The organism is Mesorhizobium sp. 131-3-5 (genome assembly GCF_016756575.1).
Classification (GTDB): domain Bacteria; phylum Pseudomonadota; class Alphaproteobacteria; order Rhizobiales; family Rhizobiaceae; genus Mesorhizobium; species Mesorhizobium jarvisii.
Map to the genome: position 1 here is coordinate 6,164,839 of NZ_AP023254.1, position 115,343 is coordinate 6,280,181.

Annotated in this window: 97 protein-coding genes, 1 tRNA gene and 1 pseudogene (2 of these 99 only partly in view); 46 read left to right on the forward strand and 53 right to left on the reverse strand. The window is 62.8% G+C overall.

Annotated elements, in window-relative coordinates:
- The 4 genes in view from JG747_RS30055 to JG747_RS30070 are tightly spaced (at most 47 nt apart) and all read right to left on the reverse strand, a layout consistent with a single transcriptional unit that may run on beyond the window.
- Positions 1-511 carry the 5' portion of an SDR family NAD(P)-dependent oxidoreductase gene (locus JG747_RS30055; protein ID WP_120145541.1) on the reverse strand. The gene continues 236 nt to the left of window position 1, outside the view, so only the first 511 of its 747 coding nucleotides appear in the window; its start codon is at positions 509-511; the stop codon falls past the left edge of the window.
- Complete coding sequence (locus JG747_RS30060) at positions 508-1,353, reverse strand: ABC transporter permease (protein WP_019860226.1); 846 nt, start codon at positions 1,351-1,353, stop codon at positions 508-510. The genes JG747_RS30055 and JG747_RS30060 overlap by 4 nt, the downstream gene beginning before the upstream one ends.
- Before the next feature lie 2 nt (positions 1,354-1,355).
- On the reverse strand, positions 1,356-2,255 hold the full coding sequence (locus JG747_RS30065; RefSeq protein WP_019860227.1) for an ABC transporter permease: 900 nt from the start codon (positions 2,253-2,255) through the stop codon (positions 1,356-1,358).
- 47 nt (positions 2,256-2,302) lie between these two features.
- A complete protein-coding gene (locus JG747_RS30070; RefSeq protein ID WP_027047215.1) occupies positions 2,303-3,379 on the reverse strand; it encodes an ABC transporter ATP-binding protein in 1,077 nt (358 codons plus the stop codon).
- Positions 3,380-4,010: 631 nt separating this feature from the next.
- Here JG747_RS30070 and JG747_RS37690 point away from each other — a divergent pair.
- Positions 4,011-5,018, forward strand: coding sequence for a GntR family transcriptional regulator (locus tag JG747_RS37690; protein WP_019860229.1), 1,008 nt, complete (start codon positions 4,011-4,013; stop codon positions 5,016-5,018).
- Between the two features lie 115 nt (positions 5,019-5,133).
- Here the strand turns inward: JG747_RS37690 and JG747_RS30080 are convergent, their stop codons facing one another.
- The 10 genes from JG747_RS30080 to JG747_RS30125 all read right to left on the reverse strand — a co-directional run bounded on the left by JG747_RS30080 (position 5,134) and on the right by JG747_RS30125 (position 13,767).
- Positions 5,134-6,006, reverse strand: coding sequence for a 3-keto-5-aminohexanoate cleavage protein (locus tag JG747_RS30080; RefSeq protein WP_236952381.1), 873 nt, complete (start codon positions 6,004-6,006; stop codon positions 5,134-5,136).
- 104 nt (positions 6,007-6,110) lie between these two features.
- Entirely contained in the window at positions 6,111-7,124 is a 1,014-nt protein-coding gene (locus JG747_RS30085; RefSeq protein WP_019860232.1) for a branched-chain amino acid ABC transporter permease, read from the reverse strand.
- Positions 7,124-7,987 carry a branched-chain amino acid ABC transporter permease gene (locus tag JG747_RS30090; RefSeq protein WP_019860233.1) on the reverse strand — a complete coding sequence of 288 codons (864 nt, stop codon included), beginning with the start codon at positions 7,985-7,987 and terminating at the stop codon, positions 7,124-7,126. The genes JG747_RS30085 and JG747_RS30090 overlap by 1 nt, the downstream gene beginning before the upstream one ends.
- Positions 7,987-8,697, reverse strand: coding sequence for an ABC transporter ATP-binding protein (locus JG747_RS30095; RefSeq protein WP_202360615.1), 711 nt, complete (start codon positions 8,695-8,697; stop codon positions 7,987-7,989). The genes JG747_RS30090 and JG747_RS30095 overlap by 1 nt, the downstream gene beginning before the upstream one ends.
- The gene (locus JG747_RS30100) at positions 8,690-9,424 is read right to left on the reverse strand and encodes an ABC transporter ATP-binding protein (protein ID WP_202360616.1); all 735 of its coding nucleotides are present in this window, start codon (positions 9,422-9,424) and stop codon (positions 8,690-8,692) included. Before JG747_RS30100 ends, JG747_RS30095 begins: the two co-directional genes overlap by 8 nt.
- Positions 9,425-9,486: 62 nt before the next feature.
- A complete protein-coding gene (locus JG747_RS30105; RefSeq protein WP_202360617.1) occupies positions 9,487-10,785 on the reverse strand; it encodes an ABC transporter substrate-binding protein in 1,299 nt (432 codons plus the stop codon).
- Entirely contained in the window at positions 10,748-11,713 is a 966-nt protein-coding gene (locus tag JG747_RS30110) for a 3-hydroxyacyl-CoA dehydrogenase family protein (RefSeq protein WP_202360618.1), read from the reverse strand. The genes JG747_RS30105 and JG747_RS30110 overlap by 38 nt, the downstream gene beginning before the upstream one ends.
- A gap of 3 nt (positions 11,714-11,716) precedes the next feature.
- Positions 11,717-12,517, reverse strand: a complete 801-nt coding sequence (locus JG747_RS30115; protein ID WP_019860239.1) for an SDR family NAD(P)-dependent oxidoreductase — start codon at positions 12,515-12,517, stop codon at positions 11,717-11,719.
- A 60-nt stretch (positions 12,518-12,577) separates the two neighbouring features.
- Complete coding sequence (locus JG747_RS30120) at positions 12,578-12,928, reverse strand: cupin domain-containing protein (protein WP_019860240.1); 351 nt, start codon at positions 12,926-12,928, stop codon at positions 12,578-12,580.
- Positions 12,928-13,767, reverse strand: a complete 840-nt coding sequence (locus tag JG747_RS30125; RefSeq protein WP_032921299.1) for a cyclase family protein — start codon at positions 13,765-13,767, stop codon at positions 12,928-12,930. Before JG747_RS30125 ends, JG747_RS30120 begins: the two co-directional genes overlap by 1 nt.
- Positions 13,768-13,978: 211 nt before the next feature.
- Here JG747_RS30125 and JG747_RS30130 point away from each other — a divergent pair, with 211 nt between their 5' ends.
- Entirely contained in the window at positions 13,979-14,737 is a 759-nt protein-coding gene (locus tag JG747_RS30130; protein ID WP_019860243.1) for an IclR family transcriptional regulator, read from the forward strand.
- 80 nt (positions 14,738-14,817) lie between these two features.
- Here JG747_RS30130 and JG747_RS30135 read toward each other — a convergent pair whose 3' ends face one another.
- Complete coding sequence (locus JG747_RS30135) at positions 14,818-15,069, reverse strand: hypothetical protein (RefSeq protein ID WP_027047219.1); 252 nt, start codon at positions 15,067-15,069, stop codon at positions 14,818-14,820.
- Positions 15,070-15,180: 111 nt separating this feature from the next.
- On the reverse strand, positions 15,181-15,483 hold the full coding sequence (locus tag JG747_RS30140; RefSeq protein WP_069091344.1) for a hypothetical protein: 303 nt from the start codon (positions 15,481-15,483) through the stop codon (positions 15,181-15,183).
- Between the two features lie 230 nt (positions 15,484-15,713).
- On the opposite strand from JG747_RS30140, the gene JG747_RS30145 reads away from it, so the two are divergent.
- The 9 genes from JG747_RS30145 to JG747_RS30185 all read left to right on the forward strand — a co-directional run bounded on the left by JG747_RS30145 (position 15,714) and on the right by JG747_RS30185 (position 25,311).
- On the forward strand, positions 15,714-16,856 hold the full coding sequence (locus JG747_RS30145) for a helix-turn-helix domain-containing protein (protein ID WP_202360619.1): 1,143 nt from the start codon (positions 15,714-15,716) through the stop codon (positions 16,854-16,856).
- 301 nt (positions 16,857-17,157) lie between these two features.
- Positions 17,158-18,897 carry a putative bifunctional diguanylate cyclase/phosphodiesterase gene (locus JG747_RS30150; RefSeq protein ID WP_020628984.1) on the forward strand — a complete coding sequence of 580 codons (1,740 nt, stop codon included), beginning with the start codon at positions 17,158-17,160 and terminating at the stop codon, positions 18,895-18,897.
- A gap of 175 nt (positions 18,898-19,072) precedes the next feature.
- On the forward strand, positions 19,073-19,588 hold the full coding sequence (locus JG747_RS30155; RefSeq protein WP_202362378.1) for a ubiquinone biosynthesis methyltransferase UbiE: 516 nt from the start codon (positions 19,073-19,075) through the stop codon (positions 19,586-19,588).
- A 2-nt stretch (positions 19,589-19,590) separates the two neighbouring features.
- Positions 19,591-20,769 (forward strand): class I SAM-dependent methyltransferase, encoded by a 1,179-nt coding sequence (locus JG747_RS30160; protein ID WP_202360620.1) that lies wholly within the window; start codon positions 19,591-19,593, stop codon positions 20,767-20,769.
- Positions 20,766-23,132, forward strand: coding sequence for a SpoIIE family protein phosphatase (locus JG747_RS30165; RefSeq protein WP_202360621.1), 2,367 nt, complete (start codon positions 20,766-20,768; stop codon positions 23,130-23,132). The genes JG747_RS30160 and JG747_RS30165 overlap by 4 nt, the downstream gene beginning before the upstream one ends.
- Before the next feature lie 2 nt (positions 23,133-23,134).
- Complete coding sequence (locus JG747_RS30170; protein ID WP_019860250.1) at positions 23,135-23,695, forward strand: slr1658 superfamily regulator; 561 nt, start codon at positions 23,135-23,137, stop codon at positions 23,693-23,695.
- Between the two features lie 18 nt (positions 23,696-23,713).
- Positions 23,714-24,052, forward strand: a complete 339-nt coding sequence (locus tag JG747_RS30175) for a slr1659 superfamily regulator (protein ID WP_202360622.1) — start codon at positions 23,714-23,716, stop codon at positions 24,050-24,052.
- 196 nt (positions 24,053-24,248) lie between these two features.
- Positions 24,249-24,890: an ATP-dependent DNA ligase gene (locus JG747_RS30180; protein WP_244748272.1), complete on the forward strand. Its 642-nt coding sequence runs from the start codon at positions 24,249-24,251 to the stop codon at positions 24,888-24,890.
- Positions 24,891-25,101: 211 nt separating this feature from the next.
- Complete coding sequence (locus tag JG747_RS30185; RefSeq protein ID WP_244748448.1) at positions 25,102-25,311, forward strand: Hpt domain-containing protein; 210 nt, start codon at positions 25,102-25,104, stop codon at positions 25,309-25,311.
- Positions 25,312-25,326: 15 nt separating this feature from the next.
- Here JG747_RS30185 and JG747_RS30190 read toward each other — a convergent pair whose 3' ends face one another.
- The 6 genes from JG747_RS30190 to JG747_RS30215 all read right to left on the reverse strand — a co-directional run bounded on the left by JG747_RS30190 (position 25,327) and on the right by JG747_RS30215 (position 33,031).
- A complete protein-coding gene (locus JG747_RS30190; protein WP_202360624.1) occupies positions 25,327-26,754 on the reverse strand; it encodes a glycosyltransferase family 2 protein in 1,428 nt (475 codons plus the stop codon).
- A complete protein-coding gene (locus JG747_RS30195) occupies positions 26,751-27,788 on the reverse strand; it encodes a HEAT repeat domain-containing protein (protein WP_202360625.1) in 1,038 nt (345 codons plus the stop codon). The genes JG747_RS30190 and JG747_RS30195 overlap by 4 nt, the downstream gene beginning before the upstream one ends.
- Before the next feature lie 2 nt (positions 27,789-27,790).
- The gene (locus JG747_RS30200; protein WP_202360626.1) at positions 27,791-29,548 is read right to left on the reverse strand and encodes a YaiO family outer membrane beta-barrel protein; all 1,758 of its coding nucleotides are present in this window, start codon (positions 29,546-29,548) and stop codon (positions 27,791-27,793) included.
- Entirely contained in the window at positions 29,548-29,940 is a 393-nt protein-coding gene (locus tag JG747_RS30205) for a response regulator transcription factor (protein ID WP_019860258.1), read from the reverse strand. The genes JG747_RS30200 and JG747_RS30205 overlap by 1 nt, the downstream gene beginning before the upstream one ends.
- 257 nt (positions 29,941-30,197) lie before the next feature.
- The gene (locus JG747_RS30210; protein ID WP_202360627.1) at positions 30,198-30,584 is read right to left on the reverse strand and encodes a response regulator; all 387 of its coding nucleotides are present in this window, start codon (positions 30,582-30,584) and stop codon (positions 30,198-30,200) included.
- A 5-nt stretch (positions 30,585-30,589) separates the two neighbouring features.
- Positions 30,590-33,031 carry an ATP-binding response regulator gene (locus tag JG747_RS30215; RefSeq protein WP_202360628.1) on the reverse strand — a complete coding sequence of 814 codons (2,442 nt, stop codon included), beginning with the start codon at positions 33,029-33,031 and terminating at the stop codon, positions 30,590-30,592.
- Here JG747_RS30215 and JG747_RS30220 point away from each other — a divergent pair.
- Positions 33,030-33,218, forward strand: a complete 189-nt coding sequence (locus JG747_RS30220) for a hypothetical protein (protein WP_019860263.1) — start codon at positions 33,030-33,032, stop codon at positions 33,216-33,218. The genes JG747_RS30215 and JG747_RS30220 overlap by 2 nt on opposite strands.
- Positions 33,219-33,736: 518 nt before the next feature.
- On the opposite strand, the gene JG747_RS30225 is transcribed toward JG747_RS30220, so the two are convergent.
- Positions 33,737-34,639, reverse strand: a complete 903-nt coding sequence (locus tag JG747_RS30225; protein ID WP_019860264.1) for a GNAT family N-acetyltransferase — start codon at positions 34,637-34,639, stop codon at positions 33,737-33,739.
- A gap of 238 nt (positions 34,640-34,877) precedes the next feature.
- Between JG747_RS30225 and argE the strand changes: the two genes are divergently transcribed.
- From argE to JG747_RS30255, 6 genes are all read left to right on the forward strand, one after another.
- Positions 34,878-36,002, forward strand: coding sequence for an acetylornithine deacetylase (gene argE / locus JG747_RS30230; protein WP_202360629.1), 1,125 nt, complete (start codon positions 34,878-34,880; stop codon positions 36,000-36,002).
- Positions 36,003-36,013: 11 nt separating this feature from the next.
- Positions 36,014-36,937, forward strand: coding sequence for a 2-hydroxyacid dehydrogenase (locus JG747_RS30235; RefSeq protein ID WP_202360630.1), 924 nt, complete (start codon positions 36,014-36,016; stop codon positions 36,935-36,937).
- Positions 36,938-36,959: 22 nt separating this feature from the next.
- On the forward strand, positions 36,960-37,313 hold the full coding sequence (locus JG747_RS30240) for a cupin domain-containing protein (RefSeq protein WP_027047222.1): 354 nt from the start codon (positions 36,960-36,962) through the stop codon (positions 37,311-37,313).
- Between the two features lie 149 nt (positions 37,314-37,462).
- Complete coding sequence (locus JG747_RS30245; protein ID WP_202360631.1) at positions 37,463-38,926, forward strand: aldehyde dehydrogenase family protein; 1,464 nt, start codon at positions 37,463-37,465, stop codon at positions 38,924-38,926.
- A gap of 10 nt (positions 38,927-38,936) precedes the next feature.
- The gene (locus tag JG747_RS30250) at positions 38,937-39,980 is read left to right on the forward strand and encodes a tartrate dehydrogenase (protein ID WP_202360632.1); all 1,044 of its coding nucleotides are present in this window, start codon (positions 38,937-38,939) and stop codon (positions 39,978-39,980) included.
- A gap of 17 nt (positions 39,981-39,997) precedes the next feature.
- Positions 39,998-41,455, forward strand: coding sequence for an NAD-dependent succinate-semialdehyde dehydrogenase (locus tag JG747_RS30255; protein ID WP_202360633.1), 1,458 nt, complete (start codon positions 39,998-40,000; stop codon positions 41,453-41,455).
- Between the two features lie 101 nt (positions 41,456-41,556).
- On the opposite strand, the gene JG747_RS30260 is transcribed toward JG747_RS30255, so the two are convergent.
- Complete coding sequence (locus JG747_RS30260; RefSeq protein ID WP_202360634.1) at positions 41,557-42,831, reverse strand: NAD(P)/FAD-dependent oxidoreductase; 1,275 nt, start codon at positions 42,829-42,831, stop codon at positions 41,557-41,559.
- A gap of 16 nt (positions 42,832-42,847) precedes the next feature.
- Positions 42,848-43,516 (reverse strand): haloacid dehalogenase type II, encoded by a 669-nt coding sequence (locus JG747_RS30265; protein ID WP_202360635.1) that lies wholly within the window; start codon positions 43,514-43,516, stop codon positions 42,848-42,850.
- A 310-nt stretch (positions 43,517-43,826) separates the two neighbouring features.
- On the opposite strand from JG747_RS30265, the gene JG747_RS30270 reads away from it, so the two are divergent.
- From JG747_RS30270 to JG747_RS30300, 7 genes are all read left to right on the forward strand, one after another.
- Entirely contained in the window at positions 43,827-44,666 is an 840-nt protein-coding gene (locus JG747_RS30270) for a GNAT family N-acetyltransferase (protein ID WP_202360636.1), read from the forward strand.
- Positions 44,667-44,676: 10 nt separating this feature from the next.
- A complete protein-coding gene (locus JG747_RS30275; RefSeq protein ID WP_202360637.1) occupies positions 44,677-46,050 on the forward strand; it encodes an aspartate aminotransferase family protein in 1,374 nt (457 codons plus the stop codon).
- A gap of 237 nt (positions 46,051-46,287) precedes the next feature.
- The gene (locus tag JG747_RS30280) at positions 46,288-47,010 is read left to right on the forward strand and encodes an HAD-IA family hydrolase (RefSeq protein ID WP_202360638.1); all 723 of its coding nucleotides are present in this window, start codon (positions 46,288-46,290) and stop codon (positions 47,008-47,010) included.
- Positions 47,011-47,073: 63 nt separating this feature from the next.
- A complete protein-coding gene (locus tag JG747_RS30285; protein WP_019860279.1) occupies positions 47,074-48,684 on the forward strand; it encodes an ABC transporter substrate-binding protein in 1,611 nt (536 codons plus the stop codon).
- 86 nt (positions 48,685-48,770) lie between these two features.
- Positions 48,771-49,721 carry an ABC transporter permease gene (locus JG747_RS30290; protein ID WP_202360639.1) on the forward strand — a complete coding sequence of 317 codons (951 nt, stop codon included), beginning with the start codon at positions 48,771-48,773 and terminating at the stop codon, positions 49,719-49,721.
- A gap of 2 nt (positions 49,722-49,723) precedes the next feature.
- The gene (locus JG747_RS30295; protein ID WP_141700908.1) at positions 49,724-50,569 is read left to right on the forward strand and encodes an ABC transporter permease; all 846 of its coding nucleotides are present in this window, start codon (positions 49,724-49,726) and stop codon (positions 50,567-50,569) included.
- Positions 50,566-52,221 (forward strand): ABC transporter ATP-binding protein, encoded by a 1,656-nt coding sequence (locus JG747_RS30300; RefSeq protein WP_019860283.1) that lies wholly within the window; start codon positions 50,566-50,568, stop codon positions 52,219-52,221. Before JG747_RS30295 ends, JG747_RS30300 begins: the two co-directional genes overlap by 4 nt.
- Here JG747_RS30300 and JG747_RS30305 read toward each other — a convergent pair.
- Both JG747_RS30305 and JG747_RS30310 read right to left on the reverse strand, forming a co-directional pair.
- Positions 52,222-52,696: pseudogene (locus tag JG747_RS30305) on the reverse strand (Lrp/AsnC family transcriptional regulator).
- Positions 52,697-52,705: 9 nt separating this feature from the next.
- The gene (locus JG747_RS30310) at positions 52,706-54,781 is read right to left on the reverse strand and encodes an NADH:flavin oxidoreductase (RefSeq protein WP_064986218.1); all 2,076 of its coding nucleotides are present in this window, start codon (positions 54,779-54,781) and stop codon (positions 52,706-52,708) included.
- A 72-nt stretch (positions 54,782-54,853) separates the two neighbouring features.
- Between JG747_RS30310 and JG747_RS30315 the strand changes: the two genes are divergently transcribed.
- A complete protein-coding gene (locus tag JG747_RS30315; protein ID WP_064986216.1) occupies positions 54,854-55,795 on the forward strand; it encodes a LysR substrate-binding domain-containing protein in 942 nt (313 codons plus the stop codon).
- 43 nt (positions 55,796-55,838) lie between these two features.
- Here JG747_RS30315 and JG747_RS30320 read toward each other — a convergent pair whose 3' ends face one another.
- Positions 55,839-56,315 carry an Lrp/AsnC family transcriptional regulator gene (locus JG747_RS30320; RefSeq protein ID WP_038644676.1) on the reverse strand — a complete coding sequence of 159 codons (477 nt, stop codon included), beginning with the start codon at positions 56,313-56,315 and terminating at the stop codon, positions 55,839-55,841.
- A 223-nt stretch (positions 56,316-56,538) separates the two neighbouring features.
- On the opposite strand from JG747_RS30320, the gene JG747_RS30325 reads away from it, so the two are divergent.
- A complete protein-coding gene (locus JG747_RS30325; RefSeq protein WP_202360640.1) occupies positions 56,539-57,864 on the forward strand; it encodes an NAD(P)/FAD-dependent oxidoreductase in 1,326 nt (441 codons plus the stop codon).
- A gap of 38 nt (positions 57,865-57,902) precedes the next feature.
- On the opposite strand, the gene JG747_RS30330 is transcribed toward JG747_RS30325, so the two are convergent.
- The 5 genes from JG747_RS30330 to JG747_RS30350 form a co-directional block, all read right to left on the reverse strand.
- Positions 57,903-59,270 carry an FAD/NAD(P)-dependent oxidoreductase gene (locus JG747_RS30330; protein ID WP_202360641.1) on the reverse strand — a complete coding sequence of 456 codons (1,368 nt, stop codon included), beginning with the start codon at positions 59,268-59,270 and terminating at the stop codon, positions 57,903-57,905.
- Positions 59,267-59,569 carry a (2Fe-2S)-binding protein gene (locus tag JG747_RS30335; protein ID WP_202360642.1) on the reverse strand — a complete coding sequence of 101 codons (303 nt, stop codon included), beginning with the start codon at positions 59,567-59,569 and terminating at the stop codon, positions 59,267-59,269. Before JG747_RS30335 ends, JG747_RS30330 begins: the two co-directional genes overlap by 4 nt.
- A complete protein-coding gene (locus JG747_RS30340) occupies positions 59,566-61,551 on the reverse strand; it encodes a hydantoinase B/oxoprolinase family protein (protein ID WP_202360643.1) in 1,986 nt (661 codons plus the stop codon). The genes JG747_RS30335 and JG747_RS30340 overlap by 4 nt, the downstream gene beginning before the upstream one ends.
- Positions 61,552-61,555: 4 nt before the next feature.
- Positions 61,556-63,634, reverse strand: a complete 2,079-nt coding sequence (locus tag JG747_RS30345; RefSeq protein ID WP_202360644.1) for a hydantoinase/oxoprolinase family protein — start codon at positions 63,632-63,634, stop codon at positions 61,556-61,558.
- A gap of 89 nt (positions 63,635-63,723) precedes the next feature.
- Positions 63,724-64,629: a LysR family transcriptional regulator gene (locus JG747_RS30350; RefSeq protein WP_202360645.1), complete on the reverse strand. Its 906-nt coding sequence runs from the start codon at positions 64,627-64,629 to the stop codon at positions 63,724-63,726.
- Positions 64,630-64,743: 114 nt separating this feature from the next.
- On the opposite strand from JG747_RS30350, the gene JG747_RS30355 reads away from it, so the two are divergent.
- The 11 genes from JG747_RS30355 (at position 64,744) to apnL (ending at position 79,489) form a co-directional block, all read left to right on the forward strand.
- Positions 64,744-65,862 (forward strand): NAD(P)/FAD-dependent oxidoreductase, encoded by a 1,119-nt coding sequence (locus JG747_RS30355; protein WP_202360646.1) that lies wholly within the window; start codon positions 64,744-64,746, stop codon positions 65,860-65,862.
- Between the two features lie 625 nt (positions 65,863-66,487).
- The gene (locus JG747_RS30360) at positions 66,488-67,510 is read left to right on the forward strand and encodes an ABC transporter substrate-binding protein (RefSeq protein WP_027047226.1); all 1,023 of its coding nucleotides are present in this window, start codon (positions 66,488-66,490) and stop codon (positions 67,508-67,510) included.
- Between the two features lie 67 nt (positions 67,511-67,577).
- Positions 67,578-70,061, forward strand: coding sequence for an ATP-binding cassette domain-containing protein (locus JG747_RS30365; RefSeq protein WP_202360647.1), 2,484 nt, complete (start codon positions 67,578-67,580; stop codon positions 70,059-70,061).
- Positions 70,058-71,083 (forward strand): ABC transporter permease, encoded by a 1,026-nt coding sequence (locus JG747_RS30370; RefSeq protein WP_202360648.1) that lies wholly within the window; start codon positions 70,058-70,060, stop codon positions 71,081-71,083. Before JG747_RS30365 ends, JG747_RS30370 begins: the two co-directional genes overlap by 4 nt.
- 106 nt (positions 71,084-71,189) lie before the next feature.
- Positions 71,190-72,017 carry a phosphogluconate dehydrogenase C-terminal domain-containing protein gene (locus tag JG747_RS30375; RefSeq protein ID WP_202360649.1) on the forward strand — a complete coding sequence of 276 codons (828 nt, stop codon included), beginning with the start codon at positions 71,190-71,192 and terminating at the stop codon, positions 72,015-72,017.
- A 289-nt stretch (positions 72,018-72,306) separates the two neighbouring features.
- Positions 72,307-73,248: a D-ribose ABC transporter substrate-binding protein gene (locus JG747_RS30380; RefSeq protein WP_019860299.1), complete on the forward strand. Its 942-nt coding sequence runs from the start codon at positions 72,307-72,309 to the stop codon at positions 73,246-73,248.
- A 78-nt stretch (positions 73,249-73,326) separates the two neighbouring features.
- Positions 73,327-73,992, forward strand: coding sequence for a DUF2291 family protein (locus tag JG747_RS30385; RefSeq protein ID WP_019860300.1), 666 nt, complete (start codon positions 73,327-73,329; stop codon positions 73,990-73,992).
- Positions 73,989-75,560: a sugar ABC transporter ATP-binding protein gene (locus tag JG747_RS30390; RefSeq protein WP_019860301.1), complete on the forward strand. Its 1,572-nt coding sequence runs from the start codon at positions 73,989-73,991 to the stop codon at positions 75,558-75,560. The genes JG747_RS30385 and JG747_RS30390 overlap by 4 nt, the downstream gene beginning before the upstream one ends.
- Positions 75,553-76,617 carry an ABC transporter permease gene (locus tag JG747_RS30395; protein ID WP_038644660.1) on the forward strand — a complete coding sequence of 355 codons (1,065 nt, stop codon included), beginning with the start codon at positions 75,553-75,555 and terminating at the stop codon, positions 76,615-76,617. The genes JG747_RS30390 and JG747_RS30395 overlap by 8 nt, the downstream gene beginning before the upstream one ends.
- Before the next feature lie 2 nt (positions 76,618-76,619).
- Positions 76,620-77,654, forward strand: coding sequence for a Gfo/Idh/MocA family protein (locus JG747_RS30400; RefSeq protein ID WP_019860303.1), 1,035 nt, complete (start codon positions 76,620-76,622; stop codon positions 77,652-77,654).
- Complete coding sequence (gene apnL / locus JG747_RS30405) at positions 77,651-79,489, forward strand: D-apionate lactonase (protein WP_202360650.1); 1,839 nt, start codon at positions 77,651-77,653, stop codon at positions 79,487-79,489. The genes JG747_RS30400 and apnL overlap by 4 nt, the downstream gene beginning before the upstream one ends.
- Before the next feature lie 6 nt (positions 79,490-79,495).
- Here apnL and JG747_RS30410 read toward each other — a convergent pair whose 3' ends face one another.
- Positions 79,496-80,209 carry a transcriptional regulator NanR gene (locus JG747_RS30410; protein ID WP_019860305.1) on the reverse strand — a complete coding sequence of 238 codons (714 nt, stop codon included), beginning with the start codon at positions 80,207-80,209 and terminating at the stop codon, positions 79,496-79,498.
- 183 nt (positions 80,210-80,392) lie between these two features.
- On the opposite strand from JG747_RS30410, the gene oiaX reads away from it, so the two are divergent.
- On the forward strand, positions 80,393-81,643 hold the full coding sequence (gene oiaX, locus JG747_RS30415) for a 3-oxo-isoapionate-4-phosphate decarboxylase OiaX (RefSeq protein ID WP_202360651.1): 1,251 nt from the start codon (positions 80,393-80,395) through the stop codon (positions 81,641-81,643).
- 4 nt (positions 81,644-81,647) lie between these two features.
- Positions 81,648-82,976 carry a four-carbon acid sugar kinase family protein gene (locus JG747_RS30420; protein ID WP_202360652.1) on the forward strand — a complete coding sequence of 443 codons (1,329 nt, stop codon included), beginning with the start codon at positions 81,648-81,650 and terminating at the stop codon, positions 82,974-82,976.
- Between the two features lie 257 nt (positions 82,977-83,233).
- Here JG747_RS30420 and JG747_RS30425 read toward each other — a convergent pair whose 3' ends face one another.
- From JG747_RS30425 to JG747_RS30500, 16 genes are all read right to left on the reverse strand, one after another.
- Positions 83,234-84,298: an ABC transporter ATP-binding protein gene (locus JG747_RS30425; protein ID WP_202360653.1), complete on the reverse strand. Its 1,065-nt coding sequence runs from the start codon at positions 84,296-84,298 to the stop codon at positions 83,234-83,236.
- 16 nt (positions 84,299-84,314) lie between these two features.
- On the reverse strand, positions 84,315-85,832 hold the full coding sequence (locus tag JG747_RS30430; protein ID WP_069091316.1) for a DUF5060 domain-containing protein: 1,518 nt from the start codon (positions 85,830-85,832) through the stop codon (positions 84,315-84,317).
- A gap of 18 nt (positions 85,833-85,850) precedes the next feature.
- Entirely contained in the window at positions 85,851-86,717 is an 867-nt protein-coding gene (locus JG747_RS30435) for a carbohydrate ABC transporter permease (RefSeq protein ID WP_019860314.1), read from the reverse strand.
- Positions 86,714-87,667 (reverse strand): carbohydrate ABC transporter permease, encoded by a 954-nt coding sequence (locus JG747_RS30440; protein ID WP_019860315.1) that lies wholly within the window; start codon positions 87,665-87,667, stop codon positions 86,714-86,716. Before JG747_RS30440 ends, JG747_RS30435 begins: the two co-directional genes overlap by 4 nt.
- A gap of 85 nt (positions 87,668-87,752) precedes the next feature.
- On the reverse strand, positions 87,753-88,997 hold the full coding sequence (locus JG747_RS30445) for an ABC transporter substrate-binding protein (RefSeq protein ID WP_064986191.1): 1,245 nt from the start codon (positions 88,995-88,997) through the stop codon (positions 87,753-87,755).
- 1,572 nt (positions 88,998-90,569) lie between these two features.
- Positions 90,570-91,496: a LysR family transcriptional regulator gene (locus tag JG747_RS30450; RefSeq protein ID WP_202360654.1), complete on the reverse strand. Its 927-nt coding sequence runs from the start codon at positions 91,494-91,496 to the stop codon at positions 90,570-90,572.
- Positions 91,497-91,547: 51 nt separating this feature from the next.
- Complete coding sequence (locus JG747_RS30455; RefSeq protein ID WP_202360655.1) at positions 91,548-92,462, reverse strand: SMP-30/gluconolactonase/LRE family protein; 915 nt, start codon at positions 92,460-92,462, stop codon at positions 91,548-91,550.
- 15 nt (positions 92,463-92,477) lie between these two features.
- Positions 92,478-93,980: an aldehyde dehydrogenase family protein gene (locus JG747_RS30460; RefSeq protein WP_202360656.1), complete on the reverse strand. Its 1,503-nt coding sequence runs from the start codon at positions 93,978-93,980 to the stop codon at positions 92,478-92,480.
- A gap of 26 nt (positions 93,981-94,006) precedes the next feature.
- The gene (locus tag JG747_RS30465) at positions 94,007-95,506 is read right to left on the reverse strand and encodes an aldehyde dehydrogenase (protein WP_446720605.1); all 1,500 of its coding nucleotides are present in this window, start codon (positions 95,504-95,506) and stop codon (positions 94,007-94,009) included.
- Complete coding sequence (locus JG747_RS30470) at positions 95,503-95,880, reverse strand: carboxymuconolactone decarboxylase family protein (protein ID WP_202360657.1); 378 nt, start codon at positions 95,878-95,880, stop codon at positions 95,503-95,505. Before JG747_RS30470 ends, JG747_RS30465 begins: the two co-directional genes overlap by 4 nt.
- A gap of 29 nt (positions 95,881-95,909) precedes the next feature.
- Positions 95,910-96,317 (reverse strand): hypothetical protein, encoded by a 408-nt coding sequence (locus JG747_RS30475; protein WP_202360658.1) that lies wholly within the window; start codon positions 96,315-96,317, stop codon positions 95,910-95,912.
- A gap of 1 nt (position 96,318) precedes the next feature.
- Positions 96,319-97,992, reverse strand: a complete 1,674-nt coding sequence (locus JG747_RS30480; protein ID WP_202360659.1) for a GMC family oxidoreductase — start codon at positions 97,990-97,992, stop codon at positions 96,319-96,321.
- A 36-nt stretch (positions 97,993-98,028) separates the two neighbouring features.
- The gene (locus JG747_RS30485; protein WP_202360660.1) at positions 98,029-98,997 is read right to left on the reverse strand and encodes an ABC transporter permease; all 969 of its coding nucleotides are present in this window, start codon (positions 98,995-98,997) and stop codon (positions 98,029-98,031) included.
- Between the two features lie 2 nt (positions 98,998-98,999).
- The gene (locus tag JG747_RS30490; RefSeq protein ID WP_202360661.1) at positions 99,000-99,950 is read right to left on the reverse strand and encodes an ABC transporter permease; all 951 of its coding nucleotides are present in this window, start codon (positions 99,948-99,950) and stop codon (positions 99,000-99,002) included.
- Positions 99,947-101,476, reverse strand: a complete 1,530-nt coding sequence (locus tag JG747_RS30495; RefSeq protein WP_202360662.1) for a sugar ABC transporter ATP-binding protein — start codon at positions 101,474-101,476, stop codon at positions 99,947-99,949. Before JG747_RS30495 ends, JG747_RS30490 begins: the two co-directional genes overlap by 4 nt.
- Before the next feature lie 74 nt (positions 101,477-101,550).
- Positions 101,551-102,762: a substrate-binding domain-containing protein gene (locus JG747_RS30500; protein WP_202360663.1), complete on the reverse strand. Its 1,212-nt coding sequence runs from the start codon at positions 102,760-102,762 to the stop codon at positions 101,551-101,553.
- A 315-nt stretch (positions 102,763-103,077) separates the two neighbouring features.
- Here JG747_RS30500 and JG747_RS30505 point away from each other — a divergent pair, with 315 nt between their 5' ends.
- The 5 genes from JG747_RS30505 to JG747_RS30525 all read left to right on the forward strand — a co-directional run bounded on the left by JG747_RS30505 (position 103,078) and on the right by JG747_RS30525 (position 108,561).
- Positions 103,078-103,842, forward strand: a complete 765-nt coding sequence (locus tag JG747_RS30505; RefSeq protein WP_202360664.1) for an electron transfer flavoprotein subunit beta/FixA family protein — start codon at positions 103,078-103,080, stop codon at positions 103,840-103,842.
- A 3-nt stretch (positions 103,843-103,845) separates the two neighbouring features.
- Positions 103,846-104,814 carry an electron transfer flavoprotein subunit alpha/FixB family protein gene (locus JG747_RS30510; RefSeq protein ID WP_202360665.1) on the forward strand — a complete coding sequence of 323 codons (969 nt, stop codon included), beginning with the start codon at positions 103,846-103,848 and terminating at the stop codon, positions 104,812-104,814.
- A 1-nt stretch (position 104,815) separates the two neighbouring features.
- Positions 104,816-106,771 carry a (Fe-S)-binding protein gene (locus JG747_RS30515; RefSeq protein WP_202360666.1) on the forward strand — a complete coding sequence of 652 codons (1,956 nt, stop codon included), beginning with the start codon at positions 104,816-104,818 and terminating at the stop codon, positions 106,769-106,771.
- A gap of 69 nt (positions 106,772-106,840) precedes the next feature.
- On the forward strand, positions 106,841-107,764 hold the full coding sequence (locus JG747_RS30520; protein WP_202360667.1) for an NAD(P)-dependent oxidoreductase: 924 nt from the start codon (positions 106,841-106,843) through the stop codon (positions 107,762-107,764).
- A 2-nt stretch (positions 107,765-107,766) separates the two neighbouring features.
- Positions 107,767-108,561: an N-acyl homoserine lactonase family protein gene (locus tag JG747_RS30525; RefSeq protein WP_202360668.1), complete on the forward strand. Its 795-nt coding sequence runs from the start codon at positions 107,767-107,769 to the stop codon at positions 108,559-108,561.
- A gap of 918 nt (positions 108,562-109,479) precedes the next feature.
- On the opposite strand, the gene JG747_RS30530 is transcribed toward JG747_RS30525, so the two are convergent.
- The 3 genes from JG747_RS30530 to JG747_RS30540 form a co-directional block, all read right to left on the reverse strand.
- Positions 109,480-110,841: an integrase gene (locus tag JG747_RS30530; RefSeq protein WP_202360669.1), complete on the reverse strand. Its 1,362-nt coding sequence runs from the start codon at positions 110,839-110,841 to the stop codon at positions 109,480-109,482.
- Positions 110,842-110,958: 117 nt separating this feature from the next.
- Positions 110,959-111,035, reverse strand: a tRNA-His gene (locus tag JG747_RS30535).
- Between the two features lie 355 nt (positions 111,036-111,390).
- Positions 111,391-111,849, reverse strand: a complete 459-nt coding sequence (locus JG747_RS30540; protein ID WP_019860319.1) for a phasin — start codon at positions 111,847-111,849, stop codon at positions 111,391-111,393.
- 250 nt (positions 111,850-112,099) lie between these two features.
- Here JG747_RS30540 and JG747_RS30545 point away from each other — a divergent pair, with 250 nt between their 5' ends.
- Positions 112,100-115,343, forward strand: partial view of a PAS domain S-box protein gene (locus tag JG747_RS30545; protein WP_202360670.1) — the 5' portion only. 737 nt of this gene lie beyond the right edge of the window; 3,244 of the gene's 3,981 nt are visible here — the first part of the coding sequence; its start codon is at positions 112,100-112,102; its stop codon lies off the right edge, out of view.

The following is a 115,343-nucleotide window of genomic DNA, read 5'->3' on the forward strand; positions in this document are numbered from 1 at the left end:
GGGCCAGCGACTTGGTCATGCCAATGATCGCGGATTTGGCGGCCGCGTAATGCGAAAGCTCGATACCCCCGACCTGGCCAAGCTGCGACGCGACATTGATGACGGCGCCCTTGCCGGCCTTCAGCATCGCCGGCAGAACCATCTTCGTCATCAGGAAGGTTCCGCGGACATGCACCGCAAACATCCGGTCGAAATCCGCTATTTCGAGATTTTCAAACAGCGACTGATGCACGATGCCGGCATTGTTGATCAGCAGGTCGGTGTCGCCGAAGGCCGCCACGGCCGCCGCATGGATGGCCCTTGCGTCCACTTCGGATGAGACGTCGCCGGCGGCAGCGACAGCCTTTGCGCCAGAGACGGCAATCTCCGAAACCACCGCTTGGGCGCGCCCGAGATCGAGGTCGTTGACCAATACGGCGTAGCCATCTGCGGCGAGCCGGATGGCTATTGCCCTGCCGATCCCGGAACCGGCGCCGGTTACGATTGCGCTCGCTGTCTCGCCGGGCATCATGCCTCCTCCTGGATGGCGACCCGGCGGGCACGGCGGATCGACAGCATCATCAGCGCCGCATAGGTCCCGAGCAGTGCGAAGGAGAACAGCGTCGTCAGCACACCGAACGCAAAGACGTTCGGATGGACCTCCACCGAGAACGTTCCGTAGATTGCGAGTGGCAACGTCAGGTCACGGCCCGACGCAAACAGGGTGCGCGAAAACTCGTCGTAGGACAGCGTGAAGGCGAACAGCATGGCCGAGAGGACGCCCGGAAAGATCAGCGGAAACGTCACTTTGCGGAACGTTTTCACCGGCGACACGCCAAGCGACCAGGAGGCCTCCTCGACGTTCTGGTCGAAGCGGTTGAGGATTGCCAGCATCACCAGGAACGCGAAGGGATAGGTGTAGACGACGTGCAGCACGAAGGTCGTCCCCCACCAGTGCCGGTCGATACCCAGTGCATTGGCGATCAGCGCCATGCCGAGCCCGACCAGCACACCGGGCACCATCATGCCGAGCACGATCAGGTAGAAAGCAAAACCGGAGCCGGTGAATTTCTTGCGGAATGCCTGTGCCGAGGTGACCCCGAGAACGGTCGAGACGATCATCGTCATCACCGCCAGGACGAGCGAGCGTACGAGCGCCTCCTCGATCGGCAACGGCGCGATGCGCGTCGGCGGCGTCATGCCAAACAGATGCTTGTACCAATAGACCGACCATTCGATGATCGGAAATTGCGGACCGCCTTCCGGTCCTGTCTGGAAGGAAAGGATCGCGAGAACCACCATCGGACCGTAAAGGAACACGAGGAACAGTGTCGTGTAGATGCCAAGAACCAGCTTCGTGCCGCTTGCCTGCATGATCAGAGCTCCTTCCTGAGATCGACCACACGCAGCAGCGCAGCCACGACGATGCCCATCAGGATGGTCAGGATCACACCCGCGACCGCCGCGAAGGCCCATTTCAGCGACCCGACCTGCGTCACGATGATGTTGCCCAGGAGATTGACCTTGCGGCCGGACAAGGCCGCGGACGTCGCGAATTCGCCAAGCACCATCACGGACACGAAGATCGCGCCGACCACGACGCCTGGCATCGACAACGGCAGGATGATGGTGCGGAAAATTCGCCAGAAGCCGGCACCGAGGTCCTGCGCGGCTTCAATGACGCTTTGGTCGATGCGGCCCATCATGAAGGCGATCGGCCCGACCATGAACACGCAATAGATCTGCGTCATGCCGATAATGACCGACAGCTCGGAAAACAGCAGCACCTCGATCGGCTTGTTGATAAGCCCGACACCCTGAAGAATGAGGTTGATTGCGCCCTCCTTGCCGAGCATCGGACGCCAGGCAAGAACGCGGATCAGAAACGACGTCCAGAACGGAATGACGCAGAGCACCAAGAGCACCGTCTGCACGGTCTTGTTGCGCACGAACAGCCCGACGAAGAGAGCAGCCGGATAACCAACGATCAGGGTTGCCGCCAGGACGATGAGCCAGATGCGAATTGTCGTCCAAAGCGCGCTGAGATAGGTGTCGCTGGAGAAAAACATCACCCAGCTCTTGATCGTCAGCGTCGGCGTGATCGCAAATGTGGTCTGCGTCCAGAACGAGACGTAAACCATCATCAGAATCGGCACGACGAGAAAAAGAACCATCCAGATCACGCCAGGCGCAAGCAGCCACAACGTCCTGTCGGGCATTTTCCTTGCGGGCCGGTCGGCGGACGCCGGTTCAGCCGTGGCGGCAGTCATCGCCATCGTTCACAATCTCCATTCCGCAGGCAGACACAGGACCCAAGCGCGTTTCATGCATAGACAAGTGCATTCTGGCGTTTCCAGACGAGGGCGTAGCGGCCGTGCGGCACACAGGTCTGTGGCGCGGCCTGGCTGAGATGGGACTCGACCTCGATCACGCGCCCGTCATCGAGCGAGAAAAACGAATTGATGGCCGCGCCCGAATACTCGTCGGCGATGAACGTGCCCTCGATGCGGACTTCCTCCGCTGTAACAGGGGCCGCGAGCGGCCTGACGGAGATCCGATCGTAACGGATGGCATAGGCTGGTTGACCGCGCACATCGGCCTTCTGCCCCTGCAACGGAAACCTTCCCACCGGACTGATGAAATCGTCCTTCGAGAGCTGTCCCTCGAAAAGATTGTAGCAATTGAGAAATCGTGCCACGGCCGCGGACCGCGGCCGGTTGTAGACGGTGTCGGCGTCGTCAGCCTGCGCGATGCGTCCGCGATCCAGCACGAGTACGGTGTCACCCATTGCCAGTGCCTCGGTTTCGCTGCCGGTCACATGCAGAAACGTTACGCCGCAGCGCTCGCGGATCGCCCGCAGCTCGGCGCGCATGCGCGTGCGCAAATTGGCATCGAGCGCGCCAAGCGGCTCGTCCAGCAGGACCAGCGACGGCTCGGTTATCAATGTTCGGGCCAGCGCCACGCGCTGACGCTGGCCGCCTGAAATCTGCGCGACGCCTCGGTCTTCAAGACCGGTCAGACCGACCAGAGCGACGATATCCTTGACCCTGGCGCGAACGACGGCCGAATCCGTGATTGGATTCAATTCCCGGTTCTCCAGACCGAAAGCTATGTTACCCGCGACGGACAGGTGCGGGAACAGAGCGAAATTCTGGAACACGAAGCCGATGTTGCGGCGATGCGGCGGAACCGCTTCGACGCGTTCGCCCTTGAAAAGGATGCTGCCGCTATCGGGAGCCTCGAAGCCGGCAATCACGCGTAACAGGATTGTCTTGCCCGATCCACTCGGACCGAGAAGCGAGATGTAGGCATTGTCCGGCAGCGAGATATCGATGCCGTCGAGCGCCCGCAGCGCGCCGTACGCCTTTGTCACCTGAGAGAGCTGCAAAACTGCCGCCACGATTTCCCTGCCGGTTTCTCACAAGTAAACTGTCGCTTACGTCACCGCGCGGTGACGCGGAAACGTTTCCGCGAACGGGCAAGCCGATAGCGGTTGCGCGCATGATCTGCGCGCATTGAAGCAATCCGTTTCTTGTGGTTGTGCTCATCCACCTCGGGATGCTTCTTCCGGCATCCGCTTCAAAATTTATGACATAAATGATTTTTGTATTCAATAGGCTTTTTAGCGTTTCGCTATTTTGAGCGCATCGCGTCAAATGGCTGACCGGCGCTGGCGCCTGCATCGACATTTCACAAACGGCTTTCCCCTATCGAAATGATCAATAGGCTTGTAACGGAGCAACAATTTATGCCCAGGCAATGCGAAAACGCTGCCTGTTTGGTGCAAACAGAGCCTAAATTTACGGCACGAACCTCACTCTCAAGCGCAGATTCGCTGACTGCCATGGGTTCAAAGCAAGCGCCATGCCAACTATACGCGCGCCGAAAATTTTGGCGTTGCCGCTCTGGCTTTTCAGATTTTGTATGCAAAAGTCATTATTTGTCGATGTGAAACGTTCGCAAAATAGCGTACACACAGGCATCCAATTTCCTGTTCTCATCAGGGTCAAAGACGGAGAACGCCTCTCGCCATGACACGCAGCAATGCAGGCCAGAACACGCAGCGGCGCTACGAAATTGCAGAAGATGTGCTGCGCAACAATATTAAGGACGGGTTGCTTCCTCGCGGGCTGGTTCTTCTTGAAGGACCGATCGCGGAAATCCTTCAGATCTCTCGGGCTCCCGTTCAGCGCGCACTTCTACGCCTCGAAGCCGAAGGCCTTGTCCATCGCTTCAAGGGCAGAGGTTTTCTTGTCGGCCCGCAAGGTCGCGATGTCGTGCCCAACCGCACCGACATAAAGTCGCTCGGCCTTGTCGTTCTGCAGCATGCCGATGAAGCGCTTCAGAGCCGCTCGTCCTGGGAGCGCATCTACAACACGGTCGAAGCCGACGTCGCCGGCTGCGTCGTTTTCGGCAAGTACCGGATCATCGAGATAGAAATCGCCAATCACTTCAATGTCAGCCGTACGGTGGTGCGAGACGTCCTCAGCCGCCTGCAGGAACGTGGCCTCGTGCGCAAGAACCAGAGTTCCCATTGGATGGCCGGCCCCCTCACCGCCCAGACGATCAAGGATCACTTTGCGCTCCGCCGCATGCTGGAGCCGTCGTCGCTGCTGGCGGGTGCGCCGCTCATCGACCGCGACAGACTGACAAAGCTCTTCAGCCAGCTTGTGACCCTTGAGGAACTGGATACCACCGATCACCTGAAGAACATCGAGGAGCTTCAAACGCGGCTGATCGAAACCTGCATACTGACCACGGAGAACGAGCAATTGCGCGAGCTCATTCGCAACAACCTGCTTCCCGTCGGCGCGTCCGAGCGGCTGCTGCGCAAGCTCGGGCTTCCCGGTGATCCGACGGTCATCACCGAACTGCGCCTGATTGTGGAGCTTCTCATCCGCGGTGCGGTGACAGCAGCCGCCGCGATGCTGGAAACGCATCTCGACGCGGCGATGAAACGCATGATTGCCCAGATGAAAATCGTCGCGATCATTCCAGGCCCGAGTGTGACCGCCGGTTATCTGACGCGAGTCGAGTAGCCGGCCTATAACTATCTTCATGTTCACGGCGCTGAACAGCGTACCGATCACCTCATATCCTTGGTGCTCGTCTGTTCGACGGTTGGCGCGAATGCGATCCAACCGCGGCGCGGTCTCAAAAGCCAACCAGATCGCCGCCCTTCAATCCCAGTATCGCGCGGGCCTCCGACGGGGTGGCGATCTCGTGGCCGAGTTCGGTCAGGATGGCGCGGATCTTGCGTACCTGTTCGGCGTTCGAGCCCGCAAGCTTGCCGCGGCCGATATAAAGCGAGTCCTCCAGCCCGACCCGCACCGAACCGCCGAGCATGGCGGCCTGGGTGGCGAATGGCATCTGGAAGCGGCCGGCAGCCAGCACCGACCAGCGATAGTCCGAACCGAACAGCTTGTCGGCCTTGTGCTTCATGAAGGTGAGATTGTCCATGTCGGGGCCGATGCCGCCGAGAATGCCGAAGATCATCTGGACGAAGAAAGGCGGCTTCACCAGGCCGCGATCGACGAAATGCGCCAGACTGTAGAGATGGCCGACATCGTAGCATTCATGCTCGAACCTGGTGCCGTGGCCGTCTCCGAGCAATTTCAGGATGCGCTCGATGTCGCGAAACGTGTTGCGAAAGATGAAGTCATCAGTGCCGCGCAGATACGGTTCCTCCCACTCATACTTCCACGACGAATAGCGGTCGGCGAGCGGGTAGATGCCGAAATTCATCGAGCCCATGTTGAGCGAGCACATTTCCGGCTTGGCCAAGAGGGGAGCGGCCAGCCGCTGCTCGACGCTCATGTTGAGGCCGCCGCCGGTGGTGACGTTGATGACCGCGTCGGTCGCCTGCTTGATGCGCGGCAGGAACTGCATGAACACCGCCGGGTCCGGCGTTGGACGGCCGTCCTTCGGATCGCGTGCGTGCAGATGCAGGATCGAGGCACCGGCCTCGGCCGCTTCGATCGACTGGCGGGCAATGTCGTCCGGCGTGAAAGGCAGCGCATCCGACATGGTCGGCGTGTGGATGCCGCCGGTGACGGCACAGGTGATGATGACTTTCTTCGACAGGTCGGCCACGGGCTGGTCCTTTCCTTGCACGGGAAGCGATGATTGTTCTACTGGTCCTGAAAGGCCACGCGCCGGCGTGTGGGCACCAGCGAGAGGCCGGTCTTCTCGGCGAGAATGCCCCACAGCCCTTTCGGCGCTTTCAGCATGACGAGGATGGCAACTGCGCCGAGGATCAACAGGTAGGTGGTTCCGAGATCGGACAAGGTCTCGCGCAGCAGGAAGAACAGGATCGTGCCGACGATCGGGCCTTCGATGGTGCCGATGCCGCCAATGACGGCGATGAAGATGACATAGGCCGTCCAGTCATTGACACTGAAGGCGGCATCCGGCGAGATGCGTAGCTTCTGCAGGAAGATGAAGGCGCCCGTCATCGAGGTCAGTCCGGCGACTGCGACATAGACGAAAAGCTTACTGCGCCAGATGTCGATGCCGAGGCTTTCAGAGGCGATCTCGCTGTCGCGCAGCGCCGTCAGCGCCAACCCCATGCGCGAGCGCAGCAGCAGGATGACGAAGGCCAACGCCGCGAGGGCGAGCGCCAATGCCGTCCAGTAGACCAGCATTTCGCGCACGTCGCGGTTGGCCGCGATGCCGGTGACGACGCTCGCGGTGAGGCTGGTTCCAGAGCCGCCGCCGAGCACCGAGAGCTGGGCGAAACCGAGACGGAAGACTTCGGCCAGGGCCCAGGTGCCGATGGCAAAATAGGCGCCCTGCAGGCGAAACAGCAGCGGTGCGAGTGGAATGGCGATCAGTGCGCCCAGCACACCGGCAAGCAGGATCGCCAGCAACGGATGGACGCCAAGGAACATGGCGAGCGCAAACAGCGCATAGCCGCCGAAGCCGACATAGGCCTGCTGGCCGACAGAGACCAGGCCGGTATAGCCGGCAAGCAGGTTCCACAGGCTGGCCAGCGCGATGAAGGAATAGATCTCGCCAAGCAGCCGGATGTTGGCGCGACCCGCCCACCAGGGTGCCGCGACAAGGCCGACAAGAAGGACAAGGGCTGCAATCGCGGTCATCCGGCTGGTCGCGGTGGAGCGCTCGATCGAGAAACTGGCGCGCATCAGTCCATCCTCGGGAACAGGCCTTTCGGCCGCAGCGCAAGCACCAGGAAGAAGACGAGATGGCCGGCAAGGATCTGCCAGCCTGGCGAGATCTGCGCACCGATCCCCTGCGCGACGCCAAGCACGATGCCGCCGGCGAGCGTGCCCCACAGATTGCCGAGCCCGCCGATGATGACAGCCTCGAAACCAAACAGCAGCCGCGTTGGGCCGGATGACGGGTCGAAATTGGTGCGGATGGCGAGGAAGATGCCGGCGATCGCCACCACCCCGGCCGACAGCGCCATCGCCATGCCGAAGATATGGCGGCGGTCGATCATCATCAGCTGCGCGATCTCGGCGTCATCGGAGGTCGCGCGGAAGGCTCGGCCGAGACTGGTCCGGTAGAAAATCCATTCGAGACCGAAAATCAGCAGCACCGACACCGCGAACATGAAGAGCGGCAGGATGCCCAGGCTCAGGCCCGGCAGCACCTGGATGCTGGCCGTTTCCAGCGCACCGGCGGCCAGCCGCCGACTGTCGGCCGTAAAAGTCGCCAGCAAGCCGTTCTGCAGGATGACCGAGATGCCGAAGGTGACGAGCAGCGGCGACAAGAGATCCTTGCCGATCGTCGGGTTGAGCAGCAGGCGCTGCAGGCCGTAGCCGATCGCCGCCATCAGCGGCACGACGATAATGGCCGACGCCAGTGGGTGCAGGCCGGTCGCGTGCACCACGACCAGGGCGATATAGGCAGCGAGCACGATCAGATCGCCATGGGCAATGTTGACCAGCCGCATGACGCCGAAGATCAGCGACAGGCCGGCGGCGAACAGCGCGTAGAGCCCGCCGAGCAGCACGCCCTGGACGATGGCGTTGACCCAGTCCATCAGCGATGCATCCCGAAATAGGCGGCGGTGATCGCCGCGCGGTCATGCTCGGCGGGACGGCCCGCAAGCGATACCTTGCCCTCTTGCAGGCAGACGAATGTCTTGGCGACGCCAAGCGCCCGCGAGACGTCCTGCTCGACCAGGATGATCGAGACGCCGGTGGCGGCAATTGGGCGCAAGGCGGCGTAGATATCCTTGATGACCACCGGTGCCAGCCCAAGCGAGATTTCGTCGAACAGGATGATGTCGGGATTGGCCATCAAGGCACGGCCGATGGCGACCATCTGCTGCTGGCCGCCCGACAGCGCCGTGCCGGGTCTGCGCCGCCGCTCGCCAAGGATCGGAAACAGCTGGTAGACCGCGTCGAGCGTCCAGCGGCCGGGTTTGGCGCGCTCGCCGCCGATCACCAGATTCTCCTCGACGCTGAGCGAGCGGAACAAGCGGCGCCCTTCCGGCACCAGGGCAATGCCGCGCCGGGCGATACGGTCAGGCCGCTCGCCTCCGATCGGCTGGCCGCGCAGCAGCACCATGTCCGAGCTGCAGGGCACCAGCCCGGTGATCGCCTTGAGCAGCGTCGATTTTCCGGCTCCGTTGGCGCCGATAAGTGCCAGCACCTCACCGGCCCCAAGCTCGAGGTCAACACCGAACAAGGCCTGGAAATCGCCATAGAAGGCCCTGAGCCCACATATGGCGAGCAATGCTTCAGCCATGCACGGCCTCCGCGTCCAGACCCATGTAGATTTCGGCGACCTGCGGGCTGGCCATGACCGCGCGCGGGTCACCGTCGGCGATCTTCCGGCCGAAGTCGATCACCGCGATGCGGTCGACCACGGCAAGCAGGGCGTTGACGACATGCTCGATCCAGATGATCGAGACGCCAGCGGCGCGCACCTGCCGGATCGCCTCGACAAGGTCCAGGCATTCCGGTTCGGTCAGCCCGCCGGCAATCTCGTCGAGCAGAAGCAGCTTGGGATCGCTTGCCAGGGCGCGGGCCATTTCCAGGCGCTTGCGTTCCAACAACGTCAACTGGCCGGCCAGCACATTCGCCTTGCGCCGGAGACCGGTAAGTTCGAGCACCTCTACCGCCCTCGCCTCGCTGTCGCGCTCCGATGCCTTGCGGCCGAAGGCAGCACCCACCAGGATGTTCTCGTAGGTCGTCATCCCGGCAAAGGGATGCGGAATCTGAAAGGAACGGGCAATGCCGCGGTGGCAGCGCCGGCGTGCCGGCATGCGGGTGACATCGGTGCCGTCGAAGTCGATCGTGCCGGCGTCGGCCAGCACGGTGCCGGCGATCAGGTTGAACAGGGTGGTCTTGCCCGCGCCGTTGGGGCCGATGATGCCCAGAGCTTCGCCCTTGGCAACCGACAGCGTGACATTGTCGGTAACCTGCAGGGCTCCGTAGCGCTTGCTTACGCCGTTGACAGCCAGGATGGGCAAAGCGAGTTTCCTTCAAATGAGTGCGGCAGCGACCGTGCCGGAGCACGGCCGCCGCCCGAAGCTTACAGAAGGACGAGTTCGCCGCCGATCGCAATTTCCGGCGCCTGGGTGTTGGTGGTGATCACCAGTTCCAGCTTGTCATCCCTGCGCTGCCATTGGCCCGCGACGAGCGGTGTCTTGGAGACGTTCTTCACCGGCCCCTTCGACCAGTCGATGGTGCCGACGATGGTCTTCAGGCTGGTGGCGCGGATCGCCTCGACGATCGCGGCCGCGTCCTCCAGATCGGCCGCGCGCTTGACCACGTCCGCCACCACTTCGAACAGCGCATGGCGAAAGCCGATCGGCTGCGTCCACGGCTTGCCTGTCGCGGCGGTGTAGCCATCGGCAAGGGCTTTAGAGGTCGTGCCGTCGAGCGATGAGACGAAAGGATGGTTGGGCGACCACCATATCTCGGAGGACAAGCCGTTGCCGCGCTCGCCCAGCGCCGCCACGGCCGAGGGGAACAGCAGAGCCTTGCCGACGGTGACGATCTTTGGCTTGAGACCTTGCTGGCCAGCCTGCGCCCAGAAGGTGCCGAAGTCCGGCGGGATCATCACGCCGGTGATGATTTCGGCATTGGCGGCCTTGAAGGCCGATATCTGTGCCGAGAAATCGTCGCTCAGCGGTTGGTAGCGGCCCGGATCGGTGAGCGCGAAACCGCCTGCCGCGAGCGGTTTGGGGAAGCCGAGCTCGGCGTCGCCCCAGGCATTGCCATCGGCATCGTTGGGGAACAGCCCGCCGACTTTCTTCTCGACGCCGGGATGGTTCCACAGCGCGGTAAAATTGGCGATGACGTCTTCCAGCCCCCAGAAGAAATGATAGGTCGACTCGAAGCCCTTGTCCGGCTTGCCGCCGCGGCCGAAGAAGTAGGGCTGCCAGGGGCAATCCGTGGTGATGCATGGCTTGCCGTTGATCTCGGCCTGGTCGGAAACCGGATTGGTCGTGTCGGGCGTCGCGGCGCCCAGCAGGATGTCGACCTCGTCCTTGAGGATCAACTGCGAAGCGACCTCGGCGGCGCGGTTCGGGTTCGACTGACTGTCGCGGACGATGATTTCGACCGCCCACGACTTGCCATTGTTCTGCAGTCCGCCGGCGAAGGCCTTGTTGATGCCGCCGACGATGTAATCGTCGGCTTCCGCGAAACCGGCAAGCGGTCCGGTCTTCGGGCTGACATAGCCGACCTTGATGGTCGGCGTGTCGGCATAGGCGCGCGTCATGCTGAGGATTGCCGGTGCGGCAAGCGCCGTCCCGGCCGCAGTCTTCAAAAAGTTGCGGCGCGTGACCTTATGCTCCGCGCCGGCTGCTTTCATCGTCTTCACCATGGTCTCCTCCCGAGCCTGTTGGCGTTGATGCGAAATTTCTCAGATAGGAAAATACCGTGCCCCGCAGCCCGCCGGCCTGTTCGTCGGTCCAGTTGCGAAACCCTTCGCCCGACTTCATGCCGAGCCTGCCCGACGCGACGAGATCGCTAAGGTAAGGCGACGGCTCAGGCGAGCGGTTCAAATGCTGGAGAACCACATTGTGGATGTCGAGCGTCAGATCGGTGCCGACGAGATCGGCATTCTCGAGCGGACCGAGCACCGCGAGCCGCCGGCCGAAACTGGCCTTGACGACCGTGTCGACGGTCTCTGCATCGGCGATGCCCTCCGCAACGATGGCGATTGCCTCGCGCCACAGCGCGTGCTGAAGCCGGTTGCCGACAAAGCCTGGAACATCCTTCCTCACATGCACCGGTGTTTTGCCTACCGACGACAAGAGGGCGATCATCGCGGCGATCGCCTCGGGTGATGTATCGGGGGATCCCACCACTTCGACCAGCGGCACCAGGAAGGGCGGATTCCACCAATGTGTACCGAGAATACGCGAGCGTGTTTCCAGCCCTTCGGCGATCTGGCCGATCGGAATGACCGATGTGTTGGAGGCAAGCAGCGCCGATTTCGGCGCCAGCCGAACCAACTCGGCAAAGATCGAGCGTTTCAGCTCAAGCTTTTCCGGCGCCGCCTCGATGACGATATCGGCAACGGCGACGGCCTCGGCGAGATCGGCGTGGCCGGACACGTTGCGTTCCGAGCCGATCCCGAAACCCAGGTCAGCGAGGTTTTTCGCGATGCGCGACTGCAGCGTATCAAGAGCCATCGCTTGCGCGTCGAAGACGCGTACGCGATGGCCGGCCCTTGCAAAGACCTGAGCGATGCCATGGCCCATGAGGCCGGCGCCGACGATCGCGATGGTTTGCTTGGCTCGGGTCATGCCTCAGCCTGCCGTATAGCCGCCATCGGCGTAAAGCGTGTGGCCGGTGTAGAAATCCGACGCCTTCGAGACCAGAAACAGCAGAGGCCCGGCCAGGTCCTGGGGCTCGCCGAGGCGGCCCTTGGGCACGCGCGCCAGAAACCCCTTGCGGACAGTTTGGGCGTTTTCCGTATCCTCGAACATCCAGGCTGTCAGCGGCGAGCGGAAGACGGTCGGCGCGATGGCGTTGACTGTGATGCCGGTCGCCCCCCACTCGCAGCCGAGCGCCCTGGTGATGCCGTCGACGGCGGCCTTCGACGCGCAATAGGCGGTGTATCCGGCGGGATGGCCGAGCAGGCCGCGCGCCGAGGACATCAGCACCATCTTGCCGCCCTCGCCTTGCGCCAGCATCTGCTTGCCGGCGGCGCGCGCCATCAGCCAGGATTGCGTGACGTTGGCATCCATCACGTCCAGGAACCGGGCCGGCGCCATCTCGGTGATTTTCGCGACGTCGTTCTTGCCTGACGCAACGACGAGAATGTCGACTCGGCCGAAACGTTCGACCGTCTTCGATATGATCGCCTCGCAGGCGGCCTCATCGGACGGGCGAGCATTGATCGCTTCGACCTCGGCGCCGAGTTCACGACACGCTGCCGCCGTGTCCTCCAGGGCCTTTGCGCTGCCCGCAACAATGGCGAGTTTTGCTCCCGCTCCGGCAAGGACCTGCGAGGCCAGTGCGCCGAAGGCGCCGGATGCGCCCGTGATGATTGCAACCTTGCCGGCAATGTCGAACAGCGACAGTGGTTTCTTTAGAAAGTCGCTCATGGCTTCCCACCTCTGGTCTTCAGGTCGCTCATGGCTTCGCATTCCTGGTCTTCAGGTCGCTCATGGCTTCGCTCCGGGCGGATAGGGAATGACGACCAGCATCGTGCAGACATGGTTCGTGCGATTGACGATCTCGCGCACTTCGCCTGGTGCGATGGTGCAGGAATCATATTTCTGCAGGACCGTCTCGACGCCATTAGCGATCACCGTCATTTGCCCCTCGAGGACGACGTAGACTTTTTCGAACGGCGTCGAGTCCGGCCCTGCTCCACCCCACGGAAGGAATTGCGACAGGCCGACCCACTGGTTCTCCGGGCCGCCTGCCTCGAAGCCCTGGAGACGAAGCCCAACAACGTCGCGATGGTTGGGCGCCAAGTAGGGCTTTGCGTCGGCAAAGCGTTTGGCAAGCATCAGAACGCCTCGCCGGGCTCGATGCGGTATTTCTGGCCTTTGTCGATCATCGCCACCAGGCGGATAATGCAGCCATCGCCGCGGTCCCAGTTGATCGGGAAGAAGGCGAAGGTGCAGCGCTTGCCGGTGACGGCATCGAGATCGCCGCCGACATTCTCGATGCCGAGGATGCCCGCCTTGAATATCTTCTGGTGCACCGGCTCCCATTCGGGGAAAGCATCTTTCCAGTCGATGCCGCCCGACCACTGCTTGTACTCCTCCGCCAGATGCGGCAGCAGCGGACCGTTGCGCTGCGGCCCGATGGCGGTGGCCAGCGGATGGTCATTGGCCTGGGTGTCGTGCCCCACCACCTTGACGCCCTTCTCGATCATCCAGTCGGCGGCCGAGGGCACGAAGCCCGGGCAGTAGGGGAAATAATCGCCGTCTTCGTAGACCTTGTGCCAGCCGGTGTTGATGATCAGCACGTCGCCCTTGCGGATTGCCTTGCCGCAGGCCTTTTCGAGGTCGTCTGCGGTGATCTGTTCCCACTTCTTCTTCGGCAGCGACACGACGATGCCGGAGCCGAAGAAATGCGGCAGCGGCACTTCGTCGATGAAGGGGGTGCCCTGCACGACATGCGCCGGCGCGTCGATATGCGTCGTCACATGCATGGTCGTGGTGATGGTCTGCGACAGCACGCCGGACTTGGCCATGTAGTGCATGCGCTCGATGCGGACGTCGCGGAAATAGGGCCAGTTCGGGCACTGGTAGCCGAAACGATGCGACAGATTGTAGAATTCGATGCCCATCGGATTGTCCAGATTGCTCTGGAATTCGATGCCGCGAACCGTGATCGTCATGACAAAATCCTCCATCCCCCACCGAGGCGGGCCAGGTCTGCAGATTGAAATATGGAAAGCTCCTCCCGAGTTTCCTGTACTGCAATTTGATACATATGTACCGTATTGCAGTCAAGCTGTATCATGATACGGTTTACGAAACCCACAATGAGGCTGGCGCGCCCAGGGTTTCCGTGGCAAACGCCAGACTGCGGAGAGTTGGAGCAGGACGATGTCGGAAGCCGATACAGCCGAGGCGAGGAACGGCATTCAAGTCATCGCGCGCGCGGCATCGGTGCTGCGGGCGCTGAAGGGTTCGCAGACCGGGATGAGCCTCGGCCAGATCGCCGAACGGGTCGACCTGCCGAGATCGACCGTGCAGCGCATCGTCGGCGCGCTTCAAGCCGAGCGGCTGGTGATCGCTTCGAGCGCCGGCTCAGGCATAAGGCTTGGGCCCGAGTTGCATTCGCTCGCAGAATCCGCCCACTACAACATCGCGGAAACCATCCGGCCGCTGCTTCAGGACCTGTCGCGCGATACCGAGGAGACCGTCGACCTGTCGATCCTGCGTGGCAACATCCTGATCTTCATCGACCAGATCGCTGGCACGCAAAGGTTGCGCGCGGTTTCCTCAGTCGGGGAAACGTTCCCGCTGACGACAACCGCGAACGGCAAGGCCTGCCTGGCGCTGATGGATGACGACGCGTTGGAGCGCTTCGCGCGCGGCGAATGGGCGCGCGCGGGCATCAAGCGCGACATGCGTGGCTTCATCGAAGAAATTGCGCAAGTCCGCCAGCACGGTGTCGCCTTCGACCGCGATGAACATACATCAGGCATTTCGGCGGTCGGTATCGCCTTCAAGGACTGGAAGGGGGACTTCTACGGCGTGTCGATCCCGACGCCGTCGACGCGCTTCAAACAAGGCGAGGCCGGCCTCACGGCGGCTATCCTGAAACTGCGCCACGACATAGAAGCGCTGACCGGGGGATGATTTGTGCGCTGGGGCCGCCCCGAGCCCGCCGTGACCAATTCCGATCATACCGTCACGTCGCCGCGACAAGCCAAGCCGCTTCACACTTTTCCTGGAATTGCTCGGGTGCCCGGTTGCCGGAGCCTTTGCCGACGAGACCTGACCGCCTCCAGCAGCTCGCGCTCGCTGGTGCGAGCATTTCGAAAAATGGACACAACCATCACCGCCAAGATTTCGGCGTCCGGGTCCAAAGGGTCGAGCTTCTCATCCGAGCAGACCTGTTCGAACACGCGTTCGCAAATAGCCAGATCGTGAGGGCTCAGGCAGGTGCGATTGAAACGTCGACGCAGCATCTGTGCGAACCTTTCAGGGCCCGCCCCTTACTTGCGGCGGGCTTTGCTGATGAACCGCTGACGCGATGCAATTCTCAAGCGAAAATATCGTCCACAGTGTATTGGAATCAGTTACCTGTTGCCTGATGATTCCTCTGTTAGGAGTCCCAAAATCACCGCACACTCGCGAGCTCTATACTGCCCAGCAATCATAAGCTGGTAGTAATCTCGCCGTTTGTTTTCCGGGACGTGAAAACCGCGCCGAAATTCCGCCGCCTCTTTCGGAGTTCGAGTGCATCCGAGCTTACTGGCGGTGACTTTCAGGCTCGCCAGTGAGCATCCGATCCTTTCCGCAATAACCTTCAACGGCTCGTTGTTACCGTATCCATCAAGAATTATCTTGCGCCGAGCTTCGCTGTTGAGTTTTGTGTTCATTTCGCGGCTTCCTCAACTCCTAGTTCACGATGCCAGATTCTATATGCATCGAGTTGAAGAGTGTCGTTAGCTTCGCATCCATAAACTTATCTCGGAATGCATTTCTTACTGCAATCCAGCGGATCGCCGTTTCGGTCGACTCGAGTTCCGCCAGTCTTGCCAGATGGCTGAAATACACCACATGATTGAGAGGGGCATGGGCATACCCGATTCGGATATGGCACCACGCGATGGATACTAAGAGGCAAGACGAGGCCCCAGCGAGGCAGCCGCGGGACCGTGATAGGCGTCGCTGGCCGCGCGAAGGTCAACCCCACGATGAGGCCGCTCCATCGCTCGTGCCAGTGCTCGAACCTCTGGCCTTTTCAACGCTCGAACTGGCGCCACGCGATCAATTCGCCGCTTGGCAACTGCATATGGCGCCGCTTGTCGATGTCAGATTGCCGGATGACAAATCGCCGGACGATGGCTTTCCCGCCTCCCACACAGCTTGGAATCTCGGTGGAATGCTGATCGTTCAGCAGCGCGCGCCGGCACATAGCTACATCCGTTCGGCCGCCAAGCTCCGATCCAGTTCAATCGATCATTGGTATATCGTCTTGCCACGCACTGGCCGGTCGTGGACGGAGGTCGATCGCCGCGTTGCGGAGACCCAGTCAGGCAAATTGGAGATCAGATCGCTTGGCTACCCGTTTCGGGGGAGGGCAACGGACTCGGAAAGTCTCTTCCTCTATCTGCCGCGCGATTTGTTCTCTGATGCGGCATCAACCCTCGACGCAAAGAACAATTCAATTCTGTCCGGCAACTTTGCCGACCTCTTGGCCGACTACGTCAATAGCGTCGAAGCAAGACTGCGCAGTCTCACGGCTGAAGATCTGCCCCGCATCGTACACGCAACCCGCAGCATGATCATTGCCTGCCTCGCGCCTCCGGCGGACCATGCTGCGGCCGCCGAACAATTGGCGAGCGTCGGGCTGATGGAGCGAGCGCGTCGATACGTCCAAAACAATCTGGATGCGGCTCACTTGACGCCGGATTCAATGTGCAGGGCTCTCGGCGTATCACGCTCCCGTCTCTATCAATTGTTCGAACCGAGCGGGGGTGTTCTCCACTACATACAAAGTCGCCGACTTCTGGCAGCCCATGTTGCGCTCAGCGACCCGGCGGACAGTCGGCGAATTGTTGATATTGCTGAGACCTTCGGGTTTAGTTCAGCGGCTAATTTCAGCCGGGCATTCAGCAAGGAATTCGGTTACAGCCCCCGAGAAGGCCGCAGTACCATGATGTTGCCGCGCCCCGCCCACTCTGTTTCGCTTGCTGAACGCGAGAAGACCTCTTCCTTTGAAGGTTGGCTCAAAGCGCTCGGAAGCTGAGTGCAGGACCGGCGATGATCGAGATTGAGCGGGCTCAACACAGGGCCGAGCCACGCCGTGTCATGGGCCAGAATATTTCGTGTCCCGTCCACCACGCCGTCAATCATATAGCCAATTCCCGCCAATTTTCGATTTAGTAACCAACTGGACTGTTCACCGTTGTCGCCGCCAACCGCAGCGGAGCATACATTGCAACTACGCCGCGTCGGCACTTGTTAAGACTGCAAGTGGAAAGTTTGCCAAGTCTGGCGGTTATGCTATTTCTACATTTGGGGGACGTGGATTCGCACCGAGGTGGTTCTTGCACCCAGAGGCATCAGGCGTCGGCTCGGAGAGTGAGGGGCCTTCCTCAAGCGATGCTCCGCGTCCGGGCGAAGCGCTTCTTGCTGACCTTTTGGCGAACACGACCGAACTCTTGTCGTTCTATGACCGCGACTTCTGTCTCACACACTACGCAACCAAGCTCAAAGGCGTATACGGAGGCGTGGTGGCGACGGGCGCCGCCATCTGGGCGATCTACCCGAGCTTCCTCGATGCGAGGTGCCGCGACGAATTTCTTCGGGTGTTCCAGGGCGGCTCTCCGGCAAGCATCGACTTGCCGCCATCATCGGGCGAAGCGCCCCGGTCCGTTTTCGTCTTCGGCACCGCAAATGGTGTGGGGATCATCGAATCAAGGAAGCATGGCGGGCGAAGCGCGGCGGAGGAGCAGGAGCATGGAATTCTGCTCCATCTGGCGACGCATGACGTGCTGACTGGACTGCAGAATCGGCGGCGATTCGGCGAGCAGTTGCAGCAGGCCCTGGCGACCCTCGGTGAACCAAAGCCGAAAGCCGCCCTGCTGCAGATCGACCTTGACGATTTCAAATCGGTCAACGATACGCTCGGCCATGGAGCGGGCGATACGCTTCTTCAGCTGGCTGCGGGCCGTATCCGCGACGCGCTGCAGGACGGCGAATCCGCGTACCGGTATGCCGGCGATGAGTTCGCTGTCATCCAATTGGGAAGGGAGCAGCCAGCAGAGGCTGAGCGCCTCGCCGGGTCGCTGGTCGACGCCTTCAAGATTCCCTTCGTCATCAACGGCATCCCCGTCTTCGTCGGCTCGAGCATCGGAATTGCTTTCGGGCCGGAACACGGGACCGATGGCGAGCAGTTGATGAAAGCCGCTGACATTGCTCTTTACGCAGCCAAGACAGATGGACGCGGTTGCGCTCGAACATTCAACCGCTCGATGCTGCTCTTACTCGAGCAACGCGAGAATCTGAGGCGCAGCCTTCGAACCGCGCTGGAGCGGGGCGAGCTTTATCTGGAGTATCAGCCGCTCATTCGCCCTCCCGCGTCGGTGATCGGTTTCGAAGCGCTGTTGCGGTGGCGGCACCCCGAGGTCGGAATCATTCCTCCCGGCGTGTTCATACCGATCGCCGAAGCCGACGGCCTGATGGATCAGATTGGACGATGGGTGCTCGAGGAAGCCTGTCGCCAGGCATTGACCTGGCCTTCCTCGCTGACAGTCGCAGTCAACCTCTCGCCGGCTCAGTTCCTTAGCGGCACGCTGACAGACACGGTCGCTCAGATCATCGATGCAGTTGGAATCCGGGCAGACAGACTTGAACTTGAGATAACGGAGACGGTTCTTCTTGAGAAGACGATCGACAATATCGACACGTTAAATACTCTGAATGTCTTAGGAATACGAATTTCGCTCGACGATTTCGGAACATACTATTCGTCGTTGAGTTACCTCAAGAACTTTCCATTCGACACATTGAAGATAGACCAATACTTCATTGCAGACCTAGACACCGACCTCAAGAGCCAGACGATCGTGCGATCGATCATAAGTCTGGCGCACGGACTGGGAATAAGCGTCACCGCCGAGGGGGTCGAGACGTCGGTACAGGCAAGGTGGCTGATCAAGGAGAACTGCGATTGCCTGCAGGGCAATTTCCTGGGTCGGCCGCTCGGAGCCGAGGCGACCAGCGATTTCATCAGGCGGTCCCCGCTGAGAGTGGTACGCGCGATGGAGGCAAATCGGGCGGTCTAGCGCCTTGCACTCTTTGTTAACGGTGAAATGGAGATTTGTAGAAACGATCGAGGCAGATACCGCACAATTCTTCGAGTCGGTGCGAGACTGGCTCATGATGGGCGCGGTGAAATTTTCCATCTCGGAGGTCATGGCTCAACCAGGGCTCATATCGACGAAACAAGGGAATATGCCGATGGGACCTGTTCAACATGACCTGGCTGGCGAGCCGACGTTTGAGCCCATGATCCAGGTCGACATGGAAATCAAGGCTTTCGTCTCCGCTTGGAGACACTGCGATTATGTCTCGACATACATGGCGCGGATGATCAGTCAAAATAGATCAGACTCGGTCCGGCATTCAAATCTCTTTTCCTCTGCCTTTAACGAACTGCTGGAAGTCGCCTTTCGCACGCGCCTTGCCGACGGCGAATTGGCGTGCAGGGTGTCTCGCCATGGCGCCACGGATAGGATCGAGCTGACATTCCCTTGCCTGCCAGGGGAGCGCCAATTCTACCAAGAGGCCCTGTCGCAAGTCGCAGCATTCGAGGCCAAGGAGCGATACCTTAACTCGGTGTCTGGGGATCTTGCGCCCAGCCGGGAGATGGTCCTCCTGGAACTGGCTGTCGACTACAACGCGACACTCTGGGTCGAGGAAGCCGACGGCGATGCAATCAGGCTTGTCGTGGATCTTCCGCTTGAGGGCCAGTAAAATTGGGCCCGTACGACCTTCTCCCGCGCTTCAAGGCGCAATACGACGCGAACAACCAGGAGTTCTCCATATCGGGGGTGGTCCGGCCTCAGGCGATCGATGAGCTTGGCCCCAGCATAGCATTGCTTCGCGATGCGATCGGTCGTGTGCGCGGCGTTCTCTATGTCAATGTCAGACGCCTGACGCAGATGAACAGCGCTGCGTTTCACGCCTTTTCGAGGATCATCATCGATGCCTGCCGCGCTCGCCCTGATCTCAAATTCGTCGTCATCACGTCAAGCGTCGTCGGATGGAGTTCGCGAAAATTCCGTCGCTTGAGCGGAATCGAACCGAACATCACGGTCGAGGAGTATGACAGTCAATTCTATCCGGGGCAGGGCTTCCTCGAGGAAGGCGCGTTCGTTCCGATCCTGCGCACGCAAACAAAGATGACCTGGCGCCACGAGCGCGCAATCTTGCCGCGACACGGCATGAGGCCCGGGATCGTCATGGCCGACATCTGTTGCGGGATCGGAGATTTCGCGGTGCTCGTGCAGAAGGAGTTCCAGCCGTCGCGGATCGTCGCCCTCGACCACTCCATGTCAAGCCTCAGCTATGCTCGACGCGTGATGAAGGAGTTCGATATCCGGGGCATCGAGTATACCTATGGCGATGCATCGGAGATGCTGCTCGACGAGGCGCAGTTCGACCTGGTCACCTGCCGGCATTCCCTTCAAATCTTCAATCGGCCTGAACTCATCCTCAAGGAGCTCTACCGCATATGCAAGCCGGGCGGGCGGGTCTACATTACCAACGAGAAGAATTCGCATTGCCTCGGCGAGCCGCGCGCCGAAAGCATTCGTTGGACCTACAACGAGGTGGCGAAGCTGTTCAGGCATTTCGAGATGGACGTCGAGCTCGGGCCCAAGAGTCGGCGATACCTGGTCGAAGCCGGGTTCGAAGATATACGTGTGGAGTCGTTCATGGTCACTAACCTTGACGGCGATCCGCAGGACTTCGCCGATGTCGTTGTGGCCTGGGCGGATGTCTATGCGGGCGAGATGGCGACCCGACGCGGCGACGGACCGGAGTTCATCGCACGGTTCCGGCAGGGCTTCCAGGACCACATTTTCGCTGCACTCCACCCCAAGGGTTACGCGGGTTGGCCGATCTGGGTCGCATCGGGGCAACGGCCACAATGAAAGCCGACAATGAGCCCACACCGCGCTTCGGCCTGCGCTCCTTTCGAGCGAAATTCGTATTGGTCGTTGGCGGCGCCGTCCTGTTCGACCTCCTGCTGAGCGGCGGTCTGGCGCTTTGGAACGTTCAAAAGCTGTCGCGCGATGCCACATCCGAAGTCGGTGAGGGCCTGACGACCGCAAACCAGGAATACATTCGTTCCTATGCGCAATCGACGGCGTTGAGCGTCGACCTGTTGCTCGATCGGGTTCATGGCGACGTCAAGGCGCTGGCCGGCGTGCTGCAGGCCCAGATCGACGATCCGAGTAGGCAGCAACAGGTCGGAGCGACGCTTTCGCATCAGGCGCCCGGCTCCGTGAAGATCGTCTACGACGCGCAGGGCAATTGGGCGCAGAATCTGCCGGGCGCGCCTTCCGTGGTGAGCGTCTGGGGCTACCTGCTGGGTGCCGACCATACCCCGCTACCGGGCGTTCAGAAGGAGATAGAAGACAGTACCGTGATCGATCTCGTCGCGCCGACCCTCATGGCCAGCGGGTCGTCCAAATTGCAGATGTACTATATTGGTCCAAAAGAACGGCCCATCTTCAGGACGGTTCCGTATACGGACCAGGCGCAGACCTTCGACAAGCTCTATCCGGGCCACAACAAGGCGGAGTTCTGGGAATTCTTCTTTCCGGGTATCTATGGTTCATGGCAGCAATGGGCCAAGGATCCTGCCTCCCGTCCGGTTCCTGACGACATTACCCAGACAGCGCCTTACACGGATGCGATCACGGGAAAGCTGATCGTCAGCTTTTTCCACCCGCTGTGGACGCTTGATCGCACCGGTATCGCCGGCACGGCGGGAGCAGACATTACGCTCGATCAGCTGGCGGAAGTCGTCGAAAGGGTGAAGATCGCTCAAACCGGATTCGGCTTTCTCACGATGTCGACCGGCAATGTGGTGGCGATCAATCCGTCTGGCCAGGCGATCATCGGCCTGACTTCATCGAGCGATGCCGGCACGCAGGGCGTCACCGGCTTGGAAAGGTCTCTGCGGGGAAGTACGCAGCCGGCTATCGCGTCGCTGCCTCTCGACCAGAACAATGACGGTGTCATCCAGCACATCATGCTCGACAACAAGGGCGAACACGTTCCCTACATCGTTGTCCTCAAGAGATTGAAGCCGACCAATCTGTGGAGTTCGGAACCGATTAAGTCCGAAACGATGTCGGTCGGGATCGTCGTTCCCGAACGGGAGATCTATGCGTCCCTGTTCGCCGCGCAGGAGAGTATTTCGCGCGCAACCAATCGCATCCTGCTGTTTCAGGTCGGTGCGATCATCGTTTCGCTTCTGATTGTCTTTGCGGCCGTGCTCGGAATTTCGAAGCGGATCACAGCGGGCCTGAGGGCGCTTGCCAGTGCCGCCCAGAAGCTCCAGTCCAAAGATTATTCAGTGCGCGTGAGCATTCCAACGCGCGACGAGGTTGGAGCGGCAGGGATTGCCTTCAACCGGATGGCTGAGGAGATCAGCTTTCACACTGAAAACCTCGAGCAACTCGTCGACGAACGAACCAAGGAGTTGGGGGACGCCAATCAGGAGATTTCCGCACTCAACGAAAAGTTGCGGGACGAGAACGTCCGCCTCGGTGCCGAACTCGCGGTTGCCAGACACATCCAGATGATGGTCCTGCCGAAACCAATCGAACTCGAAGCGATTCCGGGGCTGGAGATCGCAGCGTATATGCGGCCGGCAGACGAGGTCGGCGGCGACTACTACGACGTTCTGCAGAACGGTTCACGGGTCAAGGTCGGCATTGGCGACGTGACCGGTCATGGTCTCGAAAGCGGCGTGCTGATGCTGATGGTCCAATCCGTCGCACGCGCGCTGCAGGAGACCAACGAAGCGGATCCGCACCAGTTTCTGGATCGGTTGAACAGAGCGATCTACAAGAACATTGAGCGGACGAACACCGACAAGCATCTCTCGCTGGCCTTCCTTGACTTTGAGGATGGACGGGTAACGCTATCCGGCCAACATGAGGACGTCCTTGTCGTCCGTGCGGGCGGGGAAGTCGAACGTATCGACACGCTTGATCTGGGTCTGCCGGTTGGTCTGGAGAGTGACATCTCGCCGTTCATTGACACGTATGACATCAAGTTCGGGACCGGCGACGTGATCGTGCTGCACACCGACGGTGTGACCGAGGCGGAAGACCAGGACAGAAGGCTGTTCGGGTTCGAGCGCCTTTGCCAGAGCGCACGAAAACGTCAAGGCGGGAGCGCAGAGGAAATCAAAACCGGAATCGTCGAGGATCTGATGGCCCATATCGGAATCCAGAAGATCCATGACGACATCACCCTCGTGATCATAAGGCACACATAGAAATGACCACGCTGTTCGGCACATCTGAGCTTGCTATCGGGACGATGGAAGGTGTCAGTCGTGTGCGGCTGTTCGACGGACCACTCGACTTGAGTTGGCGTCATTGTGCCACGACCTCGGACTTCTTCGCCGATCTTTTTGCGTTGCGCTTTCAGGCGTCCCGCAATGACTACAGGGAAGTGCACCATAGCATCGGATATCTGGTCAACGAGCTCATCGAAAATGCCGTCAAGTTTCGCGCACAAGGTGAGATCGTGATCGAGGCATCGATGGATTCGGAGCACTTCAAGCTCAAGGTGTTGAATGACGTCGATGGTGATGACGTGTCCGAGTTCCAAAGTCTCCTGGCGAACATCACGGTTGGCGACCCCAAGGACCTGCTGATACAGCGAATCGAAGCGAATGCCGCGAACCCCGACATGGCAGGCTCCGGACTCGGATTGCTGACGTTGATGAGCGACTATGGCGCACGCATGGCTTGGATATTCAGCACCGCCGACGAAAGCGATCGGATTTGCCTGGAGACATATGCCTCCATTCCGATCTCGCAAACTCACAACTAGCTGAGGCGAAGCCAGTCTATGGAAATCAAAACAGACGACTACCGCGTGTGGCTTGAAGGAAGCGATATTTTTTTCGACGGTGTCATGCGGCTTGCCAGTCCCGAAGCCGGCGCGCCTATCATGGCCCTGGCGACCAGTGTTCTTGCCTCAAATCCCTCTTCCATGACGCTCAACTTAAAAGACCTTCACTTTCTCAACTCTTCTGGCATCAACCTGCTGGCGAAATTTACCATCGAGGTGCGCAAGCATCCCGATGTTCGGTTCGTCGTGCGTGGAACGCCCGACATACCTTGGCAATCGAAATCCTTGCCGAATCTGAAGAAGCTGCATCCCGCCCTGGTGCTTTTGATGGACTAAGGTCGCCCGAAATCAGCCTACGGACTGCGTACTACAAGAGTGCCGCACCGAGTGAGATATGTACTCCATGACAAGTATTTGGATGCGAAGGTAACGACAATTCGGCCTGGTGCGCAGATGCTGGCAATGGCTCGGCGGGGGCTCGGCACAGGCGGCAGGCGTCCATGTTGGGGGGATGTCGGGCTGCCTGTGCCGATTGGCCGCCGTTGCGCGATCAAAGGTGGCGTCATTGAGTAAGCGTGCCAAGGCGACCGGCCGCCGGCTGGAGTTCATTCCGCCGCAGATCCCGACTTGCGTCGAGGAGCCGCCCGGAGATGAGGGATGGGTTCACGAGGTCAATCTTGACGGCTACCGAACGCAGATCATCATCGATAAAGGCGGCGTGCGCCTCTACAGCAAGAACGGCCGTGACTGGACCACCAAATATTGGCCCATCGCGCTGGCTGTCGAGCTGCCATGCCGGGCCGCCATTATCGACGGCGATGTCATTGTGCCAGACGAGGAGGGCGCCCACGATTGCCCTTCGCTGGAAGCCGCGATCTGGAACGAACCGAGCCGGCTCGCGTTCGTCGCGTTCGACATCCTCCATCTCGACGGTCGCAATCTAGTCTCCTTGCCCCTCCTGCAGCGCAAGCAGGCGCTACGGCAACTGGTTGAGCACGGCCTCGGCAAGATCCAGTACAGCGAGCATTTCGAGAGCAGTGCGCCAGCGATCTTTCGCGCCATCGAGAGGGTGGGGCTCAAGAGCATCATCTCGAAGCGCGCCGACAGCAGCTACACGAGCGGACCGTCGAACACATGGTTGAAGGCCAAATACTTCGAGGAGGCCGATTTCTGAGCATCGACGACGCTTCTGGCGCAACCGCGGCCTCGGGCAGTCCTCGGGCAGAGGTCGTGCGCGACAAGCAGCCAGTTCAAACCTACCCCGCTTTCTGCTTGAATAGTTTCGACATCCCATTGGAGCACCACCCATCTCAAACGATCCTTTCGCCCCCCTGCGGCAACGCTTCCTTATCCGGTGCGCCGATCAGCTCGGGCAGCTGAAGGCCATCGCATGTGAGGGCGGCCCTTTGCCCCGGGAGGCGGGCGATCCGCTGGTCAGGATAGCGCACTCGCTGGCGGGTGCTGCCGGAACGTTCGGCTTTCCGGGTATCAGCGCACGAGCGTCGGAGCTGGAGACGCTGCTGATCGAGCAGCCGCACGCCGCCCGGGACGCGCTCGAGACGCTTATCGCGGAGATCGAGCGCACTCTGGAATGACGCGGCCTGCCGGGCTCATTTCTTGGCGCCGGTCAGGCCGGATCTAGTCATCTCGCCCCACCCCTGGTTGCCGCGCAAATATTGCCACCAGCCCTTCACGCGCCAGAAATTGTTGAGCTGGCGGTAGCCGAAATTCTCGATCACGGCCACGGCCGTGAGCACGGCGAGGTCCCTGGCGCGCGGAAAACGCCGCAACTCAGCCTCTTCGAGAACCAGGGAACACACGCTGACGCAGACGCCGTAGGTGAAGATGAGCGAGGTGAAAGCCAGCAGATACTCGGTCGACAGGATGCCGATTAGCCAGAATGCCGGGATCAGGATGTAGCCCAGCACCTCCGCTACCGGCCCTAGCACGTCGACAACCAATATGTGACCGAAGCCCAGGAAGCCGACGCGGCCATAGCGCGGATTGAACAGCATGGAGCGGTAACGGAAGAAGCATTCGAGCGCGCCGCGCTGCCAGCGCGTTCGCTGCCTGGCAAGCACGCTCAGCGTCTCCGGCGCCTCGGTCCAGCACACCGGCTCCGGAATGAACTGGATGCGGTATTTGCGCCCGGCATCTCTCATGTGGCGGTGCAGCTTGATGACGAGGTCGAGGTCCTCGCCCATCGAGCCCTTGGTGAAGCCCCCCACCGCCACCACCTCCGTGCGGCGGAACATGCCGAAGGCGCCGGACACCAGCATCAGCGTGTTGATGCGGCTCCAGGCCAGCCGGGCCATGAGAAAGGCCCTTAGATATTCGACGACCTGGAGCAACGGCAGCAAGCGGTTGGACAGGTGGATCTCGCGCACCCTGCCGGCTTCGATCCTCGATCCGTTGGCGATGCGGATCGTGCCGCCGACGGCGATGGTGCGCTCGGGGTCGTCGATGAAGGGCTGGGCGGCGCGCATCAGCGCATCGGGCTCGAGGATGGAATCGCCGTCGATCACGCAGAAAAGCGGCGCGCGGCAGACATTGATGCCGGCATTCTGGGCATCGGCCTTGCCGCCGTTTTCCTTGTCGACCACGAACAGCCGCTCGGTCATCGGCGAGGAATAGAGGCCGCGGATCGGCTCGTGCGCCAGCGCCTCCTCATAAGGCCGGCGGAATTTCACCAGCTTGAAGGCCTCGATCAGGCGCTGCAGCGTTTGATCCTTGGAACCGTCGTTGATGACGATCACCTCGAAATTCGGATACTCGAGCGCCAGCATCGAATGGACGCTCTCGACCACGTTCACTTCCTCATTATAGGCGGGTACGAGGAGCGCGATCGGCGGCGCGACGTCGCCATAGCGGTGCCACAGCAGCGCCGAGCGCGCGACCGGCGGGCGCCTGGAAAGCGCGTAGGCCGCAATAATGAGCTGCAACAGATAGATCGTGGTCTGCGCCAGCCCTGCCCCGATGATGAACCAGGACAGAATGGAGGCGGCCAGAACGATCTCGTGGCTCCAGTCGGACATCATGCGGCCGGCCCCTCGGCAAGGATGAGCGAGGCGGTGCGCTGGCTGCGCGAGACCTCGCTCGCAGCGATGTCACGCAGTAGCCGTTCTCCCGGCTGGCCAAACGAGCGCAGCGCGTTGGCGGCGGCATAGCGCACTGTCCATGCCTCATCGTCCATCAGCGCAGAGAGCGGCGCGGCGAGCCCGGCGAGCCCGAGGCGCCCGGCGGCATCAGCGGCGGCAGCGCGCACGTCCCAGTCGCCGTTGGCCATCGCGCTCGCCAGGATGGCAGGCGCCTCGGCGTGCCCGGTGAGGCCCAGCGCGCGTAGCGCCGCGGCGGCGACCTCGGGCGATTGATCACCGGTGGCGCGGGCGAAGAAATCGGCGAAATGGAACCCGGCGGCATGAGCCAGCGCGTCGATCGCGGCGGCCCGGATGAAGGGTATCGCGTCGGTGCGCGCGGCATGATCCCTGAGCTCCTCGAAGCGCGCCGGCGGAAAGCGCCTGAACAGCTCGATCAGGCGCCGCGAGCGCTGTCCCGCCACGCCGACCTTGCCCAGCGCGATATCGAGCGGCGGCAGGCTGCCGAGATCGCAGAGCGCGATGGCGGCGGCGATCCTCACCTCGCGCGAACGATCACGGTCGAGCGCCGAAAGCAGGCTCGCCACCGCGTTTTCCGAACGCAGCGCCGCAAGCATCTCGGCCGCGTGCATGCGCTCGGCGCTGTTGCCTTTTTCCAGCTGCTTGCCGACAAGCGCCGGCAGGCCGCATTCGTCGAAGGCGGCAAGGACATCGTCATACTCTTCGCCCCGAAGCAGCGAAATGAACTCGAAGCCGGCATTGATCGCCACGCCCGCCGGCACCGCGAGCAACACCACCTTCAAGGCCTCGCGGTCCCGGTTTTCCGTGAAGGCGATCAGTGTCGTGTGAAGCTGGCGCCGTTGATCGATCTGTGCCCTGCCTCGGCGTTCCTGCAGCACCCGCCGCGCGATCAGGAACAGCATGATCACCAGGGAAAGGGCGCTGAGCAAAATGGAAAGATCCCAGATGTACCACATGATCAGAACCGCTCGGTCAAGCCGAGCCCGAATGTGCTTCGGTCGAATGTCGGGCGTTGCTCATGTGCGATACTGGCGCGGAGCGTCAGCGGATCGTTGACGTCCCAGGAGATGCCGCCGAAGACGGTGCGCGTCGGCACCAGCGTGCCGTCGGAGATTTCGGGGGCGTCCGCATAGCCGCCGAACAGGTTGAAGCGCTGCGTCATCGCAAGGTCGGCCCTAAGCACATAGCCGTCCGCGCGCGTGCCGATATTGTCGGCCGCATGCACCCAGCGGGCGGAAAGCCCCAGCCGGCCGTCGAAGATATAGGCCTGCACCCAGGGCGAGACACTGGTGACGTTTGTGTCGGTGAAATTGTCGTAGCGGGTGTCGATGTTGAGCGACAAGGGGCCGAACGCCTTCGCCGCCGCCATAACCTGCAAGGACGCGCCGGCGCCGATCGAATAGCGCGCCAGGAAATCGGCGTCCGGCGTCACCGCGGCGAGCGCATAGGCGGAGAAGGCAGGCGAGAAGGCCTCGTCGATGCGGCCCTCGATCTGAACGTCGGTGCGGCCGAAGCGGGTTGCCACGCGGGTGCGGCCCGAAATCGTCGTGCGCGGCGACAGCCGATAAGCAAGGCCAGCCGAGCTGTCGGTCCAGTCTCCCAGCCCGTTGGTGAGATCGCTCACCTCGGTGCCAAGGTCGAGCCGCCATTTGCGCGGGGGTGGCACGGCCAGTCTTTTCTCGATGTCGGAAGAGCCGGGCTCGATGGCGAGCGCCTCTCTGTAGGCCTGCCGCGCTGCATCGTCGTCGCCTTGGGCGCGGCGCACATCGCCGATCCCCACCAGCGCCTCGGCATTGCGCGGATCGATCGCAAGCACGCGCTGGAACGACTGCCCGGCCCGCGTGTAGTCGGCCTCGAGCAGGGCGATCTTGGCATCGAGGTCGAGCGCCTCCACATTGTCCGGCGACGAGGCCAACACGTCATCGACCAGCGCGCGGGCGCCCGGCACGTCGCCCTGCCAAATCGCCAGGCGGATCTTGCCGATCCGCGCGTCGAGAAGGCCGGGCTTTATGGCCAGCGCCCGGTCGAAGAAATGCCCGGCTTCGTCGAACCGCTGGCTGGAGCCCACGATAAGGCCAAGGGCGACCAAGATGTCGGTGTTCTTCGGCGCCAGCCCAAGCGCGCGGCGATAGACCTTCTCCGCTTCGGGCAGCTTTCCCGTAGTTCGCAACCGCCGACCTTGCTCCATCAGGCCGGCGACGGGATCGTGCCGCCGGAGGGGCGGTTTCGCCCTCGGCGCCGGGGCCGCCACCGACGCCTTCCTCGCTTCACTGCCGGCGGCCTCTATGGCCTTGCGGATGTTCTCTACAAGCGCGGCGGCGTCGGTGTTGCCGGGCTGGGCGCGCGCCACCGATTCGGCGAGCGGCAGCGCGGCATCCAGATTGCCCGAACGGAACTCGATCTCGGCCAGGCCGAAGCTGGCATCTTGATAGGTCGGAGCAAGGGAAAGCGCCTTGGAAAAGGCGTCGCGCGCCGCCGCCAGATCGTTGCGGCCGAGCTCGGCGAAGCCGAGCTGAACCAGGGCATCGGCGTTGTCGGGTTTGAGCGCGAGTGCGCGCCGAAGCAGATCCACCGCCTCGTCGAAATGCCGGGCCTGCCTGGCTTTCACGGCGGACGCGTAGAGCTCATCGACCGTCTGCGCAAGCACCGCACCAGGAGTGGCCGCGATGGCCAGGATCAGGCATGCGGCAAGCGCTGTGCGCCGGCTGCGCCTCATCAGCGTTTCCCATTCTTGCGCGCGATCAAACGCGCCAGCCGGGCCAGCAGTTCCTCGGGGATGAATGGCTTTACCAGATAGTCGTCAGCTCCCTTCTCGAGGGCCGAGACGATGTCCCTTTCGGCCTTGCGGGCGGTCAGCATCACCACCGGCGTGTCTGACAGGGCCGGGTCGCTCTTGAGGCGAGCCAGCACCTCCAGGCCGTCGGCCTTGGGCATCATCGCGTCGAGCACGATGATGTCGGGTCCCTCCTGTTCCGCCTTCGCCAGTGCCTCGGCACCGTCCACTGCCGTGATGACCTCGTATCCCTTCGCCCTCAGCCTGAATTCCATCAGTTCAAGCAACAAGGGGTCATCATCGCAGATCAGAACTCTTGCCTTCGCTCCATTCACCAGTGCTGCTCCGGTTCACGCCTCGTGCCCCCCGGAGTGATCAACCCATGAACCGACATCCGCCAATGCGGTCCATGCAAACAACGCCGGTGCGGGTCTCCCGCGCCGGCCGATGCCGCGCAATCATAAATAAAACCGATTCGCGACGACCGTATTTCGATACAATCAGTAGATGAATATTGGGGTATGGTATAGGTGCCCTAAACGGCAAACGGAGCTTGCTGACAGGCTTCTTGCCGCTGCCTTCGACCCAGCGGCTACGCGCGCCCGGGATGCTCCGAGAGCAGCTTCCTGACTTCGCCGGCGAGGGCCAGCGGATCGAAGGGTTTGGCGATGACGCCGATCGCTCCCAGGGCGAGATAGCGCTCGACCTGATGCGTCTGGGTGCGCGCGGTGATAAAGGCCACGGGTATCGACGCCGTCAGCGGTGAAGCAGCCAGGCGCTTCAGCGTCTCCGGCCCGTCCATGTCCGGCATCATCACGTCGAGCAAGATGAGGTCGGGATGCCATGCGGCGGCATCGGTCAGCGCCGCGGCGCCCGAAGAGCAGGACCGCACCTCGAATTCCGGCTCGAGCTCCAGCGACATCTGAGCGATTTCGCGGATATCGTCCTCGTCATCCACGTAGAGGATTCTTGCCGGCATGATCGTCACTCCTTGGCACGGGCGGCGGGTCTGGTGCCGTCGCGCGATGAGGCCAACATGGTTCTGACCAGCTTTGCCACATCGATCTCCGACGCCCTGGTCTTGGTCATCATCGCCTGCACCCGATCGCCGAGTTTCTGGTCCGGTTCGGCCGCCGAGAACACGATGACTCCGGTCTCCAGCGGCAGATCGGCGAGCAGGTCCAGTCCCGATCCGTCTGGAAGCACTATGTCGAGGATGACCAGGTCGAAGTGACGCTTCGCAACCGCCCGCCGTGCCTCCTGCAGCGTTTTGGCCGAGATGATCGAGACGTCGGAGCCCAGCCCTGCCGACATTACGGCTAGCACACCCTCGTCGTCTTCGACATGGAGGATCTTCGGCCTCTGCTCATTCCTGCTGGCGACGATCTTGGCAAGAGCGGCATGAAGCCGCCCCGAATCCACCGGCTTCTCCAACCAGTCGACAATGCCGACGGCGGTGCCGTTCAGTGAGCGCCTGGCCTCATCGGCGACGGCGGAGATGACGATGACCGCAATGTCGGAATTCACTGGTGACGCCCTGATGTCATGGAAGAGCTTGATACCCGATTCTTCTGCCAGCTTGATGTCGAGTGTCAGTGCCGCATAATCGCGGGACTGCAGCAGCGCCTTCGCGGTGGCGATGTCCGGGGCCACGTCGCTGGAAAAGCCTTCCGAGTCCAGGAGTGCCGCAATCACCGTGGCGATGTCGGTCTCGTCTTCGCAGATCAGAACCCGTAGGCGGCCATCGGGCTCCCGCGGCGGGCGCGGTGGCGGATACGGCCTCGGGTGGAGCCTGCGGGCTTCGGCAAGGTCGACGTGGAACGAGGTTCCTTTCTCTTCCTCGGTTTCGAAGGAAACGGCGCCGCCCAGCTTCTCCACGATGGCCTTGACGATGCTGAGGCCGAGGCCGGTGCCGCCTTTCTTGCGGGTGCTGGACGCGTCGGCCTGTTCGAACTTGCCGAATATACGGCTACGAAACGCCTCGGGGATACCCGTCCCCTGATCGATCACCGAGATGCGCAACATGTCGCGATCGCGACGCTGTAGCTTCACCATCACGGTGCCGTCGGCGTGCGAGAACTTGATCGCGTTCGACAGAAGGTTGGCCATCACCTGGTGCAGGCGGTCCGGATCGATGTTGGCTTCGGCGCGCGGTGCATCGTCGACCAGGACGATGCGTATCCGGCTCTCGGCCATGTAATTGGAACTAGCGGCAATGGCCTGCTCCATGATCGGGCGCACAGGCATCTGCTTGATCTTGAAGGCGATCACACCTGACTCGATCTTCTCCATGTCGAGGATGTCGTTGATGAGAAGAACCAGTCTCTCGCTATTGGTGTGGGCGATATTGACGAGGTTGGCGGCCTTCGGCGGCAATTCACCCGCCACGCCCGCCGCGATCAGGCCCAGCGAGCCGCGGATGGATGTCAGAGGGGTGCGCAGCTCATGACTGACCGTCGAAATGAAATCGTTCTTGAGTTGAGCGTTTCGCTTCTGCTCGGTAATCTCGCGATTGTAGGTGATGACACCGGTGATCTTGCCGGCCTCGTCGCGGAACGGCGCCTTGAGCGTGTAAAGCCAACCCTGTTTGCCATCCGGAAAGACCGCCGGCTGTTCGATGCGCAATGTCTGCCCCGCCTTCAGTGCGCCCACCTCGTCCTGCCTGAAGCGCTCGGCCACGTCCTTCGAATAGAAATCGAAATCGGTCTTGCCGATGAGCTCCTCGACTGAAGCGGCCCCCAGCATTTCGGCGGTGGCAGGATTGGCGGCGATGAAGCGGCCGTCCACATCCTTTATGTTCAGGCAGTCCGGCAGTTCACGAACCATGGCCCGATAGATCATGTTGGACATGGAGAGATCGCGCCGCCGCTGTTGCCGGTCGAGCAGGATGCCGATGACCATGGTACTGAGGAAGCGGAACAGGAGGGACGGGAACGTGCTCTGCTGGATCAGGCCTGTGATGACTTGCGGGGGTATGACCAGGAGCGTGATCAGCCCGGCGAGTGCAACTGACACGCCGAAGCCGAATATGTCGAGCATCGTGCGCGACCGGGCCGCGACAATGTGGTGCCATGCCAGGCCGACGACTGCGGTGATCAGGATACCCATGACGCCGACATTGGCCCCCTGCCCGCCAAGATAGAGGCGATAGGCAATGGAGCCGGTCGTGGCAACGAGCATTGCCGGCCATCCGCCGAAGAACGCCGCGGCGCCGATAAAAGCGGCGCGCAGATCGACCACAAAGCCGGAGACAGACAAGGCGGTCGCCATTGAAATGACCGCCCCCACGCACATGACCGCGCCGAGAAGGAGCGACTGTATCCGCGGCGAGAGACGCCCGGTGAAATCGGCGACAAGGTCCCAGGCGACGACCAGGACGGAGACCAGGGCAAGATTGGCGAGGAGTGATTGCCAGATCTCGGTCATGATTTTCCGACTCCTTTTTTCCGATGAATATCGGCTAAAGAAGCTGCGCACCAGTCCGCAGGGCCGGACCTGTGGCACCCCGAGCAAAGGCGACATGGGCAGCGACATGGCAGGCGTCTTGGTACAGCGCGCTTATCGAGCATCAAGTCGAAGCCTGATCTTCGGCACGGGCATCGCCGCGTACTGACGATGGCCCCGACGTGCTCGGCCGCGCCGCCGTGACGGTTGATACGTCCAAGCCCCCTACGGGCTCACGGACTCCTACAGCCGGCACCTTTTTTCTGGACGCCCCGCTCCGCTGAATGCCGAGAGGGGCTCCTCCGCACGGCGGCTGGATCGGCACCTCGTCTTCGAGCATTTTTGATGCCTGCTGCCGAATCAGGAGCGGCCCAATTGCACATCGTTGCCGCCGATTACCGCACGTTTCGAAACCGGCAGGGCCGAGCTACGTGTGACGAGCGCCATCAACGAGACGGAGAAAATTGACGAAGAGGCCCAAAGTCGTTTCGCTCAGCCCTCAAATTTGTCCGCTAAGTAGCACAATAGGTAACACAAATGAGTAGAGGGAAGCGACATTGACAGCTAAAAAATTTGAAATTTATGCAGCAAAATCAATTATTTACCGAGAAATTTATGGGGCCGTTGGCTAGCGCCGCAAGAGTGACGCGAGGTGGGGCAGCCGCGACGGTACGGGTCCTGGGTCAACTACCCGAGAGTTTGACTGGCGAGTGCATAGGTCACCGGTGCAACGGCGTCGCCGACGGCAAAATCGTTGAGGCGTTTGCCCATGGACATAGTGAGCACCGTGTCGAAAACCGGCATTCCGCTGTGCGACAGAAAGGCGGCGAACTCGCCAGTGTCCATGTGGGTGTCGATCCGCAGGAAAGACCCCGAATGGTCGGCCACGTGCGGCCGGACGATCGCCACGGCGTCGGCGTCGCTTTCCGCCACGACCGGTCCCACGACATGGCCACGCCCGAACGGCCGACAAAGCGCGAACGCGTTCAGCTTGTCACCCTTGAAAAGACCATAGCCGACCGAATGCGCGAAAAGCTTTTCAATGAGCGCCGCCCGCCTCACGCCAAATCCTGCCGCGTCGAGCGCGATTGCCGCAGGAATATCCCTTGCGTCCAAAGTCCGGACATCGCCTCGCGCATTTGCAGGCCCAGCCATCGTCTGCATCCGGGCGATGCCCTGGCATTGATAAACGGTCTTCTCCGGCTGGAAGTCGAGCGAGAGATAGAGCCGCCTTGCCGCGCGCGTTGCATTGAGGCGCAGATCGCGACCGACCACCTTGTCGAAGACCCGCTTCATCAGCCATTGCCCCGCTCCCAGCGTTTGGAGTCGCGGCGATGTGATGACCATCCCCACGGTGGCGAAATCGTCACCATGCGCGAACCACATAGCCGAACCTAGAACCCTGCCGATCTCGTCGAGGGCCACGACCCCCTCTCCCGATTCACGCAGAAATTGCCAGTCCTCGGCGCGATGCGGCCATCCCACAGCGAGCGAGTGCGCGTGCAAGCGGTCCAGTTCGACGCCTTCGATGTCGCCGATCCGCATCGAGAAAGTGTCGATCTTCAAGCTTCCCGACGGCTTCAAGTCCATGCCCCTAAAAGATTGTCGTCCTGAGCGCCGCACACCGATGGCCACCCTCTGCCCGCCAACGCTAAACGAGCGGACCGGTACGATTAGCTCGAAAGCCGCGCAGCAACGCAAGATTCAACTGAAACATTTCAGCTTTCGGCACGCAATAGCGCAAGAATGCACACACTCTCTCCGGAAATCTAGCAGCATATGGTCGACGGCACTGATCCCGGCGAACCCGAACGTTTTGAGGGCAGGAATGGACGTCTTCGACATCCTCGACCGTCTCGTCGCCTTTCCATCGGTCGCCGGCAAACCGAACGGCGACATCGCTGGCTGGATCGAAGCCTATCTCGCAAAACACGCGACGCAGGTCACGCTGCTTCCAGGGCCGGAAGGCGATCGTTCCAATCTTTTCGCGACGATCGGCCCCTGTGATGTCCCGGGCTATATCCTGTCCGGCCATATGGATGTCGTTCCCGCTAGCGAGCCGCAATGGAGTTCGAGCCCTTTCGCGCTGCGCAAGGAGGGCGAACGGCTCTACGGACGCGGCACCACGGACATGAAGGGGTTTCTGGCCGCAGTGCTCGCCGCCGTGCCCACGCTGGCGGCACTGCGCCTTGCCAGGCCGATCCATTTCGCCTTCTCCTATGACGAGGAGGTGGGATGCCGCGGCGTGCCGCATTTGATCGCCCGCCTTCCCGAACTCTGCGCCAAGCCGCTCGGCGTGATCGTCGGCGAGCCGAGCGGCTTGCGCGCCGTGCGCGGCCACAAGGGCAAGGCAGCCGCCCGCTTGATGATCAATGGGCGCTCCGGCCATTCGTCGCGGCCCGACCTCGGCCTCAACGCCATCCACGCCATGGCCGGCGCGCTAAGTGCGGCCGTGAGCGAAGCGGAGCGGCTGACGAACGGTCCGTTCGACCCTGATTTCGAGCCGCCCTACTCCTCGCTGCAGGCCGGCGTGGTGGCGGGTGGACATCAGGTCAACATCATTCCCGACACCTGCACGCTGGACCTTGAGGCGCGCGCCGTACCCGGCGTCGACCCTGCCAGCCTGCTCGCGCCCGTCAAGGCACGGGCAGAGGCGCTTGCGGCCCAAGGCTTTCGGGTCGAGTGGAAACCGATGAGCGCCTATCCGGCGCTGTCGCTCCCACAAGACGCGGCACTGGCGGCACTTCTGCGCGAGTTGACAGGCGAGGTGCCGCTTGCCGCCGTCAGCTACGGCACAGAGGCCGGACTTTACCAGGACGCCGGGTTCGATGCGATCATCTGCGGACCAGGCGACATCGATCGCGCCCACAAGCCTGACGAATATATTCTCGCGAGTGAACTCGCCGCCTGCCAGCGGTTGACCGAGGCGCTGGGCGCCCGCTGCGCGGCTTGAAGGGAACCGGAATGACATTCCTGTTCAATTCCGACGCGCGGCGCGGGGCGATCTTCGCCGAAGCCTTCGCCAAAGAACTGCCGGACGTACCCTTCACGATGGATGCCGCAACGGTCGATCCCGACGCGGTGCGTTATCTCATTGCCTGGACTGCACCAGAAGACCTCGCGCGCTACAGGAACCTGGAGATCCTGTTTTCCATTGGCGCCGGCGCGGACCAGTTCCACCTCGATACCGTACCGGAACAGGTGAAGATCGTGCGGACGATCGAGGCAGGCATCGTGCGCATGATGCAGGAGTATGTGACGCTTGCCGTGCTCGCCCTGCACCGCAACCTGCCGGCCTATCTCGCGCAGCAGCGCGCCGGCCAATGGCGCGACATCACGCAACTCCAAGCCGGGTCGCGCCGGATCGGCGTGCTCGGCCTCGGGCAACTCGGGCAGGCCGTCCTCGATCGCCTGAAACCCTTCGGCTTTCCGCTCGCCGGCTGGAGCCGCTCGCCACGGCAGATCGAGGGCGTCTCCTGTCATCATGGCGAGCTTGGACTGAAGGAGATGCTCGCGGCCAGCGACATACTCGTTTGCCTGCTTCCGCTGACCAGGGATACGCGTGGTTTCCTCGATGCCGACCTGTTCGCGAAACTGCCCAAGGGCGCGGCGCTCGTTCACACGGGCCGGGGACCACAGCTCGACCACGAGGCGCTTGTCGCCGCGCTCGACCACGGCCACCTTTCGGCGGCGATGATTGATGTCACGGATCCCGAACCGCTGCCTGTGGGCCATCCGTTCTGGCGGCATCCGAAGATCATCCTGACCCCGCATGTCGCCAGCGTCACCCAGCCCGCGACAGCCGCGCGGGCCGTCATCGAAAACATCCGACGCCACCGCGCCGGCCTCGACCCCATCGGGCTCGTCGACCGGTCGCGCGGCTATTGAATCCAACCTGAAAGGCCATCCCTTGTCCCTGCTCAAGACCGTCGACACCAGCCCCGCCTTCCCGCCGCGTGAATCCCAGGCGCTGCCCGAACGGCTGATTGCCGGCAACCCCGCCTTCAAGACCTGGGCGCAGGACACGGCCAAGGGCGATCTCGTCCATACCGGCGTCTGGGAAGCGACGCCCGGCGAGACGCGCTCGATCAAGGGGGAGACCTTCGAGTTTTGCCATATCCTCACCGGCGTGATTGAGATCACGCCCGATGGCGGCGAGGCGGTGACTTACCGCACCGGCGACAGCTTCGTGATGAAGCCTGGCTTCACCGGTGTCTGGAAGACCATCGAAACGGTGCGCAAAATCTACGTCACAGTAGGGTAACGGCTCCGCCTGAGGCGCTGGCCTCCGCAACAGATTTTGCCGTCCCTCATTGCCAGCACGCAACAATCATCCGCGACCGATCGCCGAACGGCGCATGCTGCGCTCCTGCCCGCGCTAGGGTCGTCCAGAATAGCTGAAAGTAGGCGCCCATGGGCCTGAGCTTCGACCCGGATACCGTCTCCCTTCCCGTCGGCCATTTCATCGGCGGAGAACTCATCGCGACCGAGGGTGCGCTCGAGATGCGCCGACCGTCGGATGGCAAGGCATACGCCGCCAGCCCGGTGGCGGACGTTGATATGGTCGACCGCGCGGTGGCGAGCGCCAAGGCGGCGCTAAAGGCCAGCAACTGGGGCGGCGTCCGGCCGCGCGAGCGCACCAGGGCACTCCAGGCTTGGGCCGGCCTGATCGAGGCGGAAGCCGAAACGCTGGCAAAAATCGAGGCGCTGTGCTCGACCCGGCCCGTCGGCCAGCTCGTCGCCGGCGACATCGGCGTGACTGCCGAGCAGATTCGCTTCTTTGCCGAATTCGCCGACAAGGAAGGCAGCGAGCTGGTGCCGACCGACGACACCACTCTCGGCATGATCATGAGCCAGCCCTATGGTGTGGTCGGCGCGATCACGCCCTGGAATTTTCCGATCTCGATGGCCGGGTGGAAGCTTGGTCCGGCGCTGGCGGCGGGCAATGCGGTCGTGCTGAAGCCGTCGGAAATGACGCCCTTTTCGGCAGTCTACATGGCACAACTCGCCGTCAGAGCAGGCTTGCCGGCGGGGCTCATAAATGTGGTGCTGGGCGACGGTTCGACGACCGGCACGGCACTGACCGGACATCCCGAGATCGCCAAGGTCAGCTTCACCGGCTCGACCCGCGCCGGCTCGGCCATCATGGAGAATGTCGCACGCACCGGCGTAAAGCCGATGACGCTGGAACTCGGCGGCAAGAGCCCGCAGATCGTCTTTGCCGATGCCGATCTGGACAAGGCGGCGACCGCGATTGCCGGCAGCGTCACCTTCAACGCCGGCCAGGCCTGTGTGGCCGGTACGCGCCTGATCGTCGAGAAGAGTGTGGCCGACAGGCTGACGGCCGCGATCCTGGAGAAGATGAAGGCGGTACGGCCCGGCCCGACCTGGGACGAGGCGACGCAGTATTCGCCCATAATCTCGGAGCGGCAGCGGGCGCGTGTCGACGGCATCGTGCGGGCCGCGGTCGAAGCCGGCGGCCAATGCCTGACCGGCGGCGGGGTCATGGACAGCCCAGGCTATTTCTACGAGCCGACGCTGATCGCAGATGTAGACCAGGCCAATCCGGCGATCGTCGAGGAAATCTTTGGCCCGGTCTTGACCGTCCAGACCTTCGAGACCGAGGAGGAGGCGCTGGCGCTGTCCAGCCACCCGACCTACGGACTGGCTTCCGGCCTGTTCACTTCAGACCTGTCCCGCACCATCCGCTTCGCGCGCAAGCTCGAAGCGGGCACCGTCTGGGTCAACCGCTACAGCCGCTCGCGCGACCATATCCTGCCGACCGGCGGCTACAAGCGCTCCGGCATCGGCAAGGATCTCGGCCGCGAGGCCTATCTCGCCAACCGCAGGACCAAGAGCGTCCTGATCAGCCTCTAGAGAGATGCCGATGAAGTCCTATTCGATCGCCCTGATCCCCGGTGACGGCATTGGCCGCGATGTGACCGCCGCCGCCTGGTCAGTGCTGGAGACCGCAACCAAACACGCAGGCTGTGCCTTGACCGGAACCGAGTTCCCCTGGTCCTGCAAATTCTACAAGGAGACCGGCCGCATGATGCCGCAGGACGGCATCGAGACCTTGCGCGGCTTCGACGCCGTCCTTCTCGGCGCGGTCGGCTGGCCGGCGGAGGTGCCGGATTCCGTTTCGCTGCACGGCCTGCTGCTGCCGATCCGCAAGGCATTCGTGCAGTACGCCAACATCCGCCCGCACCGGCTGCTGCCGGGCGTGACAGGGCCGCTGCGGGCGGAAGGTTTCGACATATTGTGCATCCGCGAGAACACCGAAGGCGAATATTCGGGCGCCGGCGGGCGCGTGCATCAAGGCACGCTGGACGAGGTTGCGGTGGAGACCTCGATCTTCACCCGCGCCGGTGTCGAGCGCATCCTGCGCTTCGGCTTCGAACAGGCGCGGTCGCGGCGGGGCAAGCTGGCCTCCGTCACCAAGTCCAACGCGCAGAAATACTCGATGGTGTTTTGGGACGAGATCGCGCGAAAGCTGGCTGCGGATTACCCTGACGTCGAAGTGACCAGCTATCATGTCGATGCGCTCGCCGCGCGCATGATCATGGCGCCGGAGAGCCTCGACGTGGTGGTCGCCTCCAATCTGTTTGGCGACATCCTCACCGACATCGGCGCAGCGATCCAGGGCGGGCTCGGTTACGCCGCCTCCGCCAACATCAATCCCGACCGCTCGGCGCCGTCCATGTTCGAGCCGGTGCATGGCTCGGCGCCCGACATCGCGCATCTGGGCATCGCCAATCCGATCGCCACCATCTGGTCCGGCGCCATGATGCTCGATCATCTCGGCGAAAAGGCCGCGGCCGACCGCGTCATGAAGGCGGTCGAAGCCGCAACCGCCAGAGGCATAGGCACCGTTGCCGGCAAAGACCGCACGGAAGCCATCACCGCCGCGGTCGTCGCAGCGCTCACCTGATTGCAAGGTCGTTTTCGATGAAAAACCTGAAAGACAAATATCTCTTCCGCGAAGCCGGCCTGATCGGCGGCGAATGGGTCGCTGCCGGCTCCGGCAAGACCGTCAATGTCATCGATCCGGCGACGCAGGCTGCCATCGGCACCGTACCGGACATGGCCGGCCCGGAGACCCGCGCGGCCATAGACGCCGCCTCCTCCGCCTATGGCGACTGGAAGAAGAAAACCAACGCCGAGCGTGCTGGCCTCCTCGAGGCATGGCACGGCCTGATGCTGGCGCATCTGGACGATCTCGCGCTGATCCTGACGACGGAACAAGGCAAGCCGCTGGACGAGGCCAAAGGCGAGATCCGTTACGGCGCCTCCTTCGTCAAATGGTTCGCGGAGGAGGCGCGCCGCATCAACGGCCACACCATCCCCTCGCCGACGCAAGACCGTCGCATCATCGTGCTGAAGGAGCCGGTGGGCGTTTGCGGCATCATCACGCCGTGGAATTTCCCCAATGCGATGATCACTCGCAAGGTCGCGCCGGCATTGGCCGCCGGCTGCACCGTGGTGATCAAGCCGTCCGAGTTCACGCCCTATTCGGCGCTGGCGCTCGGCGTGCTTGCCGAACGGGCTGGTATTCCCGCCGGCGTCATCAACATCGTCACCGGCATGCCCACGGAGATCGGCAACGAGATCATGGCGAACGAAACCGTCCGCAAAATCTCCTTTACCGGTTCGACGCGCGTCGGCTCGCTGCTGATGCGCGGTGCGGCCGACAGCGTGAAGCGGCTCAGCCTCGAACTCGGCGGCAACGCGCCCTTCATCGTCTTTGACGACGCCGATCTCGACCTCGCCGTCGAGGGCGCGCTGGTGTCAAAATTCCGCAACGGTGGCCAGACCTGCGTCTGCGCCAACCGCATCCTCGTCCAGGCCGGTGTCTACGAAACCTTCGCCGCCAAGCTTTCGGCTCGCGTCAACGCCATGACGGTGGGACCGGGCACGCAGCCCGGCGTCGCTATCGGGCCGATGATCAACATGGCGGCGGTCGAGAAGATCAACCGCCACGTCGAGGACGCGCTCGCCAAGGGTGCTGCCATCATCACCGAGAAACCGGTGCTGCCGGAGGGCCCTCAGTATGTCGCGCCGCTGGTGCTGAGCGGCGCCACAAAGGACATGCAGCTTGCCGGTGAAGAGACGTTCGGTCCGGTCGCGCCGCTCTTCCGGTTCGAGACGGAAGAGGAAGCGATCGCGCTGGCCAATGGCACGCCCTACGGACTTGCCTCCTATTTCTACACCGAGAATTTGAAACGCGCCTGGCGCGTCGGCGAGGCGCTGGAGTTCGGCATGGTGGGCTTGAACACCGGTTCGGTCTCCATCGAAGTCGCCCCCTTCGGCGGCGTCAAGCTGTCCGGCCTCGGCCGCGAGGGCGCGCAGGCCGGCATCGAGGAATATCTCGAGATGAAGAGCTTCCACATGGGAATAGGGCAGTAAGGGAGTAAGGGAGTAAGGGAGTAAGGCAATACGGCAGTACGGAAGACAGCACCCTACTGCCCTACTGCCCTACTGCCCTACTGCCCTACTGCCCTACTGCCCTACCTCACCCGGTCGAGCGCCTTGTAGTAGAGGCCTACCATCGGCAGGAACCAGGGTTTGCCGGAATAGCCGGGAATGGATGGCCATTCGAGGCCCTTGAGCGGATTGCGGTCCTCGCGGCCGAGCATGGCATCGGCCAGGATCATGCCGAGATGGGTGGAAAGCTGCGCACCGTGGCCGGAATAGCCCATCGCGTACCAGACACCGTCATGGTAACCGGCGCGCGGAAAGCGGTCCTTGGTCATGTCGACCAGCCCGCCCCAGCAATAGTCGATCTCAACCTTGGCAAGCTGCGGAAAGATCGCCGCGAGGCCCGCCCGCAAGATCTGTCCGCTCCTGGCGTCGGAGCGCTGATCCGATGTCGCCGAAAAGCGTGCGCGGCCGCCGAAGATCAGACGATTGTCCGGCGAGAGCCGGAAGTAGTTACCGATGTTCATCGAGGTCACGCATGTCCGGTTGCCGGGCATGGTGGCAGTGATCTCGGCGTCGCTTAGCGGCCGCGTGGCGATGATGAAGCTGCCGACGGAAATGATCCTGCGGCGGAAATAGCTGAAGTCAGGCGTGGTGTAGGCGCCGGTCGCCACCAGCACGTTGTCGGCGCTAATGCGGCCGCGCGAAGTGGTCAGCTCATGCCTGCTGCCGGCCTGTTTGCGATCGGTCACCGCCGTGTTCTCATGGATGACGGCGCCATGGCGGGTGGCAGAAGTTGCGAGACCCGCCACATAGCGGCCCATATGCATCATGGCGCTCTTCTTCGACAGCATCGCGCCATGGAAGGGCGACCCGATCTCGGATTTCAGATCGGCCGCCGACAGCAGCGCCGTATCCGGGTCCACCTCGGCATGGAGGGCTTCAAAGTTGCGAGCGATCGCTTCGAAATGCTGCGGCTTGGAGGCGAGCTTCAGCTTGCCGGCGCGGCGGAAATTGCAGTCGATGCCCTCTTCGGCAACCAGCGCCTCGATGGTGTCGACGGAACTGTCGAGCGCCCGGTAGAGCGCGATTGCCCGCTCCTTGCCGAGCTCCGCCTTGGCCGAGAGATAGCTGTGGGCGAGGCCGTTGTTGAGGTGTCCGCCATTGCGCCCGGACGCGCCCCAGCCAACACGCTCCGCCTCCAGCACGGCCACCTTGGCACCGGCCTTCGCCAGCTGGCGCGCGGCGGCAAGGCCGGTGAAGCCGCCGCCGATGATGGCGGCATCATGGTGCCCCTCGACCGGGCCTTGCGCCCCGCCGGAAAAGACCGGGGCGGTATCGTGCCAGTAGGAGACGAACTTCATCGGCAATCCGCCTGTTTCAGAGCCCAACGACGCCCGCCAGACCGGAAATGTCCGATACCTCGACATAGCCGTAGTACGGGTTGGCCGGTTCGTGGCCGCGATTGACCCAGACCTTGTTCTTGATGCCGAGATCGTGCGCGGACATCAGGTCGTAGCGGAACGAAGACGAGCAGTGAAGCACATCCTCCGGGCCGCAACCCAACCTGTCGAACATGTATTCGAAGGCCTTGAAACGGGGCTTGTAGGCCTGCGCCTGCTCGGCCGTGTAGACTGCATGGAACGGCGCGCCGAGCTTCTCGACATTGGACATGATCTGCGCGTTCATGGCGTTGGAGAGGATGACCAGCGGAATTTCCTTGGCGACCTTCGCCAGGCCCGCCGGAACGTCGGCGTGCGGCCCCCAGGTCGGAACGCGCTCATAGACCATCCTGGCGTCGTCGTCGCTGAAGGCGACGCCGTTGCGCTTGCAGGTACGCTCGAGCGCGCTATGGACGACGTCGGCATAGGGCTTCCAGTCGCCCATGATCTCGTCGAGCCGATACGCCGAGAAATTCTTGATGAACTCCTGCATGCGCGGCTCGTCGAGGCGGCTGCCGTAGAGGTCGCGCGCCGCTTCCGCCATCTGGAAATGGATCAACGTGCCGTAGCAGTCGAAGGTGATGTATTTGGGCCTGAAGGAAGCCATGTCCGTCGATCTCCGGTGGAAGCACATCCGCGTTGGGATGTATTTCATCATAGGACGGCAGGCAGCGGCCCACCTGACCGAAATCACCCTCTCGAAAGCAGAAAGTTCCGTATCCGCGGTCCGGTTTGGCACGCTGTAGCATCTGGCGTGCCGATTGTGGTGCCGCCCGCGGCGTGAGGCGCCTGCACCGCCAGCACAAGATGCGGCGCACCGCCTGCGCTACGGCGAAAGATACCGTCGAAGCCAGGGCCTTCAGACGATCTGCGGCGCGCTGATGGTCGAAACTTGGCATCATACGGAAGGATGCCTCATGCCGCAGGGCGAGATCGAACTCCAGGCCTTCGGGCCGCACCATATCGAGGGCGCCGTGGCGCTTTCTCGCCAGGAGAATTGGCCGCATCGCCCGCAGGATTGGCAGATGGCGTTGCAGCTTTCGAGCGGCGCGGTCGCGCTCGATGGTCAGGGCCGCGTCACCGGAACCATCCTGGTCACGCCCTACGGCATGGATTGCGCCATGATCAACATGGTGATCGTCGACAGGAACGCGCGCGGCAAGGGGCTTGGACGCCAGCTTATGGATCAGGCCTTCGCCTTGGCCGGGAACCGTCCGCTGCGGCTCGTCGCGACGGCAGACGGCATGCCTCTCTATGAGAAATTGGGCTTCGTGCCGTCCGGCACCATCCTGCAGCATCAGGGCAAGGTTGCGGAGCTTGGTGCGCCCGGTGGCGTGGCAGCCGCAGGCATCGACGATCTCCCTGAAATCAAGGCGCTGGACCGCGACGCCTATGGCGCCGACCGCGAAGCTCTGATCGATGCGCTGGCGGAGAGCGGCCAGTTCGCCGTCATCCGCCGCAACGGCGCCATCGAGGCCTATGCCGCGATCCGCCCGTTCGGACGCGGCGAGGTGATCGGTCCGGTCATCGCGGGAAGCGCCGACGAGGCGAAGGCCCTGATCGGCTTCTTTGCCGCGCCGCGTCCCGGCGCCTTCCTGCGCGTGGATACCGGCAGCGTGACCGGCATCGCCAGCTGGCTCGAGGAAATCGGCCTCACCCATGTCGGCGGCGGTGTGGCCATGGACCGTCCACCCAGGACGGGCGCGGACCGGATCAGGCCGAAAGTTTACGCGCTCGCCAACCAGGCGCTCGGCTAGGAGGATAACAATGCTCGCCAATTCGCTGATCGAACTCGACCGCGCCCATCTCATCCACCCGGTCGCTTCATATCGTGGCCACGAGGCGCTTGGCGTGCGTGTGCTGAAATCGGCGAAAGGGGCGACCGTGACCGACGCGTCCGGCAAGCAACTCGTCGATGGCTTCGCCGGGCTGTGGTGCGTCAATGCCGGCTACGGCCATGACAGCATCGTCGACGCGGCGGCCCGGCAGATGCGCGAGCTTCCCTACGCCACTGCCTATTTCGATCTCGGTTCGGAGCCCGCCATCCGGCTCGCCTCAGAACTGGCCGAGCGGGCGCCGGGCGACCTCAATCACGTCTTTTTCACGCTTGGCGGGTCGGACGCGGTCGACAGCACGATCCGTTTCGTCCGCTACTACTGGAATGCCAAAGGCGAGCCGCAACGCGACCAGTTCATTTCCATCGAACAGGGGTACCATGGGTCGTCGGTGGTCGGCGCGGGCCTGACCGCCCTGCCCGCCTTTCACGCCGGTTTCGGCATTCCCTTCGAGTGGCAGCACAAGATTCCTTCACCCTATCCCTATCGCAACCCGGTCGGCGAGGACGGCAACGCGATCATCGCCGCATCGCTCGCCGCGCTGAAGGCCAAGATCGAGGCGATCGGGCCGGAACGGGTCGCCGCCTTCTATGCCGAGCCGATACAGGGCTCGGGCGGCGTCATCGTTCCGCCAAAAGGCTGGATCAAGGCCATGCGCGAACTCTGCCGGGAGTACGGCATCCTGTTCATCGCCGACGAGGTGATCACCGGTTTCGGCCGCACGGGACCGCTGTTCGCCTGCACCGACGAGGAGATCGTCCCCGATTTCATGACGACCGCCAAGGGGCTGACCTCGGGTTATGTTCCCATGGGCGCCGTGTTCATGGCCGATCATGTCTACAATGTCATTGCCGATGGCGCGGGCAGTTCGGCCGTCGGCCACGGCTATACCTATTCCGCCCATCCCGTCAGCGCTGCCGTCGCGCTCGAAGTGTTAAAGCTCTATGAAGACGGCCTTCTGGACAATGGCATCAAGGCCGGTGCCCGCCTGATGGCGGGATTGGAGGGCTTGAGGGGCCATCCGCTTGTCGGCGATGTACGCGGTCGCGGCATGCTTGCCGCCATCGAACTGGTGGTCGACAAGGACAAGAAGACGCCGCTTCCGGCGTCGGCAATGCCGGCACGGCGTATCTTCGACAGGGCGTGGGACAACGGCCTCATCATCCGTGCGTTTGCCAACGGGGTTCTCGGCTATGCTCCCCCGCTCTGCTGCACCGACGCCGACATCGACGCGGTCATCGAGCGCACACGCCGGACGCTCGACCAGACGCTGGCCGATCCCGATGTCCGCCAGGCTCTGGCATGACGGCGGCGAAATATGTCGTGTCTCGAAATATCGCCGGGGCGGACGATTTCGCAATTTTGTGCCGCCTCCTCACGCCTTTTCGGCGAATCCAGCGCGGGGGAAGTGCCAGACTGCAGTTAAGACAAGGCCAGAAGGCCCGGATTTCCGAGCCTTCGAAAAGGGCCGACGCCCCGGACAGCACGGAATTTTGTTCTGTTCAACACATGCAAATCGGCCGCGCGCAGAGGAGAGCCAGTCTTGGCCAGGGGCTTTAGTGAATTCAAATACTTGACCTTCGATGTCGTCGGCACGCTGATCGACTTCGAAGATGGCATCACGACCTGCCTGGCGGAAATTGCCGCGGAGGCCGGCGTTTCGATCGATGGCGAGGAAGCGCTGAGCCTCTACCGGCAGGCCCGCTACATGCCCGATGCCGGCCTGTTTCCCGACGATCTCGTGCGTGTCTACACAGCCATCGCGCCGCAACTCGGCCTGCCGGCCGAGGAGAAATACGGCATCCAGCTGCGGGAGTCGGCCAGCGTCTGGCAAGGCTTCCCCGACAGCGCGGCGGCATTGGCGGACCTTGCGAAGTCGCACAGGCTGATCGCCATGACCAATGCAAGACGGTGGGCACTAGATCATTTCGAAAAGCAGCTCGGTTCGCCCTTTTTCGCCACCTTCACGGCCGATGATACAGGCACGGAGAAACCGGACCCGGCCTTCTTCCAGAAGGTCTTCGATTTCGTGGCCTCCCGGGGCGACAGCAAGGATGACATCCTGCACGTCGCGCAAAGTCAGTACCACGACATCGGCATATCCCGAGCACTTGGCGTGACCAATTGCTGGATCGAGCGCCGGCACGCCCAGAAGGGCTATGGCGGCACGATCGAGCCAGATCGCTTCACCGCGCCGAACTACCACTTCACGTCAATGGCCGCCCTTGCCGCAGCCGTGCGGGAAAGCCTGAAGGAACGAACCTGAGCCCAAACCCGGAAAGCCGCAGCAAGACGAGCAAGCCGGAAAACAAACAGAAAGGGGAATGATATGACCGACAAGATCACGAACTGGACCAGCGCAGACGATGCCATGGTCGAAAATGCCATCCGGCGGGGCGCGAGCCGCCGCGAACTCCTCAAGATGCTGCTGGCCGGCGGCGCCGCAGTCGCCGCGGGCAGCATAGTGCTTGGCCGTGCCACCAATGCGGTCGCCGCCGAACCGGTTTCCGGCGGAACGTTCAAGGCCGCCGGCTGGTCGTCCTCGACCGCCGACACGCTCGATCCGGCAAAGGCGTCGCTGTCGACCGACTATGTCCGCTGCTGCTCGCTCTACAACCGCCTGACTTTCCTCGACAAGGACGGCGTCACGCAGATGGAGCTGGCTGAAAGCTTCGACAGCAAGGACGCCAAGACCTGGACGGTGAAGCTGCGCAAGGGTGTCACCTTCCACGATGGAAAGGCTCTCACCGCCGATGACGTGGTGTTCTCGCTGAAGCGCCATCTCGATCCGGCGGTCGGTTCCAAGGTCGCCAAGATCGCAGCGCAGATGACCGGCTTCAAGGCGGTCGACAAGTCGACCGTGGAGATCACGCTCGCCGACCCGAATGCCGACCTTCCGACCATCCTGGCGCTACACCACTTCATGATCGTCCAGGACGGCACCACGGACTTCTCCAAGGGCAACGGCACCGGCGCCTTCGTGCTGCAAACGTTCGAGCCGGGCGTGCGGTCGGTCGTCACCAAGAACAAGAATTATTGGAAATCAGGCAAGCCCTATCTCGACTCCTTCGAGTTCATCGCCATCAGCGACGACAGCGCCCGCGTCAACGCCCTGCTTTCTGGTGACATCAATTTTGCGGCTTCGATCAATCCACGCGCGATGAAGCTCATTGGCGGGCAGCAGGGCTTCGAGTTGTCGAAGACGACCTCGGGCAACTACACCGACCTCAACATCCGGCTCGACATGGATCCGGGCAACAAGGCCGACTTCGTGGCTGGCATGAAGTATCTGGTAAACCGCGAGCAGATCGTCAAATCGGCGTTGCGTGGACTTGGCGAGATTGGCAACGACCAGCCTGTCTCCCCGGCAAACATCTTCCACAATCCCGACATCAAGCCGAAGGCTTTCGACCCGGACAAGGCCAAGTTCCACTTCCAGAAGTCAGGCTTGCTCGGCCAGTCCATCCCCGTGATTGCTTCCGACGCCGCGACCTCGTCGATCGACATGGCTGTTATCATCCAGGCCGCCGGCGCCGATATCGGCATGAAGCTGGACGTCCAGCGCGTTCCGTCGGACGGCTACTGGGACAATTACTGGCTCAAGGCGCCGATCCATTTCGGCAACATCAATCCGCGCCCGACGCCGGACATCCTGTTCTCGCTCCTCTACGCCTCCAACGCGCCCTGGAACGAAAGCCAGTACAAGTCCGAGAAGTTCGACAAGCTGCTCGTCGAGGCGCGCGGCTCGCTTGATCAGGCCAAGCGCAAGGAAATCTACAACCAGATGCAGGGCATGGTCTCAGAGGAGGCCGGCACCATCATCCCGGCCTACATTTCCAACGTTGATGCTCTCTCCAGCAAGGTGAAGGGTTTGGAGGCGAACCCGCTCGGTGGCATGATGGGCTACGCAATGGCGGAATATCTCTGGCTCGAGGCCTGAGAGGCGCCTGCCGGGGACCGGACAGCCGGTCCCCGGCACCTATTGCGCAACATGGCTTGGCCGAACGCAACCGCAGGAGCGCTTCAATGACGTCTGGGGTTCTAAACCTCGTGCTGAAGCGGCTGGCGATCGCGGTCGTCACGCTTCTGATAGTGCTATTCGCGGTTTTTTTCGCCACCAGCATGTTGCCTGGCGATACCGCGTCGATCCTGCTCGGCCAGGCAGCCACCCCGGAGGCGGTCGCCGGCCTGCGCGAAGCCATGCATCTCAACGATCCGGCAATCCTGCGCTTCCTGCGCTGGCTTCTCGGCCTGCTCCACGGTGACCTCGGCACCTCCTATGCCAATGAGATGCCTGTCGCGGCGCTGATCGGCGGGCGCTTTGTCAACACAATGGAGCTCGCCGGCATCACCACCCTGCTCTCGGTGCCGCTGGCGCTGACGCTCGGCATCACCGCCGCCATGCTGCGTGGCTCCCTCTACGACCGAACCGTCACTATCCTTTCGATCGGCGTCATCTCGGTGCCGGAATTCATGGTCGCGACCCTCGCGGTCCTGCTTTTCGCTGTCTATCTCAAATGGCTGCCGGCACTTTCCTCGGTCAATGAGGTGCACACGCTGACCGACCTCGTGCGCATCTATGCAATGCCCGTGATCACACTCACCTTCGTCATCTCCGCACAGATGATCCGCATGACCCGTGCGGCTGTGATCGAAACGCTCTCCACGCCTTATGTCGAGATGGCGCTTCTCAAGGGCGCTTCACGCGGCCGCATGGTGCTCAAGCACGCGCTTCCCAATGCGCTCGGGCCGATCGTCAACGCGGTTGCGCTGTCTTTGTCCTATCTGGTCGGCGGCGTCATCATCGTGGAGACGATCTTCAACTATCCCGGCATCGCCAAGCTGATGGTCGATGCGGTTGCGACCCGCGACCTGCCGTTGATCCAAAGCTGCGCAATGATCTTCTGCCTCGGCTATCTCTTGCTCATCACCGTCGCCGACATTATCGCCATCATGTCCAACCCGAGGCTCAGGTGACAATGGCGCGTGTGGCAGCTTCCCCACGGTCCTTCCTGGGCCACAGCTACAATCTCGTGGGCGTCGTGGCCGCGCTGGTCATCCTGGCGTGGACGCTGATCGCCATCTTCGCGCCCGCCATCATTCCCCATTCGATCGGCGACATAGTCGACGACGACTATTTCGGCCCGATGCGTCAGGGTCTATGGCTCGGCTCCGACTATCTGGGGCGCGACATGCTCTCACGGGTGCTCATGGGCGCGCGCTACACTGTCGGCATATCGCTCGCCGCCGTCGCCATCGCCTGCTTTTCGGGCGTGGTGCTGGGGATGGTCGCGGCCGTCACCGGCGGCTGGCTCGACACCTGCCTAAGCCGATTCCTTGACGCCATGAACTCCATCCCCAGCAAGCTGTTCGGCCTTGTGGTCGTCGCCGCGGTGGGCTCGTCGATCCCGGCGCTGATCCTGACGCTCGCCGTCATCTACATACCCGGCGCCTACCGCTTCGCACGGGCGCTCGCCGTCAACATCAATACCATGGACTTCATGACCGTCGCCCGCGTCCGCGGCGAAAGCACCGCCTATCTCATCGGGTCCGAGATCCTGCCCAACATCATCCGCCCGGTTCTGGCCGATTTTGGCCTGCGCTTCGTCTTCATCGTGCTCTTGCTCTCAGGCCTGTCCTTCCTCGGACTCGGCCTGCAGCCGCCGCTCGCCGACTGGGGCGCCCTGGTACGCGAGAACATCGGCGGCCTGCCCTTCGCGGCTCCCGCCGTCATCATTCCCTCGCTGGCGATCGCCAGTCTCACCATCAGCGTCAACCTGCTGATCGACAACCTGCCGCAGAAGATCAGGGACAGGGACACATGACCAATCTCGTCGAGGTCAGGAACCTGAGGATCGAGGCGACGACGGACGCCGGACGCATCGTCGAAATCATCAAGGGCGTCAGCATCGACATCGCCGACGGCGAGATCGTCGCCCTGATCGGGGAGAGCGGCTCCGGCAAGACAACGGTGGCGCTCTCCCTCATGGGCTATGCGCGGCCCGGCTGCCGGATCACCGGCGGCGAGATCAATGTGAACGGCAAGAACATGGCGGCACTGTCCGAAAAGCAGCGCGCCAAATTGCGCGGCACCGACATTGCCTATGTTCCGCAAAGTGCCGCCGCCTCCTTCAACCCCTCGTCGACGATCATGGAGCAAGTGATCGAGGTCACGCGCATCCACGGCCTTATGCCGCCCGAGCAGGCGCGAAAGCGCGCGGTCGAACTGTTCCGGGCTTTGTCGCTGCCGGATCCGGAAGGGATTGGCGCGCGCTACCCGCACCAGGTTTCAGGCGGGCAATTGCAGCGGCTGTCGGCGGCCATGGCGCTTATCGGCGATCCCAAGCTGGTCATCTTCGACGAGCCGACCACCGCGCTCGACGTGACCACGCAGATCGACGTGCTGAAAGCATTCAAGGCGGTCATGCGGGCGGGTGGGATAGCGGGGGTCTATGTTTCGCACGACCTCGCCGTCGTCGCCCAGATCTCCGACCACATCGTTGTGCTGAAGGGCGGCGAAGTGCAGGAGACCGGCACCACCGCTCAGATTCTTTCGGCCGCCCAGCACCCCTATACGCGCGAACTTTTGGCTGCCTTCGAGCCGAGGCCGCGGCAAGCGCACGCGGACACGGATGTCGGCGCGAAGCCGTTGCTGCGTATCGACAATGTGACCGCCGGCTATGGCGCGGTGCGGGATAACGGGCTGCCACTCGTCCGGGCCGTCGATTCCGTCAGCCTGGTCGTCGAGAAGGGACGCAACCTCGGCATTATCGGCGAATCCGGCTGCGGAAAATCGACGCTGGCGCGAGTCATCGCCGGCATCCATCCGGCGGCGGCCGGCGACATCATATTCGACGGCAAAGAACTGCAGCGCGCCGCGGGGAAACGCAGCCAGGACCAGTTGCGCGAGATGCAGATCGTGTTCCAGTATGCCGATACCGCGCTCAACCCGGCCAAGCCTGTGGAGGACATCATTGCCCGGCCGCTGGCCTTCTATCACCAACTCGACAGGCAGGCGCGCTCGAAGCGCGTCGATGAACTGCTCGACATGGTTCGCCTGCCCAGGACGCTGCGCTACCGTCGGCCGTCGGAGCTCTCGGGCGGCCAGAAGCAGCGCGTGAACTTCGCGCGCGCCCTGGCGGCCGGACCCAAGCTCATCATCTGCGACGAAATCACCTCGGCGCTCGACACGGTGGTGGCGGCCGCCGTGATCGACCTGCTCAAGGAGCTGCAGCGCGAGCTGGGCCTTTCCTACATTTTCATCAGCCACGATCTCTCCGTCGTCGAAGCGATCTGCGACGAGATCATGGTCATGTATAATGGGCAGCGGGTTGAACAGATCACGCCCGACAGGCTGCAAGCGCCAAGCCACCCCTATTCGAAGCTTCTGTTCTCCTCCGTGCCCAAGCTCGATCCGACGTGGCTCGATGGCCTCGTCCGCGACCCGGAGCTCGTCAGCCAGTACGGCCATCGCTGATTACATCGGAAACAGGCTGGGCAGCGGCATATGCGCCTTGATGATGGGTGACTTCAGCACCACGAAGCTGAAACACTTGTCGATGCCGATATCCATGTCGGTGAGCCGCTCGACGATCGCCTGATATTCGGCAATCCCACCCGTGACGAATTTCAAGAGATAGTCATAACGGGCGGACACGCGGTGGCATTCGACGGCGGCATCAACCTTGTCGACGGCGGCAAGGAAGCGCGCGAAGTCGATCTGACGATGGTTCTTCAGCGTGATTTCCGTGAAGACGGTGAGCGTGCGCCCCAGCTTGGCGATGTCGATCTGCGCCGAATAGCGGACGATATAGCGTTCGGCCTGCAGCTTCTTTACCCGCATCAGGCAGGGGCTGGGGGAGATTGACCAATTCCGCCAGCTCCACATTTGTGATGCGGCCGTTCTTCTGCAGCTCGTACAAAATCTTGATGTCGATCCGATCGAGTTTCATAGGCCCTGCCTACAATTGCGAGCAGAGCCGGTAGGCCTCGTAGATCGACGAGTAGATGTCCCTGCTGGCAACGGCGTCGCCGATGCGGTGCAGGACGAAAGATCCGGCAGCTTGGGGACCTTTGTCCCCGTTCGTTTCCGTTCCCGTCATCAGTGCTATGTCGGTGACGCCGTTATTGGCTGAGCGCGCGCGCAATTCCTGGTAAGTGTCCTCCATCGGCACCGTGCCGCGCTCGACAATGAGTTGGGCCGCCGTCATTTCCGTTTCCGCACCGGTGAGTTCATGCCGAAACGTGGCGGCGATGCCGTTGCCCTGGCGTACCGCCTTGACCAGACGCACATCGCTGACAACGCGGATGCCGCGTTCCGTGGCGCGTTTGCGAAAACTCACCCGGTCCGGATAGGGCGTCTCGATCGCCAAAGTGTCGTCGGCTATGGCCAGGCTGACCACGCGCCCCGGACGGGCCAGATGCAGGGCGCAGGAAATTGCCGCCTGGCGTCCGGTCTCGTCGTAGATGAGCACGTCGTCCTTTGCCGGCACGACCCCGGTCAGGACGTCCCAGACGCTATCGCAATGTTCGGCACCCTCCAGCCATTCCATATCAGGAATGCCGCCGGTGGCCACGATGACCGCGTCCGGTTTTGCGGCAAGGACGATTTCTGCGTCCGCATAGGTGTTGAGACGGACTTCCACTCCAAGCCGAGCGAGTTCGTCGACGCGCCAGTCGACTATGCCGATGAGATCCTTGCGGTCGGACGCTGCGGCCGCGACGAGCACCTGCCCGCCGAGCCGTGCCGCGGCTTCGAGCAGGCTCACTCTGTGTCCGCGCTCGGCGGCGACCCTTGCCGCTTCCATCCCACCCGGACCACCGCCGACCACGACCACCCGTTTCGGCGTCTCCGCCCGGTCGATGATGTGGTTGACGAGGGTCTCATGGCCGCTGGCCGGGTTGTGGATGCACTGCACCTTCTTGTACAGGCAGTAGGACGCGCCGACGCAGGGGCGGATGCGTTCTTCCTCTCCGCGCATCACCTTGTTGACGATGTGCGGGTCGGCGATATGCGCGCGCGTCATGCCGACCAGGTCGACAAGGTTTTCGCGGATCGCATGACGAGCCGTGGCGACATCCCTGATCGCTGCGGCGTGGATGACGGGCAGTTTGGTTTCCCGTTTGAACTGCCCGACCAGCGGCAGAAACGGCGCGCTCGGGCTGAACATGCCGGGCATGTTCTGCTCGGCCAGCGACAGGTCGGTGTCCATGCGGCCGAAGATGCAATTGAAGAAATCGACATGGCCTTCCCGCTCGAACAGCCTGGCGAAGGCTAGGCATTCCTCGAAATCCGACCCGTCGTCGACCGCCTCGTCGATCACCAACCGGATGCCGACAGCGAAGTCGTCACCCACCGCGCGGCGTATTGCCTCGTGAACCATCAGGCCGAAGCGCGCGCGGTCTTCCAGCGAGCCGCCGAAGCCATCCGTGCGCCTGTTGGTTCTGCGTGAGAGGAATTGCCCGATCAGATGGCCGCCGGTGACCGTCTCGACGCCATCCAGACCGCCGTCCACGCAGCGCCTTGCCGCTGTGGCGTAATCCTTGATGATCCTGTCGATGTCGGCGGCGTCCATCTCCTTCGGGAAATTTCGGTTTCGCGTCTCGCGAATGCGCGATGGCGCCACTGGCGGCAGCCAGTTTCCGGCATAGGCGGTGGCGCGCCGTCCAAGATGCGAGACCTGGCACATGACGGCGGCGCCATGGCGATGAACGCGCTGCGACAGCGACTGGAGATGAGGCACGATACGATCGCTGGAGAGGTCCAGCTGACCGCCGCCCCAACTGGAGTCGGGCGAGGTCATGGCCGAGCCGCCCGCCATGCTCATCGCCAGGCCGCCGCGCGCTTTCTCCTCATGGTAGCGTTGGTAGCGCTCGAGCGGCAGGCCGCCATCGTCCAGCATCGAAGCATGACTGGTGCTGACGACACGGTTGCGGAGCCTCAGGCCCTTGAGCCGAAACGGCTGCAGCAGGGGATCGCCGGATGTGCCGTCCGCTTGAGATGCCGCTGTCTTCACGCCCTGCTCCACCCCATTCATGAAGCTTATAGTTCGTCATTTGCGGAGCCGGAGAAAGCTTGAAAATTGTTGGGGTAGCTATACGCTGAGCGTATGGCTGGTTTCGCAAAACTCGTTCCTTCCGCACGCGGACTGCTGGTCTTCGAAGCGGCTGCCCGGTCGGGCAGTTTCACCGCCGCCGCGCGCGAATTCAACGTCACGCAACCATCCATCAGCCGCAGCATCGCCCAGCTCGAGGCCGATTTTGGCATCGCTCTTTTCACGCGGGGGCCAACCGGGTTGGCGCCGACCGCGGAAGGGCGTGCCCTTTACTCGGCCGTGCGGGAGGGATTTGACGGCATCGAGGAGGTGATCCGGAGAATCAAGCAGAACGATGCGGCAAAGCCGGTGGTTACCCTTTCCCTTTCGAGTTCTCTGGCGACGTATTGGTTCGTTCCCAGGTTAGGGGCTTTCAACACCAGGTTTCCCGATGTGGACCTGAGGTTCGAGCTGATCGCGGGCGTTCTGAGAGGCCCCGCCGAGAATGTCGACCTTGCCACGAGAATCCTGGCCGATGACGATACGCACTATCATCATTGGCCATTCTCGCCGGAAGTCATCGTTCCGGTGTGCAGCCCAGCCTATCTGGCGGCCCACGGTCGGCTGATCCACGCCGGAACCGGGGAAGGTCATGTCCTGCTGCACCTGACCGACGCCAAGGAGCAGTGGCTGGACGCCTGGGGCAAGGTGGCCGAGCGCAAGACCAGCATGGCAAAATGGCTCGAATTCTCGGACTACGCGGTCGTGCTGCAGGCCGCGATGAACGGGGAGGGCGTGGCGCTCGGCTGGCTCAGCAACGTTTCAAGGGCGTTGCTTCAGGGAACCCTGGTCCCAGCCTCAGACAGGCAGATCAACACGGGCCGGATCCATCAGCTGATTGCACCGCGCTCACGGCCGGTGCGGCCTGTGGTCTCCGATATCCAGGCCTGGATGATCGCCGAGATGCAAGTCGAATTGAAAGCACTGCAGCCGATCTTGCGGCTGGACATCGCGTAGCGAGCCGCAGGCGACAGATGTAGCGCGGCGCTGCCACCGCCGACTACCTCGGAAACAGGCTGGGCAGCGGCATGTGCGCCTTGACGATGGGGGACTTCAGCACGACGAAGCTGAAATACTTGTCGATGCCGATATCCATGTCGGTCAGCCGCTCCATGATCGTCTGGTACTCGGCTATGCCGGCGGTCACGAATTTCATCAAATAGTCGTAGCCGCCCGACACGAGGTGGCATTCGATGACCTGATCGATCTTCTCCACCACGGCGAGAAAGCGGGCGAAGTCCACCTGGCGATGGTTCTTCAAGGTGATTTCGGTGAACACGGTCAGCGTCTGGCCAAGCTTGCCGATATTGACCTGTGCGGAATAGCCCTCAATGTAGCCCTCCGACTGGAGCTTCTTGACCCGCATCAGGCACGGGCTTGGCGACAGATGCACCAGGTCGGCCAATTCCACATTGGTGATGCGGCCGTTCTTCTGCAATTCGTGAAGAATCTTGATATCGATCCGATCCAGCTTCATGGTCGTCTCCGCAGAACGCACGCCACAGCACAAAATGCTGCCTTGCATATAGGCATTGACACTACCACAGCCCGTTGGCCTGTCCATCCAAGCGGACAGCGCTTTGAAACGCAGTCGCTCCCGATTTTGACCGAGCTGCCGAAATAAAATTCTGCTTCGGCTTCAACTGCGGCAGCGGCTGCCTGCGCAACACGGTAGATTGGCGCTTCAAGGCAGAGAGACCATGCGCGCGCCGCTACAGCAAATCGAGACATCTGGCGAACTGCCGCGATCCGCGGACGCGGTGGTGATTGGCGGCGGCATCGTGGGTGTCTTCGCGGCCTATTATCTGGCCAGGCGCGGCATGCGGGTCGCGCTTGTCGAAAAAGGGCGCATCGGCGCCGAGCAGTCCTCCAGGAACTGGGGATGGTGCCGCCAGCAGAATCGCGACGCCCGCGAGTTACCGATGGCGACACGCAGCCTCGATTTGTGGGACAGCTTTGCCACGGAAACCGGCGAAGACACCGGCTTTCGCCGATGCGGTTTGCTTTATCTCAGCAATGACGAGGCAGAACTGGCCGGCTGGGCACGCTGGCGTGACTTCGCCAAAACGGCCGGCGTCACCACGCAGATGCTCGACGGCGCCGAGGCCAGCGAGCGGGGCCGTGCCACCGGCCGGGCCTGGAAGGGCGGTGTCTTCTCCCCGACCGACGGCACCGCCGACCCGTCGCGAGCTGCCCCCTCTGTCGCCCGGGCCATCCTCAAGCTCGGGAGCACCGTGCATCAGAATTGCGCCGCGCGCGGCATCGAGACCGAAAGCGGGCGCCTGAGTGGGGTGGTCACCGAAAGCGGAACGATCAGGACGAAGGTGGCAGTGCTCGCCGGCGGCGCCTGGGCTTCGTCCTTTTGCCGGCAGTTTGGCTTCCGCTTTCCGCAAGCATCGATCCGCTCCTCCATCCTGTCCGTCTCGTCAGGCGCGGAAGGTCTGCCGGATGCGCTGCACACGGCAAGGATCTCGGCCACGCGCCGCGGCGATGGCGGCTACACGCTCGCCATAAGTGGACGTGGCCGCGTGGACGTGACGCCGCAGCAATTGCGTTTCTCCTCGCAGTTCCTGCCGATGTTCCTGAAGCGGTGGCGAAGCCTCGCGCCCGGCGGGCTGCAGGGCGCGCGCTCGGGCCACGAAACGCTTCGGCACTGGCGACTCGACCAGCCGACGCCGATGGAGCGGATGCGCATTCTCGATCCGGTTCCGGATCAGGCAACAATCCGCTTGACCCATGCCCGGGCGCTTGAACTTCTGCCCGACCTTCAAAAGACCAGGATCAGCGCGGCCTGGGCCGGCTACATCGACAGCACGCCGGACGGTGTTCCCGCCATCGGCGAGATTCAAAGCGTTCCGGGCTTCTTCCTGGCCGCCGGGTTTTCAGGACACGGCTTCGGCATTGGGCCCGGCGCCGGTCACCTCATCGCCGATCTGATGATCGGGTCGCAACCGATCGTCGATCCGAAATCCTACGATCCGCAGCGCTTCGATGTTTCGGCCTGGGGAAAGGTCGCCGATTTCTAAGACGTGACCGATGCCGAGGCGCGGTTTTCGCAATGGCATCAGCCTTTCCGGAGAAAGGCGTCGACAGGCGCAGGCCGCGCAGGGGCCTGCCCGCGAAACCGGCCGACGGCGTCGGGCGTGCAGCCGGCGTGCGCCGCTGCGAGTTCGACGGCCGCCAACTGGCAGTAGCGCCCTTGGCAGCGGCCCATGCCTACGCGCGACAGCGACTTCACCCGGTTGGCCTCGCCGCCGCCGAAATCCAGACTCTGGCGTACCTCTCCGGCAGTTACGTTCTCGCAGCGGCAGGCGATCGCGGCGTCGGGGAGCGCCCGCACCATCGCTGCCGGCCAGGGAAAAGCGCAAGCCAGGCCGTGGGCAAAGCGCTCTAGCCGCGCAAGCTCACGCAGATCGGCCGCGTTGGAGGGCGCTGGAAATCCAAGATCGGCAAGGCATGCCGCCGCCGCGAGACGCCCAGCGATCTCCGCGCCGTCCGCTCCCAGAAGACGAACCCCATCGCCCGCAAGATAGACTCCGTTGCCGGCGCGACCCATCCGGTCTGTCATTGGCAGCCATTGCCGCCACTGCTCGTCGTAGGTGAAGGCGCATCCCGCCAGGTCGGCCAGGTGCGTCTCCGCCCGCAGGTGCCAGCCCATGCCTATCGTGTCACATGGAGTGAGGCGCTGCCTTCCGCCGGCGTCGCGCCAGCGCATCGCCGTGACACCTTGCCCGTCGGCCTCGATCTTTTCGAGACTGACGCCTGCGTGATAGCGACCGCCGAGCCTTGCCCGCAGGGCGAGGCCGCGCAGTGCGACGAACGGCCGGGCGGCCAGCTTCCAGAGCCCGCGCATCTGCTGATCCCAGGGAGAGGTGTCGAGCACCGCCGCCACATCCGCTCCAGCCTTGACGAGTTGGGCACCGACCAGCGACAGCAAAGGCCCCGACCCCATCAGGACGATCCGCCGTCCGAGCGCCACGCCCTGCGCCTTGAGCGCGATCTGCGCCGCGCCAAGGCTATAGACACCGGCACTCTGCCAGCCCGGGACTGGAGCGACACGATCGGACGCGCCCGTCGCGAGGATCAGACGGTCATAGAAGATCACCTGCATGCCGCCCTCGCCCAGCACGTGCAGCCGCCCCGCCTGCACGGCGATGACCGAGCTTCCCGTGCAATGGGTGAGTCGCCCGTCGGCCGCCAACCGGTCGAAGACCGCATGCAGCGCACGCGCCTTCGCCGCCTCCGACCCATAGAGGTGCTCCGGCGTGCGGACGAACCCGTCAGGCGGGCGACGATAGATCTGGCCGCCGGCGCGCTGCCCTTCGTCGATCACAACCGGATGGAGCCCCGCATCGACCAGTGCCGCCGCCGCCCTTATGCCGGCGGGACCAGCGCCGACGATCGCGATCCGCGTCGACGGGGCCTCACTCACGGCCAATTCTCCGGCGGCGTGGTGCGCAACCGCATGCCTTCGGCGATCAGGGTTGTGCACGCCCGCAGGCGCGGTCCCTCCTCCTGCCACACCCAGCAATCCTGGCAGGCCCCCATCAGGCAGAAGCCGGCGCGCGGCTCAGGTCCGAACTCGGACATCCGCAAGGCATGCCCTGACGCCAGCATCGCGGTCAGCACAGTGTCGCCCTCGAGCGCTCTACGGATCTGCCCGTCGAAAGAGAAATGCACCCCCGCCCGGTCGTGCTCGGCCAGCCGGACGATACGGCCGGTGGTGATCATTCCGCGGCCTCGCGCACGGGGAGAGGACGCGGCAGTTCGGGGAAGCGTTCGCAAACGGCATCGAAAGCCGCCTGAACACCCTCCGACCCGGAGCGTCCCTTCATGCGGCGGAAGATCTCCGTCTTGGCGAAGAACCGCCAATGGATCGGCAAGTCCCTTAGTATGGCGGTGAGCTGGTCATAGGCTGGCGGCGTCCACTGCGCCTCGTAGCCTTCGCGCTCCGGACCGAAATGGAAATGGCCGGTGGCCGGCTCGTGACGCGCGCGCAATTGCCCCGTTGCCTGCTCGTCAACCTCGTCGCCACGGACGACGACGCCATAGTCGCGTTCGGCCGCACCCGGCGAAAGATAGCCGCGCCGCACATCCTGCGCGACCCGCCAGGGCTCGCGTTCATACGGATCGCCGCGCCCACCGCCTCCGGCGGAGCGGATCTCGAGCACGTCGCCGGGCTGCAGGACCGCAGTGTCGATATTGCCCAGCCGCCGCTCGTGCCCGGTCCCCGGATTGACGACCATGTCCGAGAGGCCGGCGGCCTTGCCGCCCAGCACACCCCAAGGACGGAAGAAACTGCGGTCGCGGTTGCGCGCCGTGATCCTGGAGTCGGGGGCAAAGACGCGAAAGGCCATCTCGGTCGCCAGCCCGCCGCGCCAGCGGCCCGCGCCACCACTGTCCCTGGCGAGCCCGTATCTCACGAATTCGACGGGGGTCTCGGTCTCGGTGATCTCGATCGGCGTGTTCTTGAGATAGGCGGCATCCGCGCCAGAGCCGTTGGTCCCGTCGCGATGCGGCATCGCGCCGCCGCCGCCCACGACCGGATTCACCGCCGCGATGACGGTCCGGCTGGTGCGCTCGTCCGTGGTCATGACGTTGACGATGCAGTTGTTGCCAGCCGGAGCCGCGGGCAGGCGCTCCGGCACCGCTTGCGAGAAGGCGCCGAAGATGACCGACCGCAGCCGGGCGCAGGTGAGCGAGCGCATGCCGACCGCGGCGGGATGGACCGGATTCAGCACCGACCCCGTGGGTGCGATGCAGGTGAACGGCCGGGTGAGGCCTGTGTTGAGCAGGATCTTCGGGTTCAGCGTATAGAGCACGTAGTAGACGCCCACCAAAAGCATGGTGTGGCGCGGATCGCCGCCCGAAGGCACGTTGAGCGAGGAACCGAGTTGCGGATCGGAGCCGGTGAAGTCGAGCACCGCCTCGTCGCCGCTGATCGTCAGCCTCAGCTTCAGCCGGCATGGATTGGCCTCGACCGAATCCTCGTCGGCGTAGTCGGCGAATTCCCAGGTGCCGTCGGGCATGGCGCGCAGCACGTCGCGCGCTTGCGCCTCCGCGTGGTCGAGAAGCGCCGAAACGCCTTCGATGAAACCGGCCTTGCCGAACTTCCGCACCATCGCCTGGATCTTGCGCTCGCCGGTGTTGAGCGCCCCAACCAGCGCCTTGATGTCGCCGATGTTGAGGTCGGGCTTGCGCACATTGGTACTCATGATCCGCAGGATCGACTCATCGAAGACACCTTCCCGCACCAGCTTCATCGGCGGAAAGCGGATGCCTTCCTGATGGATTTCGGTGAGCGCCCGGCTGAGCGAAGCCGGCACCGCCCCGCCCATGTCGGTGTTGTGGATATGCCCTCCGGCCCAGGCGACGATCTCGCCGTCGACGAAGACCGGCTTCCACAGATGCGTGTCGGGCGCGTGCGTGGCGACGTGGCCGGAATAAGGATCGTTGGTGAAGGCAACGTCGCCTGGCCGGTAGTCGCCGACCATCGCGATAGCGCGGTGATAGGAAAGCCCCGGATACCAGGTGGCGCCAAGCTCCATCGGCACGGCGAAGGTCGCTCCCGACCGATCCATCAGCATCACCGTAAAATCCTGCGTCTCCTTGACGAAGGCGGAGTGCGCGGTGCGGTGCAGCGTATGGGCCATGTTCTCGGCGGCCGCGCGGGCATGGTTGGCCAGAACCTGGAGGTTTGTGCGGTCAAACATGGCGTCACTCCGCGAAGGTCAGCAGAAGGTTGAGATGGCGGTCTACCCGTGCCTGCGCTCCGGCGGGAATGGCGAATGTGGTGTCTTCCTGAACGACCACGGCAGGCCCGTGGAACGTGCTGCCCGGCACGAGGGCCTGCCGGTCGTGGAGGTCGACGGTTTCGACGCGGAGGCCCGTATAGACCGGGAGCCGGCGCGCCGGGATGGCAGCAACGTCCACTTCTTCGGTCTCCGGGAGGGAAAGTTTCGGCCCGGCGCCTATGGCGGACAGCCTGATATCCACAAGCTCGACCTCTCCATCCGGGTCGTGGAAATCGTAAAGCCTCTGATGGGTAAGATGGAAGGCCTGCTCGATAGGGGCTACATCGTCGTCCATCAGCCATTCCGGCGAAAGGACGACCTCGATCTCATAGCTTTGGCCGAAGTAGCGCATGTCGCAGGAGAGAATGAGTTCCGCCGCCGCGTCGTGCCCCTGCGCCGCAAGCCAGCCGCGCCCCTCATGCGCGAGCGCCCCGAAGGCCTCGCGAATTGCCGGGAGCGTAGCGCCCGACAGCGGGGTGAAGACGGTGCGGATGAAGTCGCCGCGCAGATCCGCCACCAGCCCGCCCAGCGCCGACACCACGCCGGGGCGGCGGGGCGCCATGACGCGCTTCATCCCGAGCTCGCGGGCAAGAAAGGCGCCGAGCATCGGGCCGCCGCCACCAAAGGGCATCAACGTGAAATCGCGCAAGTCGACGCCGGCGCGCGAAGCGAGCTTCTCGACCTCGACGAACATTTCCGACACCGCGATATCGAGGATCGCCTGCGCCGTCTGCTCGACCGTGCGGCCGAGCCGGGCGGCAAGGTCGCCAACCGCGCGATGCGCCAGTTGGGTATCGATCCTGAGCTGGCCATAGGCCATCTCGCTGTGGCCGAGCCATCCGCACACCACCATGGCGTCCGTCACCGTCGCACGTTCGCCGCCACGGCCATAGCAGGCTGGCCCAGGTGTCGAACCGGCCGACTCCGGCCCGACCCGCAGCACCGTTTGAGCATCGACACTGGCGATCGAGCCGCCGCCGACACCGATCGAGCTGACCGACACGGACGGGATATGGAGCGGGAATTCGCCGATAAGCTCACCTGTCCCGAACTGCGGCTCGCCGTCGATGATGAGCGCGAAGTCGGCCGAGGTCCCTCCAATGTCCAGGGTAAGGATCCTGTTTTCATCAGCCTGGCGCGCCAGCCACGAGGCGCCGATGACGCCGGAGGCCGTTCCCGACAAAAGCATGTTCACGCAGGCGCGCTTGCCTTCGGCCGCGTTCATCAGCCCGCCATTCGACTTGGTCAGCATCGGACGGGCAGGCACGCCGCGGTCCTTCAGCCGCGCTTCCAGCGCCGTCAGGTAGGATGAGACGCGCGGATGGACATAGCCGTTGAGGATGGCGGTCGAACTGCGCTCATATTCGCGGATGACCGGCCACACCTCGGCCGAAGAGAAGACGAAGAGATCAGGCGCAAGACGAGCGATGGCCGCCTTGACCGAGGCTTCCTGCGCGGCGTTGCGCCAGGCATGGAGAAAACAGACGATGATGCCTAGGGCGCCGTTCGCTTTCGCCGCGGCCACCGCCTTCTCCACCGCCACCATATCAGGCGCCTGGGATTCGCTCCCATCGGCACGCATGCGGGTCGGGATGCCGAACACCATGTCGCGCGAGATCAGCGGGTCCGGCCGCGAGCAGAACAGCGAATACATATCCGGCATGCGCAGCCGCGCAAGTTCGATCACGTCCTCGAAGCCGGCATTGGTGAACAGCGCCAGCGGCGCGCCCTTGCGCTGGATGATGGTGTTGATGCCGACGGTCGTGCCGTGCACGAAGCGCGTCATGCGGGTGGGGTCAAAGCCTTCGCGCTCAGCAAGCAGCCTGAGGCCCGTCATCAGCTCGGCGCCCGGATCCTCCGGCGTCGTCAGCACTTTCAGCGAGGCAACGCGCCCGGAATTTGCTTCGAGCGCACAGAAATCGATGAATGTGCCGCCGATATCAACGCCGACCTTCCAGTCAGCTTGGTTCCGCGCCTCGTCCGCCGCGATGGCACCATCCATGATACGTCCCTTCCTGTCTGCCAACCAAAGCTGACACGACAGGATGGCCGGGGTCCAAGACGTATGACGAGGAACAATATAAGTCTTGCTTATGCCCCTGTCCCGTCACTGCCCAGCACGACTGAACAGGCCGCGCGGATCTGGTCGCGCATCATTTCATCGGCCCGCGAAAGAGCCCGTGTGCGCGAGGTGAGCAGCGCGATCGGGAATTCCGGCCCATTCGCGAGAGGCCGGACGGCAAGCCCGGCAAACTGGTGCCAGGGCAGCAGCGCATCGACGAGGGCGATACCCAGACCGGCCTGGACGAAGCCGACCGCCGAGATGGAGACATCGATCTCGAGCGACGGCGAAAGCGCCACACCTTGCGCGCGCGCGGCATGGGCCAGTTCGTCGGCGGGGCGGGTGTTTCCGCGATAGGATATCAATTCCTCGCCGGCGAGATCGGCGAGCGTGAGCTCGGTTTTCATGGCCAACGCATGCCCGGTGGGCAGCAGGCAGGCGAAGCCGACGCTACCGAGCACCTCCGCCTCGATGTCGGGAGGCAGGCGGTCGTCCAAGGCCACGCCAAGGCTGGCATCGCCGGCGCGCAGCATGTCGACGATCGCGGCGATCGGCGCCATGTGGGAGCGCAGCAAAATATCGGGATGCCGCGCCCGGAAGCTGGTGAAAGCGCGCGGCAAGATCGCCAGGGCCGGCGGCGGCGAGGCCGCGACCCGGACCAGCCCCGTCCGGCCCAAGCGCAGATCAGTGGTCTTGCGGCGCAAGCCCTCCAAGCCCGCCGACAGACGCTCGGCATCGGCGAATATCTCGAGCGCCTCCGGGGTTGGCCGCAGCCGGCCCTTGACGCGCTCGAACAACGTGAAGCCGAGTTCGTCCTCGGTATGGAGCAGGATCTGGCTGAGTGCGGGTTGGGAGATGTTCAGCATCCGCGCCGCGGCGGTCACGGTGCCCGCACGCATGACGGCGATGAACACTTCGAGCTGACGGGCCCGCATTGCCACTCCATAGGTCAAGCTTATGGCTGTTGTCCAAACCCATCTTTGACGCAACGAAGCGGTGCCGACAAGATCGGCGACTTCAGGATCATTCGCTCCGCGCAGGGAACAACCATGGATGTGATCGTGCTGGGCGGTGGATTGATGGGAACGGCTTCGGCCTATTTCCTCGCCAGGCGCGGTGCGCGCGTGACGCTGATCGAGCGCAACCGGGTCGGCACCGGAGCGACCGTCGCTTCCTTCGGCAACATCCGGCGCACGGGGCGTCATCTGTCCCAGCTTCCGCTGGCCCATCGCTCGCTCGAGCTGTGGCGAGAGGCCGATCGGATGCTGGGTCGTGACGTGGAATTCCGCGCCACCGGTCATATCCGGCTGATCTTTGATGAAGGTAGCCTTGCCGACATGCGGGCTTATGCCGAGGCGGCGCGACCTTGGGGGCTTGAACTGGAGGAACTCGGACAGCGCGAAATCTCCTCCCGCTTTCCCGGCCTCGGCCCCGACGCGATCGCCGCGTCGTTCTCGCCGCATGACGGCAGCGGCAATCCCCGACTGATCGCGCCGGCCTTCGCCGAAGCCGCCCGCAAGCTCGGCGTGGCGATCGTCGAGGATGCCGAAATCGACACGATCAGGCGCTCGGGGTCCGGGTTCGTTGTCGTATGTTCCAAAGGTACATTCGCCGCCGAGTGTCTGCTCAATACCGCCGGGGCCTGGGGCGCGCGCGTCGCCGCGCAGTTCGGCGAAGAGGTTCCGCTCGACGCCTGCGGTCCGCAGATGGGCGTGACCGAGCCACTGCCGCATCGGATTCTGCCGGTGGTGGGCATCTGGACGCGCGACAAGGACCATGGCGCCTATCTGCGTCAGGTCGAGCGGGGCAACATCGTCTTCGGCGGCGCGGCCGAAAGGGTACCGGTGGACCTCGATCCAGGTCATGCGGTCGCCGATCCCACGCGCCTTCCGCTGCAATTGCGCGCGGTCGCGCGACTGCTGCCGGCAATCGCGCAGGTCGCGGTCATCCGCACCTGGTCCGGTTGCGAGGGTTATGTGCGCGACATGCTGCCGGTCATGGGACGCTCGGCCACAACGCCGGGCCTGTTCCACGCCTTCGGCTTCAGCGGACATGGCTTCCAGCTTGGTCCGGGCGTGGGCGACGCCATGGCCGAACTCGTCATGACCGACCGCTGCGAAACACCGCTCGACGATTTCAGGGTTGATCGCTTCGGCCGCGCAGCCTGATCGAGCAACTGACGACATCCGCGCCACGATGGTTCTCTTGGCCGCGAAAGGCGGGAGGTTACATGCGCCTTCGGGCATGACAATCTCAGGCGAAGAGGTGACGCTGTAAGGCGCGAACTTTTCTCAACGACCTTAGCCACCAACCCTGGCACCGGCGGCGTGCACGGCCGAAATCGGAACCGACCTAGTCGTAAACATTGCCGCCGATTGCCGCACGCATCGTTACAGGGTCTTTCGGTCCAACATCAGAGTTCTTTCGCGTCATCCCGTATCGTACCGCAACTCTCGTGCGCACAGGTGACTTTAGCTGGCATTGAATGCCACCTCGCAACAAGAGCGGCCCGTTCCGAACCATTCTGGAATGACCGCATTGGGGGCGTTTCGCATAAGGAAGGCTCGACCTGACCCTCGGGATCCGGGCTTGTCTGACCAGACGACATGCCAATTCAACGGGATTGCTTGATTGCTTGGCCGGCGCTTTTCACCCAGCGACCCCGAGCAGGCAGCAAAGCCCTTGTCTATTTGGTATGCTGGTATAATATGTACCTGACATAGCGTGTCCCCAAGGGTTTCCGCTGTGCTCATGTGGCAAGCCAAGCCGATCGTGTTTTTGGGAGGAAATACCATGAAATTTACAATCGTGGCGGCGCTCGCCAGCGCTGCGATGATGGGCGTTGCTGTGATGCCGGCAATGGCATCTTCGGACGCGCCGGTCATCGCGCTCACTAACGCCTATTACGGCAACACCTGGCGGCATCAGATGGTGGAGGCTTTCGAAGCGTCGGCCAAGGAAGCGAAGGCGGCTGGGCAGATCGCCGATTACATCGTCATGAATGGCGATGGTTCGGTGGCGCAGCAGAACAGCCAGATCGCCGAACTGATCCTCAAGAAGGTCGACGTGCTCGCCGTCGACGCCGCCTCGGAAACCGCGGTCAACGGCATCATCGAGAAAGCCTGCAAGGCCGGCATCATCGTCGTCTCCTTCGATTCTGTCGCGTCTGCGCCCTGCAACTACCAGCTCAATTTCGACTTCAAGGGCTACAAGGCGACCCAGGCGGAAGCTGTGTTCAAGATGCTCGGCGGCAAGGGCAACGTCATCCAGGTGCGCGGCGTCAAGGGCTCGGCCCCGGACAACGACATGTTCAACGCGCAGCAATCGGTGCTGGCGAAATATCCCGACATCAAGGTTGTCGCCACCGTCTATGGCCAGGCGACCGCCTCGGTGGCGCAGGCGGCCATCGCCAATGTCCTGCCCTCGCTGCCGCATGTCGATGCGGTGCTCGGCCAGGGCGGCAGCGACGATGTCGGCATTGCCCAAGCCTTCGTCCAGTATGGCGGCGAGTACAAGGACAAGATGCCGATCATCGAGGGCGGCGGCGGTACCGACTTCGTCAAATGGTGGGCCGACGAGAACGCCAAGAACAGCTACCAGACCGTCTCCATGAACACGACGCCGGGCATTGGCGGCGCTGCTTTCTGGCTCGGCCTGTCCCTGCTCAAAGGCGCCAAGGCGCCCAAGATGATGATCATGCCGGTCGCAACAGTCGATGCCAGCAACCTCAAGGAATACGCCAAGCTGCCAGGCGGCCAGATCATCAGCCCCAGCTATTCGCTCGACTGGGTCAAGCAGAATTTGCTGAGCAAGTAACGCGACAAGCACAAGGGATCGGACCGCCGAAAGCGCCCGATCCCTGACCGTGAAGAACGGAGGACGAATGTCCCACCTTGCCGTTGCCGATCAGAAGGGTGCAGCCGCCATGGCGCCCGCCTTTTCGATCCGGCAGGAAATCGTCTCGCTTTCACAGATCACCAAGAGCTTCGGGCCGACGCTGGCGAACGCCGAGATCGACCTCGCCGTTTCGGCCGGCGAGATCATCGGACTCGTCGGCGGCAACGGCGCCGGCAAATCGACGCTGATGCGCATTCTTTGCGGCACGATGTGGCCGACCCTCGGCTCGATCTCGTGCGCGGGCCAGATGCTCAGCTTCGCCGACTACAACACGATGGAAGCGCAACGGCGCGGCATCCGCATGGTGCATCAGGAACTGTCGCTGTGCGCCAATCTGTCCGTGGCAGAGAACTTCTTTCTGGAGACGCCGCAGGACGCGGCCAGCCGGCCCGGCTGGCGGATGCTTTTCAGAGGCCGCGCGCGCTCGGCGCTTGATGCCGTCTTTCCCGGCAACGGCATCGATGTGAATGCGGAAGTCGGCCAGCTGTCCATCGCCGAGCGGCAGATGGTCGAGATCGCGCGTGCCGCCGCCACACCCGGCGTCAGGCTGATCGTTCTCGATGAGCCGACCTCGTCGCTCGATCTCGATCGCTCCAAGCAGTTGCGGGCCTTCATCCGCGAGCGGGCCGAGGCCGGGCTCGCCTTCATCTTCATCAGCCACAAGCTGCAGGAAATCATCGACATCGCCGCGCAGGTTGTCGTGCTGCGCAACGGACGCATCGCCTGGCGCGGCGACGTGGCGGACACCTCGATAAGCAAGCTGGTGCAGCTCATGGGCGGCGACGCAAACTCGATCCACCAGCATGGCGCCACCGTCGCCAGCACCGGAGGCGCATTGGTGGGGCTGTCCGGGGCGCTGACATCCGAACTCGGCCGCGACATCGAGATCGCGCGCGGTGAGATCGTCGGACTGGCGGGGCTCGAGGGCAGCGGCCAGAAGGAGTTGCTGCACGCCATCTTCAAGCCCAATCCGGCGAAGGATGCCGCCGTCACCCGGTCTGGCGAAGCCGGCTTCATTGCAGGCGACCGCCAAAAGGAAGGCGTATTCCCGCTGTGGAGCGTGCTGGGCAACATCTCCATCGGCAGCCTTGCGCGCCGCCCGTCGCTGGGCCTGGTCTCGAACCGGGTCAATCGCGAGGCCGCGGCCGACGCCGCCGGCCGGCTGCGGCTCGACGAAAACCGCTTCGGGTCCAACATTCTGGAGCTGAGCGGCGGCAACCAGCAAAAGGCGCTGGTTGCCCGTGCGCTGGTCGCCGATACGCCGATCATCCTGCTCGACGATCCGACGCGCGGCGTCGACATCGCCACCAAGCAGGATTTCTACCGGCTCTGCAACGACATCGCACGCAGCGGGCGGACACTCGTCTGGCATACGACCGAGGACGCCGAATTGCTGGCTTGCGACCGCGTGCTGGTCTTTGCCGGCGGCCGGATCGTCAAGGAACTGACCGGCGAGGCGATCACCGAAGCGGCGATCGTCGGGGCGTCTTTCGTCCAGCCGACGGACAAGCGCATCGACGCCGCGCACGGCAAGGCCGGCGCGGCCGGGCTTGTCCGCGGGCTGGTGAACGCAGCCCCCTTCATCGGCCTCGCCGCCGTGCTGGCGGTGATGGTCTCGGCCAATCCGGCGGTCGCCTCGATCTTCGGCCTCGACCTGCTCTTGATGCCGGCGCTGTCACTGGTGCTGGTAACGGCGGCGCAGATGTTCATCGTCGGCGGCAGCGAAATCGATCTCGGCGTCGGCGCGTTCGCCGGGCTGATCAGCGTGCTCAGCGCCACGCTGCTCTACGATCAGCCATGGCTCGGCGCGCTAGCGCTTTTTGTGGCAGTGGCCGCCTATGCTGGTCTCGGCGGGCTAATGCAGGCACGAAAGATCCCGGCGATCGTCGTCACGCTCGGCGCCTCCTTCATCTGGGTGGGGCTGGGCTATGCGCTGCAGCCGACGCCAGGCGGCGCCAGCCCTGAATGGCTTACGGCGCTATTCGGCTGGTCGCTCGACTTCTTGCCGACATCTATCATCCTCATCGCGGCGGTCGCCCTGGTGGTCTTGACGATCGACCGGTTGCCACTCGGCGTGGTGCTGCGCGGCTTCGGCAACAATCCGACGGCAATGGTCCGCTCGGGCTGGTCGCCAACACGCTACGCGCTGGTGCGCTATCTCATCGCCGGGCTGTTCGCCGCGGCCGCCGGCCTGTCACTGACGGCGATCAACACGGCGAGCGACATCAACTCGGGCAATTCGTTCACGCTGCTCAGCGTCGCCGCCGTGGTGATGGGCGGCTGCTCGCTGCTTGGCGGTATCGTCTCGCCGATCGGCGCCATCGCCGGCGCGGTGACGCTGTCGCTGATCGGCGCACTGCTCGGCACGCTCAATGTCAGCAGCGACTTCAACGCCGCGACGCAAGGGCTGATCCTGATCGCGCTCCTGACGTTGCGCGGCCTGACCGCGGACCGCGAGAGCGAACAATGAACGCGTTGTCCGCCTTCACTCTTTGGGCCCAGAAAAACCGCTGGGTCTGGGCAGCGATCGGCGTGCTCCTGCTCTGGCTCGTGCTCTCTGTGGTCACCAACCGGTTCAGCCTGTCCAGCCTGTCAGGCATCGTGCTGTCGGCCTCGTTCCTGACCGTCGTCGGCATCGGTCAGATGTTCGTCGTCACCACAGGGCGCGGCAACATCGATCTTTCCGTCGCCTCGGTGATCACGCTCAGCGCCTTCGTCGCGCTGCTCACCATCAAGGGCCAGGATGCCAATCTTGCCATTGGCGTCACGGCTGCCGTCCTGCTCGGTCTCGCGGTCGGGCTGCTCAATTCGCTGCTTGTCGTCGGCCTCGGCATTCCGGCGATTATCGCGACGCTCGCCACCGGCTATGTGCTGGCGACCGCGACGCTGCTGTCGAACAAGGCAATCCCCGGCTTTGCCGTCAGCCCGGCGCTCAAGGATCTGGCGACGGGCCGCATCTCGGGCGTTCCGATCATGGCCATCATCGCCATCCTCGGCGTAGCGGCGGCTTCCTTTGTGCTGCGCTGCACCGTGTTCGGGCAGCTCCTGTCGGCGGTCGGCCAGAACCGCGCGGCCGCCCGGCTCGCCGCCATCAGGAATGGCCGGGTGATCGCGGCGGCCTTCATCATCGCGTCGGTGCTGGCCTCACTCGATGGCCTGCTGCTCGGCGCCTATATCGGCGGCGCCTTCCTCGAAATGGGCCAGCCCTATCTGTTGCAGTCGATCGCCGCCGTGGTGCTCGGCGGCACGCTGATCTTCGGCGGCTCGGCGACCGCGCTCGGCACCCTGTTCGCCAGCATCCTGCTCATCCTGATCGTGACGACCATGCAGATTATCGGGCTGCCGCCCGGCGCCCAGGACATCGTCCAGGGCATCGTCGTCATCTTTGTCCTGGCGCTTGCCGGTCGACAGGTATTGGCGCGGCGCACCACTGCCGAGCCCGCAGATGGAGCGACGCCGAAGGCAAAGGCGGCCACGTCGTTGCCGGAGTGACCAGCCAGGCCGACAATTCCACTTGCCAAATTATGGTAGAGTGATCATACCAGTATCTAAGATGACGATCGCCGACGATCGCCCAGGGTTCAAGGAGCAAAGCCAGATGACAACGATTGCGCTTTTTGGTGCGGGCGGGAAAATGGGCTACCGCCTGTCGACCAATTTTCGCGGATCGGACTACACGATCCGCCATGTCGAGATCAGCGAGGCCGGCAAGGAGCGGCTGAAAACCGGTCTGGGCGTCGATGCGGTCGGCGTCGATGAGGCGCTCAATGGTGCTGAGGTCGTGATCCTGGCGGTGCCGGACACACATATCGGCAAGGTCGCCGCCAGCATCGAAAGCAAGCTGGCCCATGGCACGATGGTGATCGTGCTCGATGCTGCGGCGCCCTTTGCTGGGCATCTGCCCGATCGTCCCGACCTTACCTATTTTGTGACCCATCCCTGCCATCCGCCGATCTTCAACGACGAGACCGAGATGACCGCCAAGAAGGACTTCTTCGGAGGCGTCGCGGCCAAGCAGCATTTCGTCAGCGCGCTGATGCAAGGGCCGGAGGAAGACTACGCCAAGGGCGAGAGGATCGCCCAGATCATCTGGGCACCGGTGATGCGCTCGCACCGCGTCACGGTCGAGCACATGGCCCTGCTCGAGCCAGGCCTTTCGGAAACGGTGTGCGCCTCGCTGCTCGTCGTCATGAAGGAGGCCCTCGACGAGGTCGTGGCGCGCGGCGTCGACCGGCAGGCCGCGCTCGATTTCCTGCTCGGCCACATGAATGTGCTCGGCGCCGTCATCTTCGGCGAGACCAAGGGTGTGTTCTCGGATGCCTGCAACAAGGCCATCGAGTTCGGCAAGCCGGTGCTGATGCGCGACGACTGGAAGCGCGTCTTCGAACCGGAAGAAATCGCAGCCAGCATCCAGCGGATCACGTGAAACGCGCCTTCCCTTCTCCCCTTGCGGGAGACGGACGAAACATCGACCACTCATATACAGATCATCTGAAATAGTGGTTGACTCATTATACCAGTTGGCTAAGCTGGCCGCGAACTCGGATCAAACAAGGTTTGCTGGGAAACCTGGACGAGTGGAGGACGGCGGGGAGCAACGATCCGTTCAGGAGGAGCAGGCACGCGGCTCTTGAATCCGGCGCCATCCGCAGCCTGACCAATTCAATGCATCAGCCTTGCTCGATAAAGGCACGAGCTTTCAAAGGGAGGACTTCATGAAACTTACTCGCAGAATGACGCTTGCGGCTTTCGCCGGCGTGCTGGCACTTGGCACGGCGGCACCGGCCTTCGCGGCCGACCTGATCGCCATCATCACCCCCTCGCACGACAATCCGTTCTTCAAGGCGGAGGCCGTCGGCGCCGAGGCAAAGGCCAAGGAGCTCGGCTACGAAGCGCTGGTGCTGGTGCATGACGACGACGCCAACAAGCAGTCCGAACTCATCGACACGGCGATCGGCCGTGGCGCCAAGGCGATCATCCTCGACAATGCCGGCGCCGACGCCACCGTCGCCGCGGTGCAGAAGGCCAAGGACGCCGGCATCCCCTCCTTCCTGATCGACCGCGAGATCAACGCCACGGGCGTCGCCGTGGCGCAAATCGTCTCCAACAATTACCAGGGCGCCCAGCTCGGCGCGCAGGAGTTCGTCAAGCTGATGGGCGAGAAGGGTAACTTCGTCGAACTGGTCGGCAAGGAATCCGACACCAATGCCGGCATCCGCTCCAAGGGCTATCACGACGTCATCAACGACTATCCAGACCTGAAGATGGTTGCGCAGCAATCGGCCAATTGGAGCCAGACCGAGGCCTATGCCAAGATGGAATCGATCCTGCAGGCCAATCCCGACATCAAGGGCGTGATCTCCGGCAACGACACGATGGCGATGGGTGCCTATGCGGCGCTCGCCGCGGCGAACCGCAAGGACGTCATTGTCGTCGGCTTCGACGGCTCCAACGACGTGCGCGACTCCATCACATCAGGCGGCATCAAGGCCACGGTGCTGCAGCCGGCCTTCGCCCAGGCGCAGATGGCAGTTGAACAGGCCAACGACTTCATCAAGAACAAGAAGTCGCCCGAGAAGGAAAAGCAGTTGATGGACTGCGTGCTTGTCAATGGTGACAACGCCGCCAAACTGGAAACCTTCGCGCTGAAGAACTGAACCTGTGCAACGCAAACAGCGGGGGGCGAACTCAGGGTTCGTCCCTCGCCTTCATTTCACCGGGATGCTTTGACCGCAATGTTGAACAAGCCGATCTGGCCGATTAAGTCGACTTGGCCGATCCTTGCGCTGGCCGCCGGCATCGGCCTCAGCGCCTGCAAGATCCTGCCGACGCCATCAGCGCAAGGCAGTGCAGGCGACGCGTCAGGCTTCAACCCGGACAAGATGGTCGAGGAGATCTGGGCCTCCAAGGTCATCCCGTATCTGCAGCAAAAGGCCGGGCCGTTTGCCGAGGTCCATGCTCTGGCGAAGACCGATCCGGCGGCGGCCGGCGCCAAATACGGCAATCCCAAGAAGCAGGCGAATTCGCCATGGACTTTCGCGGTCCGCGTCGAAGGCAAGATCATCGCCGCCAACACACAGTCGCGCGCGGGCACGATGGATATCGACGTCGACGGCGACGGCAAGGCGGATGCGCGCGTGCAGATCGGGCCGGCGGTGCGCGGCACGGCGCTGCGCGACAGCCTGGATTTCGTCCAGTTCAACGATTTCACCAACCAGATCGACTTTGCCCAGTTCGGCAAGGCGTTCAATGCCTATGCCGACAAGACCGTGCTGTCCAAGCTGCCGCGCGAGGCGCTGGAGGGCCGCACCGCCAAGGTGCTTGGCGCCTACACGATCGAAGGCGGCCAGGATCTGCCATTGGTGACCCCGGCGGAGGCTGAGATCGGGCCTAAGCCATGACCACGGCGCCCAGTTACGACGTCATCCTGAAGCTGGAAGACGTCTCGAAAGTCTATGCCGGCACCGTGGCGGTCAAGCAGGCCAATTTCGAGGTGCGCAAGGGCGCGGTCAATGTGCTCGTCGGCGAAAACGGCGCCGGCAAATCGACGCTGATGAAGATCATCGCCGGGGTCGAGCAGCCGACGGCCGGCCGCATTCTGCTCGACGGCAACGAGGTCTCCTTCTCATCCTCCGGTGACGCGGTGAACCGCGGCATCGGCATGGTGTTCCAGGAGTTGAACCTGTTCGGCAACATGACGGTCGCCGAGAACATTTTCGCCACGCGCGAGATCACCAACCGGTTTCGCAAGATTGACCGCAAGGCGCAGGAGCGGCGGGCTGGCGAATTTCTCGATCGGCTCGAAGCCGGTATCCGGCCGGACATGCTGGTCGAGGATCTGCGTATCGGCCAGCAGCAGCTGGTCGAGATCGCCAAGGCTGTCTCGCTCGACGCGCGCATCCTGATCATGGACGAGCCGACCTCGGCGCTGAGCGCGGCGGAAGTCGAGATCCTGTTCAAGGTGATCGCCGACCTCAAGGCGCACGGCGTGGCGATCGTCTACATCTCGCACCGGTTGGAGGAGCTCATCCGCATCGGCGACTACATCACCGTTTTGCGCGACGGCCGCATCACCGGCCAGGAGGAGATGAGAGACGTCGACACGCAGTGGATCGTGCGGCAGATGATCGGCTCGGACGCCAAGGATTTCGCCAAGGCCGACGGCCATGTTCCCGGCGAGGAGGTGTTCCGCGCCGAAGACATCTGCCTGCCGCGTGTCACCGGCGGACTGGCGGTCGACCACGTCTCGCTGTCGCTGCGCGCCGGCGAGATCCTGGGCATCTACGGACTGATGGGCGCCGGACGCAGTGAGTTGTTCGACTGCATCATGGGCCGCCACGGCCATGCCAGCGGCAAGATCTTCATCGACGGAAAACAGATCAGGGAACGCGACACGACGCGGCGCATACGGCGCGGGCTGGCGCTGATCCCGGAAGACCGCCAACGCGAAGGCCTGGTGTCGATCCTCTCGGTCGCCAGCAATCTGACGCTGGCCAGCCTGTCGCGCTTCGTGCGCCTGTTCCACATAAGAGGCGGCGCCGAGCGGCAGGCTGTCTCGCAGATGGTGCGGGAGCTCTCGATCAAGGTCGCAGACCCGGCACAGGAAGTCTCTTCGCTTTCCGGCGGCAACCAGCAGAAGGTGGTGATCGGCAAGGCGCTGCTCACCGGACCGAAGGTGCTTTTGATGGACGAGCCGAGCCGCGGCATCGATGTCGGCGCCAAGGCCGACGTCTTCCGCACCATGCGCAAGCTGTCGCGCGATGGGCTGGGCATCCTCTTCGCCACTTCCGATCTCGACGAGGTGATGGCGCTGTCCGACCGGATCGCGGTGATGAGCAATGGCAGACTGACCGGCATGTTCGACCGCGCCGAGGCGAGCGAGGCCGCGATCGTCGCCGCATCGGCGTTCGGCCATGGCCCCGCCCCGCACATCTTGCCCCAGAATTTGGAGAGCAACACTGATGACTGACATTCCGGCCAGGGCAGCCCCCTCTTCGGTCTCCAGCGGCTCAGCGCTGCTGACGCTGATGAAGCTCAGGACCTTCATTGCGCTGATCGCCGTGCTGGTGTTCTTCTCCATCGCGGCGCCGAATTTCCTATCGGCCGCCAATCTGATCCTGATGGCCAAGCATGTGGCGCTCAATGCCTTCCTCGCCATGGGCATGACCTTTGTCATCATCACCGGCGGCATCGACCTTTCGGTCGGCTCGATCGTCGGCCTGTGCGGCATGGTGGCCGGCTATCTCGTGCTCAACGGCATCGATCTGCAGATCGGCTACACCATCTACTTCAACGTGGTCGAGATCGCCTTGATCACCCTGGCGGTCGGCATAGCGATCGGCGCCGTCAACGGACTGCTGATCACCAGGCTCAACGTCGCGCCCTTCATCGCCACGCTCGGCGTGCTTTATGTAGCGCGCGGCCTGGCGCTGCTGTCGTCCGACGGCCGCACTTTCCCCAATCTGGTCGGCAAACCGGAACTTGGCACCACCGGCTTCGGCTTCCTCGGCGCCGGCCGGCTCATCGGCCTGCCGGTGTCGATCTGGATCCTGATCGTGGTAGCGCTGGGCGCGGCCTATCTCGCCCGGTACACGCCGCTCGGCCGCCACATCTTCGCCGTCGGCGGCAACGAGCGCGCGGCGCGCATTTCGGGCGTACGCGTCAACATGGTCAAGATGTTCGTCTACATGTTCTCCGGCTTCTGCGCGGCGATCGTCGGCCTGATCATCTCGTCGGAGCTGATGGCCTCGCATCCGGCGACCGGCGAAAGCTTCGAGTTGAACGCCATCGCCGCGGCGGTGCTTGGCGGCACCTCGATGTCGGGCGGCCGCGGCACGATCGGCGGCACCATCGTCGGCGCCTTCGTCATCGGCATCCTGTCGGACGGGCTGGTGATGATGGGCGTAAGCTCCTTCTGGCAGATGGTGATCAAGGGTCTGGTCATCATCGTCGCCGTCGTCGTCGACCAGGCGCAGCGCCGGCTTCAGCAGCGTGTCACCCTGATGCAGATGGCAAAGGCGGGTTGATCATGGCGACTTTGAGTGGAGCGCTGATCGGTTGCGGCTTCTTCGCCGTCAATCAGATGCATGCCTGGCGCGACATCGACGGCGCCTCGATCGTCGCCATCTGCGACCGCGACCCGGAGCGGCTCAGGATCGTCGGCGACCAGTTCGGCGTGGCGAAGCGCTACACCGATGCAGCCGCGCTGTTTTCGGCCGAGACGCTCGACTTCGTCGACATCGCCACCACCGTCGGCAGTCATCGGCCGCTGGTCGAGATGGCGGCCGCCCACCGCGTCCCGGTGATCTGCCAGAAACCGTTCGCGCCGACGCTCGCCGACGCCAAGGCGATGGTCGCGGCCTGCGCCAAGGCCGGTGTGCCGCTGATGGTGCATGAGAATTTCCGCTGGCAGTCACCGATCCAGGCGGTGCGCGCGGTGCTCGACAGCGGTGAGATCGGCACGCCCTTCTTCGGGCGCATCTCCTTCCGCTCCGCCTATGACGTGTTTTCCGGTCAGCCTTATCTGGCGACGGGAAAGCGCTTCATCATCGAGGATCTCGGCATCCACATCCTCGACATTGCGCGTTTTCTCCTCGGCGATGTGTCGAGCCTCACTGCCCGTACCGCGCGCATCAACCCGGCCATCGCCGGCGAGGATGTCGCCACCATGCTGATGGATCACGAGAGCGGCGCTATTTCAGTGGTCGATTGCAGCTATGCCACCCGACTTGCGGCGGAGCCGTTTCCCGAAACGCTGATCGAGATCGACGGAAGCGACGGCACGCTCCGGCTGGCGCAGGGCTACCAGCTCACCGTCACCGGCAAGAGCGGTACGCTGGTCAGGGATATTTCGCCGCCGCTGCTGCCCTGGGCCTCGCGGCCATGGCACAACATCCAGGAAAGCGTGCTGGCGATCCAGCGGCACTGGGTCGACTGCCTTGCATCAGGCAAGGAGCCGGCGACCGCGGGCGCCGATAACCTCAAGACATTCGCGCTGGTCGAGGCCGCCTATGCCGGCGCCGCGAGCCGGGAACCGGTGCGCATCGACGACCTGCTGAAATGACCTGGGATCGCTTCCTCCTTTGCGGCACGAGCGCGGCGGAGACCGAACCGGTCCGGTTGACCGCCGGTCCGCTCAACGCCGATTTCGTCAACGGCAATCTGCGCATGATCCGCCACGGCGGCACGGAGGTGCTGCGCGCCATCGCCTATGTCGTGCGCGACCGCGACTGGGGCACCTATGAGCCAGCGCTGACGGACTTGACCATCGACCAGGGTGCCGATGTTTTCTCCGTCAGCTACGCGGCAAGCTGCACCGGGCCTGGCGGAAGCCGGCTCGCCTTCCGCGCCACCATCAAAGGCTCTTCTGATGGGCAGCTGGTCTTCGACGTCAGCGCCCTGCCCGACAGCGACTTCGAGACCAACCGCTGCGGCTTCTGCATCCTGCATCCGATCGCCGGCCTCGCCGGCAGCCCCGTGACGGTCGAGCACACGGATGGCAGCGTTGTGGCGACGAAACTGCCTGACCTGATCGACCCGTGGCAGCCTTTCAAGGATTTGCGCGCCATCACGCATGAAGTGCGGCCCGGCGTCACCGCGCAATGCCGCATGGAAGGCGACGTCTTCGAAATGGAGGACCAGCGCAACTGGTCCGATGCGTCCTACAAGACCTATGTGCGGCCGCTGGCGCTGCCGTGGCCCTATGTGCTGCCGGCCGGCGAGACCAACCGCCAGACGATCAGCCTGCGCATTGCCAGTGACGACAACACACCGGCCACCATCGAGGCATCCGGTCCGATCCGTGTGACACTCGGCGACCCCGGTCCGGCGCTGCCGGATGTCGGCATGATCATCCACCCCGGCGATGTCGAGACGGCGCTGGCGAACCTCGCCACCCTGTCCGTGCTCGGCCCGCAACAATTGCTGTTTCACTACGATCCGACGCGCGGCCATGGGCTCGATACCTTGCGCTCCTTCGCCCGGATCGCCACTGCCTATCCCGCCCTTACAACGCTCGAATGCGTGGTCGCCTGCAGCGGCGATCTCGATGCTGAACTCGCAGAGGTCGCCGACACGGTGCGCCGGGCAAATCTGCGGCTCGACGCCATCGCGGTTTCGCCCTCTGTCGATCGGCAATCGACGCCGCCGGGCAGTGCCTGGCCGCCCTGCCCGCCGCTGGAAGATGTCTACGCCGCAGCGCGCCGCGCCTTCCCGGATATCCGTCTTGGCGGCGGTATGTTCAGCTATTTCACTGAGCTGAACCGCAAGCGCGTTCCGGCCGGGCTGCTCGATTTCGTGACCCATTGCACCTGCCCGATCGTACACGCCGCCGACGATCTCAGCGTCATGCAGTCGCTCGAGGCGTTGCCGTTCATTACCCGCTCGGTGCGGGCGATCTTCGGCGACAAGCCCTACCGGATTGGGCCGTCGACCATTGCCATGCGGCAGAACCCTTATGGCGGCGCCACCAAGGACAACCCGCAGGGACAACGCATCGCCATGGCGAACCGCGATCCGCGCCAGAATGGCCAGTTCGCCGCCGCCTGGACCATCGGCTATGCTGCGCGTGTCGCGCCGGTCGGTCTGGAGATGCTGACGCTGTCCGGCTTCACCGGGCCATTCGGCGTGCTGGCGGCATCCGGGGAACCCGTTGCGGAAAGGTCACCCCGGCCGATCTTCCAGGCCATCAAGGGGCTTTGCGAACTGGCCGGCCTTAAACACGTCGCGGCCAAAACGAGCGACGAGACCCGGGTACTGGCGCTGGCCGGGCGCTCATCCTCGGGCAAGACGGTCGTGTGGCTGACGAACCTGACGGCAAGCGACGTGGCGGTCGACCTTTCGGAGTTTGGCCGCGACCGTATTGTGATGACACCCTACGCGATCGCGCGGATCGGCTGAATCAGATTACTTTTCAGAATTCATCACATAGAGGGCGCGCGAGCGCTCCAGATGCTTGATCATCGCCTTCTCGGCGCCATCGGTATCTTTCTTCTCGATGCGTCCGATGATCTCTTCGTGCTCGGTCAGCGTGAACTGTTCCTTGCCGGTCCAGATCAGCATTTCGGTGTGATACTCCTTCAGCCAGCCCAGCATCGCCTCGCTGACAGCGACATAGATCGGGTTGCCGGAGATCGCAGCGATCTGCGTATGAAACTTCATGTCGGCCGATATAAAAGCTTCGGAGTCGCCGCTGAAGCCGCGCTGTTCGGCAAGGGTTGCGCGCAGCAGCTTAATATTCTCGGCGGTCGCCTTTTCGGCGGCTTCCCTGACCATGCCACGCTCGAAGAAGATGCGCGCGGTCTTGAGATGCTCCAGCGTGTCCTTCGATGACGACAGGATGATCTTGGCCGCGCTATCGACCTGTTTGATGATCGACTTGGCGGTCAGTTGCAGCACCTTGGCGCGCTCGCCATGCGAGATCGCCACGAGGCCCATATTGCTCAGCGCCTGCATCGCCTCGCGGATCGCCGGACGGCCGACCTCGAAACGCTCCATCAATTCACGCTCCGACGGCATATCGTCGCCCGGCATCAATTCGCCGCTGGTGATCAGGCGCTTCAGCCGCAAGAAGACCTCGTCGGAAAGCTTGCGCCGGACAATCGGTTCCGAACGGTTCATCGTCGCGAATCACTCCCTTGACCCGGCCCTATCTAACACTGCCGCCACAATTCGCGGAAATGCCGGCTGTCGACCTCGCAAACCTTCCAGCCGGATATGTCTTGCAATACTTATGTACTCATTATACCAGATTTCGAACACCGGTGAACCTTTTTCGAACGCCTGGGCTTGAGACAGCAGACTATGATCACCCTCACCTATCGCATCGAAACGTCCGAAAGCATCGAGGCCTTGGCAGCCAAGATCGCCAGCGACCAGTCGACTGGCACCTTCGTAGCGCTGCCCGGCGAGACCGAGGAACTGAAGGCCCGGGTGGCGGCGCGTGTCCTGGCGATCCGGCATCTACCCGAAGCCTTGCAGCCCTCCATTCCGGAAGCCGGCAATGGACCGTTTAAACGCGCCGATGTCGACATCGGCTTTCCCTTCGACGCTATCGGCACGGACCTGTCAGCGCTAATGACCATCGCCATCGGCGGCACCTATTCGATCAAAGGCCTGTCGGGCATCCGCATTGTCGACATGAAGCTGCCTGATGACTATCGCGGCGCCCATCCCGGCCCACAGTTCGGCGTTGCCGGCAGCCGCAAGCTGACCGGCGTCGAGGGACGCCCGATCATCGGCACCATCGTCAAGCCGGCGCTGGGCTTGCGGCCGCATGAGACGGCCGCGATGGTGGGTGAACTGATTGCAGCCGGCGTCGATTTCATCAAGGACGACGAGAAGTTGATGAGCCCGACCTATTCGCCGCTGGCCGAGCGGGTGAAGGAGATCATGCCGCTCATCCTCGATTACGAGCAGAAGACCGGCAAAAAGGTGATGTACGCCTTCGGTATCTCGCATGCCGACCCCGACGTGATGATGCGCAACCACGATCTGGTGGCGAAGGCCGGCGGCAATTGCGCCGTGGTCAACATCAACTCCATCGGCTTCGGCGGCATGGCCTACTTGAGAAAGCGCTCCAGCCTGGTGCTGCACGCCCACCGCAACGGCTGGGACATCCTCACCCGCCATCCGGGGCTCGGCATGGATTTCAAGGTGTGGCAGCAGTTCTGGCGGCTGCTTGGCGTCGACCAGTTCCAGATCAACGGCATCGCCTCGAAATACTGGGAGCCGGACGACTCCTTCATCCGCTCCTTCGAGGCAGTGACGACGCCGATCTTTTCGCCTGACGATTGCGCGCTGCCGGTCGCAGGTTCCGGCCAGTGGGGCGGACAGGCGCCCGAGACCTACCAACGAACCGGCCGCACGGTCGATCTGCTCTATCTCTGCGGCGGCGGCATCGTCAGCCATCCGGACGGGCCAGGCGCCGGCGTGCGCGCCGTCCAGCAAGCCTGGCAAGCGGCAGTCGACGGCATCCCGCTGGCGAAATTCGCCCTGAAGCATCCCGAGCTGGCACGGTCGATCGAAAAGTTCGGCGACGGCAAGGCGGCCTGACGTCATGCAGCACCTCCTGCTCAGCTACTATGGCGACGACCTCACCGGCTCGACCGACGTCATGGAAGCGCTCGAGCTCGGCGGCGTGCCGACCGTGCTGTTCATGCGTCAACCCGACCAGCAGCTGCTAGGGCGGTTTTCGCATTGCCGTGCCATGGGGCTGGCCGGTACGAGCCGCAGCGAGACGCCGCAATGGATGGACGAAAATCTGGCGCCGGCCTTCGAATGGCTAAGCCGGCTGCAAGCGACGGTTTGCCATTACAAGATCTGCTCGACCTTCGATTCCAGCCCGGCGATCGGCAGCATTGGCCGCGCCATCGAGATCGGCCGGCGTGTCTTCAACCAGAAGAGCGTGCCGTTGGTTGTCGGGGCTCCCCAGCTCAAGCGATACACGGCGTTCGGCAACCTATTCGCGGCATTTCGCGGTACCTATTTCCGCATCGATCGCCACCCGGTCATGAGCCGGCATCCGGTGACGCCGATGAAGGAGGCTGATCTCCTCATCCACCTCCATCGGCAGACCGATCTCGGTTCCGGCCTTGTCGACCTGACGGCGTTGCAGGCGGATGATCTTTCGCAGACGGTCGACCAGGCTCTTCAGGACAAGGAAATCGTCCTGTTCGACGTCGAAAGCCGCCAGACGCAGGCACGCGTCGGCGAGCAGATCTGGCGGATTTGCGAACAAGGCTATGGTTTCGTCGTCGGATCCTCGGGCGTCGAATATGCGCTGCTCGCCGAATGGGCCGGCAAGGGCATCGCCGCGGGGCACGCGTCCTTCGCGCCACCCGGTCCGGTGGACCGGCTCGCCGTGGTCTCGGGCAGTGTGTCGCCAACCACAGAGAAGCAGATCCGCTTCGCGCTCGCCCATGGGTTCGACGGCATCCAGATCGATGCCATGCAGCTGGTCTCGGACAGCGCCGGCGGGGCGATCGAACGTGCCGTAGCGAGCGGCCTGGCGAGTCTCACGGCAGGGCGCAGCGTCATCCTCTACACCGCCCTTGGTCCCCAGGCCGATCGCAGTGCCGAGATCGACCATATTGAAGGTGCGCGAAACCGGCTCGGCCGGGCGCTGGGCGACATTCTGCGCCAGCTGGTCGTCCAGCAGAAACTCAGGCGCGCGGTCATCGCCGGCGGAGACACCTCCAGCCATGCGCTGGGACAGTTGTCCATCGACGCACTGACCGTGCGCATGCCATTGCCGCAATCACCGGGTTCGCCGCTCTGCCTTGCCCATGGCGGCGGCGAGGTCGACGGCCTCGAAATCGCGCTGAAGGGCGGCCAGGTCGGATCCGATCGCTATTTTAGCGCAATTCGCGACGGCCTCGGAGATTGACGGGATTGCCTAGCGGCAAATAGCGTCAGGCGGCTCGCTGCGTTCCGGGGCAAAAGACGGGAAAGCGACGTGGTCAGCACCGCGATGTCGAGCGCCGCCGTTGATCACTAGCCCGGCAACACTGGCGGCATCGACCGCACTGTCAGCACTTCACCCCAGAAGCCCGCGACGCCCCCCTGTCGCTACGACGAGCACGCCGCCGCGTCGCTGGCAGAACCACCCCTCGAACATCCCGGACGGCCGATCGCCAAACATCATCAGATACGGCTTCCCGACGCCGGATCGAAGAAATGCACGGCCGACTTTCGTACGGAAAGCATGACGGTCTCATCCGACTTCAAAGTGACGCGTTCGCGCAGCACGCAGACGAGTTCATGGCCCGCCATTTCGACCGAAAGATGCGTCTCGGCGCCGGTCGGCTCGACGACGATCACCTTCGCCGCGGCGCCGGTTTCGCTGTCGATATGAATGTCCTCCGGACGCACGCCCAGCACTAGGCGCCGTCCGGAGGCGCCGGGGGGAATGGCTGACAGCGGGATGATTGATCCGTCGTCCAGTTCGAGGCCGGGATGCGGGTCGTCGCGCACCGTTCCTTCGATGAAATTCATCGCCGGCGATCCAAGGAAGCCGGCGACGAACATGTTGACCGGCCGGTCATAGAGTTGGAGCGGGCTTCCAACCTGCTCGATCCTGCCGCCGTTGAGCACCACGATCTTGTCGGCCATCGTCATGGCCTCGATCTGGTCGTGGGTGACATAGACGATGGTCGATTTGAGCCGCTGGTGCAGCGCCTTGATCTCGGTGCGCATCTGCACGCGCAGCTTGGCGTCGAGGTTGGACAGCGGTTCGTCGAACAGGAACACCTTGGGATCGCGCACGATGGCGCGGCCCATGGCGACGCGTTGGCGCTGGCCGCCGGATAACTGGCGCGGATAACGCGCGAGCAGCGGCTGCAGCCCCAGGATCGATGCCGCCGTATCTACCTTTTCCTTGATCTCGGCTTTCCTGGCGCCAGCGAGTTCGAGGGCGAAACCCATATTCTGCGCAACGGTCATCTGCGGATAGAGCGCATAGTTCTGGAACACCATGGCGATGTCCCGTTCCTTTGGCTGGAGATGGTTGACCACCCGCTCGCCGATCGAAATCTCTCCGCCCGAGATCGTTTCGAGCCCGGCGATCATGCGCAGCAGCGTCGATTTTCCACAGCCCGAAGGGCCGACCAGAATGACAAATTCACCGTCCTCGATGTCGACGCTGACCCCATGGATCACGGGGGTCGCACCATAGGACTTCTTCACGTCGACAATCTGGACAGAAGACATCTTGTAACCCCGTTTACTAGCGCCGTGGCCTGACGCGGATGGCTTGGTAGGGCTTGCCGGGTAACTCGACCCCGAAAGCAGCGTCCGCCTTGCCCCCGCGCACGACCGAGCCATGGCGTGTTGGATGCGGAATTGGCGCCGCCACTTTCGTGGCGGGCGTCACGGTCATCTTCCAGGCATCGATCACATCGACGTCGTAGTCGCCATCTTCGAGCGGTAGGCCGGTAGACCAGATGACCGGCTGATGCTCGCCGAGATAGATGTAGCGAAGATCGCCCTCGCTGGCGCCGGAGACCCGGCTCCACGGCCAGGCACTGTTGTGGCCCATCGGCTCCAACCCATTGCTGACGTCCTCTTCGATGAGGTCGCGCAGGAAGCCGATCCGCTTCCACGCCTCGCCGTGAAGCCGGCCGCCCTTGGCCCACCAGATCAGATCCTGGGGGTGCATGTAGGTTTCGCCATGCCCGGCATAGCCGCCGCGCATGACGGTGAGCCAGAAGCGGTGCACCAGTTCTTCGGCACTGATGTTGCCCCATGGGAAGACGATGTTGCCTTCATATTCAGGTTCGTCGTTTACGACCGGCTTGCCGTAGGCGTCGCGCCATTCGGGCGTGCGTTTCACATCCCAGTTCTGGATGCAGACATGGCTGACCCACGGTTTGCGGTGGTCGAAATTCATCGACTGCTCGCCATTGTGGATCGATTTCAGATGTTGGTAGGGGTCGTTTTCCTCGAGGATATGGAAGTAGCGGTCCCACTGCGCCATCGGCTTGGTGTCAAGCAGGAAGTCGTACTCGTTGGCCAGCGACCACCAGACGTTGCGGTACGCGGCAAGCCGTGCTGCGAGGTAGGCGACATAACGGAAATCCTGGGCCGCGCTCATGTTGGCGTAGCCCCAACGGTCATAGGGATGGAAGATGATGATGTCGGCCTCGATGCCGAGATCGCGCAACGCGCCGACCTGCGCCTCGAAATGGCGGAATGCCAAAGGGTTCGGCCGGTCGAAATCTTCCTTGCCGTCCGGCCCGGCCTCGAAGATCGCGTGCAGCGCCGCATTGACGTTGAAGGGATAGTCTTTCGGGAAGACACCCATGCGCAGCTTGTTGAAGCGCGCATTCTTTAAGGTCGCCAGCGTCTCGGCCTGCATGTCGAGCGGCTGGTGCGTCCAGGCATAGCAAGTGGTGCCGAACGGGAAGTAGGGCGTGCCGTCGGCATAGGCGAAATGGAATTTGTTGCGCACGCGCACCGGACCGTGGTTGCCCGCGGACGGTGCGGTTGCCTCGAAGGCGCCGCTCTTGCCCGCCAGCGACGGGATGTTGGAGTGCGTGACATAGCTCCAGCTGCCTTCATTGTCCGGCATGAAACGGATGCGGTAGGTGCCGTCGCCATCGTAAAAGCCTGGAACCGCGATGCTGCGGTTCGCTTGCGAAAAGCTAGCGGACAACTCGATCTCGACGAAGGGGTTGCTATCCGCGGGGCCCTTCAGTGCGATCTCGAATATGTCCCATTTCTCGACTGTCGTGCCGTCGGCCATGCGTGGTTCCTTGCGTTGCTATTCCTTGACCGCGCCTGAGGTCAGCCCCGAGACGAAGTAGCGCTGGAAGATGAGGTAGACGATCGCCGCCGGCAGCACCGTCATCACGATCGCCGCGTTGAGCTGGCCGTAGTCGCGGGCGAACTGGCTCTGGAACGACATCAGGCCGAGCGGCAACGTCCAGCGATCCGGATCCTGCAGGATGACCAGCGCCATGGCGAACTCGTTCCAGGTGGCGACGAAGTCGAGGATCAGCAGCGCCGCAAGCACCGGCAGCGACACCGGCAGGAAGATACGCCGGAATACGGTGAAATGCGACGCACCGTCGATAAGCGCCGCCTCGCTGAGCTCCTTGGGCACCTCCTTGAAGAAGCCATGCAGGATGAAGACCTGATAAGGGACGCCGAAGGCGAGATAAGGCAGGATGATGCCGACATAGGTGTTGATCAGCCCGAAGCTGTTCACCTGCTTGAAGATCGGCGCCAGCATCACCTGGAACGGGATCATCGTGCCAAACACGATGGCAAGGAAGACCACCTTGTGTCCCCAGACCTGGATGCGGCTCAGCGAATAGGCGGCCATGGCCGATATCATCAGCCCGAGCGGCACCTTGATGACGGTGATGATGGTGCTGTTGACGACCGTTGTGCCGAAATCGCCGCGCCGCCAGGCATTGGTGAAATTCTCCCAGGCGAGGCTGGTGGGCGGAGAGAATGCGCCGGTCCCCATCACCGTGGCGTTCGATTTCAGCGACGTGAAGATGATGAAGATGAACGGAGCGATCCAGACCACGGCGACGATGATCAGCGCGATCCACAATGCCACCAGCAGCGGATCCACCCGCTCCGCGCCGGCCTGGCGAAAGGGGCTGGCCACGCCGCTCATTGATAGGCCTCCTGCCGCTTGAGCGTCCAGCGCAGATAGGGGATGACGATGGCAACGGTGATGAGCAAGAGTACGACGGAGATGGCGCTGCCACGGCCGAAGTCACCGAGTTGCATGGCTTGCGTATAGGCCCACATGGCGAGCATCTGCGTCGATTGCGCCGGTCCGCCGCCGGTCATCCCGTAGACGATGTCGAAGGCTTTCAGCGAGTTGATCAGCGACAGGATCAGGACGATGGTTATGGTGGGCCTCAGCGCCGGCAGTGTCACATAGCGGAACAGCTGGAAGCGTCCTGCGCCATCGATGCGGGCGGCTTCGACCAGCGTCTGCGAGACGCCTTGCAGCCCGGCCAGGAACAACACCATCGAGAAGCCCGCGACCTCCCAGACATAGCCTATGAAGACCGAATAGAGCGCGACGTTGCGGTCGCCCAGCCAATCCTGGATCAGGTTGGGCCATCCGGCCGCGGAGAGCAAACTGTTGAACAACCCGAAGAAAGGGTCGAACATCCAGCGCCACATGGTTGCCACGGCGATCGGCGCTATGATCACGGGCATGTAGAACAGGGCGCGTAGCGGCGAGCGGCCAGGGATGTTCTGGTTCAGGCCAAGCGCCAGCCCAAAGCCGATCAGCGGCGGGAAGATGACCGACAGGAAAGTCCAGATCAGCGTGTTCTTGAAGGCGACCCAGAACACCGGATCGTCGTGCAGCACGTAGCGGTAGTTGTCGAGCCCCACCCAATGCTTGTCCGCGTTCAGTCCATTCCATTTCATGAAGCTGAGCTGGATGACGTCGATCATCGGATAGAAGGCAAAGACTGCGTAGGCCAGCACCGCGGGCGCCAACAGCATCAATCCCTGCAGGGTCGGATCCTGCAGTTTTCGGCGAAGCTGGCCTGACCGGGCAGGCATTCGCGCATGGCGATCGGCGGCGGAAATGTTCACGGCCATGTATCGTCCCAGGAGCGGTGCAAGAGAATCGGCTGGCCGGCCCCGGCCTGCGGCTTGTCGGGGCCGGCCATCGCGAGGTTCAATATCAGCTGCGGTTGCCGATGAATTTCTGCAGCTCGGCGGCTGCCGCCTTGGGATCGAGAGTGTCGCTAGCAACCTCGTTGATCACCCGGAAATATTCGGTGGTGACGTCGAGCGGGAAGGCCTGGTCGCCATTGACGAACGTCGACGGGAACTTGCCGAAGATCTCGATCCATTTCTGGTCGAGCGGTTCGGCGCTCGTGTACTTGACGTTCTTGTTGACCGAGATCGAACCGAAATCGCCAAGGTGCTTTTGCTGCACGTCGGTGGATTCGAGATAGTTCAGGAACTTGGCGGCGATGTCGGGAACTTTGCTCTTGGTCGAAATGTAGTTGTACTCGGCGAAGCCGTAGAGGCGGTCAGTACCGGTCGGGAATGGGAACAGACCAAAATCCGCAGTGCGGTTTTCGCCCTTAAGCTGACCCACCAGCCAGTCGCCTTCAAGCATCATGGCGGCTCGACCGCCGAGGAAGAGATTGAACGACTGCGCCTGATCGATCCCCATGAACGGCTTCAGCGTGTAATTCGATGTCCATTTGTGGAACTCCTCGAAGGAGGCCGTGGCGCAGGCCTCGTCTGCCCAGCTCACCTGCATCCCCATCAGACGGTCATGCTTCTCGACCCCGCATTTGGTTTCCAGGATCATGTCCATGAGACGCATGACGTGCCAGTTGACGGTTCCGCCAAAGGTGATTGCCGGGATGCCGGCGGCTTTCAGCTTCTCGGCGTCCGCGACAAGTTCATCATAGGTCGCGGGGGCCGTGGTGATGCCGGCCTTCTCGAACAACGCCTTGTTGTAATAGAGCGCCTCTCCGTGGAATGTGTAGGGCACGCCGTGCCTGCCACCCTCATACTGCTTGGAGAAGGAAAGCGCCGGTGAGAGCAGTTCATCGTCCCACTTGTATTCGGCGTAGAATTTGTCGAGCGGCAGGCTGAGTCCCGCCTTGACGAATTCGCCGCCAAGGCCAAGGCCGCCCCACATGAAATAGATGTCCGGTCCCTGGTCGGAACCTGAGGCGACCCGCAGCGCCGACTTGTGTTCATCGGTGCCGCGGCCTTCCACCTTGATGGTGACACCAGGATTGGCAGCCTCGAATTCCTTGACGATGTCAGCCCATGCCTTGTTGGCGGAATCATTGGCGAAGGTCAGGGTCCAGACCTTGACCTCTTGCGCGGACGCCGCGCTGGCGACCACCATGGCGATGGCGCCAAAAAGCGCTACGCGCCGAAGTTTCCTCGATGTCTGCATAGTCTCCTCCCTTGACCGTGTACCCGCATCCGCCGAGCCCTGACCAACCTTAGCGGCAACCATCATCATGTCAACTGGTATGATGAGATGAAGAGCAGAGTTGTTTGGCCAGGGCTTTCCCCGAACCGGCGGACCGGCGCATGCTGGTCGTACCTTTCCTTCGCCGACTGCGTGCGCCTCGTCGCTGCATTTCTCACCGCGCCGCGCGGCCACACGATCTCCTTCGGCATCTCGGTTGCCCTCAGCCATCGCGGAGCTTTCTTTTGCAATTCGCCAAGCGGATTCGACATCCCGCCTTGCTGCGGCTTCCGCTTCCTTGGGATTACGTGACCGGATGGCTTGGCCTGTCGAAACACGGATCATGATTTCCGTCCTTCTCCCGCAGGCTTTCAGGTCGGCGCTGCCGGCGATCGGCGGTCAGAACATCCTGCTGTTGAAGGGAACTGCCCTGGCCTCGACGATCACAGTCTTCGAACTTATGGGGGCGGCCAACCTCGTTCGCGCAGACCTTTCGGGTTTACGAGCCTCTGTTCGCCGCGGCTCTTGGATATTTCTTGCTAGCGGCATTGATCACGGTTGGTTTCGGTTTTTTCGAGAGACGACTTGTTCGACGGTATCGAGTGGCACCGGTTCGGATCACCTGTTTATTCCACACAGGGTTCACTGAATCCGTCATTCGCTTCGGCCAGCCATGGCAGCGAAGCCGGAACTGGTTGGTTCGATGGGTGGGGGAAAGGCGGTAGCGCTCTCCCGCCATCATCCCCCACGAGCAGAGAGCCATCCCTATTTGCAGGTCGCAGCCGCCGATAAGCGCCCGAACCGAACGCCGGCCTTCATTGCACCAGGAAAGTCCGCCCACCCACAAGGCAGGCTACATTCCACGGCCTTGCAGGAAACCCTTCAGCAAAACCAATAACTTGTCGGAGATGCCGATGGTACCTTGGCTGGGATCGATACTTTCACCAAGTTATTGTTTTTATTCTATTTTTTTCGTTAAAATGCCAAATTTGTATCACAATAGGTATCACAATATGTAGCACATTCTCGGCGAACTAACCGACCGCAGGCGAGTGTCGAAGCCAGGGCACCATCCTCGCACAGCATCGACACCTCGGCGTCCTGCTACCCACTCCGCTGCGCTGGGCTGAACACTCTTCATCCACATGAAATTGGTGGGTCCGGACGGTCACCGTTGCTACAGGAAATCAATACGTTAGCAGATGGTTCGCCAAGCCGTTTCCTTCGTATTCTCTCGTATGGTCTGGCGAACCAAAGCACCAGGAAGACGACTAGTTTCCATGCAAGCGCCTCAGTTCTATCCACAAAGAAGGTCACTTAGTGCATCTTGACCAAGCGCAATGAGCGCGGCCGGATTGGGGCCGGAAGCGGCCGGTCCGGGCTGAGGACAAATCGGTAAAAAGCAGACATCTCTATGCTAGACATCGCAACAGTCATCCGGACCTGCTGAATACGTCAGGCTCACGCAGCCATCGAACCGACGAACAATGATAACCGAACGTCGCCGTCGAGGCTTCTATCTGCACCATGACGCAAGTCCGAGCCCATCCGTTTTCAAGATGGCGTCAATGGTTTCCAGATGTGGGTGGAAATGATGTCGCGCAGTTCCGTTCGCACAGCACGGAAGAGTGGGCGAAAGTTCGAGGACATCGGTCGCTGTGAGGAGGTCGCGAGGATCAGCTGTCGGGTAATCGGCGGGTCGAATGGCCAGACCTCGATGCGGCCAGCCTCCACAAGGAGATGGACGGAAGCATAGGGCAGAACCGTATAGCCAGTGCCCTCCTCAACCAGCAGCAAGGTTGAAGGCATCGCCTCCAGCTCCATCTCGACACGTGGATAGATGCCATGCTCCGCCAGGGTATTGTCGATGAGCCGCCGCAGTCCATGTGGGCGGCTGGGCAAGATCATCGGCAGCTCGGCGAAGATGTTGAGGCCGACCGGCCCGCGCGGCAGCACGCGTTCGGGCAAGACCGGTCCGATCAGAAACAGCTCGTCGTCGGCCAGCGGTTCGGTCAGCACCGAAGGATGGTTCGGTGAATTGTAGAGCACGGCGGCATCGATGCGACCGGCGATCAGCCATTCCAGGATATGGCCGCTGAAACCTTCGATCACCTGCAACGCGACATTGGGAAACTCGTTCTTGATCTTTTTGACCAGCGGCACCGTCAGCACGGTGCCGACCGAAGGCGGCACGGCCAGCACCAACCTTCCCTTCGGCGAGGATTTGAGGTTCGAGACGGCATTCTGCGCCAGCCGCATCCGCTCGACGATCTCGTCGGCATAGGCCTTCAAGAGCACGCCCGCCTCGGTCAGCACGACACCGCGGCCGTTGCGATAGAACAGCTCGACGCCGAGCTCCTCCTCAAGCCCACGAATATGGCGCGTGACCATCGGCTGGGTGACGTTGAGGTCGAGCGCGGCCTTCGAGAAGCTGCCAGCCGCACCGACGGCGATGAATACCTGTAGCTGCTTCGTGTCCAACTTTCACCCTAACCATCCGCTGCCGCAGCGCTTCCAGGCTCCCCAATGGTGTCACGTGCCGAACGGGTACTTCTGGCCTCGGACATTCAGGAACACGGCGTAGACCGATGTTGTCGCCGTGATGAAGAGCCGATTGTTGCGCGGCCCACCAAAGGCCAAATTCGCAACCATTTCCGGCACCTGAATTTTCCCGATAAGTTCACCCTCGGGCGTATGGCATTGTACGCCATCCCATGCGCTGATCCAGAGATTGCCCGCGACATCAACGCGAAAGCCATCCGGAATGCCAGGCGATATGTCGGCGAAGACGCGGGAATTTACCAATCTGTCGCCGTCAACGTCAAACTGCCTGACGTGATGCGGAGCGCTGCGGTCGGTGAGGAAGCCGGAGTCCGAAATATAGAGGCGCTTCTCGTCGGGCGAGAAGGCGAGCCCGTTCGGCATGGAAAAATCATCGGCAACGACGGTGATCTTCCCCGACTGCGGATCGATCCTGTAGACGTGGCAGCCCGTCTGCTCCTGCAGGCCCTTGCGGCCGACATAGTCTGAAATGATCCCGTAATTGGGGTCGGTGAACCAGATGCTGCCGTCGGATTTCACGACCACATCGTTCGGCGAATTCAAAGGCTTGCCATCGTAGGAGGAAGCCAGCACCGTGATCGCGCCATCCCATTCGGTGCGCACGACGCGACGCTCCCCCTGCATGCAGGTGACCAGCCTTCCGTTGCGATCGCGCGTGTTGCCGTTCGGGTTGGAGACATGGCTTCGGAACAGCGAAATTGCCCCCGTGTCCTCGTCCCATCGCAGCATGCGGTCGTTGGGAATATCGCTCCAGATCAGTGAGCGAAGGTCGGCGAAGTAGACCGGTCCCTCCGCCCAGCGATTTCCTGTATGGATGGTTTCGAGAAATGCGACCGGGTCAATCAGATCCCCGAACCGCGCATCGATCGTCTCGTAGCAGGACATCCGCCGCCCCCTCGCCTATGGCAGCCGGATCGCGACAGTCTTGGTCTCGGTGTAGAGCTGGAGCGCCTGTTCGCCAAGTTCGCGCCCCCAGCCCGATTGCTTGAACCCGCCGAAGGGCATGGTGACGTCATTGAAGTTGTGGCAGTTCACCCAGACCGTGCCGGATTTGATCTTCGCGGCCAGCCGATGCGCGCTGCCCAGATTGTTGGTCCAAATCGAAGCGGCAAGGCCATACTCGGTGTCGTTGGCATCCTTGGCGAGTTTGTCCAGGTCCTCGTCGTCGAAGGGCATCGCGCAGGCCACCGGCCCGAATATCTCTTCGCGGATCACCGACATGTCCGGCCGCGTCCGGGAAATGACCGTCGGCTTGACGAAATAGCCGGTGTCACCGGCCCGCGTGCCACCGGTGACGATCTCGGCGCCGTCACTCCTGCCTTCCGAGATCAGTCGGGTGATGCGTTCCATCTGCTGCTGAGAGACGACGGGGCCAAGCTCCGTCGCAGGATCAAGCCCTGCGCCGAGCTTCAGCTTTTCGGCGCGCGCCGCGATCCCGGACATGACCTTGTCGTAGATCTTCTTGTGAACGAAGAAACGCGTTCCCGCGCCGCAGCTCTGCCCGGCATTGAAGAATGCCGCACTCGAGGCGCCCGCCACCGCCATGTCGATATCGGCGTCGCCCAGCACAATGGTCGGCGCCTTGCCACCAAGCTCGAGGCTGACCTTCTTGAGGTTGCCGGTCGCGGCGCGGGCGATCAGCCGACCGACTTCGGTCGAACCGGTGAAAGCCACCTTGTCGATATCGGGATGGGCAGCCATCGCCGCGCCCACCGTTTCACCAAAGCCGGTCAGGATGTTGACCACGCCTTCCGGAAAGCCGGCGTCCTGAACCAGCTTGCCGAAATAGAGCGCGCCGAGCGGCGTCTGCTCGGCCGGTTTGAGCACGATGGTGCAGCCGGCCGCCAGTGCCGGCGCCACCTTCCAGGCCAACATGCTGAGCGGGAAGTTCCATGGAATGATCTGACCGACGACGCCGACCGGCTCGCGGCGTGTGTAGGCGTGCCAATCACCCGGCGCGTTGATCGTCATCGTCTCGCCGTTGATCTTGGTGGCCCATCCCGCATAGTAGCGGAACGTTTCGGCCGTAAACGGCACCTCGCCATTGCGGGAATCGCCGATCGGCTTGCCGCTCTCATAGGAATTGAGCGTTGCCAGCATACCGACATTGGCATCGATCAGATCGGCGAGTTTCCAGATCAGCTTCGCGCGTTCGGCCGGCACCATTTTCGACCAGGGACCGTCGATCGCCTTGCTCGCGGCATGGACCGCCAAATCGACATCGGCGCCATCGCCGGCCGGTACCTGCGCGATGACCCGGCCGTTCGAAGGATCGACCACGTCCAGCGTCTTTCCCGAAGCTGCCGGGAGCCACGCGTTGCCGATCAGCATCGCATGCTTGCCGCCGACAAACGCCGCCACCTTGGGGTCGAGCGATGGCACGGCATCGAAATGTATGGTCATGGTTTCCTCCAGAAGCATCTGGTCTATCAGCGCTGGACGAACGGCGCGGGAATGGAGTTGCCCGCATCGATCCAGATGCTTTTTTCTTGAAGATATTCGTAGATGGCGGTCTGGCCGTTCTCGCGGCCGATGCCCGACTGTTTGTAGCCGCCGAAGGGCGAGAGATAGCTGGTGGCGCGGTACATGTTGACCCACACGCTGCCGGCCTCGAGCCTCTCGGGCAAGCGGATCGCCCGACCGAGGTCCTGCGTCCACATCCCGGCGGCAAGCCCGTAGATGGTGTCGTTGGCGATGGCCACCGCCTCGTCCTCGTCCTCGAAGGGTATGACCGACAGCACCGGTCCGAAGACCTCTTCCTGGGCGATGCGCATGGACTGCTTCACGTTGCCGAAGATCGTCGGCTCCACGAACCAGCCGTCGGCAATCGATGTGTCCTCGGGTATCTTGCCGCCGAGCAATTGCGCAGCGCCCTCACCGTTGGCGATGCTGATGTAGTCGAGCACTTTCGCGCGCTGCGGCAGAGTGGTGATCGGACCGACCTGGGTCTCGGGATCGAGCGGGTCGCCAATCCTCGCGGTCTTTGCGAAGGCGACCAATTTCTCCGTCACCTGGTCGTAGATGGAACGCTGCACGAGTGCGCGCGAGCCGGCGATGCAGGTCTGGCCGGTCGCGGCGAAAATGCCGGAAACGAGACCGGGAATGGCTGCCTCCATCTTGGCGTCGGCGAAGACGATGTTGGCGGATTTGCCGCCGAGTTCGAGCGTGACCTTCTTGAGCCCGCCAGCGGCAGCCTGGTAGACGCGGCGGCCGGTCGCGTCGCCGCCGGTGAAGGCCACTTTGGCGACATCGGGATGGGTGACGAGGCGGTCGCCGATTTCGTGGCCGAAACCCGTGACGATGTTGACGACGCCCTTGGGAAATCCGGCTTTCTCGAAAAGCCGGCCGAAGAACAATGCCGACACCGAGGAGAATTCCGACGGCTTCCAGACGATCGTGTTGCCGGCGGCGAGCGCGGGAGCAAGCTTCCATGTCGCCAGCATCAAGGGTGAGTTCCACGGTGTGATCGCGGCCACCACCCCGAGCGGCTCGCGGCGCGTGTAGTTGAACACACCCGGCTTATCGATCGGGATGACCCGTCCCTCGATCTTGTCTGCGAACCCGCCAAAGAAGCGAAACCATTGCGGGATGTATTTGCACTGCATCCGCATTTCATTGATCAGCTTGCCGTTGTCGCGGGTTTCGAGAACGGCCAGGGTCTCGGCCTCCTCCGCCACGAGGTCGGCAAAGCGCGTCATGATCTGCCCACGAGCGCTTGGGGTCATCGTCCGCCATTCGCCGCGGAAGGCGGCCGCGGCTGCCTGAACGGCCGCATCCACATCGGCAACGCCGGCGCGCGGAACCAGCGCCCAGGCTTTGCCGGTGAAAGGATCGAACGATTCGAAAAAATCCCCTGACTGCGCGGCGGCCGAGCGGCCGCCGATCAGCATGGAGAGTTTTTCCGTGGCGAGCGGCGGACGGGTTGTCATGCTCCGACTTCCTGCATCGCTTCGCGCGCCACCCGGAAAGAATCGACGCCTGCGGGCACCCCGGCATAGATCACGACCTGCAGAAGGACTTCGCGGATCTCGTCCTTGGTCACGCCGTTGGTCAGCGCGCCCTTCACGTGCATCTTCAGCTCGTGCGGACGATTGAGCGCTGCAAGCATGGCGAGGTTCAGCATGCTGCGGGTCTTCTTGTCGAGCGTGTCGCGGCCCCAGACGGCACCCCAGCAATATTCCGTCACGAGTTCCTGCAGCGGGCGATTGAAATCGTCGGCGCTGGCGAAGGATTTCTCGACGAATTCAGCGCCCAGAACCGACTTGCGGATTTCAAAACCCTTGTCGAATACGTCTTTGCCCATTGGATTTTCCTTTCCGGTTGATTGGGAGATCAAAGGCCGGGAGTCGGCCGATATTTGCGGCCGCGCGCGATGACGTGGCCGAGCGAGCCGTTGGTCAGGTAGATCTGCGTCGCCTTCGAATCGTAGGGGACGTTCTCCTGGCCGGGATAGCCGATCAGTTCGCGCACGCGCGGGCTCATATAGTAAGTGGCGATGGCAATGGTGGTGATCGCCGAGAAGGCTTCGCCATCCTCCTTGTTGAGGCTTTCCAGGCGATCCTCGGCGCCGTTGGCCGGATCGACTGCGATGCCGCGCGCAAAGCCAGACTTCAGATCAATGCGAAAATCCAGCGACTTCTCGACATCGGCGTAACCGCAGACGTCGCTGAACTTCGGCATCTTGCCATGCGCGGGGATGAGGAAGTCTGCGAGCGCGAAGAAAGTGTTCTGGTTCGACATGTCAGGCCACCTTCTGGTTGCGGCGCTCGGCGATCATGCGGCGCGTGTTGCGCAGCGCGACTGCCATGATGGTCGCCGTCGGGTTGGTGGCGCCCGAGGTCGGGAAGGTCGACGCATCCATGACGTAGAGGTTCGGCACGTCGTGGCAGGCGCCCCATTGATCGACGACCGAGCACTTCGGATCGTCGCCCATGACGGTGGTGCCGATGAGATGCCAACCGGATTCACGCACCGGCGTCGAAACCAGCGTCTCGATGGCGCCGGCGGCGCGCACCGATTCCAGGCAGCGGTCGATGTTGAACTTCAGCAGCCGGTTGGAATTCTCGTTGACCTTGTAGACGATCTGCGGCGCGGGCAGCCCGTCGGAGTCCGTCATATCCTTCGACAGGACCACCTGGTTGCTCTCCTCCGGGAGATCCTCACCGACAATGCCCCAGATCAGCGAGTGGCCGAAGCGGCGCGCTACATTTTCATGCAGGTTGGCGCCCCAGAAATCCTGGAACCGGCCGCTTTCGGCGACATAGACCTTGGAGCCGATCGCCCCGGATACGCCGACCGGTCCGCCCGACGGCATGCAGTTCCATTTCGAGCCGCGCACGAAGCCGCGGCTTTCGTCGGTCTCGTAGAACTCCAGCGAATAGACCTGCTGGCCGAAGGGACCGCGCCAGGAATCCAGCGGATCCTGGTAAGAGGCGAGTACGCTTGCAAAGGGATGCATCATCAGCCGCTTGCCGACCATGCCCGACGAGTTGGCAAGGCCGTCCGGGTTCCCGGCTCCTCCCGACATCAGCAGCAGCCGGGGCGTACCGACGCCATTGGCGCACAGGATCACCACCTTGGCGCGCTGGCGCCGATCGCGACCGTTTGCATCGACATAGACGACACCGGTCGCCAGCCCCTGGTCGTTGGTCTCGATCTCCTTGACACGGGCGCGGGTGACGAGCCGCGCGCCGGCCTTCAGGGCCAGTGGCCAATGCGACCGGTCGGTCGTCGATTTCGCGCCCTCCGGACAGCCCGTCAGACAGGTTCCGCGGCGCACACAGGGATTGAGTTCGCCGAACTTCTCCGACGGGATGGCGTTGCTGCCGGGCCACCAGTGCCAGCCCATCTTCTCCATACCCAGCGCACCGCGTTGGCCGACGGAGCCCATGGGGAGCGCCGGAAAGGGATAGGCGCCGCGCGGCGGGTAGGCCGGATCGCCTGCTAGGCCGGAAACGCCCACTTCGCGTTCGATCTCGAGCTGGTAGGGCAACAGGTCTTCGTAGGTGAACGGCCAGTCCTCGGCCACGCCATCCATCGAGCGCACGCGGAAGTCGGACGGCAGGAAATGCATCCATTGCGCGCCGTAGAGCGTCGCGCTACCACCGACGCCGGCAAACATCAGCGGGTTGATGTCCGTGGTCGATGTGTCGACGGGATAGTCGTTGGGATTGTCGCGGACGTTGGGATTGGGATGCCAGAGCTTGGTACTGACAAGCTCGTGCTCCGGACGGGCACCAGTATAGTCGGCATAATCTGGCCATTCGCCCTGCTCGAGCACGACGACGGAAATGCCGGCGCGTGCCAGATGAAGTGCTGCGACCGAGCCGGATGGACCGGCGCCGACAATCACGACATCGACCTCCTCGTCGCGCCTTGCCCGTGCACTGCGATCCGCCAGAACTTCAACGGTCATTTTCTTCCTCCCTTGCGGTCCAATGGCAACATCGTGTCAGACGAGGCGCGTCCGGTAAAACGCCGCCGCGCCGATGATGATGATGCCCTTGATGATGAGCTGCATCTCGATCGGAAATCCGAGCAGCAGCACGAGATTGTTGATCACCATCAGCACGGCCACGCCAAGCAGAGCCGCAAAGATGTTGCCGCGCCCCCCGGTCAGCGCGACACCGCCCATGACGGCGGCGACGATGGAGTCCAGTTCGTAGCCCTGGCCAACCCAGTTCGAAACGGTGCCGACATAGCCGAGGAGGAACAACCCGCCTATTCCCGCGCAGACCGAACAGATCACGTAGCACAGGATGATCACGCGATCGGGTGCGACGCCGTTGAGGAACGCAGCCTTGGGATTGGTTCCGACCATGAATATTTCGCGGCCGAGGCGCGAGCGATGCAGCACCATGCCGAAGGCAATCGCCAGCACTGCCAGTGTCATCAGGTTGACGGGAACGCCAAGAATGCGACCGGAGGCCAGAAAGCCCATCCCGGGTGGCAAGGTGCTGATCGGCGCACCGCCGGTGTAGGCGAAGCGGATACCCTGCAGGATGATCATCATCGCCAGTGTCGCCAGGAACGGACTGACGTTGCGCCTGGCTACCAGCCATCCGTTCAGGAAGCCGACAACGGCGGAGAAGACGATCGCCGCCAGGAAGATCAGCGGAATGGCGTCGTTGGTAGTTGCCTTGAAGGCTGTCGCCAGCACGGCGACCGTGGCCATAAGGGACGCCACGGACAGGTCCAGCCCGCGCACCAGGATCACGAATGTCTGGCCGATCACGACCATGCCGAGCGGTGCCGCGATGGTCAGCACATTGACCAGGTTGGCCGGCCGCAGGAAGGTCGGCGACGCCGCCGCGGCGACTGCCATCAGCACCGCCAGGAAGATCACGAGCCCATAGCGTTCGAAGATGGTCGCAAGCGATAGGCCTCGTGAGCGCGGCATCGGAGTGTCGAGAGGCGCCATTGTTATCTCCGCCTCGAAGTGTGTATGCCGACGGCGATGATGATGATGAGACCCTGGATGACCCACTGGTAGTAGGACGAGACGTTCACGAAATTCAGCAGATTGTTGAGCATGGTGACCAGCAGCACGCCGAGGAATGTGCCAAGCGCGCCGCCCCTGCCGCCGGCCAGTATGGTGCCGCCAACCACGACAGGCGTCACCGATTGAAGTGTCAGCGCAGCACCGATGCGCGGGTCGCCGACGCCGGTGCGAGCGGTGAGGAAAATCGCCGCAATGCCGGCGCACAGGCCCGACAGCGCGTAGGCAAGCACGACGATGCGGTCGACGGGCAGGCCGTTCAGCCTTGCCGCTTCCCGATCACCGCCGACGAAATAGATGCTGCGGCCCGAACGGGTCCGCTGCAGCCAGAGGCCGGCCAGGGCGAAAATGGCGACGAGGATGATGGCGCTGACCGGAATGCCGGCGATCTTGGCATAGGCAACATCGGCGAAAGCACGCGGTACGGAGCCTCCCGGTTCCTTGCGATACATCAGCGTGCCGCCAAAAATGATCGACGACATGCCGAGCGTCACGATCAGCGAATGGACGCGCAGCACGACCGTCAGCAGCCCGTTGAGCGCCCCTACAGCGGTGGCGGCCACCAAGGCGAGCGGCAACGCCAGCCAGACCAGGTCCGGCCGCCATTCGAGGAAGTTCGCCAGGAAGACCGTCAGCGCGCTGACCAGCGAGCCGATCGCCAGATCGATGCCGCCCATCAGCACGACGAAGGTCTGGCCAAGGCTGACCATGCCCAGCACGATAAGCTGCTGGAACAGATTGCCGACGTTGCGCCAGGTGAGGAAGCGATCAGACAGGAGACTACCGGCAACAGCCAGCACGACCAGTAGGACCGCGACAATCAGGTATGACATCATCAGCCGGTTGCGGCGAATATCCATGGCGATGGCGCTCATGCGATCTCCTCCGCTGTCGCCTTGTGACGCTCGATCGATCTTACCGCGAGATCCATGATTGCCTCCTCGCCGAGAGCGTCGCCTTCGACTTCGCCCACGACGCGCCCTTGGGCCATCACGAAGACCCTGTCGGAAAGACCAACGATTTCGGGCAGTTCGGAACTGATCATCAGGACGCCGACGCCCGAATCCGCCAGACGCCGGACGATGCGGTAGATCTCGACCTTGGCGCCGATATCCACGCCCCGTGTCGGCTCGTCGAGGATGAGCAGCCGATTGGCGATCCTGGACCAGCGACTGAACAGCACCTTCTGCTGGTTGCCGCCAGACAGATTGCACACCTTCACATCGGGCGAAGGTGTTGCGACCGAGAAATCGTGAATCTGGCGCTCGGCCAGCACACGCTCCCGCGAGCGGTCGATCAGGCCATATTTCGTGATGCCCTGGAGGTCCGGCGCCATGATGTTGGCGGAAATCGGAAGGCCGAGAAAGAGGCCTTCGTCCTTGCGGTTCTCGGTCAGAAAACCGAGGCCGCCGGCGATGGCATCCTTCGGCACTCTCCTTGGGAACGGCTTGCCGTCGAACTCGATCACACCGCCTTCGACGGCGCGGGCGCCGAAAATGGCCTCCGCGACTTCCGTGCGACCCGAGCCGACCATGCCGGCCACACCGACGATCTCTCCGGCCTTCACGCTCAGGCTGACGTCGCGCACGCGCGAACCGGCCCGCAGGTTGCGAACGCTGAGGATGTCCGGCCCATCCGCCGGCGCCGCGCGCCGCGCGGGATAGATCTGGCTGAGGCGGCGGCCAACCATCTTGGTGATCATCTCTTCGCGGCTGATCTCGCCTACCGGACTCGTGCCAACAACCTGGCCGTCCTTCAGGATTGTCACCCGGTCGGCGATCTCGAAAATTTCCTCGAGCCGATGCGAGACATAGACGATGCCGACGCCCTCGTTGCGCAGCCTGCGCATGTTCTCGAACAAAAGGTCGACCTCATGGCCGGCAATGACAGCGGTCGGTTCGTCCAGGATGAGCAGCCTGACCTTGCCGACCAACGCCTTTGCGATCTCGACCATCTGCTGGTCGGCAAGCGGCAGTTCGTCCATCCTGGCGTGCGTGGGAATGCTGACCCCCAGCTGGGCGAGGATTTCCGCGGCGCGGGCGTGGCGGGCGCGATTGGAGATGAACCCGAACCGGCCGCGAGGCTGTGCGTCGACCAGAATGTTTTCGGCCACAGACAGCTCGGGAAAAAGCGCAAGTTCCTGATGAATGACATGAATGCCGGCGGCTCGCGCCGCCTTTGGCGATTGCCAGGAGACCCGCTTGCCGAGATAGGTGATGGCGCCGGAATTCGGCTTCACGGCCCCGCCCATGACGCGGATAAGGGTCGACTTGCCTGCGCCATTCTCACCGAGAAGGGCGTGGATCTCGCCCGGCTGCACGGCGAAATCGACCTTGTCCAGGGGTTTTACGCCGGGATACTCCTTCTCGATCTGGCTGAGTTCGACAACAGAACTGGACATTATCCGACGCTCAAAACAATCAAATCACACCCGGGTGCGCGTCCGTGGACGCACACCCGGTTGAGCTGGGAAGCTCACTTCGGATAGTCGGGATTGAACGTACTGGGGTTGTACCCAGCCGGCAGTCCGTTGCTTGGCGACAGGTCACCCGGGTCACTCATGCTGACATGGTCAAGCAGATGCCGGTCGCCCTTGACGGAGACCGTATCGGCGCCAGGCGACGTCACCACTTGGAAGCTGACCTCGACCTTGTCGGGGACCGAAATGCCCTTGAGCACGTCGAGCGCCGTTTCGATGCCGGTGATGCCCATCGACGTCGGATAGTCGATACCGACCATCTTGATGTTGTGCTGGCTGGCCAGCTGATACATCCGCGCAACGTCGCCGCCGGTGATCGGCGGAAATTCGCCGTCCTTGTAGCCGGCGTCGAGGAACGCCTCGATCGCGCCATAGCCCTGCAGCGCACTGTCGGACAGCACGCCGTCGATGGCCTTGCCGTGCTTCTGGATCAGCGCGGCCATCACCGATTTGCCGGTGGCCGGATTCCAGTCGCAATACTGCTTTTCCAGCACCTTGATTCCGGGGAACTTCGAGAACACTTCCTCGTTCGCCTTGATGCGGATTTCCGCGACGCTGGATCCGGCGATGCCCGGCAGCATGACTATGTTGCCCTTGCCGCCCAGCGTCTCGCACAGCCACTGCGCCTCGAGACGGCCGAGTGCCCAATCGGATGCGGTCACGTAGGTAATGTAGTTTGCCGGCGTCTTCACCTTGCGATCGACCATGACGACGGGAATGCCCTGTTCCGTGGCGCGGCCGACGACGGAATCGAGCGCGTCCTCGGTAGAGGCCGCAATGAGGAGAATATCGACGCCCTGGCTGATCAGATCCTGGATGTCGGCGATCTGCTTGGAGGGATCGTCGTTGGCGTCGGTGACGAGAAGATGGGCAATCTCGTCGCGGTGCTGGCCGGCCGACCAGAGGACGCCATGCTGGAAGGCGACGCGCCAGGCATTGGAAATCGACGCATTGGAAAAGCCGATCGTATAAGGACCCGCCTTCTTCCACTTCGAGGTGTCGACCATGCTGTTTGCATTCGGGTTCCACATCCAGGTGCGCGGCGCGCCATAGTAGCCGGGCCTGGTTTCGGCTTCAGCAGCGGCGGCCGGGGTGGCCTGCGCAAGCTGGAGCCCCGGCACGGCGGCGATCGCCGCGGCGGCGGCCGGCATACCCCTGATGAAGCTTTTGCGTGATATCTTGTGGTCTAGGATGTTCTTTATCGACATTGGTTCCTCCTCCTGAACGCTCGACAGAGCGCTTAAAATTCTCCTCAGAACTTCTCGCTCGCGAGACAGTATAAACAAAGAATATATGTTTATATCCCGGGCAAATCGCACAGCTATTTTCCTGACAACCTCCAATTCAGGAAAATGCGATTGAAAGCGATTTGACGCAAATTAGCAGTCGATTACCCACGATCGTCAATCTGCCGTCTTGTAATAGCTGCTATTACCTTTTTCGCCATTGGGGGCGGCGAAGAATACGACTTATCTAGCAGCCGGTGCCGGGCGCTTGAGGTGCGTTCCGTCGGAGGAGAGGCCGTGAATATTCTTGTTGTCTTGCGCATGATCCCGGATTCCGCGGGCGAGCTGCAGCTTGCTGAGGACGGGCGTAGCATCGATCGGGAATGGTTGGATTTCCAGCTGAACGATTTCGACGATCATGCCCTCGAGGAAGCAATCCTGCTCAAGGAAACCGGCGGCGCGAAGGTGACGGCGGTGGCCGTTGGCGAAGGCGCCAACCGTGTCCTGCAGATGGCTGCCGCGCGCGGCGCCGACGAAGTCGTGGCGCTTCAGTCCGAGGAGGACACCATGATCTCCTCGCGCGAGATCGCGGCTTCCATCGCGGCGATGGCGCGCGCAAAGTCGGCCGACCTAGTTCTGTGCGGCGTTCAATCGAGCGAGGATGTCTTCGGCCAGCTCGCGCCTTACGTCGGCGCGCTGCTCGACTGGCCGCATGTATCAGGAACCAACCGTATCGTTGCGAACGGCTCGGTGCTTCTGGTCACGCAAGAGCGCGGCGCGGGTGTCGCCGTCACCTATGAGTTGGCCGCGCCGGCGGTGCTGGGCGTTCAGACAGCGTCGAAGGCCCCACGCTATGTCTCCGGCAGCAAGCTTCGCGAAGCATCCAAGACGCCCATCGGCCGCGCCGCGCCTGAATCGTCAGGCTTCGAACGTTCCGCCGAGATCATCACATTGCGCCTGCCAGTCCAGGGCGGCTCCGGCGAGAACCTCGGCGGCAATGCCGAGACAGTCGCGGATCGGCTGGTCAGCATCCTGGCAGCCAAGGGCCTGGCGAGGAACTAAGTCATGAAATTGATTGCCTGTACCGAAGGCCTCTCCAGCAAGATCGAAGCCTTCTCCCTCGAAACGATCGCCGCGGCGCGCTCGCTCGCCCAGGCCGGCGACGAGGTCGTCGCCTTTTTTGCCGGCCGGGATGCGCAGGCAGCATCTGCTTCGTTCGGCTTAGCCGACCAACTGATCTCGGCCTGCACGGCAACATCGGATCTCATTCCGGCCGAGACCTATGCACGACTTCTGCGCGACGTCATCGCCGCCGAGAGCCCAAGCCTCGTGCTGGTGCCTTATTCGGCGAACGGTCTGGATGTGGCCGCCGACATCGCGGCAAGAACCGGCTGGCCGCTCATCTCCTATGTCAATGAAATCAAGCGGGACGGCGAAAACCTGACGGTCATCGCGCAGATGTACGGCGGCAAGATCCTCGCTGAATGCGCGGTGCAGCTGCCGGCGATCCTGATGGTCAATCCGGGCGCCTTTCCCGAAGCAACGCCTGGTCCGATCGATACAGCGAGGGTGCGCACGATCGATGCCGAACCCGCGCTCACCAGCGGCAAGGTGAAGATGGTAGCCATCGACGTGCCGGACTATGCCGATGTTGATCTGACGACAGCCGAGAGGATCGTGTGCGTGGGCCGCGGCATCGGTGACGAGGCAAGCATCGACCTTGCCCGCGATCTGGCGACGATGCTGGGGGCGGAGATCGCCGGCAGCCGTCCTGTCGTCGACAATGGCTGGCTGCCCAAGCTGCGCCAGGTCGGAAAATCCGGCCAGAAGGTGAAGCCGAAACTCTATCTGGCGCTCGGCGTGTCCGGTGCGCCCGAACATCTCGAAGGCATGTCGCAGGCCGACCTCATCATTGCCGTCAACACCGATCCGAAGGCCCCCATCTTCAATGTCGCGCATTACGGCGCGACCTGTGACCTGTTCGATCTCGTCGCCAATCTGAGCGACAGGCTGCGGGCCGGCTCTGGCCGTTGAGATGGCATCGACCCTGCCACTCTGGATCCTGGTCATCACAGCACTCGCGTTGACGGCCTGGCGCTCGCGCCGTTACGCGGTTGCTCTTGCCAATGCACCGGCAGCGGCCCGCTTCGATCGCCCGATGCTGCGTCTCCAGGGCGTGATGGTCGCCATCGGCATGCACCGGAAAATGCTCCGCAAGCCGCTTTCCGGCGTGCTTCACGCAATCATCTTCATTTCGTTCTTCGTGCTGTTCACCGCCACGATCGATGCCTTCGGCTCGCGGCTATTTCCCGGGTTCTCACTTGCCCCCATCGGTGGCGAAACCTGGATTGCCGCTCTGCAGGATGTCTTTTCGGTGCTGATGCTGGTCGGCGTCGGACTTGCACTCTATCAGCGTTACGTGCTGCGGCCTGCCCGTTTCGACGGATCGAGCGGCAGTGACGCGGCAATCATCTATGTGTTGATCGTTCTGATCGTGGCGTCCCTGCTGCTTGAGGCGGCGGCGCGCATAGCCGGTGGCGCCGACGGCTCGTGGCGGCCGGTCGCGTCGGTGCTGGCAGGACTGCTCGATCGTGCCGGCATGTCGGCACATGCGGGCGAAGAGCTGTTCTACTGGGTTCACGTCGGCGCCATTCTGGCATTCCTTGTCTATATCCCCGGTTCGAAGCACCGGCACATGTTCCTTGCCGCACCCAACATCTACTTCCGCAGCCTGGAACCGCGTGGCCTGGCGCCGGCGGTCCCGGAAGCGCGTGAGGCTCCAGGCATCGACAGCCTGGGACAGTTCGACTGGAAACAGCAGCTCGACCTTCTGTCCTGCACCGAATGCGGCCGTTGCCAGGCGGTCTGCCCAGCCTATGCGGCCGGTCTGCCGCTCAGCCCGAAGTTGCTGATCACCGACTTGCGCGATGCGCTTGCCGCGGGACCATCGGCCGCCCCGCTGGTCGGCGGCGTGATTTCCGAGGAGACGCTGTGGGCCTGCACCACCTGCCGTGCCTGCATGGAGGCTTGCCCGGTCGAGATCGAGCATCTGCCCAAGATCATCGACATGCGCCGTCATCTGGTCGACGAGGGCCGCGTCAGCCCTGGCCTGCAGGAGGCGCTATCGAACCTGACCCGTCTCGGCAATTCTATGGGCAAGCCTTCCAAGATGCGGGCCCGCTGGACCAAGGAGCTCGGCTTTCCGGTCAAGGACGCGCGCGAGGAGCCCGTCGACGTTTTGTGGTTCGTCGGAGACTACGCATCCTACGATCCGCGCGTTCAGGAAATCACCCGCAAGGTTGCCGAACTGCTAACCGTGGCCGGTGTCGACTTCGGCATTCTCTTCGATGCCGAGCGCAACAGCGGCAATGATGTGCGGCGTGCCGGCGAAGAAGGTCTGTTCGAGACGCTCGCTCAGTCCAACATCGATGAGATCAAAGCATGCAGCTTCAACCGGATCATGACCACCGATCCGCATAGCCTGAATGCGCTGAAGAACGACTATCAGCATTTCGGCGCGGCGTTCGAGGTGCTGCACTATACGGCGCTGCTGGCGGAACTCATCGCGGCGGGAAAGCTCGACCTGCATGTCGCCGACGGCGCCGGGGTCACCTATCACGATCCCTGCTATCTTGGACGCTACAATGGCGGCTTCGATGCGCCGCGCGAGCTGATCCGCGCCGCCGGCTACACGCTTTATGACATGCCGCGCTGCCGCGAGAACTCCTTTTGCTGCGGCGCCGGCGGCGGCCGCATCTGGCAAGGCGACGACGGCGTGACCGAGCGGCCGAGCGAGAACCGCATCCGTGAAGCGCTGAGCCTGGGTGACGTCGCCTATTTCGTCGTGTCCTGCCCGAAGGACAAGGTGATGTACACCGCCGCGATCGATGCGCTCGGCGTGGCCGACAGATTGAAGGTCGTGGACATAGCGGAACTTCTCGTACCGCGAACAGGCCAAGCGCTCGAAATGCCCACTGTGGGAACGACCTGACGGAATGCGATCCAAGAGATCGAGACCAAGGACCATGGGCAATAGGCCCCGAAAGAGGAGAGAGCGATCATGTCGACCCTGAAAATCGGCTTTGTTGGCATTGGAAAAATGGGCACGCCGATGGCGACCCGTCTCATCAAGGCCGGATACGAAGTGACTGTCTACGACGTCGACAGCAAAGCCGTTGCGGAGTTGACCGATGCGGGCGCGAAAGCCGCTGCCGGTGCGCGCAATGTTGCCGATGTCGCGGAGATCGTCTTTGCCAGCCTGCCCAGCCCGCAGATCCTCGAAAAGGTCGTGCTCGGCGAAGGCGGCATCGCTGAGGGCAAGGCAGTTCGCATCTTCGTCGACATCTCGACGACGGGCCCGCGAATGGCCGCCAAGGTTGCCGAAGGCCTTTCATCCAGGAACATCGCCATGATCGACGCGCCCGTTAGTGGAGGCTTGAAGGGCGCGCGCAACGGCACGCTCGCCGTCATGGTGTCGGGGCCGAAGGCTGCCTTCGAAACCGCAAGGCCGGTGATCGAGAATTTCGGCCGGATATTTTTCATGGGTGAAGTTCAGGGCTCCGCCCAGACCATGAAACTTGCCAACAACCTGCTTGCGGCGGCAGCACTTGCGATCTCCTCCGAAGCGGTCGTAATGGGCGTCAAGGCGGGTCTCGACCCCAAGGTGATGATCGACGTCATCAACGCCTCGAGCGGCCGCAACAGCGCCACCGAGGACAAGTTCCCAAAATCCGTTCTGCCGCGCACATTCGATTTCGGTTTCGCGACAGGCCTGTCCTTCAAGGATGTACGCTTGTGCGTGGATGAGGCGGAGGCGATGGGTGTGCCGATGGTGGTGGGCAGTGCCGTGCGCCAGTTGCTCAGCGTGACGAACCAACTCTACGGGCCTGAGTCCGATTTTACCTGTATGGTCAAGACTATCGAGACATGGGCGCATGTGGAAGTCGGCTCGGCCCAGACCACAGATGTCGCCAAAGCGAGCTGATCATGGGTGATGCCGGACGCTATGAAGTCCATGCCGTTCGCTACGGCCATTTCGAGCGCCGCTCGGGCGAGAATTTCCTGGGTGGCGACACGCATGATGTTGCGATGCCGCTCGACTACTTCGTCTGGGCGATCGTTGGGGAGAAACGCACCTTCATCGTCGACACCGGCTTCGACAAGCCAACCGGCGACAAACGCGGGCGCAGTGTCGTCAGACCCGTCGATGCCGGCCTGGCGGCAATCGGCATCAACCACGCCGACGTCAGCGACGTCATCATCTCCCACATGCATTATGACCATTGCGGGAACCATCACCTGTTCCCGAACGCGACCTTTCACCTGCAGGATGCGGAGATGGAGTTCGCGACCGGCCGCTGCATGTGCCACCATGCCATGCGTCATCCCTTCGAGGCCGAGGACGTCACCACCATGGTGCGGCGCGTCTTTGCCGGAAAGGTTTGCTTCCACGATCCGGAGTCGCAGATCGCGCCCGGCATAACGGTCCACAAGGTTGGCGGCCACTCGCGCGGATTGCAGGTCGTGCGGGTGGAAACCGACAATGGCGCGGTCGTGATCGCGTCCGACGCGGCTCATTTCTACGCCAACATGGAGCGCGAAAAGCCTTTTCCCGTCTTCGACCGGCTGAGCGATGTGGTCTTCGGGGTCGAGCGTATGAAACAACTCGCCAGTTCGCCTGCACACATTGTTCCTGGACACGACCCGCTAGTGCTGAAGCGTTTCGCGCGCACCCGTCAGGATGTAGAGGACATTGTTGCGTTAAACCGACCCCAAAGCTGACGCGTTGCCTTGGCAAGAGGTCTTTGCGGCACATCCCAACCAAGAGATCTCGTATGAGCAAGTTTCACACTTGTTCGCGCATTGAAACCATCGACTTCCGCTTTTGGACGATGGGGCGGATGGGCGGAACGGCTGCAGTCAGGCGCAAAGCAGCCGTTAGCCGCCAAATCCATCCTAGTCAAAACGCGACATGCCTATGTCTGGCAAATGACCGATTTCCGCACATCGCCTAGGTGGCGCCCGAATCGCGGTCCGGAGGATGGTTTCGTGTACGGAAACCATGTGCGGAATTCTATTGTGCGGATATCGCTCCACAAACCAAACCTCACATGACCGTTCGACGGAATTTGTACGTGAGCCCTAGTGGGCGATGCCGACAATCCAGGCCGCAATTTCTCGTCAAATTGTTCCCAAGCCGAACCCGATATTCGAATTTCTACCGCAAGCGCATGTAGTTCAGCCTGGGGCGCGGCCCAAAAAGTTCGAGAGGCTTCAACTTGCTGTCAGGTCGCACCCCGGCGATAGCAAAAGAGCGCCTCCTCAATAGTGGGTTTTGCGATGTAGCGCTCTCCCGCTACTAACCCCCGACGGGCAGACAGTGTTTCCCATTTTCAGGTCGCAGCCGCAGATTACAGCCCGAGCCGAAGGCAGGCCTTCACTGCAACAGGAAAGTCCGCCTACGCTTAAGGCATGCTGCATTCATGGCCTTGCGGAAAGGCGAAGCCGTGAGGCGATACTCGCCCACGCCTCGACCAGTCACAGCACAGCGGATTGAGCGAGCGCTCGACCGCGTCGCCGAGATCATCGTGGCGCGAGGCGACCATGGTGAGGCATGGCTCCCGCTATACGACCACTTGAAACGCGCCCTGCTGGATCATCGAGCGAAGGAAGAACGCCTCGCAGCAGTGCGCCAGCGTGTCATACGATCCCAGGATCGAACGGCAACACGATCTTCATAAGTTCCTCTTGCCACATCTTCATGTCACCGCCCTCGCCGTATTTCGGACGGTCGATCGTGTGCCCCATCAGCATGCGCCGAAGCTCCTCGTCCAGCCTACCGTTCTTCATCCGATCTTCGAATGAATGGCGCAGTGAATAGACGGTGTGATTGCCAGTCGGGAACAAATTGTAGCTCTTGAAGTGCTTGTTGAGCAGGGCTGACAGCGACGCCTCGCGATCCTTGTACCGCGGGAAGCCCTTAGGATGCTTTTTGAACACCTCAAGCGCCACGCCGACCAGCGGCACCTTGCGTACCGACGAGGCGGTCTTGATCTCTCGTGGATCGTCGGGATCGTCGCGCGGCTCGACAGAAATGTGCGGCACCTCGTGGTCAACATGGATGACACCGGCATGCAGGTTCGCGAGTTCGCTCGGCCGGGCTCCCGTCTCAGCGAAGGCAAGCACGATTGCCCGCGCCTCATCATTGAGTGCCGCAAGCGCGCCAGGCGCGAATATCTTGTCGCGAATCCAGTCGGTCGGGAACGGCGGTCGACTGCGTTTCGACTTGTCGGCGAATGACAGATCGGCGAACGGATTCTTCTGTTCGGGGAAACCGAGATGGCGAAAGTAGTCGGCGTAGAGGGTTCGAAGGTTGCCCATGTTTCGGTTGCCTGTCGACGCTGAACGATCTGCTCTCCCTTTCTCAGGCGCAACTCGATCCAGCCAATATTTGTGTACCACTCGCGCGTCGTCGCGCGTGATCTCGCTCATTGGCTTGTCGCCGACCAGGCCGACAAACACATCGACGCTCATTTCGCGCTTTGCCTTCCAGCGCTTCTTCTGGTCAGGGCTTTTTGTACGGATTTCGTCGCGGGCAATCTCGTTGAAATACAGCTTCAGCGCTTCCGATATATTATCGTCAGGGCGGGCGACCGCGCCGCCGACTGCGTCGACAGATGGTGATCTGGCAGGCTCGCCTATTGTGCTCTCGACCCGCTGCAGGATTGTATCGAGCGGCTCGGCGACCAGGATCTCGGCGAGTGGCCGATAGATGAACCCCAGCGACTCGGCGCGCTTGATGGCCTGGCGGTACCGAACACGTGCCGCCTGTCGATTTTCACCCAGCATCAACGAAGCCCATAACGCATTATCGGCGGCCTCGTGGAGATCTCGAGCGGTGCGCGCCTTTATGCGGTCAGTGGTGTCGAGGGCGCGGCGCACAAACACGCCACGCTCGTCGAGGTCTCTGACCTCTCTCGGCACCCGGCGGTAGTAATGGAAATGATCGCCCCGCAGTTGCAGGAAGCGGTCAGAATCATGCTCTTCGCGTCGTCTGCCCACGTCTCTAAAGCACCGTTTGTATCACAATAGGTAACACAAAATAGGAACTAGCCGCAAGATCGACCGCCATCGTCCTAAAATTCTATAACGAATTCAGAGATTTAGCGAGAAAGCCGATGGTACCGTTGGCTGGGATCGAACCAGCGACCTCCGGATCCACAATCCGGCGCTCTAACCAGCTGAGCTACAACGGCACATTTGCCTGAGTAGAATCTCTTCGGGAACTCGTCCTAAGCGATCCGCTCTGTCGTTCGGCGATGCGTCCATACGGGCTTATGGATTTTAATTCAAGGCTTTTGCGAAGCAAAGACCACTTCCCCACATGTGCCGCAACAGCGGCGGTTTCGCAGGGCAAAGAAAAAGGCCGGCGGGAGGAGGTGCCGGCCTTTTCCTGTTACGAGCCAGCGGGAGGAGGAGCTGGCTGGTCACCCCGGGGAGCAGAGGGAGGAGGTTCCACTCGCCGGGTATTTCTTGATGGCTACCATCATACGCCTGATCGTTTTTAAGAAAATGCGACCTTTTGTTGCATCCTCAGATCATGCGCAAGTATTAGGCAGCCTTGATGTCCTTGATCGCCTTCTCGAAGGCGGTCTTGATCGGCTTGGAGACGTCTTCCGCCGCCTTGGAGGCAACAGCCTGGAAGTCCTTGGCCTGCTCGACCGTCAACTCGACGCGCTTGCGCAGGAAGGCGGTCTGCAGCTCGACGACTTCCGACAGCGACTTGGCGCCGATCAGGGCTTCGAGATGCGAGAAGCCGGCTTCGGCGTTGGCGCGCAGCGCCGCGATGGTCTTGAGCGACAGGTCGCTGGAAACAGTCTTGGCGGTCTCGTAGGTCGACTCCAGAGCCTTCTGGGTCTCCTCGGCGCCGGTCTTGAGCTTGGCATAGGCCTCTTTCGACTGCTCAACGCCCTTTTCGGCGAAGGCGCGGATCTGGTCGGTGGCCTTGGAAGCGTCGAAGCTCGGGAATTCAACGTTTTCGATCGTCTCGGCAGTTTTGGTCCTGGACATTTTCCATCCTTTTCAGCGGCAGCGGCTTTGACGGAAAGCCGTCTCGTTCAGTTATGATGGCAATATAAAGGCAAATTTTGTGCATTGCAATATCTTTGTTGCAGTGCACCATAAATTTCTTTCCGGCCGTTAACCAAAAGCCCAGAAACCAGCCTTTGCACGTTCTGGCTTGTGGACCTTCGCGGCTGCGGCTTTTATTAACAAAGCGTTAACTGCAAATTTCGCCGTTCCGTGAGGGTTCGCCAAGCGCATGCCGTCCGAATATTCCTTCCTCGACGTGGCCGTGCTCGACGCGGTGCGCCAGCGTTTTGCCGCCGGCGACGCCATCGCGATCCTGTCGGTGGATATGGAGCAGGTAATCTGGGCCAATGGGCCGGGCGCCGCCGTGTTAGGCTATCCCGACATCGAGGCGATCATCGGGGCCTCGGCACAGCTGCCGCTGATCGCCCGCCGCCAGATCATGGCGACCAGCGGCTTTCCCGAGATCGGCAGCGATCGCGGCATCACCGTCAGGTTGGCGACCGGCATGACCAGCAGGACCGTCGGCTTCCAGGCAAGTGCCGTGACGCTGCCCGACGGCGAGAAGGCGATCATGCTGGCGGTGCCGGCGGCGCAGACAGGCTCGCGCGGAGCCGCCGAAATCGCCAGCCGGGCGATCAGCGGCTTCACCGAAGACGGCCATTTCATCGCCTTCATCGACGCCGGGGGCAATGTCGAGGCCGCGTCGGACGGCTTTTCGAAGCTCGGCATTCAGCCCGCGACGCTGGCCGCCCTGGTCGCCGATGTGGCCGCCGAGGGCGAACGCATCGTCAAGCGCCTCGTTCCGGGCGGCAACACCTCCTACCCCGCCGGGCTCGCGCGGCTGACGCCGGAGCGGCATCTCCTGGTTGTGATCGATGAGGATCAGCTCGAGGACAATGCGTCTATCTCAGAGGCTTCGGCAGAAGCCGCCCATAAGGTAACGGAAAGCACCGCCGCACAACCCGATCCTCATCAGGACAATCAACCGACTGCGGATGTTTCGCAGGCGGAGGCCGTCGAACGGTCAACTGGCACTGCCGAGCCCGAGCCCGAGCCCGCCCCTTCCAAGCCGGTCGCTGAAGATCGGCCGGAACGGGCAACGCAAGAGATTTCGGAGCCGACCGGGCCAACACCGGTTGCCGCCGACAACGATCAGCCGACAGCGGGCGGCACGCCGCCACAGCACGATCACTGGTACTTCAATGTCGGCGAGGATGACGCGCGACCCGCACCTGCCGCGCCAGAAGCGAATAATGCGGTCCAAGCGACCGGCGCCGAGGCTCCCGTGGACAGCGCGAAGGAGAGCAAGCCCGCCTCCCCGGCAGCCCAGACCATGCCCCCAGTTCGGACAATAGACCGCTCGGCAGCGCCGCTGCGCTTCGTCTGGCGCACCGACGCCGAAGGCAAGTTCAGCGCACTGTCCCCGGAATTCGCCGACATTGTCGGCAAGCCGGCGGCCGACGTGATTGGCCGGCGCTTCAGGGATGTCGCAGCGGCCTTCGGCCTTGACGCATCCGGCGAGATCGCCGGCCTGCTGGAGCGGCGCGATACATGGTCCGGCCGCTCCGTGCTGTGGCCTGTCGTCGGCACCGACCTGAAGATCCCCGTCGACCTGGCGGCTTTGCCTGTCTATGGCCGCAGCCGCGCCTTCGAAGGTTTTCGCGGCTTCGGCGTTGCCCGGACCGGCGATGCGATCGTCGATCCGGAAGCCATCGGCATGGCCCTGGTGCCCAATGGCGAGCAGCCGGCTCCTCCCGCTGAAGAGCCGAAGGCGGACGAGTCGAAGGCCGAGGAACCAGATGCAGCGGACCCGTTCAAGGGCGAGGTGCCCGCGCTGACCATCGTGCCGAAACAGGAACGGCGCTTTGCCGACAAGGTCATCCGCCTGGCCGAACACCGGCAGCCGGCCAACGACAAGGGGCTGTCGACGCTGGAACGCAGCGCCTTCCGTGAGATCGGCGAGCGGCTGAAGAAGGACAATGCGCCGGCCGAGCCGCCGGAAGCCGACAAGCTCGGCATCGAAAGCCCGCCGAAACCGGAGCCCGGCACACCGGCTGAGCCAGCGGCTGAAACAGCCGTGGAGGCCCCGGCCGCCAAGACGGAAACTCCGGTCGAGGCGGTCTCCGATGTTGCGTCGACGCCAGACGCCGCCCCGGATCAGGCGCCGGCCGAGACCGGCGAAATCCCGGTGGCGGAACCGGAGAGCGACGCGGTACCGGCCGAGCCATCCGAGACCGACGCCGAGGACGAGGCGGATCTCGCACGGCTCGACGGCGCTCATCCCGACGACGTGGTTCGCCAGGAGGATAGTGACACGCCGGCCGGCGCGACAGGCTCGCTGCTCAGCTATGCCGAGGCGAGCCCCGTCGCGGACAATGACGCGCCCACGACCTCTGAACCGGTCCCCACAGAATCGGAAAGTGCCGAGCCCGCCGCAATCGACGATGAACCGGCAGTTGCAGAGGCCGGACATGTCGGGACCGACGACGATGACAGCATGACGTCAGCCGATTTTCGCGATGCCGAGGACAGTGAGGACTGGGTCGACGGCGCGAAAACCGCTGCCGCCGATGAGCAGGCCGCAACATTCAGCGGCGAAACCGCCAAAGCGGCCAACGCCGTCGGGAGCCCGGCCGAACGGCCGCGCCTGAAAGTGCCGCCGCTCAAGACCGAAGGGATCGTGCCGTCGGCCTTTTCCGTCGGTGACGAAAGCAAGACTCCAGACACTTCGCTGCTCGGCAAGCTGCCGGTGCCGCTGCTCATCCATTCGGGCGATCAGTTGCATTATGCCAACGAGGAGTTCCTCGACCTGACCGGTTACGACACGCTCGATGACCTCGAGGATGCCGGTGGCCTCGGTGCGCTGTTTGCCGATCCCTATGCCGATGACGGCACCTCCGACGGCAGCGACCGGGCACTGCGGCTGAAAACGCGCGATGGCCAGGAATTCCCGATCGACGCCATCCTGCGCTCCGTTCCCTGGCGCGACGGCAAGGCGCTGATGCTGGTCGTGCGCCGTTCCGGCGATGATGACGCGCCCGCAGCCCTGCACTTGGTCGGCGAAGAGCCGACGCAACCCGACATTTCCGAGCTCAAGGCCCGCATCGCCGAGATGCGCACCATCATCGACACCGCCACCGACGGCGTCGTGCTGATCGGCAGCGACGGCACCATCCGCTCGATCAGCCGCCCGGCCGAAGCGCTGTTCGGTTTCGACAGCGACGAGGTGACCGGCAAGCCCTTCGCCTCGCTGTTTGCCATCGAAAGCCAGCGCGCGGCGCGCGACTATCTCACCGGGCTTTCCGAACCCGGCGTGGCGAGCGTCATGAATGACGGCCGCGAGGTGATCGGGCGCGAGGCGCAGGGGCGCTTCATCCCGCTGTTCATGACCATCGGCCGGCTGCCCAATGACAGCGGCTTTTGTGCCGTCGTGCGCGACATCACGCAATGGAAGCGAGCCGAGGAAGATCTCA

Bases quoted from the DNA above. Each gene is read 5' to 3' on its own strand.
- JG747_RS30435 (WP_019860314.1), bottom strand. From the start codon at position 86,717: ATGAGCGGCGTGGCCAGCCCCTTTCGCCAGGCCGGCGCGGAGCGGGTG.
- JG747_RS30515 (WP_202360666.1), top strand. From the start codon at position 104,816: ATGGCATCGACCCTGCCACTCTGGATCCTGGTCATCACAGCACTCGCG.
- argE (WP_202360629.1), top strand. From the start codon at position 34,878: ATGGACGTCTTCGACATCCTCGACCGTCTCGTCGCCTTTCCATCGGTC.
- JG747_RS30225 (WP_019860264.1), bottom strand. From the start codon at position 34,639: ATGGACTTGAAGCCGTCGGGAAGCTTGAAGATCGACACTTTCTCGATG.
- JG747_RS30090 (WP_019860233.1), bottom strand. From the start codon at position 7,987: ATGGACTGGGTCAACGCCATCGTCCAGGGCGTGCTGCTCGGCGGGCTC.
- JG747_RS30195 (WP_202360625.1), bottom strand. From the start codon at position 27,788: ATGTGGTACATCTGGGATCTTTCCATTTTGCTCAGCGCCCTTTCCCTG.
- JG747_RS30140 (WP_069091344.1), bottom strand. From the start codon at position 15,483: ATGAACACAAAACTCAACAGCGAAGCTCGGCGCAAGATAATTCTTGAT.
- JG747_RS30485 (WP_202360660.1), bottom strand. From the start codon at position 98,997: ATGGCGCCTCTCGACACTCCGATGCCGCGCTCACGAGGCCTATCGCTT.
- JG747_RS30495 (WP_202360662.1), bottom strand. From the start codon at position 101,476: ATGTCCAGTTCTGTTGTCGAACTCAGCCAGATCGAGAAGGAGTATCCC.
- JG747_RS30420 (WP_202360652.1), top strand. From the start codon at position 81,648: ATGCAGCACCTCCTGCTCAGCTACTATGGCGACGACCTCACCGGCTCG.
- JG747_RS30540 (WP_019860319.1), bottom strand. From the start codon at position 111,849: ATGTCCAGGACCAAAACTGCCGAGACGATCGAAAACGTTGAATTCCCG.
- JG747_RS30295 (WP_141700908.1), top strand. From the start codon at position 49,724: ATGGCGCGTGTGGCAGCTTCCCCACGGTCCTTCCTGGGCCACAGCTAC.
- JG747_RS30325 (WP_202360640.1), top strand. From the start codon at position 56,539: ATGCGCGCGCCGCTACAGCAAATCGAGACATCTGGCGAACTGCCGCGA.
- JG747_RS30335 (WP_202360642.1), bottom strand. From the start codon at position 59,569: ATGATCACCACCGGCCGTATCGTCCGGCTGGCCGAGCACGACCGGGCG.
- JG747_RS30520 (WP_202360667.1), top strand. From the start codon at position 106,841: ATGTCGACCCTGAAAATCGGCTTTGTTGGCATTGGAAAAATGGGCACG.
- JG747_RS30350 (WP_202360645.1), bottom strand. From the start codon at position 64,629: ATGCGGGCCCGTCAGCTCGAAGTGTTCATCGCCGTCATGCGTGCGGGC.
- JG747_RS30345 (WP_202360644.1), bottom strand. From the start codon at position 63,634: ATGGATGGTGCCATCGCGGCGGACGAGGCGCGGAACCAAGCTGACTGG.
- JG747_RS30085 (WP_019860232.1), bottom strand. From the start codon at position 7,124: ATGCGCGCCAGTTTCTCGATCGAGCGCTCCACCGCGACCAGCCGGATG.
- JG747_RS30105 (WP_202360617.1), bottom strand. From the start codon at position 10,785: ATGGTGAAGACGATGAAAGCAGCCGGCGCGGAGCATAAGGTCACGCGC.
- JG747_RS30130 (WP_019860243.1), top strand. From the start codon at position 13,979: ATGTCGGAAGCCGATACAGCCGAGGCGAGGAACGGCATTCAAGTCATC.
- JG747_RS30440 (WP_019860315.1), bottom strand. From the start codon at position 87,667: ATGGCCGTGAACATTTCCGCCGCCGATCGCCATGCGCGAATGCCTGCC.
- JG747_RS30490 (WP_202360661.1), bottom strand. From the start codon at position 99,950: ATGAGCGCCATCGCCATGGATATTCGCCGCAACCGGCTGATGATGTCA.
- JG747_RS30460 (WP_202360656.1), bottom strand. From the start codon at position 93,980: ATGACCATACATTTCGATGCCGTGCCATCGCTCGACCCCAAGGTGGCG.
- oiaX (WP_202360651.1), top strand. From the start codon at position 80,393: ATGATCACCCTCACCTATCGCATCGAAACGTCCGAAAGCATCGAGGCC.
- JG747_RS30175 (WP_202360622.1), top strand. From the start codon at position 23,714: ATGGAAATCAAAACAGACGACTACCGCGTGTGGCTTGAAGGAAGCGAT.
- JG747_RS30235 (WP_202360630.1), top strand. From the start codon at position 36,014: ATGACATTCCTGTTCAATTCCGACGCGCGGCGCGGGGCGATCTTCGCC.
- JG747_RS30285 (WP_019860279.1), top strand. From the start codon at position 47,074: ATGACCGACAAGATCACGAACTGGACCAGCGCAGACGATGCCATGGTC.
- JG747_RS30500 (WP_202360663.1), bottom strand. From the start codon at position 102,762: ATGTCGATAAAGAACATCCTAGACCACAAGATATCACGCAAAAGCTTC.
- JG747_RS30510 (WP_202360665.1), top strand. From the start codon at position 103,846: ATGAAATTGATTGCCTGTACCGAAGGCCTCTCCAGCAAGATCGAAGCC.
- JG747_RS30290 (WP_202360639.1), top strand. From the start codon at position 48,771: ATGACGTCTGGGGTTCTAAACCTCGTGCTGAAGCGGCTGGCGATCGCG.
- JG747_RS30265 (WP_202360635.1), bottom strand. From the start codon at position 43,516: ATGGCTTCCTTCAGGCCCAAATACATCACCTTCGACTGCTACGGCACG.
- JG747_RS30390 (WP_019860301.1), top strand. From the start codon at position 73,989: ATGACCACGGCGCCCAGTTACGACGTCATCCTGAAGCTGGAAGACGTC.
- JG747_RS30400 (WP_019860303.1), top strand. From the start codon at position 76,620: ATGGCGACTTTGAGTGGAGCGCTGATCGGTTGCGGCTTCTTCGCCGTC.
- JG747_RS30200 (WP_202360626.1), bottom strand. From the start codon at position 29,548: ATGAGGCGCAGCCGGCGCACAGCGCTTGCCGCATGCCTGATCCTGGCC.
- JG747_RS30480 (WP_202360659.1), bottom strand. From the start codon at position 97,992: ATGACCGTTGAAGTTCTGGCGGATCGCAGTGCACGGGCAAGGCGCGAC.
- JG747_RS30470 (WP_202360657.1), bottom strand. From the start codon at position 95,880: ATGGGCAAAGACGTATTCGACAAGGGTTTTGAAATCCGCAAGTCGGTT.
- JG747_RS30165 (WP_202360621.1), top strand. From the start codon at position 20,766: ATGAAAGCCGACAATGAGCCCACACCGCGCTTCGGCCTGCGCTCCTTT.
- apnL (WP_202360650.1), top strand. From the start codon at position 77,651: ATGACCTGGGATCGCTTCCTCCTTTGCGGCACGAGCGCGGCGGAGACC.
- JG747_RS30260 (WP_202360634.1), bottom strand. From the start codon at position 42,831: ATGAAGTTCGTCTCCTACTGGCACGATACCGCCCCGGTCTTTTCCGGC.
- JG747_RS30380 (WP_019860299.1), top strand. From the start codon at position 72,307: ATGAAACTTACTCGCAGAATGACGCTTGCGGCTTTCGCCGGCGTGCTG.
- JG747_RS30255 (WP_202360633.1), top strand. From the start codon at position 39,998: ATGAAAAACCTGAAAGACAAATATCTCTTCCGCGAAGCCGGCCTGATC.
- JG747_RS30135 (WP_027047219.1), bottom strand. From the start codon at position 15,069: ATGCTGCGTCGACGTTTCAATCGCACCTGCCTGAGCCCTCACGATCTG.
- JG747_RS30465 (WP_446720605.1), bottom strand. From the start codon at position 95,506: ATGACAACCCGTCCGCCGCTCGCCACGGAAAAACTCTCCATGCTGATC.
- JG747_RS30410 (WP_019860305.1), bottom strand. From the start codon at position 80,209: ATGAACCGTTCGGAACCGATTGTCCGGCGCAAGCTTTCCGACGAGGTC.
- JG747_RS30250 (WP_202360632.1), top strand. From the start codon at position 38,937: ATGAAGTCCTATTCGATCGCCCTGATCCCCGGTGACGGCATTGGCCGC.
- JG747_RS30115 (WP_019860239.1), bottom strand. From the start codon at position 12,517: ATGAGCGACTTTCTAAAGAAACCACTGTCGCTGTTCGACATTGCCGGC.
- JG747_RS30275 (WP_202360637.1), top strand. From the start codon at position 44,677: ATGCTCGCCAATTCGCTGATCGAACTCGACCGCGCCCATCTCATCCAC.
- JG747_RS30315 (WP_064986216.1), top strand. From the start codon at position 54,854: ATGGCTGGTTTCGCAAAACTCGTTCCTTCCGCACGCGGACTGCTGGTC.
- JG747_RS30360 (WP_027047226.1), top strand. From the start codon at position 66,488: ATGAAATTTACAATCGTGGCGGCGCTCGCCAGCGCTGCGATGATGGGC.
- JG747_RS30310 (WP_064986218.1), bottom strand. From the start codon at position 54,781: ATGAATGGGGTGGAGCAGGGCGTGAAGACAGCGGCATCTCAAGCGGAC.
- JG747_RS30145 (WP_202360619.1), top strand. From the start codon at position 15,714: ATGGATACTAAGAGGCAAGACGAGGCCCCAGCGAGGCAGCCGCGGGAC.
- JG747_RS30525 (WP_202360668.1), top strand. From the start codon at position 107,767: ATGGGTGATGCCGGACGCTATGAAGTCCATGCCGTTCGCTACGGCCAT.
- JG747_RS30355 (WP_202360646.1), top strand. From the start codon at position 64,744: ATGGATGTGATCGTGCTGGGCGGTGGATTGATGGGAACGGCTTCGGCC.
- JG747_RS30170 (WP_019860250.1), top strand. From the start codon at position 23,135: ATGACCACGCTGTTCGGCACATCTGAGCTTGCTATCGGGACGATGGAA.
- JG747_RS37690 (WP_019860229.1), top strand. From the start codon at position 4,011: ATGACACGCAGCAATGCAGGCCAGAACACGCAGCGGCGCTACGAAATT.
- JG747_RS30320 (WP_038644676.1), bottom strand. From the start codon at position 56,315: ATGAAGCTGGATCGGATCGATATCAAGATTCTTCACGAATTGCAGAAG.
- JG747_RS30120 (WP_019860240.1), bottom strand. From the start codon at position 12,928: ATGCTTGCCAAACGCTTTGCCGACGCAAAGCCCTACTTGGCGCCCAAC.
- JG747_RS30210 (WP_202360627.1), bottom strand. From the start codon at position 30,584: ATGCCGGCAAGAATCCTCTACGTGGATGACGAGGACGATATCCGCGAA.
- JG747_RS30110 (WP_202360618.1), bottom strand. From the start codon at position 11,713: ATGACCCGAGCCAAGCAAACCATCGCGATCGTCGGCGCCGGCCTCATG.
- JG747_RS30125 (WP_032921299.1), bottom strand. From the start codon at position 13,767: ATGACGATCACGGTTCGCGGCATCGAATTCCAGAGCAATCTGGACAAT.
- JG747_RS30425 (WP_202360653.1), bottom strand. From the start codon at position 84,298: ATGTCTTCTGTCCAGATTGTCGACGTGAAGAAGTCCTATGGTGCGACC.
- JG747_RS30385 (WP_019860300.1), top strand. From the start codon at position 73,327: ATGTTGAACAAGCCGATCTGGCCGATTAAGTCGACTTGGCCGATCCTT.
- JG747_RS30155 (WP_202362378.1), top strand. From the start codon at position 19,073: ATGGGACCTGTTCAACATGACCTGGCTGGCGAGCCGACGTTTGAGCCC.
- JG747_RS30370 (WP_202360648.1), top strand. From the start codon at position 70,058: ATGAACGCGTTGTCCGCCTTCACTCTTTGGGCCCAGAAAAACCGCTGG.
- JG747_RS30445 (WP_064986191.1), bottom strand. From the start codon at position 88,997: ATGCAGACATCGAGGAAACTTCGGCGCGTAGCGCTTTTTGGCGCCATC.
- JG747_RS30365 (WP_202360647.1), top strand. From the start codon at position 67,578: ATGTCCCACCTTGCCGTTGCCGATCAGAAGGGTGCAGCCGCCATGGCG.
- JG747_RS30375 (WP_202360649.1), top strand. From the start codon at position 71,190: ATGACAACGATTGCGCTTTTTGGTGCGGGCGGGAAAATGGGCTACCGC.
- JG747_RS30190 (WP_202360624.1), bottom strand. From the start codon at position 26,754: ATGATGTCCGACTGGAGCCACGAGATCGTTCTGGCCGCCTCCATTCTG.
- JG747_RS30215 (WP_202360628.1), bottom strand. From the start codon at position 33,031: ATGACCGAGATCTGGCAATCACTCCTCGCCAATCTTGCCCTGGTCTCC.
- JG747_RS30065 (WP_019860227.1), bottom strand. From the start codon at position 2,255: ATGGCGATGACTGCCGCCACGGCTGAACCGGCGTCCGCCGACCGGCCC.
- JG747_RS30430 (WP_069091316.1), bottom strand. From the start codon at position 85,832: ATGGCCGACGGCACGACAGTCGAGAAATGGGACATATTCGAGATCGCA.
- JG747_RS30270 (WP_202360636.1), top strand. From the start codon at position 43,827: ATGCCGCAGGGCGAGATCGAACTCCAGGCCTTCGGGCCGCACCATATC.
- JG747_RS30395 (WP_038644660.1), top strand. From the start codon at position 75,553: ATGACTGACATTCCGGCCAGGGCAGCCCCCTCTTCGGTCTCCAGCGGC.
- JG747_RS30340 (WP_202360643.1), bottom strand. From the start codon at position 61,551: ATGTTTGACCGCACAAACCTCCAGGTTCTGGCCAACCATGCCCGCGCG.
- JG747_RS30300 (WP_019860283.1), top strand. From the start codon at position 50,566: ATGACCAATCTCGTCGAGGTCAGGAACCTGAGGATCGAGGCGACGACG.
- JG747_RS30220 (WP_019860263.1), top strand. From the start codon at position 33,030: ATGATTTTCCGACTCCTTTTTTCCGATGAATATCGGCTAAAGAAGCTG.
- JG747_RS30095 (WP_202360615.1), bottom strand. From the start codon at position 8,697: ATGGCTGAAGCATTGCTCGCCATATGTGGGCTCAGGGCCTTCTATGGC.
- JG747_RS30080 (WP_236952381.1), bottom strand. From the start codon at position 6,006: ATGTCGGATGCGCTGCCTTTCACGCCGGACGACATTGCCCGCCAGTCG.
- JG747_RS30475 (WP_202360658.1), bottom strand. From the start codon at position 96,317: ATGTCGAACCAGAACACTTTCTTCGCGCTCGCAGACTTCCTCATCCCC.
- JG747_RS30060 (WP_019860226.1), bottom strand. From the start codon at position 1,353: ATGCAGGCAAGCGGCACGAAGCTGGTTCTTGGCATCTACACGACACTG.
- JG747_RS30455 (WP_202360655.1), bottom strand. From the start codon at position 92,462: ATGTCCTGCTACGAGACGATCGATGCGCGGTTCGGGGATCTGATTGAC.
- JG747_RS30245 (WP_202360631.1), top strand. From the start codon at position 37,463: ATGGGCCTGAGCTTCGACCCGGATACCGTCTCCCTTCCCGTCGGCCAT.